Source organism: Arthrobacter sp. UYCu723, assembly GCF_054059215.1.
This window is the reverse complement of record NZ_JBSSBW010000001.1, coordinates 4,489,044-4,604,386: the sequence shown is the minus strand read 5'-3', so window position 1 is coordinate 4,604,386 and position 115,343 is coordinate 4,489,044. Positions and strand designations below refer to the sequence as shown.

The window sequence follows — 115,343 nt, the reverse complement described above, 5'->3', positions numbered from 1 at the left end:
TGTGCACGCCCATGTACCTCGCCGCCCGGCGCCGGAATATCCCGATTGTCATCCATGAAGCCAACACCCGGCCCGGCCTCGCGAACCGGGTGGGGGCACGGCTGGGCGCCAAGGTGGCTGTCGCCTTCGCCGGCACCAGGCTCCCCGGGGCGGTGCACGTCGGCATGCCCATGCGCCGTGAGATCTCCGGACTCGACCGCGCGGCAGCCATGGCGGCCGCCCGGACGGCACTGGGGCTCGATCCACAGCAGCCTGCGCTGATCGTCACCGGCGGTTCCTCGGGAGCGCAGAGCATCAACCGGACCATCGCGGCGTCCGTCGGAGCCCTCGCCGAGGCCGGCATCCAGACCCTGCACATCACCGGACGCGGCAAGTCGGTCCACGACGCCGACGGCAAGCCGCTCGCAGCACCCGGCTACCGGCAGGTGGAATTCGTGGACGTAATGGAATCCGTCTACGCCGCGGCCGGGTTGCTGCTGGCACGCGCCGGGGCCGCCACCGTCTGCGAAGCCGCCGCCGTCGGCGTGCCCGCGGTCTTCGTGCCGTTGCCCATCGGCAACGGGGAGCAGGCGCTCAACGCCGCCGGCCTCGTCGAAGCCGGCGGCGCCCTGATCGTGGCAGACAGTGCGTTCACCCCCGAGTGGTTGCGCCAGAACCTCATCCCGCTGCTGCTGGACGGCGCGAGGCTCGCCCGGATGGCAGCCAGCTCCGGCCAGCTCGGCATTCGAAATGCTGACCGGCGCATGGCCGATCTCGTCATTGCAGCGGCAGCGTCTTCGAAGGCTAAGCCGTTGAAGTCAGCGCCTTTGAAAAAGCACAGCAGGAAGCGGTAGAGCCATGATCCAGCCCCAACACCAGCCGGAGCCGCAGGCCGGCCGCACCCAGGAGTCCCTCGGCCGGGTGCACTTCATCGGCATTGGCGGCGTGGGCATGTCCGCCGTCGCCCGGATCATGGTGGCCCGCGGCCTGCCGGTCAGCGGCTCGGACGCCAAGGACCTGCCCGTGATGGCCGAACTCGCCGCAGCCGGTGCCCGGATCCACGTCGGCTACGCCGCCGCCAACCTCGGCGACGCGCAATCGGTCGTGGCCGGCTCCGCGATCCGCCCGGACAACCCCGAACTGGCCGCAGCACGGGCCGCCGGGCTGCCCGTCCTGCACCGCTCCGAGGCGCTGGCGGCCACGATGGCGGACGACACGGTGGTGACCGTGGCCGGCACCCACGGAAAATCCACCACGACGTCGATGATCACCATTCTGCTGCAGGGCGCCGGGCTGGACCCGTCCTTCGCGATCGGCGCGAACGTGCCGGCGCTGGGCGTCAACGCCGCCCACGGCAGTTCCAGCATCTTCGTCGCGGAAGCCGACGAGTCCGACGGTTCCTTCCTGAACTACCGCCCGCGGATCGCCGTGGTCACCAACGTCGAACCGGACCACCTGGACCATTACGGCACTGCCGAAGCAGTGTACGCCTCGTTTGACAGCTTCACCGCCTTGCTGCCCGCCGACGGCGTGCTGGTGGCCTGCGCGGACGACGACGGCGCCCGGGCTCTGGCCCGCCGCACCCTGGAGCGGGGCAACACCCGGGTGGTCCTCTACGGCACGGCGGACGATGCCGCGCTCAAGCTGCACGACGGCGGTCCGGGCGACGTCTGGATCGAAACCCCCGGGGGACGGTTCGCCGTCGATCTCCAGGTTCCCGGGCGGCACAACGCGCTCAACGCGGCGGCGGCGTTCGCCGTCGCGCTCGAACTCGGCGTCGCGCCCGAGGCCGCTGCGGGAGCCCTCGCGCATTTCGCCGGAGCCTCGCGGCGCTTCGAATTCAAGGGCGAGGGCCGTGGAGTGCGTGTCTATGATGACTACGCCCACCACCCCACGGAGGTCCGGGCCGCGCTGTCCGCCGCACGGTCCGTGGCCGGCGGGCATAGGGTGCACGTGCTCTTCCAGCCCCACCTGTTTTCCCGGACCCGCGAATTTGCCCGTGAATTCGCCGAAGCCCTCAACGCTGCGGACACGGCCCTGGTCCTGGACATCTATCCCGCCCGTGAGGACCCCATCCCCGGCGTCAGCAGCCAGCTGATCGGCGACCACCTGGCCCCGGGCGGCCGGCTGATCGGCCCGGACGAGGCGGCCGTGCAGGCCGTAGTGGCCGCGGCAGCCCCCGGCGACATCGTGCTGACGGCCGGAGCCGGCGATGTCACGGCCTACGGCCCGCTGATCGTCGCGGCCCTGAACGCCGGCGCCCCGGACTACGGCGCCGCGGCAGCTGGAGCAGCCGGTGCCTAGCACCCGCCGCCCCACCTATAAGACCGGGACACGGCGTCCGTCGTCGGACGGTCAGGCCCAGGCGCCAACGGATGTGATTTCGGCGTCAAAGGCCGATTCCGGGCCGGGCGCCCGGACCGCGGCCGGCGGAACCCCTGCCGCCAGCGGTCCGGAGCGGCAGCAGGACAATGTGCTGTCCTTTCCCGAGCCCAAGGCCAAGCGGCGGAAACGGATCCTCCTGAGCACCATCGGGGTCGTCGCCGGGCTCGTCGCCGCGATCGTGCTGGCGGCCGTCTACACGCCAGTGCTGGCGCTGCGGACCGTCACCGTGGAGGGCACGAAGCTGCTGAGCGCAGGGCAGGTGCAGGCCGCCCTGGCGCCATTGCAGGGCAAGCCGCTGCCGCAGATCGGCGACGAGGACGTAACAGCCCTCCTGCAGCCGTTCGTCCAGATCAAAGAGGTGACCACCCAGGCACGCCCGCCGGGCACGCTGGCAGTGCACATCACGGAGCGCCTCCCGGTGGCCATGCTCAAGCAGGGCGACGGCTTCCAGCTGGTGGATGTTGACGGCGTCCGGCTCAGCAGCACCACGGACTCCGCCTCGATAGCGCTGCCGGTGATCGACGCCGGGGACGGCGCGCTGGCTCCGGAGCTGTTCCACGCGATCACCGGCGTCCTGGGCGCGCTCCCGGCAGACGTGCTCGCCAGGCTCTCCGATGCCTCGGCGAAGTCCGCGGACGCCGTCGAACTCAAACTCGTTGACGGCCAGACGATCATCTGGGGAAATGCGGGGGAGAAGGAACTCAAGGCCCGGGTCCTCGCCGCGCTCCTCAAGGCTCCCGTCGACCCGAAAAATCCGGTCCGGATCTACGATGTCAGCGTGCCCAGGCACCCGGTTACCCGATAGCAGCCGATCGGTTAGCCTGGAATTCCGATACGCGTGCGAGGCACCACGCCCCAGGTGGCAAACCGCCGGGCACCCGGCGGTCGCAGGACAGCAGCAAATGCAGCACAAATTAAGGGTATTTGACCGGTATTCCCGCGACACGCGGCGCCGGTTATTGAATGTCCCCTACATAGGAAATAGCGTCACAGACATGAGTTACTTGACATAACTATAACCTTCAACTCGAAGGTTAAGGTTCGAAGCTTCAAGCCCGACTCCATCAGTTTTCGCAACAGAACACGAACAAGGGACACGTAACGTGGCAGCTCCGCAGAATTACTTGGCCGTCATCAAGGTCGTCGGCATCGGCGGCGGTGGCGTGAACGCAGTCAACCGCATGATCGAGGTCGGTCTTCGCGGCGTCGAATTCATCGCGGTCAACACCGATGCGCAGGCATTGTTGATGAGCGATGCCGACGTCAAACTCGACATCGGGCGTGAGCTGACGCGCGGGCTGGGAGCCGGTGCGAACCCCGAGGTCGGCAAGCAGGCTGCCGAGGACCACGCCGAGGAAATCGAAGAGGTCATCCGTGGCGCTGACATGGTCTTCGTCACCGCCGGCGAAGGCGGCGGCACCGGCACCGGTGGCGCGCCCGTCGTGGCCCGCATTGCCCGCTCGCTCGGCGCCCTGACCATCGGCGTCGTCACCCGCCCGTTCACCTTCGAGGGCCGGCGCCGCGCCGGCTCTGCCGAGGCGGGCATCGACGCCCTGCGCGACGAAGTCGACACCCTGATCGTGATTCCGAACGACCGGCTGCTGTCCATCAGCGACCGCAACGTCTCCGTGCTGGACGCATTCCGTTCCGCCGACCAGGTCCTGCTGTCCGGTGTCCAGGGCATCACCGATCTGATCACCACCCCGGGCCTGATCAACCTGGACTTCGCCGATGTCAAGTCCGTCATGCAGGGCGCTGGTTCGGCGCTCATGGGCATCGGTTCGGCCCGCGGTGAGGACCGTGCCGTCAAGGCTGCGGAGCTCGCCATCGCCTCACCGCTGCTCGAGGCCTCCATTGACGGCGCGCACGGCGTCCTGCTGTCCATCCAGGGCGGCTCGGACCTGGGCCTCTTCGAAATCAACGAGGCGGCCCGCCTGGTCCAGGAAGTCGCCCACCCGGAGGCCAACATCATCTTCGGCGCCGTCATCGACGACGCCCTCGGCGACGAAGCCCGTGTCACCGTCATCGCCGCCGGCTTCGACGACGTCAAGGCCACCTCGCCGTCGATGGACCAGTCGCTCCCGCAGACGGCACCGCAGCGCCCGGCAGCCCCGGCCGCCGCACCGGCTCCGGCGCAGGCCCCGGCCTCGGCCCACGTCCAGCCGCTGCACGCAACCGTCGGCGCCTCCGCCCTGGGCGGCTGGGGCCAGCAGCGTTCGTCCGCCGTGCCGGCAGACTCCGGCTTCGACGTCGACCTGCCGTCCGTCGTGGAACCGGACCTGTCCGGCCGCCATTCGGATGACCTGGATGTCCCCGATTTCCTGAAGTAGGTCCTGAGGCACCATGGCACTGCCGGATGGCAGTGCCATGGTGCTTTCTCGTAGGATTGAAGCTCTGCAAACAAGTTTGGCGGTGTTCTGAGTGTTCTCGTGGCGGACGGAAGCCCGGCCCGGCGTCTGGGTGGCTTTCACCGACGCCGACGCCGGCAACCTGGCGCTCCATGTTGGCGACGATCCGGCGGAAGTCCGGCGCCGCCGCAGGGAGCTCGACCTGGCCGCCGGCCTCGGCAGCCGCGGCTTCCACTACATGAACCAGGTCCACGGCCACGAGGTCGCCACGATCGCCGGCAGCGTCCCCGCTGCACCGACCGCCGACGCCATGGTGTCCGCCGGTCAGCCTTTGGCGGTCATGGTGGCCGACTGCGTGCCCGTGGTCCTGGTGGGGGAGCAGGCTGCCGGGGGAGCGCCGGTGCTCGGTGCGGTGCATGCGGGACGGCCCGGCGTCGCCTCCGGTGTGGTGCCCGCCGCGGTGGCGCGCATGCGTGAGCTCGGCGCTGCGGAGATCAGCGCCTGGATCGGCCCGTCCATCTGCGGGCGGTGCTACGAGGTGCCGGCCGGGATGCGGGCGGACGTAGCGGCCATCGTCCCCGCTACCTGGTGCAGCACTTCCCGAGGTACGCCCGGGCTGGACCTGCCGGCGGGAGTCTGCAGCCAGCTGGAGGCCGCAGGCGTGCGGGTCGAATACTCCGGCGGCTGCACCCTGGAAGACGAAAAGCTGTTTTCCTACCGCCGCAACAGCAACACCGGCCGGTTCGCCGGCCTGGTCTGGACAGGTTCCCCGCTCGGGGCGGGGCCACGCCACGATGGATGAGCAGCAGGATCCCCGGCTGGCCGAGCTCCGGGGGCGCCTCGCCGCGGTCAGGTCCCGGATCGACGGCGCCGCGGCGGCCGTCGGACGGCAGGAATCGCCGCCGCGGCTGATCGTCGTCACCAAGTTCCACCCCGCGGAGGACGTGCGGCGGCTCGCATCACTGGGCGTCACCGACGTCGGCGAAAACAGGGACCAGGAAGCCTCGGACAAGGCGGCCGGGCTCGGCGACCTTGACCTCCGCTGGCACTTCATCGGCCAGCTCCAGAGCAACAAGGCCAAATCCGTCGTGAAGTACGCCCACGCCGTACACGCCGTTGACCGGCCCCAGCTCGCCGGTGCCCTGGCCAAGGCCATGGCTGCCGAGCGCGAACGCACTGGCCGGGACCCGCTGGACTGCTTTATCCAGGTCAGCCTGGACGACGACGCCGACGGTCACCGGGGCGGCGCGCTTCCCGACGACGTCCCCGCGCTGGCCGACCGCCTGGCAAGCTCCGACGGGCTGCGGCTGGCGGGGGTCATGGCGGTGGCTCCGCTCGGCGCGGATCCCGGCCGCGCTTTCGAGAAGCTTGCTGAGATCTCGGCCCGGCTGAGGACCGGATACCCGGACGCCACAGGTATTTCCGCCGGCATGAGCCAGGACCTCGAAGCTGCCATCCGGTTCGGTGCGACACACCTTCGTATTGGCTCGGATATTCTCGGTCCGCGTCCGGCGTTGCGGTAGGTTCAACGTATTGGAAGGTAATGGCGGGAATTCCAAGGCTGTCAGGTCATTTTGAGCGGCCCGCTGACGGACACGATAGGAGTCGACCATGGCTGGCGCTCTGCGCAAGACAATGATCTATCTTGGGCTCGCCGACGGCGAGGAACACTACGAGTCCGAGCACCCCACACCGCACAAGGATGAGGACAATTCCATGGAGCACGACCGCCGAGGAGCGCCGTGCGGCGCCGGTCCGCGAGGTCCCCCGGGAAGAGCCCCACGCCGCTGAAGAGGAATATCGCGCACCTGTGACACCCATCAAGCGAGCGGCATCGAGCCGCGAAGAGACCACCGGACTCCGGCAGATCACCACGATCCACCCGCGCTCCTACAACGACGCCAAACTCATCGGCGAAAGCTTCCGTGACGGCATCCCCGTCATCATGAACGTCACCGACATGGGCGAAGCGGACGCCAAGCGCCTCGTCGACTTCTCCGCTGGACTGGTCTTCGGCCTGCGTGGCAGCATCGAACGGGTCACGAACAAGGTATTCCTGCTCTCGCCGTCGTACGTTGAAGTCATCGGCGATGACAAGAAGGTCAGCGAGACGCAGGCCGCCTTCTTCAACCAGAGCTAGCGCAGGATTTTTCCACGGATGCCAGGCAGGGACACCTGTCTGGCATCCGTGCTGAATTATCCGTGTTGAAATAGAGGCGTAACCATTTTAAGGACACTGCGGTTTCCGGAATGAACATGGAGATATGAGTTAACTCATGGGAATTGTTTTCGGACTTGTCTATATCGCGCTGCTGTTCTTTTTTGTAGCCCTGATTGTTCGGCTTGTCTTTGACTGGGTACAGATGTTCGCGCGGAGCTGGCGGCCGAGCGGCGTGGCTCTCGTAGCCGCGCACGCTGTGTATTCCGTCACAGACAAACCCCTCAAACTGCTCCGGCGGCTCATCCCACCGCTCCGGCTCGGCGGGATATCGCTCGACCTGGGCTTCCTGCTGCTTTTCGTGGCCGTGACGGTGGCGATGGCGGTCGCCAAAAGCCTCGTATACGCCCAGCCCATCGCGGCTTAGCGGGAAGGCGGACCCGCGCCGCGCCCAAACTGATACAAAACTCCGGTTTGACACTGCGGTGTTGAATTAGAGGAACCAGACCATATTTAGGTACCGTAGTTTTGACGGCCGGAAGGCCTCCTGACTAACTAGACCAACGAGGTGACCAGATGGCTTTGACGCCAGAAGACGTTGTCAACAAGCGCTTTCAGCCGACCAAGTTCCGCGAAGGCTACGACCAGGACGAAGTTGATGACTTCCTGGACGAGATCGTCGTGGAACTGCGACGTCTGAACCAGGAGAACGACGAGCTGCGCAAGAAGCTCGCCGAACTCGGCGCCGGCACGCCCGCCAGCTCCGCCGCCGCGGCCCCCGTCGTGGAAAAGGTGCCGGCCCCCGTCAAGGTCGACAAGGACAAAGAAGACCGCGCCAAGGCAGAAGCCGAGGCCAAGGCAGCCGAAGCTGCGAAGAAGAAGGAAGCCGAGAAGGCTCCCGCGCCTGCCGCTGCCCCGGCACCCGCCGCCGCCACCCCTGTCTCGGAGTCCGCTGCCGGCCTGCTCGCCATGGCGCAGCAGATGCACGACAAGCACATCGCCGACGGCGAGCAGCAGCGGGACAAGATCATCGCTGAAGCGCAGATCGAAGCCAGCAGCCTTGTCAACGACGCCCAGGAAAAGTCCCGCAAGATCCTCGGTGCCCTCGAGCAGCAGCGCTCCGTGCTGGAACGCAAGGTCGAGCAGCTCCGCGGCTTCGAGCGCGACTACCGCTCTCGTCTGAAGGCCTACATCGAAGGCCAGCTCCGCGACCTGGACGCCCGCGGTTCCGTGGCGGCCCCTGAGGTCGAAGCCAGCTAGGGCAAAAAGCCAAGTATTCTGAAAGCCGGTGGCTGAGGATTCCTCGGCCGCCGGCTTTTGCCATTCACCGCCATCTTCCGTGGCCTGCTCGGCCAAGCGGCAAGCCCCCAGTCCCCGCACTGGCTCCCGAATGAAAGCCCTATGACTGACGCCCCAACACCAGACGCCACGACACCCGCGCCCGTAGCGCACGCCAAGCCTCGACGGGGGCTGTTGCTCTCGGTTTTCTCGGCCCTGGCGGTGTTCGCCTACGTGTTCGACCAGCTGACCAAGCTGTGGGTCACCAGCCATATGATCGAGGGTGAACGGATCCCCGTGCTGCCCCCGCTGTTGCACTGGTACTACATCCGCAACTCCGGGGCCGCGTTCTCCATCGGCGAGAACGTCACCTGGGTCTTCACCATCATCATGGCGGCCGTGTCCGTGGCGATCCTGCTCCAGCTGCGGAAGCTGGGCTCGGTCTGGTGGGCCCTGGCGCTGGGCCTGCTGCTGGGCGGGGCCCTGGGAAACCTCACGGACCGGCTGTTCCGGGAGCCCTCCTTCGCAATGGGCCACGTGGTGGACTTCATCCAGTTGCCAAACTTCGCGATTTTCAACATTGCCGATTCCGCCGTGGTGTCCTCCGTCGTGATCATCTGCCTGCTCACGCTCAGGGGCATCGCTCTCGACGGCTCGCACCATACCAAGGAAGCAGCGGAACGCGATGTCTGACCATACGCCGAAGAACCTGAGCGAAGACGAGGCCGAGGACCTGGCGGACCTCGCCGAGGAATCCGGCGCGCCACGGCGGATCGTGGTCCCGGAGGAGTTGGCAGGGACCCGGGTGGACTCCGGACTGGCCGAACTGATGGACATCTCCCGTTCCCAGGCTGCCGTGCTGATCGCCGAAGGCAACGTCACGAGCGCCGGCAAAGCCGTCGGAAAATCCCTCAAGCTCAGCCCCGGCGCCGTGCTCGACGTCGTCGTCCCGGACCGGCGGGACCCCCTGGAAGTCGTGGAGGAAGTCGTGGAAGGCCTCAAGATCCTGCTGGATGATGACGAGTTCGTCGCCATCGACAAACCGGTCGGCGTCGCGGCGCATCCGTCTCCCGGCTGGGTCGGTCCCACTGTTGTGGGCGGTCTGGCGGGCCTCGGCTACCGCATCTCCACCTCCGGCTCGCCGGAGCGCGCCGGCATCGTTCACCGGCTCGACGTCGGGACCTCCGGCGTGATGGTGGTCGCCAAGACCGAGAGGGCCTATACGGCCCTGAAGCGTGCCTTCAAGGAGCGGACTGTGGACAAGGTGTACCACGCCGTCGTCCAGGGCCTCCCGGACCCGCTGGCTGGCACGATCGACGCACCGATCGGCCGCCACCCGGGCCACGACTGGCGCTTCGCCGTGATCGAGGACGGCCGCGACTCCATCACGCACTACGAGGTCCTGGAAGCCTTCGGCAAAGCCACGCTCGTGGAGGTGCACCTGGAAACCGGGCGCACGCACCAGATCCGCGTACACTTCTCGGCACTGCGGCACCCGTGTGTCGGTGACCTGACCTACGGCGCGGACCCGCGCCTCGCGGCGAACCTGGGACTCACGCGGCAGTGGCTGCACGCCCGTCAGCTGTCCTTCGACCACCCCCGCACAGGGGAGCGGGTCACCGTCACGAGCGAATACCCGGAAGACCTGCGCTACGCGCTGGAAGTCCTGGAATCCGGACAGGCTTGATTCCGCGTCCTTGATTCCGCGTCCTTGATTCCGCGTCCCTGATCCGGCGGTGCCTGATCCCGCGTCCCTGGTCCGGCGGTGCCGGGGCGCCGGGGCGCCGGCCACGGTGCGTGCCTGGCAGCGGGGGCCGGTGCCCGGCACTAGAATGGTCCGGTGACTTCCAGCAACGACTCGTTTGTCCATCTCCACAACCACACCGAGTACTCCATGCTGGACGGCGCCGCCCGGCTCGGAGAGCTGTTCGATGAAACCGAGCGGCTGGGTATGCCCGCTCTGGCCACGACGGACCACGGCTATCTGTTCGGCGCCTTCGACTTCTGGAAACGGGCCACGGACAAGGGCATCAAGCCGATCATCGGCGTCGAAGCCTATGTGACGCCGGGAACCGCGCGCAATGACAAGAGCCGCGTCCGCTGGGGCGAAGAGAACCAGCGCAAGGACGACATCTCCGGTGGTGGCTCCTACACGCACATGACCCTGCTCAGCTACAACAACGTGGGCATGCGGAACCTCTTCCGGGCTTCCTCCATCGCCTCGCTGGACGCCGTCTTCGGCAAATGGCCGCGACTGGACCGGGAACTGCTGAACACCTACTCCGAAGGGCTCATCGCCACGACCGGCTGCCCCTCGGGTGAAGTCCAGACCCGGCTCCGGCTCGGCCAGTACCGGGAGGCGCTGGAGGCGGCCTCCGAATTCCGCGATATCTTCGGGGCAGAAAACTACTTCTGCGAACTCATGGACCACGGCCTGGACATCGAGCGGCGAGTCACCGGCGACCTGCTGCGCCTCGCGAAGGACCTGAACCTGCCGCTCGTGGCCACCAACGACCTGCACTACACGCACGAGCACGACGCCAAGGCGCACGAGGCCCTGCTGGCCATCCAGTCCGGTTCGACGCTCCTGGAGCCGAGCTACGACAACGGCGGGTCCCGGTTCGCGTTCTCGGGCAGCGGCTACTACCTGAAGTCCCCGCAGGAGATGCGGGAGCTGTTCCGCGACCACCCCGAGGCCTGCGACAACACCCTGCTGATCGCCGAGCGCTGCGAAGTCTCCTTCAACACCGGCGCCAACTACATGCCCCGCTTCCCCTGCCCGCCCGGCGAGGACGAGACCTCCTGGCTGGTCAAGGAAGTGGCCACGGGACTGGCCTACCGCTACCCGGGCGGCGTGCCGGACAAGGTGCGCACCCAGGCGGACTACGAGCTCGGCGTCATCACCTCCATGGGCTTCCCGGGGTACTTCCTCGTGGTGGCCGACTTCATCAACTGGGCCAAGAACAACGGCATCCGGGTGGGTCCCGGCCGTGGTTCGGGCGCCGGCTCCATGGTGGCGTACGCGATGCGCATCACCGACCTCGACCCGCTGCTGCACGGCCTCATCTTCGAACGGTTCCTGAACCCGGACCGCGTCTCGATGCCTGACTTCGACGTCGACTTCGATGACCGGCGCCGCTCCGAAGTGATCGACTACGTCACGCGCAAGTACGGTGACGAGCGCGTCGCCATGATCGTCACCTACGGCACCATCAAGACCAAGCAGGCCCTCAAGGACTCCTCGCGCGTGCTGGGCTACCCGTTCAGCATGGGCGAACAGCTCACCAAGGCGCTTCCGCCGGCCGTGATGGCCAAGGACATCCCGCTCGCGGACATCCAGAACAAGGACTCCAAGCGCTACAGCGAGGCCGGGGACTTCCGGCAGCTGGTCGCCACCGACCCCGAGGCCGCCAAGGTCTTCGAGACCGCCCTGGGCATTGAGGGCCTGAAGCGCCAGTGGGGTGTGCACGCGGCCGGTGTCATCATGTCCTCGGACCCGATCATCGACGTCATCCCGATCATGCGCCGCTTCCAGGACGGCCAGGTCATCACGCAGTTCGACTACCCCACCTGTGAGGGCCTCGGCCTGATCAAAATGGACTTCCTCGGCCTGCGGAACCTCACGATCATTTCCGACGCCCTGGAAAACATCACGATGAACCGCTGCGTGGACCTGGACCTCGAGTCCCTGGCCCTCGACGACGCCCCGTCCTACGAGCTGCTGGCCCGCGGCGACACCCTCGGCGTGTTCCAGCTCGACGGCGGACCCATGCGCTCCCTGCTCAAGCTCATGAAGCCTGACAACTTCGAAGACATCTCCGCCGTGCTGGCCCTCTACCGGCCCGGGCCCATGGGCGCCAACGCGCACACCGACTACGCGCTGCGCAAGAACAAGATCCAGGACGTCATTCCGATCCACCCGGAACTGGAGGAACCGCTCTCCGAAATCCTCGGCGGCACGTACGGCCTGATCGTGTACCAGGAGCAGGTTATGGCGGTGGCGCAGAAACTCGCCGGCTATACCCTCGGCCAGGCCGACATCCTGCGCCGCGCCATGGGCAAGAAGAAGAAATCCGAGCTGGACAAGCAGTTCGCCGGCTTCTCCCAGGGCATGCAGGACAACGGCTACTCGATGGCCGCCGTCAAGACACTCTGGGACATCCTGCTGCCATTCTCCGACTACGCCTTCAACAAGGCGCACTCGGCCGCGTACGGCGTGATCTCCTACTGGACCGCCTACCTAAAGGCGCACTACGCGCCGGAGTACATGGCCGCCCTGCTGACCAGCGTCGGCGACGACAAGGACAAATCGGCGATCTACCTCAACGAATGCCGGCGCATGGGCATCACCGTGCTGCCGCCGGACGTCAACGAGTCGGCCCTCAACTTCACCCCTGTCGGCACCGACATCCGCTTCGGCATGGGCGCCATCCGCAACGTCGGCGTCAACGTCGTCGAGGCCATGGTGGCGGCGCGCGAAAAAGAAGGTGCCTACACGTCCTTCAAGGATTACCTCATGAAGGTCCCGGCCGTTGTGTGCAACAAGCGCACCATTGAATCCCTGATCAAGGCCGGCGCCTTCGACTCCCTGAACCACCACCGGCGCGCCCTGGCAATGATCCATGAAGAAGCCATCGACTCCGTCATCACGCTCAAGCGCAACGAGGCAATCGGCCAGTTCGACCTCTTCGCAGGCTTCGACGAAGCCGAATCAGAGTCGTCCCTCAGCATCGAGATTCCCGACCTTCCGGAATGGGAGAAGAAGGACAAGCTCTCGTTCGAACGTGACATGCTCGGGCTCTACGTCTCGGACCACCCGCTGCAGGGGCTCGAAGGGCTCCTGAGCCAACACGCCGACCAGTCCATCACCTCGCTCATCGCCGAGGACGGCCCGCACGACGGCGCCATCGTCACCATTTCGGGCATGATCACCTCCCTGAGCCGGCGGATCGCGAAAGCCAGCGGCAACGCCTATGCCCGCGCGGAGATCGAGGACCTGGGCGGTTCCGTCGAGGTCATGTTCTTCGGCCAGGTCTACGGCCCGATCGCCTCCGTGCTGGCCGAAGACCTGATCGTGGTGGTCAAGGGTCGGCTGCAGCGCCGGGACGACGGCGCCGTCGCGTTGAACTGCATGGAACTCTCGGTCCCGGACCTCAGCGAGGGCCTGAACGGCCCGCTGGTGATCACCATGCAGACGCACAAGGCAACCGAAGCCGTGGTGACCGAACTCGGGGACGTCCTCAGGACGCACCGCGGCAAGTCCGAGGTCCGGCTGCACCTGCAGGGCGATGCCCGGGTGGAGGTCATGGGGCTGCCCGTGCACTTGCGGGTCAACCCCAGCCCCTCATTGTTCGGTGACCTGAAGGTGCTCCTCGGCCCGACCTGCCTGGATAGCTGACGCCGCCGTCGCTTGGATAGCTGACGCCGCCGTCGCTGCCCTGGTAACGACTCAGATCTCGTAGTCGAGCGGGACAGGCTGGCCGTATGCCCCCGAGTGGTAGAGCAGGGGAGTGCCGTCCTCGCCGACCTCGCCTTCGACCACCTCGACAACCACCACGGCGTTGTTCTCGAAGGAGAGCCGCATCTGGACCTTGCCGATCAGCCAGCCGGCGACGTCCTTCAGGATGGGCACCTCGTGGGGGCCGAGCTCCCAGTGGTCGCCTTCGAAGCGGTTGCTGGTCCGGGCAAAACGGTCGGCCAGCTCCTGGTTCTCCAGTCCGAGCATGTGCACGCCGATGTAGGTGGTGTTGGCCACCGCCGGCCACGAACTCGAGGTGCGCGCCATGTTGAATGTGAACCGCGGGGGCTTGGCCGAGAGCGACGCCACCGAGGTCGCCGTGAAACCGAACGGCACGCCGTTGTAGTTCGCGGTGATGATCGCCACTCCGGCCGCATGCCGGCGGAACATTTCCTTGAACGTTCCTTCGAAGGCTCCGTCGTCTGAGGCCACTGCGATCCAACTCCCTGCTGCACGTGCATGTGATGTACCTACCCTGCCAGCGTATTGCGTCCGCGATCGCCCGCGGTACTTGTTTACCCGGCCGTCATGAGGAACGTCATCCGGGGACGCCCGGTGTCATGTGCCCAGCCGGCGCAAAGCTTGTTAAGGTTTGTTGCATGACACAGCCCGCAGTACACGGCCCGGACGAGTATATGGAAGACGGCCAGGGACAGCCCGCTCCGGAGCGTGGGCGTGGCCGCCGCTCAACGCCGTGGCGGAAGGCCGCGGCCATCACCGCGGCCGGCGTGCCGCTGGGGCTGCTCTGGTGGGTGCTGGCGCCAGCGGGCCTGAACCTGCTCTCGGGCGACGCGGCCCTGCGGAGCGGCAGCAACCCGGAGACCTGGCTGCCCCGGGATCTGGTGCTGGCCGGGCTATTCCTGTTCGCCGGCTGCATTGCCGGAGCCCTGGTCTCCGGCACGAAAGACCAGGGGCCGTCGGCGCGGGACGTTGTCATCGCCGTTGTCGCCGGGGCGCTGGGGGCGGTCATCGCCTGGCGAACCGGAGTGCTGTGCGGCTTCTGGTGGGGGCCGGCGGCGGACGCCTCGGACAGCGCGAGCACCGCCTTTTCGCTGCGGTCTTACGCAGTCCTGGCCATCTGGCCGGCCGCCGTCGCCCTCTCCGTCTTCTTGGGCGGTGTCGTCTCGACTCCCCGGAAGCCTGCGTCCGGGGAACCCGCGGCGTAACAGCGTCAGGGCTCCCCGGTGCCGGCACGTAAAATGTAGGGGTGACCCTTACTCCTGACAGCCCCGTGCCCCCGGAAACTGCGCCCCCGGTATCCACCGACCTGACTTTCCGCACCGTTGATCTGCGCGGCCGGCGGCTGACCCTGGCAGGGCTCCGCGCCGCAGTGCCGCGGGCGCAGACCGGCACCATGGCCGACGCCGAAGAGAAGGTCCTCAGCATCATCTCGGCGGTCCGCAGCCGCGGCTTCGAGGCCCTTCGCGAGCTGGCCCTGACGTTCGACGGCGTCGAGCAGCAGCACCCCCGGGTCCCCGCGGAGGCCCTGGAGGCAGCGCTGGCCGGGCTCGATCCCGCGGTGCGGGCAGCCCTGGAAGAATCCATCCGGCGGGCCCGCCGTTTCGCCGACGCCCAGCGCCCGGCGGACACCGACGTCGAACTCGGCGAAGGCGCCGTGGTCAGCCAGAAGTGGGTCCCGGTCGCCCGGGTGGGCCTGTACGTTCCCGGCGGCCTCGCCGTGTATCCGTCCTCGGTGATCATGAACGTCGTCCCGGCCCTGGCCGCCGGCGTCGAGTCCATCGCCCTGGCGTCGCCGCCGCAGAAGGACTTCGGCGGTCTCCCGCACCCCACGATCCTCGCGGCGGCCTGCCTGCTGGGCATCGAAGAGGTCTACGCGATCGGCGGGGCGCAGGCCATCGCGGCGTTCGCCTACGGCATCCCCGCCGACTCCGGGACGGAGGGCGACCCCGGCGCGGGCCTGGACCCGGTCGACGTCGTCACCGGCCCCGGGAACATCTTTGTCGCCACCGCCAAGCGGCTGGTGAAGGGCGTCGTCGGCATCGACTCCGAGGCCGGCACCACGGAAATCGCGATCCTGGCCGACTACACGGCCCGGCCGGACCTCGTAGCGGCCGACCTGATCAGCCAGGCCGAACACGACCCCAAGGCTGCCTCCGTACTGTTCACGGATTCGGAGGATCTGGCCGCCGCGGTGCGCACCGAGCTGGAGCGCCAGGCCACCGCCACCAAGCACAGCGCGAGGGTCCGCGAGGCCCTCTCCGGCCCGCAGTCCGGCATCGTCCTGGTGGACGACCTGGAGCAGGGCATTGCCGCCTGCGACGCCTACGCGGCGGAACACCTGGAAATCATGACGGCCGACGCCGCCCGGGTGGCTGGCCGGATCCGCAACGCCGGGGCAATCTTCGTGGGCGACTACAGCCCTGTCAGCCTGGGGGACTACTGCGCCGGATCCAACCATGTGCTGCCCACCAGCGGCACCGCGGCTTTCTCCTCGGGATTGAACGTGGCCACCTTCCTGCGCGCCATCCAGGTCATCAACTACAGCCGGGCGGCGCTGGAACAGGTCAGCGGGCACATCGTGAGCCTCTCCGGCGCGGAGGACCTGCCCGCCCACGGCGAGGCCGTCACGGCCAGGTTCAGCACAGGGTTCAGTACATGCGCCTGACCACTACATGTAGTAATTACAGGCTTGTTATTCAGCTACATCTAGTCGTAAACTGATGACGACAGCAGACTGCCGGTGCCCACTCCGGTGTTCATTGGCGCTGGGCGGCTTGTCCAGGATTGCGACAGGGGAGGAAACGACGTGTATTGCCCGTTCTGCCGTAACCCTGATTCCCGCGTGGTGGACAGCCGGATCGCCGACGACGGCTCAGCCATCCGGCGCCGCCGGCAGTGTCCCGAGTGCGGCCGGCGGTTCACCACCGTCGAGACCACCAGCCTGACCGTCATCAAGCGCTCCGGCGTCGGCGAACCGTTCAGCCGCAGCAAGGTCATCAACGGCGTCCGGAAGGCCTGCCAGGGCCGTCCCGTGACCGAAGACGACCTCGCCATGCTCGCGCAGGAGGTCGAGGAGACCATCCGTGCCTCCGGCGCCGCGGAGATCGACGCCCACGAAGTCGGCCTCGCCATCCTCAACCCGCTGCAGAAGCTGGATGAGGTCGCCTACCTGCGCTTCGCGAGCGTGTACCAGGCCTTTGAATCCCTCGAGGACTTCGAGTCCGCCATCTCGCTGCTGCGCCACGAGGCCGGCGCGAAGGGCCTGGAGGGCAAGAGCTCGCAGAAGAGCCCGCTCTAGGCTCCCGACCAGGACGCCGGACCATAGACTCCGGTGGTGGCAGCGGAGGGGAAGCCGCGGCCACCACCGGCTCCAACCCACCGGGTGGAGTCATCTGCCGCCGGACACCGGCAGCACGGCGCCGGTGATGTACCCGGCCTCGGCAGACAGCAGCCAGAGCACGGCGGCCGCGACCTCGTCCGGCTCGGCCCCGCGTCCCATCGGAATTGTGGAGTTGAGCCGTTCCACCCGGTCCGGCATGCCCGCGGCCGCGTGCAGCCCGGTGTTGGTGCTTCCGGGGGCCACACAGTTCACCCTGATGCCCTGCGCCGCCACTTCGGCCGCAAGGCCCACAGTCAGCACGTCCACGGCGCCCTTGGACGCCGCGTAGTGCACCCACGTTCCGGGCGAGCCGGCTTTCGTGGCGGTCGAGGAGATGTTGATAATGGAGCCGCCGCGGCCTCCGCGGTCCCGGCTGAGCCGCCGCACGGCCTCCTGGCAGACAAAGATGAGGCCGGCCGCGTTCACCTCGAGGACGCGCCGGACCGTGGCCGCGGGCACGTCCGCGAGGGGTCCGATCAGGTTGCCGGTGATCCCGGCATTGTTGACGCCGGCGGCCAGCGGACCCAGCGCCCGGGCGGCGTCGAACAAGGCCGTCACGGCGTCGGGGTCGCCGACGTCCGCCCGGACTGCCAGCGCGGAACCGCCCCCGGCGAGGATGGTGCCGACCACCGCGTCGGCGCCGTCGGCGTCGGCCGAATAATTGACGAGGACGGCGTACCCGGCGCGAGCGGCCCGCAGGGCGATCGCCGCGCCGATGCCGCGGCTGCCGCCCGTGACGATGACGACGTCGGGCCCGGAGTCAGCCATGGTGCTACTTGGCCAGTTTGTGCTTCAGCGCGATCTCGATCGCGGCGCCGACGATGCCGGCGTCGTTCTTCAGCTCCGCCGGGACAATCGGCGTGCGGAGCTTCATCCGCGGGAGGTACTCGTCGGCACGCTTCGAGATGCCGCCGCCGACGATGAACAGCTCGGGGGAGAAAAGGAACTCAACGTGGGAGAAGTAGCGTTGCAGCAGCACGGCGTACTCTTCCCAGCTGAGGCCGTCCCGCTCACGGGCCACGGCCGAGGCCTTGCTCTCGGCGTCGAATCCGTCAATTTCCAGGTGGCCCAGCTCGGCGTTGGGGACGAGCTTGCCGTCGAAAATGAAGGCGGAGCCGATCCCGGTGCCGAGCGTGATGACCAGCACGGTGCCTGCCACGCCTTCGCCGGCGCCGTAGCGGGCCTCGGCCAGGCCGGCGGCGTCGGCGTCGTTGATGACCTCCACGGGGCGGCCGAGGCGGGCGGTGAGCAGGGCATCGATGTCGAGGTCCAGCCAGGCTTTGTCGACGTTGGCCGTCGAGTGCACCACGCCGTGCTGGATGATGCCCGGGAAGGTCACGCCGACCGGGGAGTCAGGGGCCGGGGCGTCGGGACGCTTGGACAGCTCGGCCACGACGTGCGCTACGACTTCGGCGACAGCCTCGGGAGTTGACGGCTGGGGGGTGGGCACGCGGAGCCGGTCACCCACCAGCTTGCCCTTCTTGAGATCGACAATCCCGCCTTTGATCCCGGTACCGCCGATGTCAATCCCGATCAGCAGGGAGTTCTTGTGCGACTTCTCGTCCTTCTTGGCCAATGTGGTTCCGTTCGTGGCAGGGGGCGGGCTAGGAAAGGTGCGGCCCAGGGCCGGCGGCGAAGACGGGATCTTCGGGGGACGTGCAGGGCTCAGGGGAGGGTGAGGACCTCGGCGCCGGACTCGGTCACCAGCAGGGTGTGTTCGAACTGGGCGGTGCGCTTGCGGTCCCGGGTCACCACCGTCCAGTCATCCGCCCACATATCCCAGTCGACGATCCCCAGGGTCAGCATGGGTTCAATGGTGAAGACCATGCCGGTCTCCATGACAGTGTTGTAGGCGGGGGCGGCGTCGTAGTGCGGAATGATCAGCCCGGTGTGGAAGGCCTCGCCGACGCCGTGTCCGGTGAAGTCGCGGACCACGCCGTAGCCGAAGCGCTTGGCGTAGGACTCGATGGTCCGTCCGATCACGTTGATTTCGCGGCCCGGCGCCACCGCACGGATGGCGCGGTTCAGCGATTCCTGGGTGCGCTCGACGAGCAGCCGGGATTCCTCGTCGACGTCGCCGGCCAGGAAGGTGTAGTTGGTGTCGCCGTGCACGTCGCCGATGAACGCGGTGATGTCGATGTTGAGGATGTCGCCGTCCTGGACGACGGTGCTGTCCGGGATGCCGTGGCAGATCACTTCATTCAGCGAGGAGCACAGTGACTTGGGGAAGCCGCGGTAGCCGAGGGTGGACGGGTACGCCTTGTGGTCGAGCAGGAACTCGTGGCCCACCCGGTCCAGCTGGTCGGTGGTGACACCGGGCTGGATGTGCTTTCCGACCTCCACGATCGCCTGGGCTGCGATCCGTGAGGCAATCCGGATCTTCTCGATGGTCTCCGCCGTCTTGACCTCCGAGCCGGTGAACTTCGCCGGTGACGGCTTCCCCACGTATTCAGGGCGCGGGATGGACGCCGGCACGGGAAGCTGCGGGCTGACTGTTCCCGGGACGAGGGTGCCGATTGGTGCAGTCGAGGCGAGAGAAGGCATAGATTGATCATATAAGGCCCCGGCCGAAGGCCGGAAAACAAAGCGGAAACACAGCGGAAAACATTTCCGGAAAACAACTCCGGAATGTACGGCGGAACAAGAGGAGTAGCGATGCCCGAATACTGGTACAACGTCAAAACCCACGAGGTCGAGGAAGACGCCTTGTCAGACTGGACCCAGTTGATCGGACCCTACAAGACACGTGAGGAAGCCGAGCACGCCCTCGAAAAGGTCCGGGCCCGCAATGAGGCCTGGGAAAAGGGCGAGGACGACTAACACCGTCAACAGGCACCCCCAGTGCCGCCGTCGGGTTCTGCGAACCACGCCTGCTCCGACGGCCACCCCCAGCCAAGCGGTATTACACAAGTCGGGATACCGGGCCTGCCGGAACCCAAGGAGGCAAATCATGGCCGAACTCAAGTCAGAATACTCAGGGCGTTGGCGGTTCGATCCCACCCATACGCGCATCGGATTTTCCACCCGCCACGCAATGGTCACCAAAGTTCGTGGAGCTTTCAATGACTTCGAAGGCTTGATCACGGTCGACGCCGAGAACCCGGAACGCTCGAAGGTTGAGCTGACTGTCGAGGTCGGGAGCATTGATACCCGCAACGCCGACCGCGATCAGCACCTGCGGACCAACGATTTCTTTGACGCCCCCCGGTTCCCGGAGATCACCTTCGTGAGCAGCCGGGTAGATCAGGTGGACGAGGGCCACTTCATTGTCAGCGGTGACGTGACCATCCGAGGCGTCACCAAGGAGATTTCCATCCCGATCGACTTCATCGGCGTCGAGCGGGATCCCATGGGCAACCTCCGGGCAGGTTTCGAGGGATCCCGTCGAATCGACCGCCAGGATTTCGGGCTCAAGTGGAACACCGCACTGGACTCCGGCGGTGTGCTGGTGTCGGACAAGATCACCCTGGAGTTCGAGGTGTCCGCTATCAAGAGCGAGGTCAGTGCCGGAACCCCCGAGGGCCAAGGCAGCACTGGCCCGGCCAACTGAGATGACTCAGAAGGAGTGCTCGGGGCCGGGGAACTGCCCTGAACGCACGTCCTCGCCGTAGGCCTTGGCGGCGTCGCTCAGAGAGGTGCGCAGATCCGCGTACTGCTTGACGAACTTCGCCATCTTGCCGCCGCGCAGACCCGCCATGTCCTGCCACACCAGCACCTGGCCCGTGGTTGCGTTGCCCGCGCCGATGCCGATGGTCGGAACCGCCACCGCAGCGTCCACGGCGGCCGCCGTCTCGGCCGGAACCATTTCCATCAGCACGGAGAAGGCGCCGGCATCGGCCAGTGCGACGGCGTCGTCAATCAGCCGCTGGGCATCATCGCCGCGGCCCTGGACCCGGTAGCCGCCGAGCGCGTGTTCGCTCTGCGGGGTGAAGCCGATGTGCGCCATCACCGGGATGCCGGCCTGGACCATGGCCCGGACGGTCTCGGCGTAGAACGTGCCGCCCTCGATCTTGACGGCGTGCGCGAGGCCCTCCTTGAGGAAGCGCACGCCAGTGGCCACCGCCTGCTGGGGGGAGACCTCGTAGCTGCCGAACGGCAGGTCCGCGACCACCAGGGCGCGCCTGGCCGAGCGCGCCACGGCGCGGCACAGCGGGATCAGCTCGTCCACGGTCACCGGGAGGCTGGTCTCGTTGCCGAAGACGTTGTTGGAGGCCGAATCGCCTACCAGGAGGACTTCAATGCCGGCCTGGTCAAAGATCTCCGCCGTGTACTGGTCGTAGGCGGTCAGCATGGCGAAGTGTTCTCCCTTGGCCTTTGCGTCTCGCAGGTGATGGGTGCGGATCCTGGCGGCAGGCTTCCGGGAGGCGTCCGGCGCCGCTGCGTCCGACGGCGCCGCGTCCGCTCCTGCGCCGGGCGTCGCGGGACTGATGCCTGCCGGGCCGTTGCCGTAGGGGGCCGCAACTTCTACGGGCGTGCTTGAATCGGGGCTGATGCTTGTGGCCATGGCACGAGCGTAGTGCGATACCGCGCGTACTAGCTACCGGGTACCAAAGCGGGAACCGGTGAATCGCGTCACAACGGCGCGCGGAAAACGTCCCCGCTCCGGACCGGCCGGGGCGTATTTCCGGTTCCTTGTGTTAACGCTGTGTTACGCGGGGCGGCTGCTCCAGCAATCGGTGGCAATGCTTAGTAAAGTGAACGGTGAGCAGCTGCGGACCCATGCACGAAGGGCCTGGGGCACGGACGAATGAACCGGAAAGAGGCCAGTATGGACCGCCAGCAAGAGTTTGTCCTGCGGACGATCGAAGAGCGCGATGTGCGGTTCGTGCGTTTGTGGTTCACCGACGTCGTGGGATCGCTGAAGTCCGTGGCGCTGGCGCCGGCGGAGGTGGAGGGCGCCTTTGAGGAAGGCCTCGGCTTTGACGGCTCCTCCATCGAGGGACTGGCCCGCGTCTTCGAATCGGACATGCTGGCCCAGCCGGACCCCGCCACCTTCCAGATCCTGCCCTGGCGCGGTGAGACGGAAGCGACGTCGCGGATGTTTTGCGACATCCTGACGCCCGACGGCGAACCCTCCGCCGCGGATCCGCGCAATGTGCTCAAGCGCAACCTGGCCAAGGCCGCGGACATGGGGTTCACCTGCTACACGCATCCCGAGATCGAGTTTTACCTGCTGAAGTCCCAGCAGCCCGGACCCGACGGTTCGCCGGTCCCGGTTGACGAGGGCGGCTACTTCGACCACGTCCCGGGCGGCGTGGCCCAGGATTTCCGCCGCACGGCCGTGACCATGCTCGAGTCGGTCGGCATCTCGGTGGAGTTCAGCCACCACGAGGCTGGCCCCGGGCAGAACGAAATCGACCTTCGCTACGCCGATGCTTTGCAGACCGCGGACAACATCATGACGTTCCGCACCGTGATCAAGGAAGTCGCGCTGCAGCAGGGAACCTACGCCACCTTCATGCCGAAGCCCTTCACGGCGCATCCGGGATCCGGCATGCACACCCACTTCTCGCTCTTCGAGGGCGACACGAATGCGTTCTACGAGGCCGGCGCCGAGTTCCAGCTCTCCGAGACCGCGCGGCAGTTCATCGCCGGCATCCTCAAGCACGCCCCCGAGTTCACCGCCGTCACCAACCAGTTTGTGAACTCCTACAAGCGCCTGTGGGGCGGGGGAGAGGCACCGAGCTACCTCAGCTGGGGCCACAACAACCGCTCCGCCCTGGTCCGGGTGCCGCTCTACAAGCCCGGCAAGGGCCAGTCAGCCCGGATCGAGTACCGCGGCATCGACTCCGCCGCCAACCCCTACCTGGCCTACGCCGTGCTCCTGGGCGCCGGGCTCAAGGGCATCGAGGAAGGCTACCAGCTGCCCGCCGCGGCCGAGGACGACATCTGGTCGCTGAGCTCGGCCGAGCGCCGCGCCATGGGCCACGACCCGCTCCCGGCCAGCCTGCACGATGCCATCCGGACCATGGAGGACTCCGAGCTCATGCCGCAGATCCTCGGCGAGCAGGTATTCGAGCACTTCCTGCGCAACAAGCGGGCCGAATGGCAGGACTACCGCCTCCAGGTGACGCCCTACGAACTGCAGCGCAACCTCGGCATCCTTTAGGCGCCCCGGTGAGCCTGGCACGACGCCTCATTGCCGCCGGATTCAGTGATCTGGAGAAGGGCGAACGGTTCCTGGCCGCCCCGGAACTGGAGGGACTGGACCAGGAGGTCCTGTTTGCCGGGCTGCAGCTGGCGGCCAACCCGGACACCGCCCTGCAGTCGCTGGTCCGGCTGATCGAGAAGCACCCGGCGCTGCGGAAGCTGGCCGCGGCGGAGCTGGAGACCAGCGAACCGCTGTACCGGGTGCTGGGCGCCTCCGAGGCGCTGGGTGAATTCCTGATCCGCCACCCCGAGCACCTCGACGCCTTCGAGGTGACGGCCAGCCCGGAGCCCCGCGCGGCCGACGCCGCGGTCCTGCGCGCCCGGCTGCTGCAGTCCGTGCGCGCCGATCCGAAATCCGCCCGGCCGGTCGCCGGCCTCTTGGGGCAGGAGGGCTACGAAGCGCTCCGCACGGCCTACCGGCGCGGCCTCGTCGAGCTCGCCGTCAAGGATCTCTGCGCCGCCGATCCGCTGGACTTCCTGCCCGCCGCGGGCGCCGAGCTGGCCGACCTCGCCGGCGCCGCCATCGAGGCGGCCCTCGCCGTTTCCCGGGCCGAGGCCGCCGAGCACTTCAGCGCCGCCGAAGTGGCCGACGTCGGGCTCGCCGTGATCGGCATGGGCAAGTGCGGCGCCCGCGAACTGAACTACATTTCCGACGTCGACGTCATTTACGTGATCGAATCCGGTGAGCTGGAGGATTCCCGCGCCAACACCATCGGCACCGCCCTCGCCTCCGGCATCTCGCGGGCCATCATGTCCACCGGCCGCGAACCCGGGCTATGGGAGGTCGATGCCAATCTGCGGCCGGAGGGAAAGTCCGGCCCGCTGGTCCGGACGCTTGCCTCGCACGAGAGCTACTACGCCCGCTGGGCCGAGAGCTGGGAGTTCCAGGCCCTGCTCAAGGCGCGGACCATCGCCGGCGACACCGACCTGGGGGCCCGCTACGAGGCGGCAGTCGCGCCGCTGATCTGGTCCTCGGCCGGCCGCGAGGGATTCGTGGAATCGGTCCGGTCCATGCGCCGCCGGGTCACCGAGCACATCCCCGCCGAGGAGGAACAGCGCCAGATCAAGCTCGGCCGCGGCGGGCTGCGCGATGTCGAGTTCACCGTCCAGCTGCTGCAGCTGGTACACGGAAAATCCGACGAATCGCTGCGCCGCCGCGACACCACCTCCGCCATCGCCGCGCTGTCAGCCGGCGGCTACATCGGCCGCTCGGACGCCGCCGAGTTCGACCGCGACTACCGGTACCTGCGGCTGCTCGAACACCGGATCCAGCTCTTCCAGTTGCGCCGCACCCACCTGATGCCGGTCCAGGAAGCATCGCTGCGCGCCCTGGCCAAGTCCGTGCTCGGCCCATTTTCCAGCGAGCGGCCCAAGCCCGATGCCCTCGTGGCCGCGTGGCGCAGGACCAAGCGCTCCGTCCGCGAGCTGCACGACCGCATCTTCTACCGGCCGCTGCTCAACACGGCCGCGATGCTCAGCAGCGAAGAGGCCCGGCTGACCCCGGAGGCCGCGCAGGGGCGGCTCGCGGCACTGGGCTATCTCGATCCGCAGGGCGCCATGCGGCACATCGAGGCGCTCACCGCCGGCGTCAGCCGCCGCGCCGCGCTCCAGCGCCAGCTGCTGCCGATCCTGCTGGGCTGGCTCGCGGACGGCGTGGATCCCGATGGCGGGCTGCTGGCCTTCCGCCGGGTCAGCGAGGCGCTGGGCACCACGCACTGGTACCTGGGCCTGCTCCGGGACTCGACCGCCGCGGCCGAGCGCCTCTGCCACGTCCTCGCGAACTCCCGCCTGATTGCCGACCTCCTCGAGGTCTCGCCCGAATCCGTGGCCTGGCTCGGCTCGGACAAGGAACTCGTGCCGCTGAGCTTCGAGGCGCAATGGCAGGAGATCGCCTCCAAGATGTCCCGGCATGCGGAACCGGAAAGCGCCATGCGCCTGATCCGGCTGATCCGACGCCGGGAAATCCTGCGGATCGCCATCGCCGACAGCGCCGGGCTGCTCGACCAGGACCAGGTCGGGACTGCGCTGGCGGACACCGACCGCGCCGCCGTGCTGGGGGCCCTCCGGGTGGCGGAAACCATGGTCACCGCGGAGGAGCCGCTCAAGACGCACGTGCTCGTCGTGGCCATGGGACGCCAGGGCGGACGGGAAATCGGCTACGGCTCCGACGCCGATGTCATGTACGTCCACCGCGGCCTGCCGGGCGTTCCCGACGAAGAAGCCCAGAACCAGGCCGCCCAGATCGTCGGCAGGCTTTCCAACCTCCTCACCCAGCCGCTGAGACCGGCCATCCTCGCCGAACGCGTGCTGGCGGTCGACGCCGACCTGCGGCCCGAGGGCAAGAGCGGGCCCAGGGTGCGATCCCTGGATTCCTACGCCGAGTACTACCGGCGGTGGTCCCTGATCTGGGAGGCCCAGGCGCTGTTGCGTGCCCGGCCGATGGCCGGCGACGACGAGCTGGCCCGCGATTTCGTGGCGCTGATCGACCCCATCCGCTACCCGGCTGAGCTCTCCGAGCACGACGGGCGGGAGGTCCGCCGCGTCAAGGCGAGGGTCGAGTCGGAGCGGCTGCCGCGCGGAGCCGACCCCGCCCGCCACCTGAAGCTTGGCCGCGGCGGCCTGAGCGACGTCGAATGGCTCACCCAGCTGCTGCAGCTCCAGCACGCCGGACGGTACCCGGAGCTGCGGACCACCTCCACCGTGGAAGCCCTCGAGGCGGCGGCCGGCCTGGGGCTGCTGGCGGAGGACGACGTCGACGTCCTGCTCCGGTCGTGGCGGCTGGCCAGCCGGATCCGGTCCGCCAACGTGATCTGGACCGGCCGGGCCTCGGACCTGCTGCCGTCCTCCCGACGGGACCTTGAGGCCGTGGCGCGCTGGTGCGGTTACGGCCAAGGAAATGCCGCCGCGCTCGAGGAGGACTACCTGCGGCTCAGCCGGCGCGCCCGGGGTGTGTTCGAGCGGGTCTTCTACGGCCAGTGAACCCTGTCCAGTGAACCTGTCCAGTGAACCTGGCCGGCGGGGGTGCACGAAGGCGTCCGCTGAAATGCGGGTAGCCTCTATAGGTACTTTGCCGGTCTCCTGAGTCCGGCTGCCGCACCTTATCCGCACATTAGCTCCGCACTTTAAGAAGGAGTGGTTACTCTTGCCCAGAATTCAGCAGACCGGGGCCGCCAGACCGCGGACCGCCCCGGTCATCGGAGCGTTGCTGGCACTTGCCGCAATGTTTTTCGGTGCCGCCGGCGCCGCCGCCGCACCGGACAGCGCACCGCCAGTCACAGCTCCACAAGTCACAGCAGCGCAGGCCGGCCCGGCGCCGTCGAGCCTTTCCGGAAAGACTTATGTCATCGGCACGGACACCACGTTCGCGCCTTTTGAATTCCGCGACGCCGGCGGTGAACTGACCGGCATCGACATGGACATCATCCGTGAGATTGCCAAGAGCCAGGGCTTCGCCGTCGAGATCAAGTCGCTCGGCTTTAACGCCGCCCTGCAGGCGCTGTCCTCCAACCAGGTGGACGGCGTCATTGCCGGGATGTCCATCACGGAACCGCGCAAACAGATCTACGACTTCTCCGATCCGTACTTCGAGTCGGGCGTACAGATGGCAGTGGCCAAGTCCAACACGGACATCAAGGGCTACGGGGACCTCAGGGGTAAGACCGTCACCGCCAAAACCGGCAGCGAGGGCGAGACGTTCGCCAAGTCGATCTCCGGGCAGTATGGCTTCACGGTCAAGTCCTTGGACCAGTCGGCCACGATGTATGAGCTGGTCAAGTCCGGCAACGCCGTCGCGGTGTTCGACGACTACCCCGTGCTGGCCTACGGGATCAGCCAGAACAACGGGCTGAAGGCCGTCTCCGAGAAGGAGAAGGGCGGCTCCTACGGCTTCGCCGTCAACAAGGGCCAGAATCCCGAGCTGCTGCAGGCGTTCAACACCGGACTGGCTGAGCTGAAGTCCAGCGGCAAATACCAGGGAATCCTCGACAAATACCTGAAGGATCCCACCCAGGTGGCCCAGCCCAGCTTCTGGGACCTGCTGGTCAACAGCTTTCCCGCCCTCCTGAAGGGCCTGGGCAACACCGTGCTGGTGACGGCCATTTCGTTCGCCGCCGCCATGGTGATCGGCCTCTTCATGGGCTTCCTCAAGATCTCCACCAACGTGGTGCTGCGCGGAACCGCCACCACCTATGTCAGCATCTTCCGCGGCACGCCGCTGCTGGTCTGGGCTTTCTTCTTTTACTTCGGCATCCCACAGCTGACCGGCCAGCCGATCGACATCTGGGTGGCAGGCGTGCTGACGCTGAGCCTCAACGCCGGCGCCTACATCACCGAGATAGTCCGCGGCTCGATTCAGTCCGTGGACCCCGGCCAGCTCGAAGCCAGCCGGAGCCTGGGCCTGGGCTACGCCAAGTCCATGGAGAAGGTGGTGGTCCCGCAGGCCTTCAAGATCATGACGCCCTCGCTGATCAACCAGCTGATCATCATGCTCAAGGACAGCTCGCTGCTGCTCGCCATCGGATTCGCCGAACTGCTCTACCAGGGCCAGCAGATCTACGCAGGGAACTTCCGGATCACCGAAACCCTGCTGATCGTCGCCGTCCTGTACTTCGTGGTCATCATGCTGCTGACCAAGCTGGCCAACGTCGCAGATAAGAGGTTCAACAAATGAGTACGGCAATCACGGCACCCAGCAAGATCTCCGTCAAAGGCCTGAAGAAGTCCTTCGGAGCCAACGAGGTCCTCAAGGGCATCAATGCCGAAGTCGCCGAAGGCGAGGTGGTCTGCGTGATCGGTCCCTCCGGTTCCGGCAAGTCGACCTTCCTGCGCTGCCTCAACAAGCTTGAGGACATCACCGCCGGGCACGTGACGGTGGACGGCTTCGACGTCACGGACCCCAAGGTGGACATCAACGAGGTCCGCCGGCACATCGGCATGGTGTTCCAGCACTTCAATCTGTTCCCGCACATGAGCGTGATCGAAAACATCATGCTCGCCCCGGTCGAGTCCAAGAAACAGAGCACGGACGAGGCCCGCGCCAACGCCGTGAAGCTGCTGGCGCGCGTGGGGCTGGCAGAGAAGGCGGACGCCCGCCCGGCGTCGCTCTCCGGCGGACAGAAACAGCGCGTCGCGATCGCCCGGGCGCTGGCCATGAGCCCCGACATCATGCTTTTCGACGAGGCGACGTCGGCTCTGGACCCGGAAATGGTGGGCGAGGTGCTGCAGGTCATCAAGGACCTGGCCGGCGAAGGCATGACCATGGTGCTGGTCACCCACGAGATGGGCTTCGCCCGCGAAGTCGCAGACCGGGTGCTGTTCATGGCGGACGGCGTCATCTGCGAGGAAGGCCGCCCGGAGGAGCTGTTCGGCAGCCCGCAGCAGCAGCGGACCCAGGATTTCCTCTCCAAGGTTCTCTGACCGGGAAACACTGCCCGGAATCACCGCCGGGACTCACTCCGGGGATTGACTCCCTGGAGTGGCTGCCGGGATCGACGGGGAGCGTTGGGTGCTGACAGGCGCCGGGCCCGGTGCTATTTTGGGCCCATGGCCAAGCAAATGTTCCTCAACCTCCCCGTCCAGGACCTCGACAAATCCGTCGCGTTCTTCACCGCGCTCGGTTTCTCCTTCAACCCCGACTTCACCGATGAGAACGCCACGTCCATGATCATCAACGACGACGCGTTCGTGATGCTGCTGGTGGAGGGCTACTTCAAGACCTTCACCTCCAAGCCGATCGCCGACGCCAGGAGCACCACCGAGTCCATCATGTCCTTCTCCCTGGACAGCCGCGAGGCCGTCGACGAGATGGTAAGGAAGGCACTCACCGCCGGCGGCACACCTTCCGAGGAAGCCCAGGACTACGGTTTCATGTATACCCACGGCTTCCAGGACCCGGACGGGCACCTCTGGGAAGTCTTCTGGATGGATCCTGCCGGACCGCCCAAGGACGCCGCCCTCTAGCGCGATCCACGCGCCCGACGACGCAGCGCACCTCCCGCTTGGGTACGCTTCTGTCATGTCTGAAAATGTGTGGCTGCTTCCGCTGAAGAACCTCGACGACGACGCCCGCGCCATCAAACTGGGGGAGATCGCGGAGCTTGAACTCGGAGAGGACCAGCGGAACTTCGTCGGGGATCCGCTGCGGATGGTGCTGATTGCGCTGGAAGAGGAATCACGCTACCCGTTTGCAGTCGACTCCAACGGTGCCGCCGTGGGGGTGCTGACGCTGCAGGCCGGTGCCGCGACCCTCGCGGGGTGGCCGGATGACGATTCCGTCTGGCTGCTCCGCGGCTTCCTGATCGACCGCCGGCATCAGGGAATGGGTCTCGGCACCCTGGCCGCCGAGGCTGCCGTCCGGGAGGCCGCCAAACTGACGGCAGCGCTCGGCGGCGACCAGACCGGCGTCGTGCTTTCCGTCAACGAACTCAACCCGGCCGGGCAGTCCGCCTACCGCAAGGCCGGCTTCGAGGACCGCGGACTGTACGTCGGCGGCAACGCCGGCCCGCAGTGGACCATGTACCGGGCGTTCTGAACCGCCGGGCCGGGGACTGGCGGGCACAGTAACACCACCGCCCGCGCCGGGACCAGGTCCCACGGGTGGTTGCGCGCGCCCTATGCGCGCGAGTTTCGCTGCGGTGTCGTCGCCGTGGCCTCGCCGGCGCGGCGCGCCCATGTATGCGCGGCCCAGATGACCAGCAGCAGGGCCACGAGGGCGAGCCCGGCGTGGCCGAGGTCGAGCTCGGCCAGGAAGGTCGTCACCGGGTCGGTGAGCCCGAGAACCCGGTGCAGAATCCCGGAGATCGTGATCGCCGAGATGAACAGGGCAGAGGCCGCGGAGACGCCCGTGATGACCATGTTGAAGCCGATACGGCGCGCTGGGTCGACAACGGCGCTTCGGTACATCTTCATCATCGCGACGCCGTTCACCGTGTCGCACAGTGTCATCGCCGCCATGAATCCGAGGGGAAGGGTCATCAGCGCGGCCGGGGAGATGCCGGCGAGGGCGGCCGTCGCCGTGAGCAGCAGGAAAGCGATCGTCGAGGCCGTGTCGAAGCCGAGGCCGAAGAGGAACCCCAGCACGAAGATGTCGCGTGGGCGCTTGACTCGGGAGAGAGGTTTGTCCAGGATGCGCGCTATGAGACCGGTCGGCGCGAGCCCCTCGCGAGTGACATGCGCGCCGCCCTTAACCCGGCGATACAACACGACGGTACGGCGGAACGCGGCGGCGTTGTAAACACCGATGGTGAGCAGGAACAGCGCCGATACGGATGCCCCGGTGAGGCTCAGAACAAAATTCGCCGCCGATCCGTCGTTCAGCAGGTTCTTCATTATTCCGGCGCCGCTGACCACGAATACCCCGGCGAGCACGACGACCATGCTGTGGCCCATGCTGAAGGCGAACCCGACACTCACCGGGGCGCGGCCCTGGGCGGCGAAGCGGCGGGTGGAATTATCGATCGCGGCGATATGGTCCCAGTCGTAGCTGTGTTTCACTCCGGCCAGGTACGCGGTGATGAGCAGGCCGAGGGCGAGAGGGCTGGTATTGGTGCTGAGCGAAAAGGCCAGCAGCGCGAGCACGACGCAGTGGAGGGCGGCGACGGCCGAAAAGGTCACCGCCAGACGGCGGACTGCCGGGAGGGTTTCCCGCTCTCGGTAGTTCAAGACGGCCTTCATCAGTACTTCCGAAGGTTGAGGCAGGGCTGGCCGAACCAGCGAACTCGCAGAAAGTCGATCCCGGCGCGGATCACCGCATCCAGCGGCTCGGTGGCGTGGGACAGCGCCCGCACCACCAGGCCGCCGTCGAGAAGTGACATGCCCAGGTTGCAGCCGCCGGCAAGCGGCAGGAGCAGGTCATGCAGTTCGTTGAGTAGGGCGGCATCGACGCGGGCGTCCATCACCAGGAGGGAACCGAGGTGGGTGTAGTCCTCGAGAAAGGCCATGCCGACGGCCGGGGCGCCGCCGGACCCTGGGCGGATCAGCAGGTTGTCGAGCACTACCAGCCGACCGTCAACAGCGATCTCGTTCCGCAAGCGAATCTCGTCGTAGCGGAACAGGGTGCCGTCCGGCGACCAACCCGGGGTGACCACCTCGGCCATAACGAGCGAGGCGCTCGGGTGCATCTCAATCACCGTGGCCTGCCGGTAGGTTGCCCCGCGATACGCGATCAACTGGTCAGGCACGGATTCCAGGCTGGCGTGGGGCCCGAGCCGAATGTGCATCCTTTGTTCGGCTCGAGTGCCGGGAGTGCGGTAGACCTTCGTTGCGGCCTGTGTGGTCAGCAGGAGTCGGGCATCCGCTTCGACGGTGATATCGATTTCGTACTCGTCGCCGCCGACGTACCCGCCACCGGGATTGACCACCACGTAGCAGACCTGGCCGGTGTCATCCAGGTAGTGCGGGCGCAGGATGCGGAGCGCTCCCTGATGGTACTGGCTCGTGGCGACGCAGCGTTCGCCACGCACGCCCACCACAAGTGAGAGAACTCCGGCGAGTTCGACAGCGGCGCCAGGCACAGGGAAAACAGTCGCAGGCGCCCCCGTCACTGGGAGAGGTCAAGCATGAGCACGTCGCGCCTGATCCAGTTGATGACGTGCTCCAAGCCCTCGTCGGTCTTGAGGTTCGTGAAGCAGAAAGGCTTGTCGCCGCGGAATTCGAGGGAGTCGGCCTCCATCACGGAGAGGTCCGCGCCCACATACGGGGCCAGGTCCATCTTATTGATGATGAAGAAGTCGGACTTGATCATTCCCTGGCCGGCCTTGCGCGGGATCTTCTCGCCCTGCGCCACATCAATGATGTAGATCGAGAAGTCCACGAGCTCCGGGCTGAACGTGGCGGAAAGGTTGTCTCCGCCGCTTTCGATGAAGACGATCTCGAGGCCGGGGTGCCGCTGCCGAAGCTCCTCCACCGCGGCCGAATTCATCGAGGTGTCTTCCCGGATCGCCGTGTGCGGGCAGCCGCCGGTTTCGATTCCGATGATGCGGTCGAGGGGCAGGATCCCGTTGGCAGCGAGGATCTTGGCGTCTTCGATGGTGTAGATGTCGTTCGTGATCGCGGCCATCGAAACTTCGCCGCTGAGGTGGCGGGTGAGGCGTTCCACGAGCTGGGTCTTGCCTGCTCCGACGGGACCGCCGACGCCGATCTTGATGAGTTCCATGGTGCTCCTTGCTGGGTGTGGGGGTGCGGCGGACCGCGGACGTCTAAGACATGAACATGCGGACGCGCTGGCGTTCGTGGCGCATCTGGGCGATTTCAAAGCCAGGGGCCGCAACCCCGAAGTCATCGGGTTCGAGCAACTGGATGCGACGGACGGCATCTATAACCTCGTGGTGGGCGCCCAGAAGCACGCGCTGCCCGGCGTTCTGCCCAATCGGGATAGCGCGAATGGCGTTCTGGGTCAGTGACGTTACCGTGGCGAAGAGGTAGCTCGCGAGCAGTTCCCCGAGTGGCACGCCCAGGTGCCGGCCTGCCACGGCGAACGCCACAGCCGGATGCCCAGTGCAGCGCTCCGACACCACATCGGCCGCGTACGCCGCGAGTTGGGCACTCGGCGCCACCGTGCCCGCGATGGCGAGCATCCGCGCGCCCATCTTGGTTCCTGCCTCGCGAACTTCACGGGGCAACGCCGCCGCGGCGAGCATTCGGTCGACCCGGGCGAGCTCGTCGGCCGAAGTCGCCTCGAACGCCAGGCGCAGGGCGAACCCGTCGCTGTGGGTCAGTTGGACACGCACAAACTGGCACAACCAGACGGCGAAGCTCGCTTCGCCATCGACGAGCCCACGTTCCAGGAACGTCTCCATTCCGAAAGAATGGCTGAAGCCCCCGGTCGGGAGCGCGGAGTCAGACAGCTGCAACAGCGGCAGCAGGTACGACGGCGCCTGGCTCACGGGGTCAGTGGGCGTGCTCGGCGTGGCGGAACGGCACGGGCATGACGCGCTCCTGGCGTGAGTACGGCACGGCAGCGTGGATCAGGTAATCCTCGATCGTGTGGTCGTACTGCACCACCATCACCTCGGCCGCGTACTCGCTGTCGGCTCCGAAAAACTGCGCCTGCATGTGCCGGTTGCCGAGGTTGTGCGCCACAACTCCCATTTCACGGATGCTGCGCGCGGCAATAACGAGAACGTCCGTTGCGATGACTGACACCACGATGGCCGACACGTCGTCGCGGAACAGGATGTCGCCGTCGCGGAGATCCCGCACCGGTCCCGCCACGCTGCTGAGCCGGATGCCCAGCTCACGACCGTGGTCGGTCGTCACTCGCTGGATTCTTTTGACGAGCTCCGCACTCGGCAGGACGACCCGTTCCTCGTGAAGGCCGGCGAGCTCGTCGGCGGGGAGATCATGCCGGTTGGCGATGACGTGGTCGATGATCATGCGTACCCCCTTGGGGAATCGTGTCTAAAAGAGGAAGTAGCGCTGCGCCATGGGCAGCACCGTCGAGGGCTCCGCCGTGATCCGTTCGCCGTCGACGGTCACCGAGTAGGTTTCCGGGTCGACCTGGATGTCAGGGGTCGCGCCGTTGTGTTTCATGTCGGCCTTGGTGAGGGTGCGGATACCGCTCACCGGCCGGATCACTCGGCGCAGGCCCAGCTGACCGGGGACGCCTGCAGCGATCGCGGCCTGGGAGAGGAAGGTGATAGATGAGGAGTGCACGGCCGTGCCGAGTGCCCCGAAGTTGCCCCGCAGGAGGCGTGGCTGCGGGGTGGGGATCGATGCGTTCGGATCGCCCATGACGCTCATGACGGCCTGGCCGCCTTTGAGCACGAGCTCGGGTTTGACGCCGAAGAACATCGGGTCCCACAGCACAAGGTCCGCGAATTTCCCTTCCTCGATACTTCCGACCGAGTCCGAGATGCCATGGGCGATCGCCGGGTTGATCGTGTATTTGGCCACATAACGCTTGAGCCGGAAGTTGTCGCCCACCTCGGGGTCGCCCTCGAGCTTGCCTCGCTGGCGCTTCATGGCATCCGCCACCTGCCACGTTCGCAGTACCACCTCGCCCACCCGGCCCATGGCCTGGGAATCGGAGCTGGTGATGGAGAAGATGCCCATGTCGTGCAGCACGTCCTCCGCTGCGATGGTCTCCTTGCGGATACGCGAATCCGCGAAGGCCACATCTTCGGGGATGTCGGGGCTCAGGTGGTGGCAGACCATGAGCATGTCGAGGTGTTCGTCGATGGTGTTGACCGTGTACGGCAACGTCGGGTTGGTCGACGCCGGCAGCACGTTGGGAAGCGCCGCTATCTTGATGATGTCGGGAGCGTGGCCGCCCCCGGCGCCCTCGGTGTGGAAAGTGTGGATGACGCGGCCCGCGATGGCCCGCACGGTGTCTTCGACGAAGCCGCACTCGTTGAGCGTGTCGGAGTGGATGGCCACCTGCACGTCGTACTCGTCGGCAACACGCAACGACATGTCGATCGAAGACGTGGTCGCGCCCCAGTCCTCGTGAACCTTCAGCCCGATGGCGCCGGCCCGGATCTGCTCGGCGAGGGGCTCGATCGCGCTCGCGTGCCCCTTGCCAAGCAGGCCGATGTTGATGGGCAGGTTGTCCGTGGCCTGCAGCATGCGTGAAATGTGCCAGGCGCCCGGCGTCACGGTGGTGGCCTTGCTCGCGTCGCTCGGTCCAGTACCGCCACCGATCAGGGTGGTCACTCCCGAAGCCAGCGCCACCGGCACCTGGTCCGGACTCACGAAGTGCACGTGCGTATCGATGCCGCCAGCGGTGAGGATCTTTCCCTCTCCCGCGATGATGTCGGTTGCGACGCCGATGACGATGTTGACCCCCCGGGAAATCTGGGGGTTTCCCGCCTTGCCGATCTTGAAGATGTGCCCGTCGCGCAGGGCCACATCTGCCTTGTAGATGCCGGTGTAGTCAAGCACGATCACGTTCGTGATCACCGTGTCGGGAATGTCATCGTCGCGAACCAGCTGCCCGTTCTGGCCCATGCCGTCACGGATGACCTTGCCGCCGCCAAACACGACCTCCTCACCGTAGTTGGTGTGGTCGTGCTCAATCTCGAGGAACAGATCAGTGTCAGCAAGGCGCACGGCGTCTCCCGTGGTGGGACCGTAGAGGTCCGAGTATTGCTTGCGACTCAGCTGGAAACTCATTTGGTGTCATCCTGAAGCGAAATGAGACCGCGACTGTGCTCGAGCGGGCCGTTCACACGGTCCCTCAACCCGTAGACCTCCCGCTCGCCCGACAGGGCGAGCAGATTGACCGTCTTGGCGTCGCCCGGCTCGAAGCGCACTGCGGTGCCCGACGGGATGTCCAGCCGGAAGCCGTAGGCCGCCTCCCGGTCGAACTCGAGGGCATCGTTCACCTCGAAGAAATGGTAGTGGGATCCCACCTGGATGGGGCGGTCACCGCGGTTGATCACGGCCAGTGCGCGGGGAATGCGGCCCGCATTGCAGGTGATGGGCTCCGGGCGGAGGATGTATTCGCCGGGTTTCAAGGGGTGTCTCCTTCGCCTAGCGAATGGGGTTGTGCACGGTGACGAGCTTTGTGCCGTCGGGGAACGTCGCTTCGACCTGGACGTCCCGGATCATGTCAGCGACACCCTCCATCACGTCTTCCCTGGTAAGGATGGTCGTACCGTAGCTCATGAGGTCGGCGACCCGGCGTCCATCGCGGGCGCCCTCGACGAGCTCATACGTGAGAATCGCGACGGATTCCGGATGGTTGAGCTTCAGCCCGCGTTTCTGCCGGCGCCGTGCAAGATCGGCGGCAACCACGATCATCAGCTTTTCGTTTTCCCTGGGCGACAAATGCATAGAGAACTCCTTGGTTCGCGATACTTCGCGAGTCCCCACCCGTTATCTACAACCGGCCTAAGGAGTGGCCGGGAGGACCGTGGATTACCGAACACTATCAGAGTCTCACCGGCAATCAACTCAAACTCAACACCCGCTGGGAGAGCCGGAGCCGGGGCTGGGAGCGCCCGCCGTCAGGCCTCGTACCGCAAGCTCAGGATGTGGTCGAACGTGCGGTCAGGAAGGCGCGGTTCTATAGAACCTTTTCGAGAAAGGACTGGATGCGCGGATTTGTGTTCAGGTCCGAGAAGAACTCCTCAGGAGGGAGATCGGAGGCGATCTTCCCGCCGTCGATGAATAGCACGCGGTCGGCCACTTTACGGGCGAAACCCATTTCGTGGGTAACAACGACCATCGTCATGCCGTCGGCGGCGAGCCCAGCCATGACCTCCAGGACGTCGCTGACAACCTCCGGGTCCAGAGCGCTCGTTGGCTCATCGAACAGCATCACCTTGGGGTTCATGGCTACCGCGCGGGCAATGGCGATCCGCTGCTTTTGGCCGCCGGAGAGCCTGTTCGGATAGACGTGGGCGCGATGGCTCATACCCACCTTGTCCAAGAGTTCCATAGCCCGGGTTTCCGCTTCCTTCTTGCTGACCTTGAGGACGTCCATCTGCGGAAGCATGACGTTCTTCAGGGCCGTCATGTTGGGAAACAGGTTGAATTGCTGAAAGACCATGCCCATGCGGGAGCGGAGGCGGTCCAGATCCACCTTCGGCGATAGGAGGTCCTCGCCGTCGAATATTACGTGGCCGGAGCTGGGCGTCTCCAGCAGGTTCAGGCACCGCAGAAACGTGGATTTGCCGCCGCCGCTGGGACCGATGACGGCAACTACTTCCCCGGGCTCGATGCTGAAGTTGATGCCCTTGAGCACATGGTGGTCACCGTAGGACTTGGTGATCTCTTTTGTTTCCAGGAGAGCCATTAGATGTAAACCGCCATCTTCTTCTCGAGTGTGTTTGCGGCCAGGCCGATGATGTTGGTGAGGATGTAGTAGACCGCGCCGATGAATACGTAAACGGTCAGGGCGTCAAAGGTGCGGGCGATGATTGTCTGGCCCACGAGGAACAGTTCGCTGATCGTCACGAAGGAAACCAGCGCCGAGTTTTTGGTGAGGGAAACGAATTCGTTGGCAAGCGGGGGGAGCATGCGCAGGAAGGCCTGCGGGATGACCACATGGCGGAGCGCGGAAGTGGAGCTCATGCCGCAGGAGCGGGCGGCCTCCATCTGGCCAATATCGACGGACTGGATGGCGCCGCGGACGATTTCCGTGACGTAGGAACCGCTGTAGAGGCCAAGTGCCAGAATGCCCGCCACCATCGGCGAGAGCTGCACGCCCAGCTGAGGCAACCCGAAGTAGATGAAGAACAGCTGGACGATGAACGGTGTACCGCGGATAACGGAAACGTATGCCTTGCCGATCCAGCGGAGGGGGCGGATATGGGAGAGCTTGGCGAAGCCGCCCAGCATGCCAAATGCGAGACTCAGGCACAGTGACAGCCCGATGATTTGCAGCGTAGTGGCCAGGCCATTCATGAGCGGACCCCAGGAATTGGTGATCGAACCGATGTTGAACAGGCTGTGTTCCTTGCCCGACGACGTCGCGGCCTGGGTTTCATCGCCGAACCACTGGCTGGAGAGCTTCGTGAATTCGCCCGAACCCTGGATGTCTTTCAGAGCGGTGTTGAAGGCATCGCGGATATCGGAATCGCTCTTCTGGAAAGCGAACCCGTAGTTCTCGTTGGTGAGGCGTTCGCCCACCTGCTTCAAACCGCCCTGCTCATGAATGAAATAGCGTCCACCAGGCTGGCCGGTCACCACGGCATCTGCCTGGCCGAGCTTCACGGAGGAGAACATCTGATCGTTCGTCTGGACCTGCACCAGTTCGGCCTTGGGCTGGTTCTGCTGCAGCCACTCCACGGATTTGGTACCCACCTGGACAGCGACCTTCTTACCGGCCAGGTCCGCAAGGGATGTCACGGAGTCGTTTGATTCGCCAACGAAGAGGCCCAGGCCGCCGGGATAGTAGATCTCCGAGAAATCGACAACCTTGGCGCGGGCCTCGCTGATGTAGATGGCGGAAGCCCCGACGTCGATCTGGTTCGCCTGGAGCGCCGGAACGATGTTGCCGAACGGCATCTGGACGAACTCGACATTCTTTATGCCGGCTTTGGCGGCCAGAGTGCGGACGACGTCAATGTCGAAGCCGATCTTCGTACCGTTGGCGTCAGTGAACTCGAACGGCGGGAAGGAAGCATCGGTGCCGACCTTGAGTGTGGTCTTGCCGGAGCGCAAATCGGCCATCTTGTTGACCGAGGGGGACGGCGGCGTCGTTGCAGCTTGGGCCGGTGCGGAGAGTCCCAACAGGGCGATCAGAACGGCCAGCCCCGTGGCTGCCCATCCGATGCGCGGGATTCGGTTCTTCATGTGTGCTCGTTTCAGGGAGGTGGGGAGGAAGGGAGCGCGCGGCGGCTATGCCGGCACCTGCCCGGATGCTTCGCGGAAGGCGGTTCCGGACTCCAGACGTTCGGAAGCAATCGTGTGGATCAGGCGGGCGGCTGCGCGCGCTGTCCGGGAGTCGACGTCGAACCGTGGGTTAAGTTCCACGACGTCGACGAGCGCCAGCTTGGGGGAGCGGGCGAGCTGCCGGCACACAGCCAGCAGGACGCTGAGCGGTACGCCGTACGACGCCGGGGCGCTGACGCCGGGAGCGACGTGGGCAGGGAGGACGTCGAGGTCGATGGTCAGGTAGACAGCGTCCACGGTGTCCGTGAACGCCCCCGTGAACGCGAGGACCTGGTCAAGACGGGCTTCGGAGCAGTCCTCATCCAGCATGTAGGTCACACCGAGGTCTCGCGCCGTCTGGAACAAGGCCTGGGTGTTGCCGGGCTTGCTGATGCCCACCACGGAGTAGTTGAAATCGTGGCCGTTGGTCCGCTCGGACTCGGCCACCTGCCGGAACGGGGTCCCTGAGGACGCTACGGATTCGGCGCGGAGATCGAAATGGGCGTCCAGGTTGATGATGCCCAGGCGCTTGCCGACGGTCACGGGGCTGGATCGCAGCCCGATGTACCCGCCGAAGGCGGTCTCGTGCCCGCCGCCCAGAACGATCGGCAGGTGGCCTTCGTCCAAGGCGCTTGAGACGGCCTGCCCCAGACGGAGCTGCCCATCCTCCAGCCGCCCGTCCAGAACCTCGGTGTCACCGAGGTCATGGACAACCAGTGCCGCCTCGGCGGCCAGGGGGGCCAGCGCGGAGCGGATGCTGGCGGGGCCGTCGACTGCGCCCACGCGGCCCTTGTTGCGGCGCACGCCTTCATCGCTGCGGAAGCCGAGAAGGGCGACGCCAGGCGTTCCGGGAACAGCCGATTTCACCGCGTGGTGCCAGCGGCGGTGTTCAGCACCGGGGCCTTCGTCGCGGGCTGTCCAAGGGTTCGGGGCGGTTGCGTTGGTCATCGGGGTCCTGTCCCTTCTTGGGCAAGTGCGGCGGCGGCGTCCCGTGTGCTGGCGATGAGTTGCTTTTCGCGGCCGACGGCGCGCCCGGCCGGGGCCATGGAGCTGACCGCCCCCAGCAGATGCCCGTCGTGATCGAAAACCGGAAAGCTCACACCCCACACGCCGGCGTCCACCGCGCCGTAGCTGAGGGCAAAACCGCGCCCCTGGATCAGCTGGAGCTCCCGCCCCAAGGACGCCGTGGCGTCGGCATCAAGCCCCAGGCCGGAAATCACCGCGGCGCGTTCCTCGGCGCCGATGTAGGCCAGCAGAGCCAATGCGCTTGCTCCCCTGTGCAGCGGCTGGGAGCGGCCGGGCGAGTAACTGCAGCGCAGCATCTGCGGGCCTTCGACGGCTTCGAGGCACAGGGCCTCGGAGCCGCTGATCACCAGATAGGCAGCCAATTCCTGCGTCTCGTCAGAGAGCAGCTGGAGCTGCCGGGTGATGCGGCCCTTCAGCATCGCTTCCTGCCGGAAATTGGCGGCGAGCCTGAGGGATTCCGCGCCCGCACTGTACTGGCCGCGACGCTTGGTCTGCGTTACCAGGCCGGACTGCACCAACGTCGTCAGATGACGGTAGACGGCGCTGGCCGGGATGCCCGTCACGGTGGTGATCTGCGCCGCGGTCAGGGTCCGGTGAGAGGCGAAGGTCAACAAGATCTCCACGACACGCGAGGCGTTGTTGTCCCCTATCACGTTGGTCGGCTCTGCATTCATGGATTTCACGTTAGTGGCTGGAATCACAGACAGGCGAAACTTTTTCCCGGTGACTGGGAAAATATTTTCCGTGACGTGGGAACAAGCGTGCCACCGCTTCTGCCTCAGCGCCCTGACAGGGCCACAAGCAGCCTTCGTTTCCGCAAGAAACTATGGGAGGACCTCCCGCAACCGAAAGGGACTAGTGCGTGTCCACGGCCTCGATCTCGGACTTGTCTTCGCCCCAGAGGGTGTGGAAGGTGCCGTCGGCGTCGATGCGGCCGTAGGTGTGGGCGCCGAAGAGGTCGCGCTGGCCCTGGATCAGGGCGGCCGGGAGGCGCTTGCGGCGCAGGCCGTCGTAGTAGGCCAGCGAGGAGGAGAACACCGGCACCGGGATGCCGAGCTGGACAGCCGTGGAAACAACCCGGCGCCAGGCCGGAAGGACCTCGGCGATCGCCTTGGTGAAGGCGGGCGCGAAGAGCAGGTTGGCCGGCTTCTCCGTTGCGGCGTAGGCCTTGGTGATCTCCTTGAGCAGCTCCGCCCGGATGATGCAGCCGCCGCGCCACAGCGAGGCGATCTCGTCCAGCTTCAGGTCCCAGCCGTATTCCTTCGCGGCCGAGGTGAGCATGTCCAGTCCCTGCGCGTAGGAGACCAGCTTGGAGGCGTACAGCGCCTGGCGCACGTCTTCGACGAAGGTCCCGGGGACCTCGACGTCGGCCCCTGCGCCGGCCAGGAGTTCCTGGGCCAGCACACGCTGCTCCGTCTGGGAGGACAGGGCCCGGGCGAAGACCGATTCGGCGATGCCCGACGTCGGCGATCCCAGTTCGAGCGCGGAGATGACCGTCCAGCGGCCGGTGCCCTTCTGGCCCGCGGCGTCCACCACGACGTCGACGAACGGCTTGCCGGTCCTGGCGTCGACGTGGCCGAGGACCTCGGCGGAGATTTCGATCAGGAAGGAGGCGAGCTCGCCCTGGTTCCACTCCTCGAAGATCTTGGCCTGTTCCGCCGGTTCGATCCCCGCGCCGGAGCGCAGCAGGTCGAAGGCTTCGCCGATGACCTGCATGTCCGCGTATTCGATGCCGTTGTGGACCATCTTGACGAAGTGGCCGGCGCCGTCGGTGCCGATCCAGGCGCAGCACGGCTTGCCGTCCACGTGGGCGGCAATTTTTTCCAGCAGCGGGCCGAGGGCGTCGTAGGACTCCCTGGAGCCGCCGGGCATGATCGAGGGGCCGTTCAGGGCGCCCTCCTCGCCGCCGGAGACGCCGATGCCGACGAAGTGCAGGTCCTTCTTGGCCAGCGCGGCCTCGCGGCGGCGGGTGTCCTCGTAGTGCGAGTTGCCGGCGTCGATGATGATGTCGCCCGCCTCCAGGAGCGGCTCGAGCTGCTCGATCACGGAGTCCACCGGCTTGCCGGCCTTGACCATGATCAGCACGCGGCGCGGCTTCTCCAGCGAGTCGACGAGTTCCTGGAGCGTCTCCGTGCGGACGAAGTCTCCGTCCTGGCCGTGCTTTTCCAGGAGCGCGTCGGTTTTCTCCACGGACCGGTTGTGCAGGGCAACGGTGAAGCCGTTCCGGGCCAGGTTGCGGGCGAGGTTGGCCCCCATCACCGCAAGGCCGGTGACACCGATGTGTGCTGACATCAAAACTCCAATTCATTTCTGTGCAACGAGTGCATTGAGTCCCGCACATCCTGCGGAAGGATGCCTCCCGGTCAGGCCGCGTCATCTTCCAGAGTCAGGTCGCGGTCCTTCGTCTCCGGAGTCTTCAGGGCTTGGACGAGGGAGATCCCGACTATGACCATCATGTAGAGCGCGATTGGCCAGTAAGAATTTGTCGCCCAGACCAGAAGTGCGGAACAGATGATGGGAGCAATACCCCCGCCGAAGATGGCTGAGAACTCACGTGCGATGGCGACACCGGCATAACGGTACTTGGAGCCGAAGAGCTCGGCGTACATGGCGGACTGCGCTGAGATTCCGCCTTCCACGGCGAATGTGAACCCTACGGCATAGACCAGTGCGATCAGCCAGACGTTACCGGTGCTGCTGAGCCAGAACGCAGGAAAAGAGAACAGGAACAGGAAGGACAGGATGAAAACGTTAACTGGTTTACGGCCCCAGCGGTCGGTGGCCCGCCCGGCGATCAGCGCGGCCGGGATGGCGAAAAGCCCGCCGATGGCCAGCATCTGAGGGATCAGTGCCTTGTCGATGTTGACGACGGAGATCAGGAACGTGCCAAGGAAAGCCTGGTAAATGTAGGAGTGGGCATGTGTTCCCATGTTGATGAGGAAAACCTGGCGCAGCGGACGGCGGCCCTTCTGCAGAACTTCCTTGATCGGTGAGGCAGCCTGGACCTGCTCACGTTTCAGCTCCGCAAAGACCGGGGACTCTTTCATGTGCCGACGGATAAAGTAGGCGGCGACCGTGACCACGGCGCTGGAGAGGAAGACGAGGCGCCAGCCCCAGGATTCCAGGTCTTCACGAGGCAGGAGCTGGACCAGGATCCAGGCGAGTGAACCGAAGACGGAGCCGACGGCGGCTCCTGCCCACACGAGGGACGTCATGGCGCCACGTTTGCCTCTGGGCGCGAATTCGGCAAGAAGTACCACTGCGCTTGCCATTTCCGCCCCCGCGCCGAAGCCCTGGATGAACCGGAGCACGGTCAGCAGGATCGGCGCCAAAATGCCGGCTGTCTCGTAGGTAGGGAGCAGGCCCATGGCGAATGTGGCGGTCCCCATCAGGGCGAGGGTGGCCACGAGAACAAACTTCCGCCCGATCTTGTCGCCGAAGCGCGAGAAGAACAGGCCGCCCATGGGGCGGGCAATGAATCCGACGGCGTATGCGCCGAAGCTGGCGATGAAGCCTACTGCGGGGGAGACATTCGGGAAGAAGAGGGTGTTGAAGATGATGGCTGTTCCGACACCGTAGACAACCATGTCGTAGTTTTCCAGGACAGTACCGATGAAGCCGGCCCACCCGGCACGGCGCAACTCCTTGCTGGAAGGTTCGGGAGGGGAGCCAATCGCAGACCGCACCGGCTGAGCTGAGGAAATTGAGGACATTGCATTCCTAATCTGGAGAAAGCGGACCACTCCGTCCGCGACCCTGCAAGTCTAGTGACTATGGCCACAAATGGCAACCGATTGCCGCACTAGAGCCAGTACGTCGCCTCTGAGTCATTTGTCGGTAAGGGTCGTCGGTAGGATGGGGCTGTGACCGAACTCGCGAAGCCTGACTCTGCCCCAACACCCCGAGACGCCAAGAATGGCGCCCGCGAGGGCAGAGGCAACGCCACGATTTACGACATTGCCAAGGTTGCAGGGGTTAATCCGTCCACGGTGTCCCGGGCTCTGAGCAAGCCCGGCCGGGTAAGCCCCAAGACGCAGAAACTGATCGAGGACGCGGCCGCCGGACTCAATTACCATGTCAATCCGTTTGCGCGCGCGCTGCCGACCGGCCGCACCAGCACCCTGGGGCTGATCGTCGCGGATATCACCAATCCGACGTTCTTTGACATCATCCGGGGGACAGAGAGTACAGCTGCCGTGCGCGACTACACCTTGGTCCTCGCCGAATCGGCCGAATCCGCGGTAACCGAATTGATGACAGCCCGGCGATTAATGGCAACCGTGGACGGCCTCATCCTCGCCAGCCCGCGGATGGATGATGACAACATCCGGGCGTTGGCCCGGGACAAGCCCGTGGTTGTCATCAACCGCGAGGTCGAGGGAGTGCCGTGCGTAGTCCCTGATGTCAACAAGGGCATCGGTGAGGCGGTCCGCAGCCTGGCCGCCCACGGCCACCAGAAGATTGCCTTCGTCGCCGGGCCGCCGCAGTCCTGGATGTCTGGCCGCCGCTGGGAGGGCGTCCAGGCCGCCTGTGACTGGTCCCGGCTCGAGGCCGTGCGGCTGGAATCCACAAAACCAACGATCGAGGGGGGCAGGCAGGCCGCGCGCGCTGTCCGCGCCAGCGGCGCCACGGCGGTCCTGACCTACAACGACCTCCTGGCGATCGGACTCATGCAGGAGCTCCAGGCGGCAGGCATCGAGGTGCCCGGGCAGATCAGCATTGTCGGCTTTGACGACATCTTCGGGGCCGACTTCACGACGCCGCCCCTCACCACGGTGCGGGCACCGTTGCGCCAGAGCGGTTCAGATGCCGCAAAACTCCTCTTGCAGATACTGCACGGCGGGACGGAGGATTCCTTTGTGGTGCAAGCAGAAAGCGAACTGGTCATCCGCGGCTCCAGCGGACCGCTCTTCACCCGCTGACGCTGCTCCAGCACCTCCGTCCGCAGCCGTGCGGACCAAAACCCGCAAAGGGTAAAGCACTCAGAGCCGCCCTGGTTGGCAACCGATTGACAAAAATTGCCAAAGGAAGGACTATTGCTTTATGTCAGAGTCGATTGCCGCTAATCCCGACCGGCTCCTCCCCGCGGATCCCGGAACGCGCAGTATTGCCCGCGCGCTTCTGGAGCGGGTGCAGGACCTTCCCATCATTTCTCCGCACGGCCACGTTGACGCCGCCGTCATCGAACACAACACGCCGTTCCCGGACCCGGCCGCGCTGCTGGTCAGCCCGGACCACTACGTCACTCGCCTGATCCATGCCAGCGGAGTGCCACTGGACCGGCTGCGCGCACCCAAGCCGGGGCATACCGCGGCTCCAGTACTGGAGCCCCGCGGTGTCTGGCGCGAGTTCTGCAACTCGTGGCCGCTCTTCGAAGGAACGGCGTCCGGCTACTGGCTCCGCCACCAGTTCGAGAGCGTGTTCGGCCTCCACCAGGAGCTCAGTGCCGAGACCGCTGATGCAACGTATGACGCCATCAGCGCCAGGCTGCAGGAGCCCGGCTTCCGCCCCCGCCAGCTGTTCAAGGACTTCAACATCGAGGTCCTGGCCACCACCGACGACCCGCTCGATGACCTCGCCAGCCACAGGGCCATCGACGAGGATCCCACCTTCCATGGCCGGGTCCTGCCCACGTTCCGCCCGGACCAGTACCTGAACATCGCGCACCCGCAGTGGCAGGCGAACGTCGAGCGACTCATGGCGGCAGCGGCCGACGGCGGAACCGGCTATGCCGGGTACATCAGCGCGCTGAAGAACCGGCGTCGTTATTTCGTGGACCACGGGGCCGTATCGGCGGACCACGGCGTCCGCACGCCCGCAACGCTGAAGCTTGACGACGCCGAGGCGGCCAGGCTGTTCGAGCGGGCCCGCGCCGGCCAGGCCACGGCGCAGGACCGCGAAAACTTTGAAGCCCACATGATGTACCAGATGGCGCGGATGTCGGTCGAGGACGGGCTGGTGATGACCATCCACCCGGGTTCGTACCGCGACCACCACGGGCCTACGTTCAACGCCTACGGCGCGGACACCGGCCACGACATTCCCTTCGCGGTGAACTACACCGAGGCCATCCGCCCCCTCCTGCAGGACTTTGGTACCGCCAAGGACTTCCACCTCGTGCTCTTCACGTTGGATGAGACTGTATTTTCCCGCGAGCTGGCGCCCTTGGCCGGCTTCTACCCGTCTGTGTACCTCGGTGCCCCGTGGTGGTTCCTGGACGCACCGGATGCCATGCTCCGCTTCCGTGCCGCCGTGACTGAAACGGCCGGCTTCTCAAGGTCGTCGGGCTTCATCGACGACACGCGTGCGTTCTGCTCGATCCCGGCCCGGCATGACGCCTCGCGCCGGATCGAGGCCGCCTTCCTGGCGCGCCTTGTCGCCGAGCACCGGGTCAGCGAGGACCGCGCGCACGAGATCATCGTCGACGTCGTCGATTCCGCTCCGAGAAGGGTCTTCAAGCTGTGACCATCGAGCTGCAAATCGGCGAGCAGGCGCCTGTGCCGGCAGCGCTGCCCCGGTTGAACAGGTCCCTCCGGCCCAGCGCCAAGGCGCCGGTCCGGATTGTCCACCTTGGACTGGGCGCCTTCCACCGGTCCCACCAGGCCTGGTACACCCATCAGGCAGGCGACGCCGCCGAGTGGGGCGTCGCCTCCTTCACGGGCCGCAGGCCGGACGCCGCGCTGGCGCTTGCCGGGCAGGACGGTCTGTACACCGTGGTGGAGCGTGCCGACGGCGGTGATTCGTTCGAGATTGTTAGCAGCATTGTTGAGGCCGTGGACGGCGCCAACGTGGGCCGCCTCGCCGAGCTGGTCGCCGCCCCTGCCACGGCGGTCATCACCCTGACCATCACCGAGGCCGCCTACCGCCTTGACTCGGACGGCCAGCTCGACCGCACGGCTCCCGACGTCGTCGCAGACCTTGCGCTTTTGGCCGGTACTGCGGCTGGCGGCGGCACACCGACGACGCCGCTGGGCCGGCTGGTCTTCGCCCTCGCTGCCCGCAGGACCGCCGACGGCGGCCCACTAGCCGTCGTCTGCTGCGACAACCTCTCCAACAACGGAAGCGTTGCCCGCAGCGCGGTGCTTGGCCTGGCCGCGGCATGGGACGCTGGACTGGCTGCCTGGGTTGACGCCAACGTCAGCTTTGTCAGCACCTCCGTGGACCGCATCACGCCGCGGACCACCGACGCCGACCTCGAGGCCGTGGAGGCCGCATGCGGCTACCGCGACAACTCACCGGTAGTGGCCGAGCCCTTCCGCAGTTGGGTACTGAGCGGGGCCTTCCCGGCCGGCCGGCCGCGCTGGGAAGACGCAGGCGCGGTTTTCGTGGACGAGATCGAACCGTTCGAGAACCGCAAGCTCTGGCTGCTTAACGGTGCCCACTCGCTGCTTGCATACGCAGGGCAGCTGCGCGGCCATGCCACTGTGGCCGAGGCATTGGCGGATCCCGCGTGCCTGCACGCCGTCGAGGCTTTCTGGGACGAAGCCGAGGCCAATCTGGCAAGTGCCGGGCTCAAAGGTGCCGAGCTGCGGATTCCGGAGTACCGTGCCGAACTCCTGGACCGCTTTAGGAACGCGCGCATCGCCCACCACCTCGCCCAGATCGCCATGGACGGCAGCACAAAACTGAGGATGCGCGCTGTACCGGTGCTCTTGGCCGAACGCTCCCACGGCAGGTCCGGCGCCGCCGCCGCGCTCATGATTGCCGCATGGATGGACTTCAGTGTCCACGCCGGAACCTTGCAGGATCCGCTCGCAGACGAAGTGGATGCCGCCAACGCGTTGACCGGCACCGGGCGCATCCGCACCCTGTTGGCTCTCCTCAACCCGCAATTGGCAGAGGACCATGCCATCACCGAACTCATTGAAGGCCTGAGCGGCACGTTCACGGAACCAGCAATCGGCCCCTAGTTTTCCCTCATCAGCACGGCCGTATTCAGAGGGTCGGAGCCTGGAGCAACGGTCGTCCCCGTTGCTCCAGCCATGTAGCCACCGCCGGCGCGCCGACCGGTAATTACAAAACACCGAGACTTACTCGGATTGGAAGGATCTGCCATGAAAATCATTGCCGCGGAAGTCTTCGTGACGAGCCCGTCCCGTAACTTCGTCACCCTGCGCATCACCACCGAGGACGGTGTCACCGGGATCGGGGATGCGACCCTGAACGGCCGGGAGCTGGCCGTGGCCGCGTATCTGAAGGAGCATGTCGCGCAGCTGCTGATCGGGAAGGACCCGCACCGGATCGAGGACACCTGGCAGTTCCTCTACCGCTCCTCCTACTGGCGCCGGGGTCCGGTCACGATGGCCGCGATTGCCGCGGTGGACATGGCGTTGTGGGACATCAAGGGCAAGGTCGCGGGGATGCCGGTGTACCAGCTGCTGGGCGGGGCGTCCCGGAACGGGCTGCGCGCCTACGGGCACGCCTCGGGGGCGGATCTGCCCTCGCTGTTCGATTCCGTGCGGGAGCACCTGGAGCTGGGCTACAAGTCGGTCCGGATCCAGACCGCGGTGCCCGGGATCAAGGCCGTCTACGGGGTCGCGGCGCAGGCGCAGGCCTCGGGGGAGCGCTACGACTACGAGCCGGCCGGCCGGGGCGCGTTCCCGGCGGAGGAGGACTGGGACACCCGGGCCTACCTGCGGCACCTGCCCACCGTGTTTGAGGCGGTCCGGAACGAGTTCGGCCCGGAGCTGCCTTTGCTGCACGACGGGCACCACCGGATGACCCCGATCCAGGCCGCGAAGCTGGGCAAGGCCCTGGAGCCCTATGACCTGTTCTGGCTGGAGGACTGCACGCCGGCGGAGAACCAGGAGGCGCTGCGCCTGGTCCGCCAGCACACCACCACGCCGCTGGCGATCGGGGAGATCTTCAACACCGTGTTCGACTACCAGACCCTGATCAAGGAACAGCTGATCGACTACGTCCGGGCCGCGTCGACGCACTTCGGCGGGATCTCGCCGCTGAAGAAGGTGATGGACTTCGCCGCGCAGTACCAGATCAAGTCCGGCTTCCACGGGCCCACGGACATCTCCCCGGTCGGCTTCGCCGCGCAGCTGCACGTCGGCCTGGCGATCCACAACTACGGGATCCAGGAATACATGCAGCACTCGGACGCCACCAACGAGGTCTTCGAGCAGTCCATGACCTTCGTCGACGGCTACCTGCACCCGGGGGAGGCGCCCGGCATCGGCGTCGAGTTCAACGAGCAAGCCGCCGCGGCCTACCCCTACCAGCAGGCCTACCTGCCCTACAACCGCCTCGTCGACGGAACGGTCCACGACTGGTGACGAACAATCAATCCCCCACTCCGAAAGCCGGCGTCACACCTGGCGCCGCGCCCGCCCGCCGCGTTGTTGTCATGGGTCTCCGGCTGCGGCAAGACCACCATCGGTGACCTCGTGGCGCGCGAACTCGGCGTCCCGTTCCTCGACGGCGATTCGCTCCACCCGGTGGAAAACGTCGCCAAGATGGCTGCCGGCAGCCCGCTGACGGATGAGGACCGCTGGCCCTGGCTCGCCACCGTCGGCAACGCACTGGCCGGCGCCGGTGCGGGCGGCCTGGTCCTGGCCTGCTCCGCGCTTCGCCGCAGCTACCGGGACGCCATCCGGGAGCAGGCGCCGGACACCGTGTTCCTGCACCTCGACGGCAGCAAGGACGTCCTCGGCGCCCGGCTGGAGGGCCGCAGCGGACACTTCATGCCGGCCACGCTGCTTGACTCCCAGCTGGCAACCCTGGAACCGCTGGGGGCGGATGAGGCCGGGGTTGTCATGGACATCGCGTCCCCGGTCGAGCGGGTGGTCCGTGATGCTGTGGCCGGCATCAACGGCGAAGAGCAAGACCTACGGGCACGTCTACCGTGATTGATCGGCCACATCGGCCACATCGGCGCGCCGGAGCTTTCCCGGCATATCCGTCCCGGCATCGCTGAACAGAACCTCCTGCCGGCTACCCTTGCGCCAGAACTGCTCCAGGACCTGCTGCTCCAGGAACTGCTCCGCGGCGAGCTGGCCATCCACGGCATGATCCCACCGACGCCTCCCTGATGATTGGCGCCAGTTGCAGTGCTGGGCGCCAGTTGCAGTGCTGGGCGCCATTGGAAGCGAAGCCCACCGTACAATCGCCGCCCGGATCGCGGACAAGACAGTCACGCTGGTCAAGGACACCGCGAACAACCTGCCTACTAAGCCGGAGCCGCACAGACACAGGTGCAGCGGTGAACTTCTACATCCAGATTGTGCTTGGCTTCGCACCGTTCCTCGCCGGGCTTGCGTCCCTGCCCATGACCGTGGTGCTGATCATCACGGCGGGATCGTGGCGAAGAACCTGCCGAAACTGGGTGCGAAGATCCCGACGGCCGTGGGGCCGGTCTTCATGGCGGCTGCGATGCTGTGGCTCACGCAGGTCAGCGCCGAGGGCAGCTACCTCGTCAACATGCTGCCGGCGTTGCTTCTCATGGGCGTCGGGCTGGGCATGGTCTTCGTGCCGATGCAGAACCTCGCACTGTTCGGCGTGGACAAGGATGATTCCGGTGTCGCCGGCGCTTTGGTCAACGCCTCGCAGCAGATCGGTGGTTCCCTGGGCATCGCCCTGTTCAGCACCATCGCTGCCGCAGCCACAGCCGGTGGTGTGTCGCTGGCGTCCCTCTCCGCGGGCTACTCCATGGTCTTCCTCTGGGCAGTGGGAGTTGCGATCCTGATCGCACCGATTGCTCTGCTTCTCATCAACATCGACCGCAAGAAGTTCACCGGAACCGACGGTGACGCCCCCATCGTCCATCTGGGATGAACCCGTCCTAACGGAGATAAAGGATCACCTGGCCTGCCGAATGACGACGGCGGCACTCAGCGAGTGCCGCCGTCAGCAAGTCCGGGTGGACCCAGCGCCGTGGTTCACGCAGCTTCCCATTGACCGGCCGCAGTCGCTTGTAGGCGTCGGTGTCGTTGAAGGAATGCAGATGCGAATCCCGCCACCCGACGGCCGCTTGGATGATGTCGTGGATCCTGTCCAGCGTCAGGGAAGAGTCGACCTCGAGGAGCCGCCAGATGACAGGTTCGCTGCCCACTATCGACACCTTCACCCGCAGTAACGCTGAACCAGGATCTCCATCTACATCGCGTATCGTCACAGCACCATCCTGCCAATTCCGGGTCTCTAAGAGGCGGCCGCTACTCTGGCTAGGCGCTGTCCGAGGCCGTGAGGAACGGGAGGCATTCCGGGACGGGGTCGTCGAGGGGCGCTGGCCAGCCCGGATCGTCTGGGTCTGCGGCGGGGAATGGGTGCCAGGCTGTGAATGAGTCCCAGGCCGTGAATTGGTGCCAGTCCGGGAAGGGGTCCGGGGGCAGTTCCGGTTCGGGATCCCGGCCGGGGTCCGGGCCGGGTTCCTGGCCGGGGTGCCCGGCAGGTGCCGGGTCCGGATGATGTCCCGGATCCGCGGGCAGGCCTTGGTCCGGGCCGGTGTCCGTGCCTGGGTCCGTGCCTGTGTCCGTGGTCGGGATGTGGTGTGGCCAGCGGGGTGGTTCCCAGTCCTGGTGTTCGCTGGGGTAGTGCCGGCCTGAGGGTGAGGTCCACCCTGGTGGGTTGTCTTTGCTGGCTCCGGTTGGTGTCCAGGCGGAGCTGTGTTTGAGGCGGTGGTGTCTCGGGCAGGGCTGGCCGAGGTTGGAGATGCCGGTGTTGCCTCCGTCGGCCCAGGCCAGGAGGTGGTCTGCTTCGTTGTCCAGGGAGTGGTTGCTGCAGCCGGGGAAGGGGCACCTGGCGTCGCGGAGCCGGAGCCATTGACGCTGGGCCTTCGTGACGCGGTAGCTGGTCCGTCCGATTTCCAGGGGTGCGCCGTCGCGGGGGTCGGTCAGGACGCGGTGGAAGGAGTCGGCGCCGTCGGCGATCAGGCGGCGGGCCATCGACGGCGGGATCGGCCCGTACCCGTCCAGGGTGGCTGGTTCGTCGGTGGCGCCCAGGAGGGACAGGACCGGGACGGTGATCAGGACCTGCGCCCGCGGGGACGGGACACCCCCGGCCACGCCCCCGGCCACACCCGCGCCCGTGCCGGTTCCGCCGCCGGCCGTTCCGCCGCTGGTGGTGCCGGTGCCGGTGGTGTGGCTGGTGAGGAGCCAGGTGGCGGTGGTGTCGGCGCGGAGCTGGGCCAGGGGCCGGGCCTCGGCCGGGCCCTGGAGGGCGCGGGCGGCGGCGGTGGTCCGTTCCCAGATCCCTGCGGCGGTGTCTGCCGGGAGGTAGGCGGAGAGCCAGGCCATGCCGTCCCGGTCCGGGTGTAGTCGACCCGGCGGTCCTCGGCGCTTTTGGTGTGGCGTTTTTCGATGCTGACCAGGTGGTGGCGTTCCCGCCAGGCGCGTGCTTTGGCGCGGAACCGGGACGGGACGAGGTCCCCGGCCTGGCACCCGCGGGCGGGGTTGGAGGCGCCGGGGTCCAGGAAGTGCGCTTCCAGCGCGGCCGCTCCGGCGGGATCCAGGCTGGTGGTTTCGTCGACGATGATCCGGGCGTGGCCCCAGGAGATCGTCCCGGCCTGAAGGGCCGTCAGGGTCAGCGGCAGCGCCGTCGTCAGGGCCTGGCATTCGGACAGGAGGGCTCCGGCGGTCCGTTCGCTGACGGTCAGGACACAGGCGACCTCCGCGACCAGGGCCATCTCCTGGGCGGTGCGTTCCTGCGGGGACGCCGCCGGTGAGGCCATGGCCCTGGCCGCCTGCACGTATTCGGCGGCCAGCCTCACCTTCAGCGCGGCGGTCCGGGCTTCCAGCCGGGCCACCTCGGCGAGACCGTCCAGGCAGGCATCCGCCAGATTCCGCAGCGGATCGGTGTCTCGCAGCGGATCGGCGGCGGGCGGATCAGGGCGGTCCGCGCCGGTGCCGGTGAAGGCAGCAAGCACAGCAGCGGACGCGGCGACGGCCGCCAGGGCCTCCCTGCTTTCCGCACTCCAGGCTGTTCTGCTTTCCATACCCAAAGCATCTCAGGAGGCACCGACATTAATGATGGAATGAGTGGTACCGCGGTGTGACTCAGGCACCGACTGACGGCTTCTGGCCTGTCTTCTAAATGATCAGTCCACCGCGGTACCACCGCAGGAAACGCGGCGGCCAGGTGGACATGACTTAATAGAATGGTTCCAAAAGACCCATTACCGTCTCGTCTGCCCACCCGGCACTACCGACGCACGCACCCAGGATTCAGATCCACTTGGGTGCTGCCGGTACCTGGCCGAGGGCTGCGCCGTTCTCTGCGGTGACGCCGCCGCTGCCACGGCCTGCGGCCCATTCGACCACTGCGGCCAACGATCCGGATACCACTGTGGGGGACGCCGACGTGGAGTCCCCGAACGTGAGATCGCGGTCAGTTACCTTAACCACGAGGCCCTCGTCCGTGCCGCGGGCCTGCCAGGCGCCGGTGATATCCCGGAGGAGCCGCTCCAGCACGGGTACCGGGATGTCCCCGAAGGCGGCGCCGTTGGCCAGGTCGACGGCGTGCATCCAGACTTCTCGGCTGCGCATCCAGACCGTTTCCGTGGCAGGCACTTCCCGGCCCTGGATCGTCCGCACTTTGTGGCGCCAGGCGTCCTCCAGCAGGTCGCGCCATTCGACGTTCAGGTGCACGGCGGAGTGGTCAAACAGGTTCCGCAGCGCGATCGGGCTCAGCGTGGCGCCGAAGTCGATCTCGTGGTCACGGACCGCGGTGGACGGGTACATCGGGGTTTCCACTCCGGTGGCCGCCCACTCGATGAGCCGGGCGATGGCCCGGGCGTTGTAGCCGATGTGCGCCGTGATGTGGCGGCGGGTCCAGCCCGGCAGCAGCGAATCGCCGTCGAGCTCCGCGTCACTGAGTTCGTTGAGCTTGCGGGCGAAGAACGCCGTGCCCCGGCGCGCCTGCAGCAGTGCCACAAGCAGCTCTGGGTCCGTGGTCTGGTCGTGGCGGGCAACCATCAGGCTTCCTTGACCACACGGTTCTTCAGCTGGCCCAGTCCCTCGATGGTGGTAACCAGGAGCTGGCCTTCCTGCAGGTAGCGCTTGGGGTCCTGGGCGTGGCCAACACCGCCGGGGGTGCCGGTGGCGATCACGTCGCCCGGGTTCAGCGTGATGATGGTGGAGATGTAGGAGACCAGGTACTCGGGAGTGAAGACGAGGTCGCCGGTGGGGGTCTGCTGCTGGACTTCGCCGTCGACCTCGGAGGTCATCAACGGGCCGGCGGTGAATTCGTCCTTGGTGACAAGTGCGGGCCCGAACGGGGTGGACTTTTCCCAGGTCTTGCCCTGCAGCCACTGGATGGTGCGGAACTGGTAGTCCCGCATGCTCACGTCGTTCAGCACGGCGTAGCCGGCGATGTGGTCCGCGGCGTCGGCTTCGCTGATCCGGCGGCCTTTCTTGCCGATGACGACGGCGAGTTCGGCCTCCCAGTCGACGGCGTCGGATTCCTGCGGGAGGGCCAGGTCATCGTTCGGGCCGATCAGGGATTCCTGGTACTTGGCGAACAAGGTGGGGAACTCGGGGACTTCCCGGCCCATTTCCTTGATGTGGTTGCGGTAGTTGTGGCCCACGCAGATGATCTTGCCGGGGGAGGGGACGACGGCGTCGAGGTCCGCGCCGTCGAGCGGGTGCGTGGCGCCGTTGGCTGCCTTCGCGGTCGCCTCCCAGCCTGCTGAGCGGAGCAGCTCTCCGACGTCGGCAAAGCCGTTGATCTCGGTCAGGGTGTCGCCGTCCTGGCGGACGGCCTGGGCTACTGTTTTGTCCCCCTGGGGGAGGCGGAGGGTGAGGAGTCTCATTTGTTGCGTCCTTCGATGTAGGTGCGGTTGAAGTTCAGCCGTTCGAAAATGGGGGCGTCACTGAAGCGGAAGAGATCGAACCCGGTGTCCGCCTGCAGGTCCGCCTGCAGCTCGGCCCGGAGGGACCATTCTGTCCAGGACGGGACGACGAAGAGGTCGCCCTTTTCCAGGGTCCTGGTTTCGCCGTTCAGGACCACGGAGCCGGAGCCTTCGAAGACCTGCCAGACGCTGGAGCCGACTTCGCGGACGGCTTCGGTGGAGGCGCCGGCGCGGAGGCGGTGGAATTCGGCCCTGATGGTCGGCATCACGTCGCCGCCGGTGGTGGGGTTGGTGTAGCGGACGGCGGCGTGGCCCTGGGACACAGTGGCCGGGTGGCCCTCGTCCTCGAGCAGCAGCTGCTCGCGCAATGCCCGGTCCGTGTGTTCCCAGCGGTAGGCCGCGATGGGGGAGCTGGTGGTGTCATCCAGGCCGGAGAGCGGACGCAGGCCCGGGTGGGCCCAGAGCCGCTCGGCCCGGGAGATGTCCGGGGTGGCCTCGTCCGTGACGCGCTCGGTGCCGAACTCGAAGAAGCCGGCGTCGGCGTAGTGCACAAAGGGGATGTCCAGGCCGTCGATCCAGGCCATGGGCTCATCGGTGTCGTTGTGGTGGCCGTGGAAGTTCCAGCCCGGGGTCAGCAGGAAGTCGCCGCGGGGACATCCGCACCGGGTCCCCGTTCACCACCGTCCAGACGCCTTCGCCCTCGACGACGAAGCGGAACGCGTTCTGGGAGTGGCGGTGCTCGGGCGCGGTCTCGCGGGCGCCGAGGTACTGGATGGCTGCCCACAGCGTGGGGGTCGCGTAGGGCGTGTTCGCCAGGCCCGGGTTGGCCAGGGCAATGGCGCGGCGTTCGCCGCCGCGGCCCACCGGGACAAGATCGCCCGCCCGGGCAGCCAGCGGGTACAGGTCGCTCCACCGCCAGACGTGGGGCACCGCCTTGGGGGTCGGGACCATCGGCATCAGGTCGGCGATCCCGGTCCAGAGCGGGATCAGGTTCTCGCGGTCAAAATCCCGGTACAGCTCCTTCAGCTGGGCAGCCTCTTCGGGCGTCGGCTCCGGAGCAGTGTGCCCCGCGGCCACTGATTCATGAGTCGTGTTCTCGGCGCTGATGGACACGTGGGCCTCCTCGGTAGGTCAGAACAGTTCTTTGGCGTAGTTCGACTCTACGGACGCAGGTATGTGATCCCGAGCATATTCTGCTGGTCAGAATTGATTGACTGTTCCTGCTGGGTGGCCAGCCAGGTGCTCAGCCCGGCCCGGCCGGATTCGCCGCGATATCGATCTCCAGCTGCCGGCAGGTTTCCTGCAGGGCGGGGACGAGCCCGGAGTCGAACACCCGGCGGAAGCGGGTCGCGGGAGTGGCGACGCTGAGCGCGCCGACCACCTGCCCGTGCCGGTTGTGCAGGGCCATCCCGAGGGCGCTCACACCCTCCTCCGTGCCTTCGAAATTGGCCGCGAAGCCGTTGCTGCGGACGGACGCCAGCTCGCGCAGGAACGCCGGGTAATCCGTCGCCGGAATGGTGTCCCCGCCAATCTCGGCATTGTTGCTGCGGAAGAGCTGGTCGATCATGTGGAGTTCCAGTTCGGCGAGCATGGCCTTGCCTCCGGAGGTCTTGTTGGCTGGCATCACCGTCCCCTGCCGGTCACCAACCCGTAACACATTGTCCCCTTCCACCGTGGCCAGGAACCGCACTTTCGTACCCACCCGCACCATGAGGTTGACGGTCTCGTTGAGTTGCGCGGAGAGCAGCTCCATGTGCGGCTGGGCGAGCGAGCGGAGCAGCCTGGTCCAGCTCAGCCCGGCCGGCCCGACGCCCATTGCCGGGCCGGGGACATAGCGGCGGGTTTCATCCTGTACGGCGAAACCCCGGTAGACCAGCATCGCCAAGAGGCGGTGGGCGGTGGACGGGGCCACGCCCAGCTCCTCGGCGGCGTCCTTGAGCCGCAGTGCGCCGCCGTCGCGGAGCAACTGAAGGAGCTGCAAGGCGTTGTCGACTGCCTCGATGGAATAGGTGGGCCGCTTCTGTACGGGCATCCGGGCGGACTTGGCTGATGGGTTGTTCTGCACATCAGAATTGTATTGTGGTTCACCTGTGACCGCTACGACAGTAGTGGGATGAATCACACACCTTCCGCCGTAGCACCGCAACTGTCCTCGCCGGGGGCTCCCGCCCCCACTACCGCCGATGGGCCTGCATCAGGGTTCTCCAAAGGCTCGGCAGCAGCCGTCCTCGTCTGCTGGCTATTGGTGGTCTTCGATGGCTACGACCTCATCGTCTACGGCACCGTCCAGTCCTCCCTGATCTCCGAGACCGGCTGGGGCCTGAGCAAGGCCACCGCCGGGACCATTGGATCCATGGCCTTCCTCGGCATGATGATCGGTGCCATCTTTGCCGGCCGGATGGCCGACTCCTGGGGCCGCCGCCGTACCATCCTCGGCTGCGCCATCATCTTCTCGATCTTCACCATCCTCTGCGCCTTCGCCCCCAACGCCGCCGTCTTCGGGGCACTGCGGCTCCTCGCCGGCGTCGGGCTTGGCGGACTGGTGCCCTCGGCGAATGCACTCGTTGCCGAGCTGGTCCCCACCAAATGGCGGTCCACCATCGCTACCCTGATGATGTCCGGCGTCCCGATCGGCGGATCCATTGCGGCCCTCGTCGGCATCCAGCTGATCCCCGCCTTCGGCTGGGAGTCCATGTTCCTCGTGGCCGTGCTCGCACTGATGATCGTGGTGCCGCTCGGACTGAAATACCTTCCGGAGACGCTGGCCCCGGTCCGCGCCACAGGCAGTGCAACAGGCAAAGCTGCACGCAAGGCAGCCGGCAGCGGTCGCAAGATCATGGAGCCGTCAGGCTTCAAGTCCCTGCTCCGCGCCCCGTACCTGGGGGTCAGCGTGCTTTTCGCCCTGGCGACGCTCGCCACACTGTTTGCTTGGTACGGGCTGGGCACCTGGCTGCCCAACCTCATGCAGCTGGCCGGGTACAACCTGGGCTCCGCCCTGACCTTCGCCCTTGCCCTTAACCTCGGGGCGGTGGCCGGCTCGGTCATCACGGCCTGGGCAGGCACCCGCTTCGGTCCGATTCCGACCGCCATCGCCGCGGCCGCCGTCGCCGCCGGCGCGCTGGTGGTCCTGGTCGCGGGACCGCCGGTCAGCGTCGTGTACCTCATGCTGGTCCTCGCCGGCGTCGGCACCCACGGCACGCAGTGCCTCATCATCGCCGCCGTCGCGAGCCACTATCCCGGACACCTGCGGGGGACCGCGCTGGGCTGGGCGCTGGGGACCGGCCGCATCGGCGCCGTCGCCGCACCGCAGGCAGGTGGCCTCCTGCTGGCCGCCGGGCTGGGTGTCAGTTCCAATTTCCTCGCATTCGCCGGTGCCGCCGCGATCGCCGCGGTCCTGCTGGCCGCTGTCGGCCTCAAACTGAAGTCAAAACTCTCCATCTCACCCTCACCAACAGGAGCAAGCAATGTCTGAGCACGCCACGTCCACCGATGTCCTCGTCATCGGAGGGGGAATGGCCGGACTGGCCGGAGCCCTCGCGCTGCGGGAAAACGGCGCCAACGTCACCCTCGTGGAGCGGGCCCCTGAATTCGGCGAGGTCGGCGCGGGGCTGCAGATGGCCCCCAACGCGTCCCGAGTCCTCAAACGCTGGGGCCTGCTGGAAAAGGCACTGGAAATCGGCGTCCAGCCCAAACACCTGGTCTTCCGCGACGCCGTCACCGGCGAGGAGCTCACCCGCCAGACGCTCGACGGGGAATTCGCGGAACGCTACGGCGCACCGTACGTTGTGATCCACCGCAGCGACCTGCACCGGGTCCTGCTCGAAGGCTGTGAGGCGGCCGGCGTCAAGCTCGTCAACGACGTCCTAGTCGAAAGTGTTGAGACCGTGAACGGCCGGGGTGTGGCCCACACCGCCGCAGGCGTGGACTACGAGGCCGACGTCGTGATCGGCGCCGACGGACTCAAGTCCACCCTGCGCCCGCTCGTCGCCACCGACCAGCCGGTCCCCTCGGCCTACGTGGCCTACCGAGGCACCGTGCCGATCACCGAAAACACGCCCAAGGCCGACCTCGAGGACGTGATCGTCTACCTCGGCCCGGACTGCCACCTCGTGCAGTACCCGCTGCGCAAGGGCGAGCTGCTGAACACCGTGGCCGTTTTCAAGTCCGCCTCCTTCGAGCGCGGCGAAGAGCAGTACGGGGGAGTGGACGAGCTTGAGGCCGCATACAAGGATTGCGTCCCGGCCGTTCAGGAAGCGCTGAAGAACCTGGGCACCGGCATCCGCTGGCCCATGTACGACCGCGACCCGATCGTAAACTGGGTCGCCGGCCGGATGGTGCTGATGGGCGACGCCGCCCATCCCATGCTCCAGTACCTCGCCCAGGGCGCCTGCCAGGCGCTCGAGGACGCAGCCGTGCTGCAGGACGTCAGCAACGGCACCGTGTTCACCCCGGACGGCGTCAACCCGGAAGCCTGGGACGACGCCATCAAGGAATTCAACAACCTCCGCGCCGGCCGAACCGCCCGGGTCCAGCGCACCGCCCGCATCTGGGGCGAATCCTGGCACGTCTCCGGACTGGCCCGGACGCTGCGCAACCTGCTCTTCAAGAGCCGGAAGGACAACGACTTCCAGTACAACGACTGGCTGTACGGCCAGACCGGCGATGGCGTGCCGGCCGTTGACGTGACTCACTCCAGTCTGGCGAACCGGATTTCTGCCTGACCTGGCGACGGGTCCCCGGACCGGAGCACGTTCCGACCGGCACACTCAAACCAGCAGGCATCAGCCGAATACTTGCAAGAAACCCATAGACACTCAAAAGCACGGGGTGCGGACATTGCCCACACCCCGTGCTTTTGACTTGGCCGCACCGGCGCCGGATCGGGCCGGATTGGCGATGTCTTCAGGGGATTGAGCTTTGTGTCTGCGGTCTGGAGTACGGTCCGAGCCACACTTGGGCCCACGATTCCCCCTCGACAGCCCTCCGGAAGTCTGGGCACGTGCTGTATCTAGCGCAGTAGGACAACTAGCGCAGTACGACGGTCCGGTTGCCTTGGAGGAAAACGCGTCCCTCGCAGTGCCAGCGGACGGCGTTGGACAGTGCTTTGCACTCGGTGTCCCGTCCGGCGGCCACGAGATCGTCGGGCCCGTAGGTGTGGTCCACCTCCACCACCTGTTGGGAGATGATGGGCCCTTCATCGAGCTCCGCGTTGACGTAGTGGGCGGTGGCGCCGACGGTCTTCACGCCGCGGGCGTGCGCCTGGTGGTAGGGCTTGGCGCCCTTGAAGCTGGGCAGGAAGGAGTGATGGATGTTGATGGCGCGGCCGTCCAGGCGGCGGGTGAGTTCGTCGCTGAGGACCTGCATGTACCGGGCCAGCACCACCAGTTCGACATCCAGCCGGTCGACGAGCTCCAGGAGGCGTTCCTCGGCTGCCGGCTTGGTGTCTGCCGTGACGGGCACATGAAAGAAAGGGATGCCGTGCCATTCCACGATCCCCCGGTGGTCCGGATGGTTCGAGACGACTCCGACAGTATCGATGGGCAGTTCACCGATGCGGGCGCGGAACAGCAGATCGTTGAGGCAGTGCTCGAATTTCGAGACCATGATCAGGACCCGGCGTTTCGTCCCGTAAGCGCGCAGTTGCCACTGCATGCCAAATTTTTCGGCTACGGGCACGAAGGCATCCCGGAGCGTATCAGTGATGGCAGGTTTGCCGGCCGGGTCTCCGTCCGAAGCAAAGTGGATCCGCATGAAGAAGTGGCCGTTCACCTCTGAGTCGAACTGCTTGCTTTCCAGGATGTCGCAGCCTTGTTCCAGCAGGAATCCGGAGACGGCGTGGACGAGCCCCCGTGTTTCCGGGCAATCGAGGGTCAGGACGTATTCAGCGGCGCTGCCAGTTAGGGTTTCCACGGTTCAGCACTCGATCACGTTCACGGCGAGGCCCCCGCGGGAGGTTTCCTTGTACTTGGTTTTCATGTCCGCTCCTGTTTCGCGCATGGTCTTGATGGCTTTGTCCAGCGACACTTTGTGGCTGCCGTCGCCGTGGAGGCACAGGCGGGCGGCGTTGATGGCTTTGACGCTGGCAATGGCATTGCGTTCGATGCACGGAATCTGCACCAGCCCGCCGACAGGGTCGCAGGTCAGCCCGAGGTTGTGTTCAATCCCGACCTCGGCGGCGTTTTCCACCTGCGCCGGGGTGCCGCCGAGGACTTCGCACAGCCCGGCCGCCGCCATGGAGCAGGCCGATCCGACCTCGCCCTGGCAACCGACCTCGGCCCCGGAGATGGAGGCATTGATCTTGAACAGGATCCCGACGGCGGCGGCCGTCAGCAGGAAACGGACGACGCCGTCGTCGTTGGCTCCGGGGACGAACTTGACGTAATAGTGCAAGACGGCCGGCACTATGCCGGCCGCACCGTTGGTGGGTGCGGTGACGATCCGCCCGCCGGCGGCGTTCTCCTCGTTGACGGCGAGGGCGAACAGGTTCACCCACTCCATGGCGAGCAGCGGGTCGGCAGGCACCTGCACCGGGGACGGGTTCCGGGCTTCCGCGTCGGCGCTGACAGCGGTTGCTGCCAGCGTCCTGAACAGGGAAGGGGCCCGCCGCTTGACGTTCAACCCGCCGGGCAGGATTCCCTCGGCCGCGCAGCCGTTCTCCACGCACTGGCGCATGACCGCCCACAGGGCCAGGAGCTTGTCCCGGAGTTCGGCCTCGCTGTGCCAGACGAGTTCGTTGGCGAGCATGACCTCGGCGATGGACATGCCCTCCCGATCGCAGATGGCCAGGAGTTCGTCGGCTGTTGTGAAGGGGTAGGGCAGCACGGTGTCGTCTGCCACCACCTGGTCGCCGGCGTCGGCATCGCCGTCAACCACGAAGCCGCCCCCAATGGAATAGAAGCTCCGTTCGCTGAGGACGGCGCCGGTGTGGTCCAGCGCCCGGAAGGTCATGCCGTTGGGGTGGGCCGGCAGGGACTTGCGGCGGTGCAGCACCACGTCCTCGTCCCAGTTGAAGTCCACGCGGTGGTCTCCGCCGATCCGGAGTTCGGCATCCAGGGCAGCGGCCGCCACCTGGTCATCGGCGGTTCCGGTGTCCACACTCTCCGGGTCCTGGCCCTGAAGGCCCAGGACCACGGCCTTGTCTGAACCGTGGCCCCGGCCGGTGGCGCCGAGGGAGCCGAACAGTTCGGCCTGCACCCGTGTGGTTGAGCTCAGGAGCCCGCCGCTTTTGAGGCCGTCGGCAAAGAGCTTCGCCGCCCGCATCGGGCCGACCGTGTGGGAGGAGGACGGCCCGATGCCAACAGAAAACAGGTCCAGGACGCTGAGCGCCATCAGGGGACCTCGGGGGAGGCGTATTCGCGCATCGCGTCGAGGAGCCACCGGCCAAGGAAGTCCGCGAACGATGCCCGGGGGAAGAGCCGGAAGCTTTCCTCCCCGGTCTTCTGCAGCACAACCGGGATGTTGCCGACCTCGGTGGCGAGGGCTGTTCCGGGCTTGAAGACGCGGGGGTGCAGGTCCAGGGAGCAGCCCTTCTCCAGGACGGCCCGCGCCCGGGGACCGGACAGTTCGAACGTGGTGCGGTTGGCGGAGAGATCCACCACCTGGCCCGGGGCGTCGCCCAGTGCTTCCGTGAGAGAGCCGATGAGGTTGCCGCCAAGGGAATCGTGGGCAGCTTCCGGTGCCACGACCATGAACTCGGACGGACCGAGCCAGAGGACGCTGATGCGGTCCGAGCCGGTCACGTCGCCGCAGCGTGCCGGCAGGCCGCCGGTAAGGGACGCGATCCGTGATCCTTCCTCGGAGCGGGGGTCAACGCGGATTCCGGCCATGGTCTGGAAGGGGCCTTCGTTGAGGACTACTTTTCCCGGGATGGAGCCGGATTCAAGTGCGGGCGTCAGGTGGGAGGCGGGGCTGCGGCGGATGTCCCGCAGTCCATTGACGCCATGGAGTGCTGCTGTATTAGCCATCTTTGCGGGTCCCTTCAGAGTCAAAAAGTACGGTTTCTGCGACAACGACGTCCACCAGCTGGTCCCCGGCGGCGGCCACCAGGGTTTCGCCGATCCGGTTGCGGCCGTTCTTGATCAGGGCCAGGGCGAATGAGCGTCCCAGCGCCGCACTGTGGTAGCTGGAGGTCACGAATCCCTGCATGGGGACGGGGCCGTAGGCAGGGTTGACGGTGATGTCCTGCTCCACCAGCTGGGTGCCTTCGGGCAGCCGGATCGTGCCGTCCACGGGCAGGACGCTGACCAGGTGCTTCCGGTCGGTGCGGCCGGCATCCTTGCGTGCATAGGAGCGTTTGCCGATGAAGTCCTTGACCTTGGATACGACCCATTCCATGCCGGCGTCCTGCGGGGTCACGGTCCCGTCGGTGTCCTGCCCGACGATCGGGTAGCCCTTCTCGGCCCGCAGCACGTGCATCGTTTCGGTGCCGTAGGGGGTGATGTTGAATTCCGCCCCGGCCGCGGCCACGGCTTCCCAGGTGTTCAGCCCGTACCAGGCCGGGATGTTGATTTCGTAGGCCAGTTCGCCGGAGAACGAGATCCGGCAGATCCGTGCCCGGACGCCGGAGGCCAGGGTTGTTTCCTTGAACATCATGAACGGGAAAGCCTCGGCCTCGAGGCCGCCGTCGGCAGCCAGTTCCGGGGCCAGCTTCGCGACGACGGCGCGGGATTTCGGTCCGACGACGGCGATGGTGGACCACTGCTCCGTGACGGAGGTGCAGTGCACGTCCAGGTCCGGCCATTCGGTCTGCAGCCATTCCTCCAGCCAGTCCAGCACCTTCGCGGCGCCGCCGGTGGTGGTGGTCATGAAGAACCGGTCCGCGTCCAGGCGCAGCGTGACGCCGTCGTCGAAGACCATCCCGTCCGGCGTGCACATCACGCCGTACCGGGCCGAGCCCGGCGCCAGTTTCTTGAACGCGTTGGTGTAGATGCGGTTCAGGAACTCGCCCGCGTCCTTGCCGCGGATCTCGATCTTGCCCAGCGTGGTGGCGTCCATGAAGCCCACGGAGTCCCGGACGGCGGCGCATTCACGCAGCACCGCGGTGTCCATATCCTCCCCGTCCTGCGGGTAGTACCAGGGCCGCTTCCACTGCCCCACGTCTTCGAAGAGCGCCCCCCTCGCGACGTGCCAGGCGTGGATGGAGGTGAGGCGGGCAGGGTCGAAGAGTTCGCCGCGCTGGCGTCCGGCCAGGGCAGCGAACGCCACCGGGGTGAAGGGGGCGCGGTACGCGGTGGTACCGATTTCCCCGATCCCGGGTGTGCCGTCGGCGGACCCCCCGCCACCGTGCTTGAGGGCCGCGGCGATGACACCGATCGCGTTCACCCCGGAGGTCTTGCCCTGGTCGTTGGCGGTGCTGATGGACGTGTAGCGCTTGATGTGCTCCACCGAGCGCATGCCGGCCCCGGTGGAGCGGAGGACGTCGGCCACGGACTGGTCCCGCTGGAAGTCGACGAAGTGGTGGTGCCAGTCCTCCGGGCCGCCTTTCTGCCCGGGGACCAGCCACAGCTGGCGGGTCGGTGCGGAGGCGCGCGGCGCCGTCGGCGTTACCGGCTTTGCATCGGAGTCGGCGGCGGAGTCGAAGCCGACGGCGCCGACCGCCGAGTCCCCGGCTGCGATGCCTTCGGCGACGCAGTCGTCGAGTTCGAAACTGCCGCGGCCCGAACCGGCCACCTGCTGGCTGGGAACCACGCTGCTGGGCACGAACGCCGCCAGGTCCTCGTCCCAGCGGAGCTTGCCCTGGCGCTGGGAGTGCAGGTGCACCACGGGTGACCAGCCGCCGGAGACGGCCAGCAGGTCGCAGGAGAGCTGTTCGACGCCGGAGGTGAGTTCGCCGGCGTCGTTGATGCTCCGGACAGTGACGCCGAGGAGCCGTTCCTGGCCGGTGGTGTCGGCGACGGCGCTGCCAATCAGCACCCGTGTGCCGGCTGCGGCTGCTGCGGCTGCCTTTTCGCTCAGCTGCGCACGGGCGTCCACGACGGCTTCGACGGTGATGCCGGCGGCACGGAGGTCGGTGGCCAGGCTGTAGGCGCTGTCGTTGGTGGTGCCGATGACCACCCGGGAACCGGCGGCCACGGCGTAGCGGTTGAGGTAGCTGCGGACCGCGGAGGCGAGCATGATGCCGGGGCGGTCGTTGTTTTCGAAGACCAGCGGGCGTTCGTGTGCGCCCGGGGCCAGGATGACCTGGGCGGCGCGGATGTGCCAGATCCGTTGGCGGGACACGCCGGGTGCGGCCGGGGTGAGGAAGTGGTCCGTCCGGTTCTGGGCCGCGATGACGTAGTTGGAGTCGTAGGAGCCGAAGGCGGTGGTGCGGTTCAGCACCGTGCACTCGGCCGCGGAGATCAGTTCGGCTTCTACATTGGCCACCCAGTCAAGCGCGGGTACCCCTTCAATGGTGTCCGCGAGTGCCGGATCGGTGGATCCGGACAACAGCGAGCCGCCCAGTTCGGGCTGGTCGTCAATGAGGATGACCCGGGCGCCGGCACGGACGGCCTGGCGCGCTGCGGCCAGGCCTGCCGGGCCGCCGCCGACCACGAGGACGTCGGTGTGGACGTACTTCTTGTCGTACTCGGCGCGGTCCTCGTCCGGGTCCAGCTTTCCCAGTCCGTTGAGGAGTTCGGCGCCGAGGCCGTCCACGAGGGACACTGTGGTGGCGGGGAGCATGGACTCGGCCACGTGGCCCGGGAACCGGGCGGCGATCTTGACGAGGGCGTTGGATTCCTCGACTCCGGCGGACATGATGCCGCGGGGCCGGTCCTCGTAGAGGGAGTTGCCCGCAGTGATGTGGCCGTTGGCCAGCAGGGCGGAGGCGAGGGTGTCGCCGGGGTGGCCGGCGTATTCACGGCCGTCCAGGGTGAAGCGCCAGGTGACGCTGCGGTCGATGCGTCCGCCGGTGCCAAGACGCGCGGGCTGCTGCTGAGCGGTCATTTGATTGCTCCTTCCGGGGAGACGGGGCTGGCGACTGTGGGGGCAGTGGTTCCCGTGGCTGCGTTTTCCTTGTCAGGGCGCGGCTGGCCCATCGGGTAGACGGCCTGGATGTCGTAGGTGACGGTGTCGCGGAGCATGTTGAACCATTGCCGGCAGCCGGTGCTGTGCAGCCAGCGTTCGGCGAACGCGCCTTTGGTGTTGTCGCGGTAGAACAGGTACTCGGCCCATTCGCGGTCGGTGAGTTCTGCCGGGTTTTCGGGGTAGGCAATGTGGGCCTGGCCGCCGTACTGGAATTCGGTTTCGTCCCGGGGGCCGCAGTTGGGGCAGGGGATCAGGAGCATGTCCATACCTCTTTCTAGTGGGCCACGGCGGCGGCGCCGTGTTCGTCGATCAGGGCGCCGGTTTCGAAGCGTTCCAGGGCGAAGGGTTGGTTGAGTTTGTGCGGCGTTCCGGTGGCGATGGTGTGCGCGAACGTCATTCCGGCCGCCGGGGTGCCCTTGAATCCGCCGGTTCCCCAGCCGCAGTTGACGAACATGTTCTCCACCGGGGTGGTGCCGACGATGGGGGAGGCGTCGAGGGTGGTGTCCACGATCCCGCCCCAGGTCCGGAGCACATGGGCGCGGGCGAAGATCGGGAAAAGTTCGACGGCGGCTGCCATCTGGTGCTCGATGACGTGGAAGGAGCCGCGCTGGCCGTAGCCGTTGTAGGAGTCGACGCCGGCGCCCATGACCAGTTCGCCCTTGTGTGCCTGGGAGACGTAGACGTGGACGTGGTTGGACATGACCACGGTGGGGTGGACGGGTTCGTGCAGTTCAGACACGAGTGCCTGGAGCGGGTGGGATTGGATCGGCAGCCGGAAGCCGGCCATTTCGGCGAGGACCGAGCTGTGGCCGGCCGCGCAGAGACCGACCTTTTCGGTGTGGATGGTGCCGCGGCTGGTCTTGACACCCACTACGCGGTTCCCGTCCTTGAGGAAGCCGGTCACTTCGCAGTTCTGGATGATATCCACGCCGAGCTCGTCGCATTTACGGGCGAAGGCCCACGCGACGTGGTCGTGCTTGGCGATGCCGGCGCGGGGCTGGTAGGTGGCACCCATGACCGGGTAGCGGATGTTGTCGTTGATGTTCAGGATCGGGCAGAGTTCCTTGACCTGCTTGGGGTCCAGCCACTCGGCGTCCACGCCATTGAGCTTGTTGGCGCCGACCCGGCGCATGCTTTCGCGGACGTCGCCGAGGGTGTGGGCCAGGTTCATCACGCCGCGCTGGCTGAACAGGAAGTCGTATTCGAGTTCCTCCGGCAGGATTTCCCAGAGCTTCAGGGCGTGCTCATAGATCGCCGCGCTCTCGTCCCAGAGGTAGTTGGAACGGATGATGGTGGTGTTCCGGGCCATGTTGCCCCCCGCGAGCCAGCCTTTTTCGAGGATGGCGATGTTGGTCATCCCGTGGTTTTTGGCCAGGTAATAGGCGGTGGCCAGTCCGTGGCCGCCGCCGCCGACAATCACGGCGTCATAGGATGACTTGGGCTCGGGGTTGCGCCAAAGGAAGTCCGGGTGTTCCGGAAGCTGTTCCGTGGTCATTGTGCTGCTCCAATCAGTTCTGCCTCAAGCCCGGATGCCGCTGCCTTGCCGCCAAGGTGCGGGTACAGAGGGAATCGTGCCGCCAGGGAGGCCACGCGCCTGCGGAGGCCGGCGGCGGTTTCGTCGCTGAGTTCGTTGTCTGTTGCCGGTGAAATGAGTGCGGAGGCGATGATGTCAGCCACCTCCGTGAATTCCGGGGCGCCGAAGCCGCGGGTGGCCAGGGCGGGGGTGCCGATCCGCAGTCCGGAGGAGACCATGGGCGGGCGGGGGTCAAACGGAACCGCGTTCCGGTTCACGGTGATGCCGATCCGGTGCAACCTGTCCTCTGCCTGCTGCCCGTCCAGCTCCGAGTGCCGCAGGTCCACCAGGACCAGGTGCACATCGGTGCCGCCGTTGACCACGGAGATCCCGGCTCCCGCGACGTCATCGCGCAGGAGCCTTGACGCGAGAATGCGGGCACCCTCGAGGGTGCGCTCCTGGCGTTCCTTGAACTCGGCCGAGGCGGCGATCTTGAAAGCAACGGCTTTGGCCGCGATCACGTGTTCCAGCGGACCGCCCTGCTGGCCGGGGAACACGGCGCTGTTGATCTTGCGCGCATACTCCTCTCTGCTTAGGATCACCCCGCCGCGCGGGCCGCCGAGGGTCTTGTGCGTGGTGGTGGTGACGACGTCGGCATACGGCACCGGGTTCGGGTGCAGCCCGGCGGCGACGAGTCCGGCGAAGTGCGCCATGTCCACCATCAGGTAGGCGCCCACCAGATCCGCGATCCGGCGGAACTCCGCGAAGTCCAACTGCCGGGAGTACGCCGACCAGCCGGCCACGATCATCTTGGGGCGGTGCTCGAGGGCCAGGGCCTCGACTTCGGCCATGTCCACCACGTGGTTGTGCTCGCTCACATGGTACGGGACCACGTTGTAGAGCTTGCCGGAGAAGTTGAGGCGCATGCCGTGGGTCAGGTGGCCGCCGTGCGCCAGCGAGAGCCCCATGATCGTGTCGCCCGGTTCCAGGAGGGCAAACATGGCCGCGGCGTTGGCCTGAGCGCCGGAGTGCGGTTGCACGTTGGCGGCCTCCGCGCCGAACAGGGCCTTCACCCGGTCGATCGCGAGCTGTTCGATAACGTCAACGTGCTCACAGCCGCCGTAGTAGCGCTTGCCCGGGTAGCCTTCCGCGTACTTGTTGGTCAGGACCGAACCCTGCGCCTCCATCACCGAAGCCGGGGCGAAATTCTCGGACGCGATCATCTCCAGGGCGGACTGCTGGCGTTCCAGTTCAGCGGTTATGGCGGCGGCAACGTCGGCGTCCACCTCGGCGAGGGAACCTGTGAGTGCTTCCAGCATCATTTTTCTCCTTCGAAAAGTTTGCCCTTGGGCTGATCAACAATTGATCTCTAACTGATATATTAGCTGTGGTGCAACAATATGTTGAAGATCACAGCAGGTCAATAGCAGTGTTTGTCCTAGCCGAATGCCCTACCGGGCCAGAAATAAGGAGCCCTGATGACCTTGACGCTGGAGAATCAGCTCATCTCAGGAAATCCGGACCTCTCGCTGGCCGAGCGGGCTTACCGGCATCTGCGGGACAAGCTCATCATGCTGGAGATCCGGCCGGGCGAGGCGATCAATGACGGCCAGCTGGCCGCCGAACTCGGCATTGGCCGCACTCCCGTGCGGGAGGCGTTGAAGCGTCTGGAGAGCGACCATCTGGTGGTCTCCTATTCCCGCCGGGGAACGTTCGCCACGATCGTGGATATCACCGAACTTGCCGACGTCTCCGATGTCCGTGAGTTGTTGGAACCACTGGCGGCCCGCCGCGCCGCTACCAACGCCAGCGCAGACATGCGCGCGGAACTCCGCAACGTGGCCCGCACCATCTCCGCCATCGATGCCAAGCCCGATGACAAGCGCGAGCTCATGCGCTACGACCTCACCGTGCATCGGCTGATCTACCGTGCCGCAGGCAATCTCCACCTGGAAGACACCCTGATCCGCTACGACAACCTGGCCACCCGGATCTGGTGCCTGGTCCTGGACAAGGTGCCCTCCGTAACGGGGCACATCACCGAACATGTGGAATTACTGGAGGCAATTGCCGACGGGGATGCGGACCGCGCCGGTCAGCTGGCCCTGGAACACGTCACCAGTTTTGAGCAGGCCGTCCGCAGCGTGCTTTAGCGCGTGCTTGTCTGAGGACCGGCGGGGCCGATGGCCAAGACGGGCCGAGACGGTACGAGCGGTTGCCAGCACACTGCCGGAGAGTGCGGTGATGCGGTCCGGCCCTGTCCTGGACCGTGGTGCCGACATCGTAATGCAACCCGCCACCTCCTTCCGCCCTCCAGCAGTCCTCAACCTTGGCAAACGGAAGCTGGGCCAGGAATACGCGCACCGGAGAGCTTTCACAAAGGTTGTACCGCGTCCCGATGGCAGCTGTGTGTTTCACCTCCCGCCACATACCTCACGGTGATTGCCGCCGCGGCGTTGCTGGCCGCTTTCCTCCTGCCGGAAACCAGCGGCCGTTCGATGCGGACGTCATCAGCCGCAGATTTCGGGCCAACGCTGCGGCAGCTCCCGGCAACGAGACCGCGCACAGGGGCTGAGCTCCGACAACACAGTACTGCAACGGTGTTGTGCTTATCGCAACCCGAAATGGTTTCGGCGGTACGGGCTCATCCTGCCCGACTCACGGCCAGCCTTGGTCGTTCTCCCAGCTTTCACAGCACAGATATTTACTGCCGCCACCAAAAAACCATTGACTGTGGTCCGCATCACTCTTAGTCTGGTGCAACAGCGTTGCGTTCATTGCAACCCCAAAAATCATTGGTGGATCTATGAGTAACGAAACAACTTCCATGGCTGCATCGGCGTCATCGCCGCTCGGCGGCCAGCCCGTACCCGTCAACGGCGACGACATCAGCAAGGACACCCGGCGCAGAGTCATCGCTGCCAGCTTCATCGGCAACTTCGTCGAATGGTTCGACTACGCCGTTTACGGCTATCTGGCCGCAACAATCGCCGTGGTCTTCTTCCCCGGATCCAACCCCCAGACCGGGCTTCTGCTGACTTTCGCACTGTTCGCAATATCGTTCCTGGTGCGGCCGCTCGGCGGTTTCGTCTGGGGCCATATCGGCGACAAGGTCGGCCGGCGGACCGCACTCTCCCTGTCAATCCTGATCATGTCCGGGGCGACCTTCTGCATCGCACTGATCCCCGGATACAACACGATCGGCATCTGGGCTCCGATCCTGCTCCTGGTCGTCAGGGTCGCGCAGGGCTTCTCCGCCTCCGGTGAATACGCCGGAGCGTCGGCCTTCCTGGTGGAGTACGCCCCGGCCAACAAGCGCGGCCTGTACGCCGCGGTCGTTCCCGCCAGCACCGCCGCGGGCCTGCTCCTCGGCTCCCTGATTGCGGGCCTGCTGACAGTCCTGCTCAGCACCGAGGCAATGCAAAGCTGGGGTTGGCGCCTGCCGTTCCTGCTGGCCGCCCCGATGGGCCTGATCGGACGCTACATCCGCACCAAGCTGGAGGACACCCCGGTGTTCCGCGAACTGGCCGCCGAGGGCGAGGCCGTCAAGGCACCCGTGTCCAGCCTGTTCCGGAAACACTGGCGGCAGCTGCTGCAGGCCGTCGGAGCAGTGCTGCTCAACGCCGTCGGCTTCTACGTGATCCTCAGCTACATGCCGACCTACCTGTCCTCGGAACTGGGCCTCGGCGAAACCGAGTCCTTCCTGGCCACCACCATCGCCCTGCTGACGTACATCGGGTTCATCTTCCTGACCGGAATGCTCTCGGACCGCTACGGCCGCAAGAAGGTGCTCATCAGCGCATCCATCACCTTCATCGTGCTGACGGTGCCCGCCTTCGCGCTGCTGGGCACCGGGAACTTCCTGGTGATCGTCCTCGTCCAGATCCTGCTGGGCGCCATGCTCACCCTCAATGACGGCACACTGCCGAGCTTCCTGGCGGAAATGTTTCCAACCCGCGTCCGCTACAGCGGCTTCGCGGTCAGCTTCAACCTCTCCAACGCGCTCTTCGGCGGCACGGCTCCGTTCATGGCCACCCTGCTGATCGCCGCCACTGCCAACGATCTGGCTCCGGCCTGGTACCTCGTCGGCGCAGCGATCATCTCCCTGATCGCCGTCGCACTCTCCCGCGAAACCTGTAAAGAACCGCTCCGCCACGAATAGTCCGGCCTGCTCCAAAATTCTTCATCTACGGAACCGCACCAAAGAAAGGCATCACCACAATGACCACCACAGCATCCGAGAACGCCACGTCCATCGCCGAACTGGAGCGCCTGAAGGTCCTGCACAATGGCCAGAAGGAAAAGCTGACGTTCTCCACCGCCGAATTTGAGCGCCGGCTCGCCGGCCTCCGCCGGATCATGGCCGAGAAGAACCTGGACGCTGTCGTCCTGACCAGCTACCACTCCATCAAGTACTACTCCGACTTCCTCTTCACCTACTTCGGCCGCTTCTACGCCATGGTGGTCACCAAAGACGACACCGTGACCGTCACCGCCAACATCGACGCCGGCATGCCGTGGCGCCGCAGCTACGGCGACAATGTCGTCTACACGGACTGGCGCCGGGACAACTACATCTTCGCCATCCAGGAGGCCCTGCGCACGCGGGGCATTTCCGTCCGCCGGCTGGGCGTCGAAGACGACTCACTGCCGCTGGACAACCGGAACAAGATCCAGGCGGCCTTCGAATCGGCCACCCTGGTGGACGTCGCCCAGGCAGCCATGCGCCAGCGGATGATCAAGTCGGCCGAAGAGATCGAGGTCATCAAGCACGGTGCCCGCATCGGCGACCTGGGCGGAGAAGCCATCCGCAACGCCATCACCGCCGGGATCACCGAATACGAGGTCGCCCTGATCGGTACCGAAGCCATGGTCCACGAAATCGCTAGGACCTTCCCGGACTCGGAAATCCGGGACACCTGGGTCTGGTTCCAATCCGGCATCAATACCGACGGCGCCCACAACTGGGCTACCACCCGCAAGATCCAGGAACACGACATCCTGTCCCTGAACTGCTTCCCCATGACCTCCGGCTACTACACCGCCCTGGAACGCACCCTGTTCTACGGCGAACCCGACGCCCGCTCCCTGGAGCTGTGGAACATCAACGTGGAAGTCCACAAACGCGGCCTCGAACTCATCAAGCCGGGAGCTGTCTGCAAGGACATCGCCGCCGAACTGAACGAGATCTATGTGGGCCACGGGCTGCTGGCCAACCGGACCTTCGGCTACGGACACTCCTTCGGCGTCCTCAGCCACTACTACGGCCGGGAAGCCGGACTCGAGCTCCGCGAGGACATCGACACCGTGCTGGAACCGGGCATGGTGGTCTCCATGGAGCCGATGATCACCGTCCTGGACGGCCAGCCGGGCGCCGGCGGCTACCGTGAGCACGACATCCTGGTGGTCGGTGAGGACGGAGCCGAGAACATCACGAAGTTCCCCTTCGGCCCCGAATACAACATCGTGGGCGCCTGACCGGCCCACGCCCCCTGAAAGGGACGGACAGAGAAGCGGCGCCACGGTCAACGTGGCGCCGCTTTTCGGCCCTCATACGGAATGATGGTAGACACCATGACCCCAGCAGAATCTCCCGACACCAACGGAAACGGCGACACCAAAGGCACCTCCGTCATCGTCAACGCCATCGCCGTCCTGCGGACGTTCACCGCCGATGAACCACTGCTCGGAGTCACCGAGATCGCCAACCGTGTCGGCCTGCACAAAAGTACCGTTTCCCGGATCCTTTCCACCTTCGAACAGGAACACCTCGTGGAACGGGACCCGGAAACGCGCCGTTTCCGCCTGGGCCTAGGGCTGATCGCGGTTGCCGGCCCGTTGCTCGCGGAACTCGAGGAACGGCGCGTGGCATACCCGGTCCTGCGGGAACTCACCGAACAGACCGGCGAAACCAGCGCCCTCATGGTGTGGAACGGCACCGAATCAATGTGCGTGGAACAGATCGCCAGCCACCAGCAGATCAACACACCACCCCGCTGGGAGCCCGGTACAAGGACGCTATGAGCGCGTCCGTTCAGGTCTTCCTTTCCGCCGAACCCGCCGAGCGTGTCCGCGCCCTGCTCCGCAGCGGAGCCATCACCTATCCGGGGCTGGATGATGCCAGCCTGGACGGCTACCAGATCAAACTCGGCGACGCAATCCGCCGAGGTTGGGCTATCAACTACGGTGAATCCTCCATCGACGAAGTCGGCGTGGCCGCGCCCGTCCATGACCACCGCGGCGATATCGTAGCCGCCGTCCTCATCCCGGCCCCCCGGTTTCGAGTTTCCCGCGAGCGACTGCAGGGTCTGGGCGAGGCATGCGCCGCTGCTGCGCACCTGGTCACCACCCGTCTGGGCGGACGTCCGCCCGGGAGCTCAGAATAAGCGGGCCAAGGCTAGGGCTCAGGCGAGTCTGGCAAGCCGGGTGGCCAGATGCAATGCTGCCAGCCGGCCCGTACTCCGGGGGTCACCGTCGCACAGTTCGAAGATCCGCCGCAGCCGTTGGTGCATCGACTGCCGCTCCACATGGAGCTCTCTGGCCGCGTATGCGGTGTTGCATCCGCATTCCATCCACATTGCCAGCGTATCGAGTAGCCGCGAATTGCGTTGCTCATCATGATCCAGGAGCGCTCCCAGTTGCTGGCCCACGAAGATCCGTCGTTGATCGGGGTCCAGAGATTGAACGGCGAGACGTTCCACTGCAAATGCCTCCGCGTCGACGACGGGATGGTGCGCACCGCCGGTTCCCGGCCGGGATCGCCCGGGGAGTCCGCCAATTCCAGGGTGAGCTTGGCTTCGGACAGCGACCAGGGAGCTTCCGCCGACCACTCCCGCTTCGTCAGCACCGAAGTGCCCAAGCGAAAGGTCTACTTCGCCTCGGTCCTGGGCCAGTTCATCCCCGTCGTCTGGCTGGGTATCCTGGGCGCCAGCCTGGCCACCAACAGCGGCGAGATCGACCCCGGAAAGCTTATAGTTCAGAACTTCGGTGTCATGGCGCTTCCGGTGCTCTTAATGGTCCTGCACGGACCGATCGCCACCAACATCCTGAACATCTACACCTTTTCCGTAGCCACACAGGCACTGGACATCTCCATCAGCAGGCGCATGTTGAACCTGTTCGTCGGCGTCCTCTCCCTTGCAGCCGTGATCTTCTCTATCTTCCAGGACGATTTCGCCTCCGTACTGGATGCATGACTGATTGGGCTGGTCGCCTGGGTGGCCGCCTGGGGCGGAGTCATGCTGGTCCACTACTTCTGAATCGAGAAGCGCTGGCCCGGCAACCCATCCAGGCTTTTCGACGCGGTCGGCACCAAGCGCCTGCCAGGCGTGAATCCGGCAGGCATCGCCTCCCTGATCATCGGCATCTTCGCGACCTGGCTGTTCATGTACGGGCTCGTACCTGCGATGCAGGGACCTATCGCCGTCGCCCTGGGCGGGTGGGATTTGTCCTGGCTCGCCGGGGGAGTGGCCAGCGCCGGAGCCTATGCCCTCATGGGGCCGCGTTTCCACCGAAAGTTCCTGCACTCGCCAAGCGCCGGCGAGGCGACCTCAGTATCAGCCCTGCCTCGCGTGACCGACGTCTCCGCCACCACAACCGCCCCAGTCGGCCTCTAGCCAGGAGATGAACACCATGGACTTGCCCGCTTTCCCTGACACCGCCCATCCAATCGCCTGGCCTGATGGCCATCGTGCGGCAGCGTCCTTCACCTTCGATGTGGATGCCGAGTCCTGCACCATTGCCCATAACCCGCAAAGCACCAGGCACATGTCGCTCATGACGCACCAGTCGTACGGGGCCCAAGGTGCGGTTTCCTCTATGGGGGGCGGACGTGGGGTCCGCTTCAGGTGATTGCCGCAGGGCATGTTGGCGATGCGACTGGCCCGAAGTTTGGTTACAGCGATCCTTCCTACGTTTATGACGCCGAAGCCGGAAAAGTGTTCGCCTTCTTCGTCTATTCAAAGGACCAGGGTTTCGGAGGCAGCGCCTTTGGAAACGACGACGCCGACCGCTCGGTGATCTCCTCGGCGGTTGTGGAATCGGGCGATGGCGGGCAGACCTGGAGTTCCCCGCGGCTCATCACCAATGTGACCAAGCCCGGAACGAGTCGGACGGACCCTCAGCCGGGGGACGTCCGGGCCAACTTCGCGGCCTCGGGGGAGGGGATCCAACTGAAGTACGGGATCCACAAGGGACGTCTCATCCAGCAATACTCGGGCCAGGTCCTGCAAACCAGCGGCACACAGGCCTTCCAGGCCTACAGTGTCTTCTCGGACGACCATGGCGCGACGTGGCAGAAGGGCACTCCCGTGGGCACCGGGATGGATGAGAACAAGACGGTCGAGCTTTCGGACGGCCGGGTCATGCTCGACTCCCGCGACAGTGCCAACGGCGGGTATCGAAAAGTTGCCATCTCCAACGACGGCGGTGCCACCTACGGTCAGGTCGCCCAGGACACTGAACTTCCGGACCCGGCAAACAACGGCTCGATCGCCCGGATGTTCCCCGATGCTCCTGCGGCATCTGCGGAAGCCAGAAAGCTGATCTTCACGAACGCCAATTCCAAGTCCGGCCGCGAAAACCTATCCGCCAGGGTCTCCTGCGACGACGGGGCAACGTGGCCGGGTGTCCGCACCATCCGCTCGGGTTTCTCCGCCTATTCCACGCTCACCCGGTTGGAGAGCGGGCAGTTCGGTGTGCTGTACGAGGCCAACTACACCGACAACATGCCCTTCGCGAAGTTCAACGATGAGTGGCTCAACTACCTCTGTGCACCTGTCAGCGAGGACGCACAGGCCGTGACTCCCGGCGCGAGCAAAGCCCTCGCCGTGACGGTGACGAACCAGGAAGGCACCGTGCTCTCCGGCGGATCCGCGACAATCTTCACCCCCGCGGGGTGGTCCGCAACCACCGTGCCGGTGCCCGACGTCGCTCCCGGCGCTTCCGCGACGGTCAGCGTGAACCTGACCGCCCCGGCAGGGGCCGCCGCGCACAGAATCTCAACGCAGCGTTCACTGCCGCTGACGGTAAAGTTGCCCAGTATACCTTCGTCGCGACGGCGCCCCAGGCCCAGCAGCTCGGGCTCAGCATCACAGGCACAGCCCCGGACCGCGATGTCATCAGCTCGCCGTACAGCGCCGGTGAGGTGATGGCGTATTCGTTCATGATCCGCAACACGGGCAGCGTGACCTCGAACGCCGTCCCCACCGGGGGCAGCTTCGAAACCGGTTACCTCCCGCCGACCGCACCGAACTGCCGCTACAACAACTGCGGTCGTCAAGTTTTTGAGACAGTTTCGTAGTTGATTCGGGTTACGCGGCCAGGGTTTCCGGGTCGCAGGTTTGATGGGTAGCAAGGGCCGCTGTCGGAGGGATGCCGCCGGCCCTTCGGTTTGGCCGACGGCGGTTGTACCAGCCCTCGATGTATTCCATGACAGCGGTCCTCGCGGCAAGCCTGCTGCCGAAGGTGTGCTGGTGGTACATCTCGGTCTTCAGATGCGAGAAGAAATTTTCGGCGACAGCGTTGTCCCAGCACACCCCGACGGCTCCCATGGACTGGGTAACACGGTTCCCTCCACACCATTTCTGGAATTCGTCAGAGGTGTATTGGGAGCCGCGATCTGAATGAAAAACGACTGTTCCCCCGGCGAAGTACCCGTGGTCACGGGCCATTCCCAGCGCGTCGGTACACAGCCTGGCGCGCATGTGATCGGCCATGGCCCAGCCGATGACCATGCCCGTGCACAGGTCGATCACGGTGGCCAGGTAGAGCCAGCCCTCGCCGGTGCGCAGATACGTGATGTCCCCGCAGAGCCGGGTCCCGGGCACCAAGGAGGTGAAGTCCCGCTTCCCCTTTTGGTCGAGCATGTGATTGCGGATGTGCGCGGTCTTCGCCTGTGGGTCCTGCACGGTGGTCTGCTTCCACGCCCTGGTGCGTACGGCCCGCAGGCCCTGCTCGCGCATGATCGCCCCGACCGTCGGAGCGGCGACCTGCACGCCCTTGGCATTGAGCATCAGGGTCAGCTGGTCACGGCCGGCACGGCCCTTTTCCTGCTCGAACAGGTCAGTCACCTCGGCAACCAGGCGCTGGTGCCGGAGGGCCCGCGGAGACGGGCCCTCGGGGCTGCGCCACCGGTAGAACGAGGCCCGGGAGACCTTCAGGGCCCGGCACAACCAGACGATCGGGTGGTTCGCCTTCTCTGCTTCGATGAACTCGTAGAAATCCTCTACCGTTGCTTCGCTGCAAAGAAGGCGCTGACTTTTCCCAAAAAATCGACGTCCTGCTTCAGCTTGGCAATCTCAGCCAGCGCCTTCTGGTGCTCTTCCCAGGACACCGGCGCCTTCTCCTCGCCAGCGGTGAACCGTTCCGGATGATCCTCCCGGTACTTGCGCACCCAGTTCCCCAGCGTGCCTTCCAGGACGCCTATATCGAGGCACACCTGTGCGATCGGACGGCCCGAGGAGATCACCAGCTCAACGGCTTCGTCCTTGAACTGCTGCGTGTACTTCTTACGATCGGTCATGCGAGAAAGGGCTCCTAACAAGCTGTCTCACAAAACCATACGGCCGCAAACCTCCCCGCCGGCTCCACCTATAGCTGCACCACGGCCAGGCACACCTTGACGGCAGAGGACATCTCACGCGGCTACTTCACGCCCCAGGCGACGTTCACGGTGACAGCCTCCGCTACGCCGTCCCTGACTCAAACGGCAGTCTTCAACGGCTCCAATATTGCCCTGCGCGACGGGCTGTCCGTGGCCCACATCGCCGGTCAGCGCAACGATGCCGGCAGGGACCTGACGCTGCAGCCCTACGCTGCCGGCGACCAGGTGCCCTACCTCTTCACCGTCGCGAACAGCGGTCCGCTCACCACCACCGTCACGCCGACCGCGGGGAACTTTTCGCCGCTGGTTCCTGACGGCGCTGGCAACTGCCGTTGGCGCAACCTGGCGCCCGCAGGGAAATACAGCTGCAATACCCCGCGGCACACCGCGACCCAGGCCGAACTGGACCAGGGCTTCTTCGTCCCGCTGACCTCGTGGACGCTGACGGCACCCGGACAGAGCCCGAGGGTGGTCGAAGTAGACGGCGGGGAAGTGGACCTGGTGGCCAGGAACGCGCTGCTTGAAGGTACGGCCACGGCCGCGTGGGACGATTCGAACGACGACGGCTACGCCACTGCCGGAGAGAAAGTCACTTTCACCTACACGCTGGGGAACGCCGGAAACGTCGAGCTGTCCGGGCTGGAGGCGCCGGACATTGGTATCGCCGAACCAGTGTTTGCCGCCGGCGCAACCGCAACCCGGAACCAGGACTACATCCTGACTGCCGCTGATGTTGCCGCGGGGGAAGTGACCGCCGCGGCCCTCGCCGTGACGGCCAGAAACGGGTCAAAGAGCGTTGAACTGGAGGTCACCCGGGAGACGCTGGTCCTGCCCGCCCAGCCGGCGCAGCCCGAGGTCATGCCCGACCTCCGGACGCAGGATCTCGGCGGCCTGACTGCCCCGGCAGACTTGGGCACCGAAGCAAAGTACCGGACGGGTCAGAAAGTATCGCTCCGAAACCTCGAGCACGGCCAGTGGTATTACGTCTACCTCAACAAGAGCCTGTACCGGCTCGGCTGGATCTTCCCGGGACGGAACGGCACCGTTGAATTCATTCTGCCGGACGACGTGAAGAATGGCCGTGATGACGTGGTGGTCCTCGATTCACGCGGACAGCAGGTTACCTTCGACCGGCTCCAGGTCACTCCGAAGGGCCAGGAGCCCTAAAGACACATCCGGGTGGCTGGATCCGGGCGTCGGGTCCCGCCACCCTGGTGGTTGGCGAATATCCGCGAGGGGAAAAATTTTCTTGACGGCTCACGAGGAAAATGAGACATTGGACGTCCCATCTCCTGTAGGCTGGGATAGGAATGGTCGATCACGGCCGCGGCCAGAAGGAGAGTCACGTGAGCATAGAGTCCCGGGTATTGTCTCCGGCCCGTTTCAGCGCTCAAATCAGGTCCCACGCCCTGCAAACGCGCATTATGGACCTCATCCTGGAACAAGGTCTGGACGTTGGGGACGCGCTGCCCACCGAGAGTGAGCTTTCGGCCGTGCTGGGTGTTGGGCGCAACACCGTGCGGGAGTCGCTGAAGGTACTTCAGGCGCTTGGTGTGATCGAGATCCGGCATGGTTTTGGAATGTTCGTGGCACCCAACAACTTCAGCGCACTCACCGACGGGCTGGCCTTCCGCGGCCGGCTGTCACTCCAGCACCGGGGTGAAGAGGCCATGGAGCTGATTGACGTGCGTCAGGCACTGGAATCCGGCCTCATCGGATCAGCCATCGACCTCATGACCAAAGAACAACTCGGCGATCTCCGCGGCACCATGGAACAGATGGAAGCGGCCGCGGAAGCGGGGCAACCCCTGGCGGAACTGGACGCGGAATTCCACCGCAGGCTCTATGCGCCCCTGAATAACAAGCTGCTCATCAATCTCATGGATGTCTTCTGGAAGGTCTACCGCCAGATCCATCAGGCTCTCGGCTCAGGCCCGGTCGATCTGGGGGAGCAGGCCCGGGTCCACCGGGAGATCTACCAGGCCGTGGCTGACAAGGACAAGACCCTGGCCTCCGAGCGCCTCCAACGCCACTTCGACGGTATCCGCCTGAAACTCAAGGACGTCGCGGCCCAGTAGACGACCCGCGGGCCGAACCGCCCACGCATCAGCCCGAACCACCCTAGAAAGCGACTGTGTGATGGAAATTTTTGTCGTGCCCAACGCCGAGGGAACCGGAGCAGTTGCCGCCGGCATCCTGGCCGCCGTTATTCGCAGCCGACCCGACGCCGTCCTCGGCTTAGCTACGGGAGGCTCACCCCTGCCCGTGTACTCGGCCCTGGCCGGCCACGGCCTGGGCATGTCCGGTGTCCGAGGTTTCGCGCTGGATGAGTATGTCGGGCTGCCGGCAGGCCATCCGCAGAGCTGCGCCGAAGTGCTGCGCCGCGAAGTGACGGAACGGCTAAGCCTCGACCCGGCAAAAGTCTTCGTCCCCGATGGCGGTGCGGAGAATCCTGAAGACGCGGCGCGGGACTACGAGCGCGCGATAGCCCGGGCCGGCGGGATCGACGTACAAATCCTGGGGATTGGACATAACGGGCATCTGGCCTTCAACGAACCGGGCTCAGCCCTGGACTCCCGTACGCGGGTGGAAGTGTTGACCGAGCGTACACGCCAGGCGAATTCTCGGTACTTCGACAGCCCCGGTGACGTACCGGAGCGCTGCATCACCCAGGGCCTCGGGACGATCCTTGAAGCCCGGCAGTTGCTCCTGGTGGTCAACGGGGCGGACAAGGTGGACATCCTGAGCGAGGCGCTCACCGGTCCCGTTTCGCCGGAGTGCCCGGCTTCAGTGCTGCAGCTGCACAGGCATGTGACAGTGGTCGCCGATGAGGCTGCGGCAGAGCGGCTCGACGCCGCCCGGACGGGCTCCGTCCGCGGGACGGGACCGGTCAGGGTGCGGGCGGGAGCAGCCGCCGTCTGAGCCCGGTGCCGCCCTGCGGGGTGGCACCGGTGCCGGGATCAGGCGGGGGAGTCCAGAATCCGCCCGCCGCGCAGGACGGTCGCGAGTTCGAAGCGTGGGTCAACGGCGATGATGTCGGCGCGCGTTCCAGCCCGGAGGCTTCCGATGTCAGTTTCCAGGCCCAGTACGCGGGCCGGTACGAGGGTTGCCGCCATGACGGCATCGGCCGGGCTTACCCCAGCCGCCGCGCGGCCTGGCTGTCAACGCGTATTCATCGATTTCGTTGGACCCGCCACTCATCATGGCGTGTGTGCAGCGCACTTCGTCCACTTACCCGGCCCTGTTCGCCAGCACGCATTTGGGAGTGAACATCCTCAGCAACGAACAGCGCGGCGTGGTCTCGGTATTCGCATCCAAGGCTGAGGACAAGTTCGCCACCATCGGCTGGCACGAGGGACCCCACGGTTCGCCCCTTATTGACGGTTCTTCGGCGATGCTGGAAGCCGAGATCCGCGAACGGTTCCAGGCCAAGACGCACACGGTGTTCATCTGCCGGGTCCGTCACGCCGATGTCAGCGCCAAGTCCCCTATGGTTTACAGCGCGGGAAAGTTCTTCGACGGCGCCGAGTTGACCGAGCTGAATAAGGACTGATTTGTAGGACGCCGGTTCCAGTGAGTTCCTGGGTCCGTTCTGTGGCCAGACAAAGAAGAGTCCGCACGGGCTGCCGTTGCGGAAGTGCTGGCAGCGCGTGCGGACTCTCTGCGGACTGAACCCTGTCAGCCCTGCGATCTAGCTAGACGCCGTAGTTCTAGACGCCGTAGTACAGCTCGAACTCGTACGGGTTCGGGCGCAGCGAGAGCGGACGGATCTCGTTCTCGTACTTGTACTCGATCCAGGTGTCGATCAGGTCCTGCGTGAAGACGCCGCCGGCCTGCAGGAACTCGTTGTCCTCGGTGAGGGCATCCAGGGCCTCCTCGAGCGTGCCGGGAGCCTTGGGGATGTCCTTGGCTTCCTCGGCGGGGAGCTCGTAAAGGTCCTTGTCGATCGGAGCGGGCGGCTCAATGCGGTTGCGGATGCCGTCAATGCCGGCCATCAGCTGGGCCGCGAAGGCCAGGTACGGGTTCGAGGAGGGGTCCGGGGCGCGGAACTCGATGCGCTTGGCCTTCGGGTTGGAACCCGTGATCGGGATACGGATACCGGCGGAGCGGTTGCCCTGCGAGTAGACCATGTTGACCGGCGCTTCGAAGCCCTTGACCAGGCGGCGGTAGGAGTTCACCGTCGGGTTGGTGAAGGCGAGGACAGCCGAGGAGTGCTTCAGCAGGCCGCCGATGTACCAGCGGGCCATGTCGGAAAGCCCGGCGTAGCCCTTTTCGTCGTAGAACAGCGGCTCGCCACCGTTCCACAGCGACTGGTGGCAGTGCATGCCCGAGCCGTTGTCGCCGAAGACCGGCTTCGGCATGAAGGTGACCGACTTGCCCCAGGCGTCGGCGGTGTTCTTGATGACGTACTTGAACTTCTGCAGGTCATCAGCCGCGTGGGTCAGGGTGGTGAACTTGTAGTTGATCTCGGCCTGGCCGGCGGACCCGACCTCGTGGTGGCTGCGCTCGACCTCAAGGCCTGCTTCATCGAGGGCGATGCACATGGCATCGCGGAGGTCAGCCTGCTTGTCGGTCGGGGAGACCGGGAAGTAGCCGCCCTTGATCGGCGTCTTGTAGCCGAGGTTTCCGCCCTCTTCCTCGCGGCCCGTGTTCCAGTGGGCTTCCTCGGAATCGATCTTGTAGAAGCTGCCCTGCGGGGAGGACTGGTACTGCACGTTGTCGAAGACGAAAAACTCTGCCTCCGGCGCAAAGAAAGCGGTGTCTGCGATGCCGGTGGAAGCCAGGTAGGCCTCAGCCTTCTCGGCCACGCCCCGGGGATCACGGTGGTACGGGTCGCCGGTGCGCGGGTTCACGATCGAGAAGTTCAACGCGAGGGTCTTCTCCAGGCGGAACGTGTCGAGGAACGCCGTCGTGACGTCCGGGATGAGCTGCATGTCCGACTCGGCGATGCCCTGGAAGCCGCGGATGGACGATCCGTCGAAAAGCTGGCCGTTGACGAAGAAGTCCGCGTCAACGCTCTTGGCGGGCACGTTGAAGTGCTGCTGAACGCCAGGGAGGTCGGTGAAGCGGATATCGACGAATTTCACGTCTTCGTCTTTGATGAACTTGAGGACTTCGTCCGCAGTCTTGAACATCTATGCTCCTTATGCATGTGAAATATCTGGCCGTCAGGCCATGTGGTCCAGCGCAGTCCGACAGCGGGGAAAACGTAAAGTTCGCCCCGCTCCTATGCCGCCAGCAACTGTTACCACCCTAAGGACACGGGATTTCCCCATAGTGTCCGCTTTGTTTCGGGCAGGTTACAGAATGCCCTGCCAGGTAAACGGTAGTCGGTGTCCACAGTGTGGCCTATCCGGTCCCACAGTGTGACCAGGCGAGGTCCACAGTGTGAACGGCCTGAGGCGGCTGGCCTTGCCGATAGCGCGGGCTTTCCCGATAGGCTGGGAGAGTGGTTGATCGCAAAGACATAGGCTCATGGCTCAGCGGCCCGGACACGTCCGGCATTTCCAAGTACCCGGGGGAGCGGCTGGGCCTGCCGGAATCCGGACCGGGCTCGATCGCACGCGCCGGTCGCCGGATCCTGGCCATCTGCGTCGACTGGGGGATTGCGCTGCTGATCAGCAATTTCGCGTTCACCGGAAACCCCTGGGCCACTCTGGCCGTCTTCGCCGTCGAGCAGGCCCTGCTGATCGGCACTCTCGGCTACAGCATCGGCCACCGCATCATGGGGATCCATGTGACCCGGCTGGGCGGCGGTCCCGCTGGCCCGCTTCCGGCCCTGGTCCGCACCCTGCTGCTGTGCCTCGTCATCCCCGCTGTCATCTTCGATCCTGACCAGCGCGGCCTGCATGACAAGGCAATGAACACTGTGCTGGTCCGGTTGTAACTTCGGACGGCTGAACCTCGCCGCTGCGCTCTCTGCGGCCGGCATCCCCAGAGTTCGCCAGGAATGGCCGCTTTGCGCGTCTGCATGGCGGCCATTTGCGTCAACCGGGCGTGGACGCGGGGCCGTCGCGTGGTGTTCGGTCCCGGGGCGGGCCGCTACACCCCCGCGGTTTCCTCGACGGGCTGGCCCGCCGGCTGTGCCGGCGTGAGGAAACCGTGCCGCCCGGCCCAGCGTTCAAACCAGACGGTGGCGAACGGGAAAACCGCGGAGAGCCCTGCGAACAGCGCCACCCGGAACGGCCACCGCTGCAGTCCCCAGAGGCCCAGGGCGGTGGTGCCGTACGCGATGAAGAACGCCCCGTGGATGGGGCCGGCAATCTCTACGCCGAGCTCCGTGGTCCGGGTGACCCACTTGAGGAACATGCCGATCAGCAGGGCGGCCCAGCTGAAGCCCTCGGCAATGGCGAGTACCCGGAAGATGCGGATCAAGGCCGGCTTCGATGGCAGTTTCATGGGGAGTCTCCGGATTCTGTCCTGCTGGACGTTGATAAGCGTCGTTGATAAGCGTCGGGGATGAGCAAGGAGAGTGAGCCCCGGGGAATAAGAAATCGCCCCGGCTGCCGGCCTGAAAGGCGGTAACCGGGGCGACTCCCGAAGTTTCTGGTGGCCGGGCGCTGCGGCAGGCTAGCGCCCGCGGGCGGCCTTGCGGTCCGGGCGGGCCTTGTAGGGATCAATGCCCTTGGGGATAGGCAGGCGGCTTCCCAGCGATGAAATGCGCTTGGACACGGCACTGACCTCGATCTTCGTCAGTTCGTTCTTCAGCTTGTTCATCTGCTTGGCGACCTGGCTGATGGGCACCTGGCCTTCGCCGCGTCCGCTTTCGATCACGTGGATGGTGACGTTCGGGAGGATGCGTGCGAGGCGCTTTCGTTCGGCGTCGACCAGCGGCTTGACCCGGTTGCTGGGGCCTTCGCTGACCAGCACGACGCCGGGCCGTCCAATGGCGCGGAAGACGGCGTCCTGGGTGCGGGGGTTCACCGCGACGGGCTGGTCTTCGGTGATCCAGCCGCGCTTGAGGGTGCCCAGTGCAGCGCCCGAGGCGCCCGGCTGGTTTTCAATCTGTGCGAACGCGGCGCGCTCCGCCCGGCGGGAAAGAATCAGGGTGGCGGCGAGGATGCCCAGCGGAATGCCGATAATCAGACCGGTGATCCAGTTGTCCAGCACGAAGCCAACAACGAAGCTGACGGCCACCACACCAAGGAACGCGAGCAGCATCAGCCACGGCACCATCGGATCGTGGCGCCGGGTCATCTGGAAGACCTCGCCGATCTGCTTCAGCCGGCTCGGCTTCTTGACCTTGGCTTCCTTCGGCTTACGGGAGAAAAGGCCACGCTTCGGAGCATCGGCAGCCGGAGTGGAGGTGCTGGAATCAGAGGAATTCGCCATAGTGCCTTAATTCTACGTGATTTATGGCTAAGGGCCGGACGCCGGAAATGTCCGGGGCCGGCCCTTGGCCACAGTCGTTTACAACCGGAGTCAGGAGTGTGCCGCGAGCAGTGAGCTGGCTTCCTGGCGGGTAGTTCCGGAGCTTTCGATGTGGGCCAGCTCGGCCGGGATTTCCCAGCCCTTCTTGCGCATCGCGGTGGCCCACAGGCGGCCGGCGCGGTACGAGGAACGCACCAGCGGCCCGCTCATGACACCGAGGAAACCGATCTCATCGGCTTCCTGCTGCAGGTCCACGAATTCCTGCGGCTTGACCCAGCGGTCCACGGGCAGGTGCCGTTCGCTCGGGCGCAGGTACTGCGTGATCGTGATCAGGTCGCAGCCGGCGTCGTGCAGGTCCTTGAGGGCTTCGGAAATCTCTTCCCGGGTTTCGCCCATGCCCAGGATCAGGTTGGACTTGGTGACCATGCCCAGGTTGCGGCCCTGCGTGATGACGTCCAGGGACCGGTCATAGCGGAAGGCGGGGCGGATGCGCTTGAAGATCCTCGGCACTGTTTCGACGTTGTGCGCGAAGACCTCGGGCTTGGAATCGCAGATGGCCTGGATGTGTTCCGGCTTCCCGGAGAAGTCAGGAATCAGGAGTTCGACGCCGGTGCCCGGGTTCAGTTCGTGGATCTTGCGGACCGTTTCGGCGTAGAGCCAGACGCCCTCGTCGGCGAGGTCGTCGCGGGCCACACCGGTGACGGTGGCGTAGCGCAGCTGCATGGCCTGGACGGAGCGGGCCACCTTGGTCGGCTCGAAAACGTCAACGGGGGAGGGCTTGCCGGTATCGATCTGGCAGAAGTCGCAGCGGCGGGTGCACTCGGAGCCGCCAATCAGGAAGGTCGCTTCCTTGTCTTCCCAGCACTCGAAGATGTTGGGGCAGCCGGCCTCCTCACACACGGTGTGGAGCCCTTCCTTTTTGACGAGGTTTTTGAGCTGGACGTACTCGGGGCCCATCTGGACTTTGGCCTTGATCCATTCCGGTTTGCGTTCCACCGGTGTGGCCGCATTTCGCTGCTCGATACGCAGCATTTTCCGGCCTTCTGGTGCCAGTGTCACAGTAGAGCTCCTTCTTGGGTTGCAACTAGGGCTTCTTCATTGTTGCGCAGTTCTTCGGTGATCCGCGACACGAGGTCGGCCGGGGTGACGTCCCTGCCGGTCTCCTGGGCGATCGTGGTGACGCCGGCGTCGGTGATTCCGCAGGCAATGATCTGGGCGTAGGGCGCAAGATCGTTGTTGCAGTTAATGGCGAAGCCGTGCATCGTGACGCCGTCGTGGACGCGGATGCCGATGGCCGCGATCTTGCGGTCCGGGCCCTTCTCATCCTGTTCGATCCAGACGCCCGCACGGCCCTTGATGCGTACGGCGGCGATGCCGTAGTCGGCCAGGACGGTGATGATGACCGCTTCCAGCCGCTCCACGTAGTCGCGGATGCCCGCCTTGTTTTTGAGCTTGATGATGGGGTAGCCAATGAGCTGTCCGGGACCGTGCCAGGTGAGTTTGCCGCCGCGGTCCACGGGAACCACCGGAGTTCCGTCAAAGGGGCGTTCGTGGTCCTCGGTGCGTTTGCCGGCGGTGTAGACGGCGGAATGTTCGAGCAGCAATACGGTGCTGGGTGCGGTGCCGGCGACGACCTTCTCGTGGAGTTCGCGCTGGAGATCCCAGCCGCGGGTGTAGTCGACGAAATCCGGGGCGAGACCCAGCCGGGAGAACTCAAGAGTCATGGCATCCAGCTTAGACCTCGACCGCCGTCGTACCCGATTGTGTGTTCAAGCTCTCACGACTGTGGATAACTTCTGCGGGATTTCGGGGGATCGGCTATTTCTTGGGTATGGATGATTTCGCACAGGCGCACAGTGCGGCCCCGGTCGTTCCCGGCTACGACGTCGGCCGGCGCCTGGGCCGCGGCGGCAGCGCTACGGTCTGGCTCGTCACCGAACAATCGACGGGCCGCGACTTTGCCCTGAAGTGCTTCGCCGCCGGCGGCACCTCGCCGGAGTCAAAGGAAGCGGAAGAGGAGATGCGGCGCGAAGTCCGCATCCTCTCCGCTTTGGACCACCACCACCTGGTCCGGGCGCACACCGTGGTGCGCCTGCACTGGCCCCCAGAGGAGCACGGCGGCGGAGGCGATGGGCTCGGGCTGGCGCTGGACTACGCTCCCGGCGGCTCGCTGGCAGCGCTCGTGGCGGGCCGGGGACGGCTGGGCCCCGGCGAGACGGTGACGGTTCTGACTCCGATCGCACAGGCGCTGGCGTACCTTCATGGCCACGGGTTCACCCACGGCGACGTGGCCCCCGGCAATGTGCTGTTCACTGCCCACGGCAAACCGCTGCTGGCCGATCTGGGCGTCGCCCGGATGGTGGCCGACGCCAACGCAGTGGCGGAGGCCGGCACCGAGGGGTTCCGCGATCCGGCCCCGGTGGACGCCGTGCGGGCCGGGCTGCAGCCTGAGCGTGACATCTACTCCCTCGCGGCCCTGGGCTGGTACTGCCTGACCGGACACGCTCCGGAACCCGGGGAGCAACGTCCGCCCTTGCCCCTGCTGGTGCCGGGGGTTCCGGCCGCACTGGCCGCCGCCCTGGAAGCAGGTCTCCACGAGGACCGACGGCTCCGGCCGGCCGCTGCGGAGCTGGCCGCGGCGGTCTACCGCAGTGCCGGGGCGGAGCCCGTGGACCTGTCCGGCACCGTCCATCCGACGGTGATACCGCAATTGCTGACCCGCCGTGCCTTGCCCCGCAGCCCGCGAGGGCTCAAGGCTGAACGGCTCCGGACCTGGTTTCGCATCCGCCCCGGCCGCTCCGGCCGCTCCGGCCGAGCTGCAGAGCCGCACCTGGCGGCCGGGCCGCGCCGGGCGGGCGCCAGGCACAGTGCCGGCCGGAGCCGTTGGGGGACCAGCCGTTGGGGGACCAGCCGTTGGGGGACCAACCGTTCCGGGACCAACCGTTCCGGGACCAGCGGTTACGGAAGCCGTGGTGACGGCCGCCGCGGCCTTCGCGCGGCCCCGGCGGGGCTGGCATTGGTTCTGCTCCTCTCGGCTGCCTGGCTGCTGGCCGGAACCCGGCTGCCCTCGCCGTTCCCCGCGGCTTCCACAGGCCAACCGGGTCCGGCGGCGTCCGAAAGGAGCGCCGCGGGTTCGACGCCGGAGCCTCCACCCCCGGAGGCAGCCACGCCGGCCACCGTCCCCCAGGATGTGCAGGCCTTGCTCCGCTCGGCGGACCCGGAAGAAGCGGTCCGTGGCCTGGCCCGGCTACGCTCGGTGGCGTTCAACTCCGGGGACATGCGCCTGCTGGACGAGGTCAACGCCCCGGCGTCCTCCGCTGCCGTTGCTGACGGCAGGATCGGTGCCCGGCTCTCGGAATCCGGCCATGTGCTGACCGGCTTTTCCACCCTTCTGACGGCGGTGGAAACGTCGCCGGACAGCAGCCCGTCGCGGGCTGTCGTGGCCGTCAGTGTGGCTTCGAACCCCTACCAGGAGCGGGACGCCGCCGGCGCCCTGGTCGCCGAGGCTGCTGCAGGGGACCAGAAACGGCTCCGGCTGGTACTGGTTCCGGTCGACGGCCGCTGGCGGATCCAGGAGATCCTTCCGGGAAGTTAATTCGTCGGGGGTTAGGTCCAGGCGGTGGGGTCGTTGGGGTAGAGGCCGCGGGCGGTGTCGCGCCAGGCCATCACCGGCGGCGGTTTCAAGGGCCTCGGCCAGCCGGCCGGGTCGACCGGAATGCACCAACGGCGTCAGCGACTAGCTGCTACGCCTGAGCAGCCACGGGCACGCACCGGCAGCCTGACCCCGACGTCCTCAGCGAAAATGAGCACCGGACAGGACATGCCCCGCGCCGGGGCCGGCCGATGGACATATTCCGGTTATGCCCGGTCCCCGGGGCGAAGGCTGGGCATGTCCTCCCGGGGAAGTGGCCCGACGCCCCCAGCGGAGCCACGGCACGTGCTCCCGGGTCAGGACATGCCCCGCGCCGGGGCCCGCGCATGGACATATTCCGGTCATGCCCGGTCCCGGGCGCGAAGACTGGGTGGTGTCCTCCCGGGCGCGAAGACTTGGGCCTCAACCCCCGACGAATTAACGAAAATGACCACCAGCGCCGGAAGTTGGCGGCGCAGGCCAGCGCCCGAGGTCGGCGGCGCAGGCGCACGCCGAGGCCGCAGGTTCAGGCCCCCGGTTCGCGTCCGGCCACCCACGCGGCTGCCTGCGCGAGGGACGGGTACTTCCATTCAAAGCCCGCTTCGACCAGTTCCGCGGGCTCCATCCGCTGGCTCGCGAGCAGCAGTTCATCGGCGAGCTTGCCCATCACCAGCCGCAGCACCGGCGCGGGGACCCGGAGCAGGGCCGGCCGGTGCAGCGCCCCGGCGAGTTGCGCCATCAGCGAGTTCACGTCGGCGCTTTCGGGGGCGCAGAGGTTCACCGGACCGGACAACGGCGTCGAGAGCAGGAACCCGAACGCGCCGGTCACATCGGGCAGCGTGATCCAGGGCCAGTACTGCCGGCCGTTGCCCAGCGGGCCGCCCACGCCGAGACGCAGCAGCGGCATCAGCCGGCCGAGGGCGCCGCCGGAGCGGCTCAGGACCACGCCGGTGCGCGGCGTGACCACACGGACCCCCGCGGGAGCCTCGTGCGCCGCGGCCTCCCAGTCCACACAGAGCCGGGCCAGGACGCCGGAACCGGCGGGCGCATTCTCCCGCAGCACCACCGGGCCGGCATCGCCGTAGTAGCCGGAGGCCGACTGGCTCAGGAACACCGCGGGCGGGGTCTCCTGCCGGGCCATCGCCGTCGTCAGGGTCCGGGTCGCGCCCAGCCGCGAGCTGCGGAGTTCGTTGATGCGGGACCGGGTCCAGGGCCGGTCACCGATTCCGGCCCCCGAAAGGTTGACCACCGCGTCCGCTCCCCGGAGGGCGGCGTCATCGATGCGGCCCGCCGCCGGGTCCCATTGGAATTCGGCCGGGGAGGCGGGCGGCCGCCGGACCAGGGTGCCGACGTCGTGCCCGGCGTTGCGCAGGGAGCTGGAAAGGGCGGTTCCGATCAGTCCGGAGGCTCCGGCAACAACGATTCGCATGATCCATCTCACCATGCCCGGCACGGCCGGGAAACCTCCCGGGGACAGGGGGTGGTCTTGACTATGATCGAACGATGACCTCTTCGAGTTACTTCCGTTTCCCGCATCTGCACGGCGATCTGGTCACCTTCGTGGCCGAGGACGACGTCTGGATCGCGCCCCTCGGGGGAGGCCGCGCCTGGCGGGTCTCTTCGCTTCAGTTGCCCGCCCGCAACCCCCGCTTCAGCCCGGACGGCAAGCGCCTCGTGTGGACCGTGGTGCAGGGAACGGCCCCGGAAGTTGTCACGGCGGACGTCGAGGGCGGCGGCTACCGCCAGTTGAGCTATTTCGGCCACAGCTCCACCCGGGTCAAGGGCTTCACGCCCGCCGGCGACATCGTTGTGACCAGCGCCTTCCGCCAGTCCGACGGCCGCCACACTCACGCCTACAGCCTGCCCGTTGGCGGCGGCTGGGCAGAGGAGCTTCCGTTCGGCCCGGTCGAGTCCGTGGCATTCGGCCCGGTCGTGGGCGATGAACGCCCGGTGGTTCTCGCCAGCGTGCTCTCGCGTGAGCCTGCGTGGTGGAAGCGGTACCGCGGCGGCGCCGCCGGCAAACTGTGGATTGACCGGGACGGGAACGGCGAGTTCGAGCGGCTCGCGCCCGAGCTGGACGGCAACCTCACGGACCCCATGTGGGTCGACGGGCGGATCGCGTTCCTGTCCGACCATGAGGGTTACGGCAACCTGTACTCCGTACTGCCGGACGGCACCGGTCTCCGCCGCCACACAGACCATGAAGACTTCTACGTCCGGCACGCCGCCACCGACGGCAAGCGTGTCGTCTTCGAATCGGCCGGCGAACTCTGGATCCTGCCGAACCTCGGCTCGGATGCCATCAAGCTCGAGATTTCGCTCGGCTCCGCTTCACAGGGACGCCGCGCCACGCAGCTGTTGCCCTCCCGGCACCTCGGCGATGTGGTTCCGGACCGCACCGGGGGATCCAGCGCCGTCGAAGCCCACGGCACCCTCCACTGGCTGCGGCACCAGGACGGCCCGTCCCGGGTCCTGGAAGCCACACCGGGCGTACGGGCCCGGCTGCCGCGCCCCTTTGGTAATGGCCGGATCGCGTACGTGGCAGACCACGACGGCGTCGAGGCCCTGTACCTGAAGGCCATCGCCGGTCCGCCGGCCGGCAGTCACCAGTCCGGCGAGCACGCGACCGGCAGCCAGACTGCAGCGACGCCCGCCACCAAGCCCGCCACGCCGCAGGAGGACTCCGACGCCGCCACGCCGCTGCCGCAGCCGGTCTCGGCCGCGGCGCTGACCCGGCCGGACGCCGTGGCCCCGGTGGCCGTCCCCGCCGCCGGGCACGCTTCCGCCGGTCACGACGCTGCCGACACGGCCGGTGCCGTAACGGGCACCGACACCGAAGCCGCCGCAGTTTCCGCCGTCCCGGCGTCCGGGCAGCCGACCAGGGTCGACTTCCCCAAGCCGAGCCGTGCCAGCGCCATCGAGGCCAGCCCGGACGGCAACTGGCTCGCCGTCGGCACCGCCTTCGGTGACATCTACCTGGCCGACACCCGCACCGGCGCCCTGTCGCTCGTGAGCAGCATCGGCGAAGGCAGCATCGACGGTTTCAGCTGGTCGCCGGACTCGGCGTGGCTGGGCTGGTCCGAGCCGGTCACATCCTTCGGCTCCCGCAGCCGGCTGCGGATCACCATGGTGGGCGCTGGAGGGAAGGCAGTGGACGCGAAGCGCGTCATCATCGACGTCACCGACGGCCGCTTCCGCGACGAATCGCCGTCGTTCACGCCGGACGGCAAGTACCTCGCCTTCCTCTCCAACCGCAGCTTCGACCCGGTCTATGACGGCCACTCCTTCGATCTGTCCTTCCCCAGCCCCATCAAGCCCTACCTCGTGGCCCTCGCCGCAGACACCCCGTCGCCGTTCGGCCCCAAGGTGGACCTGCAGGACGACGTCAACGCTGGGGTGGAGTCCAACGCCGCAGCAGGCTCCGTGCAAGACGAGGTACCGGCCGTCCGGGTCGACGCCGAAGGCCTGGCCCACCGTGTCATCTCCGTTCCCGTGCCGCAGGGGAACTACTCGGCGCTCACGGCCACGGCCGGGGCCCTGCTCTGGCTGGACAGCGAGCTCTCCGGTGTGACCGGCGAGGGCCGGGCGAGCCTGGAAGACAAGATCGCCGCCCCGAGCCTGGTCCGCTTCGATCTGGCCAAGCGCCGCACCACCACGATCGTCGAGGCACTGGACAGCTACCGTCTCTCCGGCGACGGGGAAAAGGTGGTCTTCCTGCAGGACAAGCAGATCCGCGTCTCGCCCTCCAGCGCCAAGGCCGATGAGGAGTCCGGCCAGCTGGTCAAGGTGGACCTCAACCGCATCCGCGTGCAGCTGGAACCCCTGAGTGTCTGGGGCCAGGCCTTTGACGAGACCTGGCGCCTCCAGCGGGACTTCTTCTGGACCGAGGACATGGCCGGCCAGGACTGGGACTCCGTGCACGCCCGTTACCGGCCGATCGTGGACCGGCTCGGCTCCCATGATGACCTCGTGGACCTGCTCTGGGAACTCCACGGCGAGCTGGGCACCTCCCACGCCTACGTCCGCCCGGTGGCCGTCACCGAAAACGGCAGCAACGGCCAGGGCCGCCTGGGCGCGGATCTCGCCTTCACGGGTGAGGGCTGGGAAATCACCCGGATCCTGGCCGGGGAGTCCTCCGACCCGCTGGCCACGTCCCCGCTGACCCGTCCGGGCGCGGACGCCAAGCCCGGCGACGTGCTGCTGGCCATCGACGGCGTGGAACTCACGGAAGCCAGGACACCCGCGGTGCAACTGGTCGGCGCCGCCGGCCGTGCCGTGGAACTCACCCTGCGCAACGGTCCCGGACACGGCGCGGCGGCAGGAAAACAGCGCCGTGTGGCCGTGGTTCCGGTCAAGGACGAGGAACGGCTGCGCTACCAGGAATGGGTGGCCGGCAACCGCCGGACGGTCCGCGAAGCCTCGCAGGGCACCTTCGGCTACCTTCACATCCCGGACATGATGGCCAACGGCTGGGCGCAGCTGCACCGGGACCTCGACACCGAAACGGCCCTCGACGGGCTGATCGTGGACGTCCGCCGCAACCGCGGCGGCCACACCTCCCAGCTCGTGGCGGAACTCATCGGCCGCAAGGTCACCGGCTGGAGCATGCCCCGCGGCGAGAAGCCCAGGACCTACCCGCACCACGCCCCGCGCGGGCCCGTCATCATCCTCACCGATGAGTTCGCCGGATCCGACGGCGACATCATCACCCAGGTCTCCAAGCTGCGGGGGATCGGCCCGGTCATCGGCACCCGGACCTGGGGCGGAGTCGTCGGGATCGACAACCGCTTCGCCCTGGCGGACGGCACGGGGGTCACGCAGCCGCGCTACGCCACCTGGTTCGCCGGCGGCGTCGGCTGGGGCGTGGAGAACTTCGGCGTCACGCCGGACATCGAGGTGACCTTCCCGCCGCACGCCTACGCCGCCGGGACCGACCCGCAGCTGGAGTACGGGATCGGGGCGCTGAAGGAAATGATCCAGGAGCTGCCCACGGACCGTCCGCCGCTGCGTGAAGGCTACCGCCGGGTGCGGCCCGCGCCGCTGCCCGCCCGGCAGCCCGACAAGTAGCCCACGGCGGCTCAAAGCGGCGAATGCACCGAACGGCGAAGGTCCCCGCTCCCTGGAAGGGGAACGGGGACCTTCTGCTTGGCGCGTGACGTACTAGGAGGCCAGGGAGGCGTCCAGGGTGATCTTGATGCCGGTCAGGGCGGCCGAAACGGGGCACCCGGTCCTGGCTTCCTCCGCGAGGCGCTGGAACTCCTCCTTGGAGATCCCCGGAATGCGCGCGCTCATGGTGAGGTGGCTGTCGGTGATGCCGGTACCGGGAACGAAGGTGACGTCGGCCTTGGTGTTGATTTCTTCCGGCGTGTGGCCGGCCTGCGCGACGGCGAGGCTGAAGGCCATCGAGAAGCAGGCCGAGTGTGCGGCGGCGATGAGCTCTTCGGGGCTCGTCTTGCCCTCGGAGGCCTCGGCGCGCGCCCTCCAGGTGACATCGAAGTTGCCCAGCCCGGAGCTGTCCAGGGTTGTGTTGCCGGCGCCCGTCATCAGGTCGCCGTTCCATACAGTGTGTGCGGTGCGTGTTGCTGCCATGTCCACTCCTCATCGTGGTGAATCCGCGATCCGGCGAAGCGCCGGACCGTGCCGTGTCCAATCCTAGGGATTCAGCGCCGCCGGCGCACGGGTGTCCGCTGTCAGAGGATTGTGACCCTGCACCAGGTCGCCATGGAATGCACGGTCCCGGACAGTGCGCGCCCGAGGCGCGGATCGCCGGCGACTGACCGCAAGAAACACCGGCACAACGACGACGGCGACGCACCCTGCGAGGGGTGCGTCGCCGTCGTAAGCGGTGCAGGAGAAAAGCTACTGCCAGAGAGTGGCGATCGCCACGTTGAGAAGTGCAAGGCCGCCGACGCCGTGTGCGAGGCCCGTGGAGACGGCTTCGCCCTTCTTGACCTTCCGGGCGCCGATGACGGCCAGGACGGCCACTGCAAGGCCGACGGCGAACTTGATGCCGAGCTTGAAGTAGTTGGGGTCGAACTCGGCGGGATTCTGGTTGTGCAGAACCGGCAGGATTCCCATCATGGCGATGCCTGTGATCAGCTGCATGAAGGCGCCGTCACGCTGCCGGGGGTGGACGGTGGGGGTCTTTATATTGGCGATCCAGACACCGACGACCATGGAGGCACCGACTATGTGCAGGAAGAGCAGGATGTAGAAAAGAATGGTCATGGGCCCAGCCTAGCGACAAAGTGTCCGTAAACAGCGGAGGGCACCCTCCCTTGCGGGAAGATGCCCTCCGCTGACCGGCTGCGCGGTCAGGTATTCCGTGTGCTGCAGCTCCTACAGTCCGAGGTCGGCTTCGAAGGCGCCCTCTTCGAGGCGTGCCTTCAGCGTCTGCAGGAAGCGTCCTGCGTCGGCGCCGTCCACCAGGCGGTGGTCGTACGTCAGGGAGAGGTACATCATCGAGCGGATGGCCAGCGAGTCATCGCCGTTCTCGTCGGTGACCACGACGGGCCGCTTGACGATCGCGCCGGTGCCCAGGATGGCGACCTGCGGCTGGTTGATGATCGGGGTGTCGAACAGGGCGCCCACGGAACCGATGTTGGTGATGCTAAACGTTCCGCCGGAGAGCTCGTCCGGCCCGATCTTGCCGTTGCGGGTGCGGTCTGCGACGTCGGCGATCTTGCCGGCCAGGCCGGCCAGGTTGAGGTTGCCGGCGTCGGCAATGACCGGAACCAGCAGGCCCTTGTCGGTGTCCACCGCGATCGCCAGGTGCTCGGCGTTGTGGTATGTGATCTCCTGCTTGTCCTCGTCGTAGGAGGCGTTGACCTTCGGGTGCTGCTTCAGGGCCTCGGCAACAGCCTTGGCGATGAAGGGCAGGAAGGTCAGTTTGGAGCCGTTCTGGGCCTGGAAGGAGTTCTTGGCCTTGGCACGCAGCTTGGCGACCTTGGTCATGTCCACCTCGTGCACCTGCGTGAGCTGGGTGGAGATGTCCAGGGATTCGCGCATCCGGCGGGCGATGACCTGGCGGATCCGCGGCGCCTTCTGCACGGTGCCGCGGAGCGACGACAGCTCAGTTGGTGACGGTGCTGCGGCCCGCGCGGCCGGAGCGCCGGACGCTGCCGGTGCGGCTGCTGCCGGGGCCGGAGCGGCCTTGGCCTCCGCGGCTGCCAGCACATCCTGCTTGCGGATGCGGCCGCCGACGCCGGTTCCGGTCAAGGAGGAGACGTCCACGCCCTGTTGGTTGGCAAGCTTGCGGACCAGGGGAGTGACGTAGCCGGACTCGGCCGCTGCGGCAGCCGGGACCGCTTCCTGCTTGGGTGCCTCCTGCTTCGGGGCTTCCACGGGTGCCGGAGCTGCCGGGGCCGCCGCGGGTGCCGGGGCGGCGGGCGCTTCGTCCTTGGGCGCTGCGGGAGCAGGAGCTGCGGCGGGCGCGGCAGCGCCGGAGCCGATGACGGCCAGGACGGAGCCGACCTCGGCCGTTTCGTCCTCGTTGACGCGGATTTCCTGCAGCGTGCCGGCGACCGGGGACGGGATCTCGGTGTCGACCTTGTCGGTGGAAACCTCGAGCAGCGGCTCGTCCACCTCGACGGTGTCGCCGATGCTCTTCAGCCAGCGGGTGACGGTGCCTTCGGTGACGCTTTCGCCGAGGGCCGGGAGCGTCACTTCGTGGCTTTCGCCGGCCGGTGCGGCAGCGGGTGCTTCGGCAGCCGGCGCCTCAGGGGCGGGAGCCTCGGCGGCGGGGGCCGGAGCTTCGGCAGCCGACGGAGATTCGGCGGGCGCTTCTGCAGGGGCTTCAGCGGCCGGGGCGGCTTCACCGGCGGAACCAGAGCCGATGCGGACCAGCGGGGCGCCGACTTCAGCGGTCTCGTCTTCGGCGACGAGGATTTCCTCGATCACGCCTGCGATCGGAGAGGGGATCTCGGTGTCTACTTTGTCGGTGGAAACTTCGAGCAGCGGCTCGTCCACCTCTACCCGGTCACCTACCTGCTTGAGCCAGCGGGTGACGGTTCCTTCGGTGACGCTCTCACCGAGGGCGGGCAAGTTAACGGATTCAGACATATCGTCCCCGTTCTCCTTATTGATCTTTAGTGCGGATGGTTTGCTGCCTTGGTCGAGCTTAGTGCACCCGGCAATTCGAGCCGGGTGCACTAAACCCTGTGGTCTTGCGGTAATGCCTAGCCGTGGAGGGGCTTGCCGGCCAATGCCAGGTGCGCCTCGCCCAGGGACTCGTTCTGGGTCGGGTGGGCGTGGACCAGCTGGGCCACGTCCTCGGGGTAGGCTTCCCAGTTCACGATCAGCGCGGCTTCGCCGATCTGTTCGCCCATGCGGGCGCCGATCATGTGGACGCCGACGACGGGGCCGTCCTTCTGGCGGACCAGCTTGACGAGCCCGCTGGTGCCCAGGATGGAGCTCTTGCCGTTGCCGGCCAGGTTGTACTCCTGGGTCTGGATCTGGTCGTCGCCGAACTTCGCTTTGGCGGCCTGCTCCGTGTAGCCCACCGTGGCGATTTCGGGCTCGGAGTAGGTGACCTTGGGGATGTTGACGTCTTCGACGATGACAGGCTTGAGGCCGGCGATCTCTTCGGCGACGAAGATGCCCTGCTGGTAGCCGCGGTGCGCCAGCTGGACGCCGGGGACGATGTCGCCGATGGCGTAGATGTTGCCGACGCCGGTGTGGAGGCGCTCGTTGGGGATGACGAAGCCGCGGTCGATGGTGACCCCTGCGTCTTCGTAGCCGAGGTTGGCCGTGACGGGGCCGCGGCCGACGGCCACGAGCAGGAGGTCTGCCTCGAAGGTCTTGCCGTCCACCAGGGTGACCTTGACGCCGTCGTCGTTCTGCTCGACGCCCTGGAAGAAGACGCCGGTGGAGAACTTGATGCCGCGCTTCTTGAACGCGCGCTCAAAGGCCTTGACGATCGTCGCGTCCTCGTTCGGGACCAGCGAGGGCAGGCCCTCGACGACGGTGACGTCGACGCCGAAGGACTTCCAGACGGAAGCGAACTCAACGCCGATCACGCCGCCGCCCAGGATGATCGCGCTCTTGGGGATGTAATCCATGGTGAGGGCTTCGTCGGAGGTGATGACCTTGCCGCCGATTTCCAGACCCGGCAGCGTGCGGGAGTAGGACCCGGTCGCGAGGACGATGTTCTTGCCCTTGTACGAGGTGCCGTTCACGACGACGGTGTCGGTGCCCTGGAGCTTGCCTTCGCCTTCGATGACGGTGATGCCCTTGCTCTTGATGAGGCCCTGCAGGCCCTTGAACTTGCCGGCAACGATGCCGTCCTTGTAGGCGTTGACAGCGGTGATGTCGATGCTGTCGAGGGTGACGTTGACGCCGTACTTGGATGAGTCCCGGGCGTGGTCGGCGAGCTCTGCGGAGTGCAGCAGGGCCTTGGTGGGGATACAGCCGTTGTGCAGGCAGGTGCCGCCGAGCTTGGCCTTTTCGATGAGGCCGACGGTGAGGCCGAGCTGAACGGCACGCAGGGCAGTTGCGTAGCCGCCGCTGCCGCCGCCGAGTACCAGGATGTCGAATTCTTGCGCAGTTGCCTGATCGGCCACTAAAACGCTCCCTCGCGTGAACGATGACACGAGAGTACGCATCATCTGGTCTTGGAACTTCCTGCCGCGATTATGCCAGCAGGCCCGTTCCCTTTCATTTGTGACTATTTGTATGGGTCTATCGTGGTTCACCTTAGCGAACCACTTATCCATGCTCCACCTTGCCGTGGCGTTTGTGGAGCGCTTGTGTCCAGTGTCACGCGGCCTTGTGGCGAGGGCGTCATGCCCCCGCCACAAAGCGCCGCGGACACTCAGACGGTGCTAGCCAGGATGTCCTCGGCATACGCCACGAGGGTCCGAACCGTGGAGCCGGTGCCCTGCTTGTGGTTGTAGCCGTAGGGACTGCCGTTGTTGAAGGACGGTCCGGCAATGTCGATGTGCGCCCAGGGGATCTGCTCCCCGTCCTTGCCGTTGCCGACGAATTCCCGCAGGAATACCGCTGCCGTCATCATTCCGCCGTGGCGTTCGCCGATGTTGGCGATGTCCGCGACCTGCGAGTCGAGGCTGGCACGGAGCTCCTCCGGCAGTGGCATCGGCCAGACCAGCTCGCCGGCGCGGTCCGCGGCGGCCTTGATCGGACCGGTGACGGAGTCGGAGCCCATGACGCCGGCGGTGCGGTCGCCCAGAGCGATCAGCTGCGCGCCGGTCAGGGTGGCGACGTCGATGATGGCGTCCGGGTATTCCTGGCTCGCCGCGACGATGCCGTCGGCCATGACGAGGCGGCCTTCGGCGTCGGTGTTGAGGACCTCCACGGTCTTGCCGCCGAATATGGTGAGGACATCGGCCGGGCGCTGCGCGGCGCCGGAGGGCATGTTCTCCGCGATGCACAGCCAGGCGGTTGCCTTGACGGGCAGGCCCAGGCCGGCGAGGGCAAGTACGGTGTTGAGGACGACGGCGGCGCCCGCCATGTCGCTTTTCATGTCGCCCATGCCCAAGGCCGGCTTGATGGAGATTCCGCCCGTGTCAAAGGTGATGCCCTTGCCCACGAGGGCGATCTTGGCTGTGGCCTTCGCCGGGGCGTATTCGACCTTCACGAGGCGCGGCTGCCGGGTGGAGCCCTTGCCGACGCCGAGGATGCCGCCGAAGCCCTCCTTCTCAAGGCGCTTCTCGTCCCAGACTGTCACCTTTACAGGCAGGCCCTTGGACAGTTCCTTGGCGGCTTCGGCGAACGACTCGGGGTAGAGGTGGCTCGGCGGCTGGTTCACCAGCGAGCGGGTGGCGTTCACGGCCTTACCGATCAGGGCCGCGCGGTTCAGTACCGGCTGCAGCCCCTTGTCCGCGGCGAGGCCGGTGACGATCACGACGTTCTTCACCGGGTCCTTAAGGCCGTCCCTGGAGGAGCGGTACTCGGTGAACGAGTAGGCGCCCATCGCGGCGCCCTCGGCGACGGCCGCGACGTCGGCCAGGGACGCCGTCGGGAGGGCCAGGGTGACGGTGGCGACGCCGGCGAGGAGGCGGACGGCGGAGCCGGCCGCACGGCGCAGCGCCTCCTCGGTGAGCGGCTGGTTCGCGGCAAGCTTGCCGACGCCGGCGAGCACCAGCACCGCCGCTCCGGCTTCAGGCAGGCCCGGAAGCCGGTGGGCCTGGTCGGCTGCCCCGGTGACGCCAAGAACGTGCAGTGATTCCGCCAGCGCCTCGGCGGCCTTGGCCGACAGCGGGTTGCTCAGCAGGACGGGACCGTCCGGCCCCTGTCCCACGCCGATGACGAGGGCGTCGCTGGGGGACTTCTTCAAATTCCCAGCAATTGCACTAAGTTTGACTTCAGTATTCTTGACCACGAGGACAGTCCTCAATTCTCTCTGATTTTTCGGCAGGAACTGCATGTTCGGCGCCCTGCCATGGGAACCTGAGCCACAGTCGGCTTGAGACGTGACGTAAGTGTCTTCAAGGCGTCCATCAGGCCAGTTCCGATCGTAGTCTCTCCGCCGTGCGGGTGTTCAATTGAATGAGAGCTGGAGCACACCGGGGGCAGGAATTCCACCGCGCGTCGGGGCGTTGAAAGAGGTATCGGCGCCACCGCCCGCTTGGCCGTTGCCTCCGGAAAATCCGCCGCGCAGGGCCGCGTCCCGCGCCTCCCACCGCCGCTACCGCGAAAGGAACATGCCGTGATTGAACGGATTTCCGGCTCGTTGCTGGACCCCGAATCGCTCTATCTGCGTGATGACGCGCTGTTCCACAGCCCGGAGCTGCGCGGACTGAACCTTGTTATGGGTTTCACGGGCTTCGCCGACGCCGGCCACGTCGTCAAACAGATCACCGCCGAAATGCTGGACACCCTCGACTCGGAGATGATGGCCGAGTTCGACGCCGACCAGCTGATCGACTACCGGACCAGGCGTCCGCAGGTGAGCTTCGTCGAAGACCATCTCCAGGACTACCAGGCGCCGAGCCTGGCGCTGTACCGGCTCTTTGACGGGCTCGGAAGCCCTTTCCTCCTCCTGGCCGGGTTCGAGCCGGACCTGCAATGGGAGCGGTTTGCCCGCGCCGTCGTCGGAATCGTGGAGGAGCTGGACGTCAACCTGGCCACCTGGATCCACTCGATCCCTATGCCGGTCCCGCACACGCGGCCCGTGGGCGTGACCGTTCACGGCAACCGCCCGGACCTTATCGAGGGAATCTCGGTGTGGAAGCCGACGGTCGAGGTCCCTGCCGCGGTGGGACATGTCCTTGAGATGCGGCTCGTCGCTGCAGGCCGCAATGTGGCCGGCTACGTGATCCACGTCCCGCACTACCTCGCGGAAGCCGAATACCCGCCGGCCGCCGTCGCCGGGCTGGAATACCTCGGCGCAGCCACCTCGCTCATGCTTCCCAGCGACCGCCTGCGCGAGGCGGGCCGCGAAGTAGGCCGCCAGATCGCCGAGCAGATCGATGCCTCGGAGGAGGTCCAGCAGGTCGTCTCCCGGCTGGAAATACGCTATGACGAGAAGGCCGAAGGGACCGTGCGGCGGTCGCTGCTGGCCGACGAGAACGACCAGCTTCCGAACGCCGACGCCCTGGGTGCGGCCGTTGAAGCCTACCTGGCCCGTAAGGAGCCCGGTAAATAAATACTAGGTATATAAATAAGATTTGTTCAGTGGAGGGCATAATGGGGTAGTGACCTCACCCCGCGCCTGGCTGATCTGGATCGTCGGGATCTTCGCCTATCTGGTGGCGGTCAGCCAACGGACGTCCTTCGGCGTGGTTGGGCTGGAAGCCACCGAGCGCTTCCACGCCAGCGCCGCCGAAATCTCCTTCTTCACCGTGCTGCAGCTCCTCGTCTACGCCGGCCTTCAGATCCCGGTGGGCGTGCTGGTGGACCGCCTCGGCTCCCGTGTCATGATCGCCGCAGGTGCACTGCTGATGGGGCTCGGACAACTCGAGCTGGCCTTCGCGGACAGCATCCCCGGCGGCGTCCTGGGCCGCGTGCTCGTGGGCGCGGGGGACGCCATGACCTTCATTGCCGTCATTCGGCTGATCCCGCTCTGGTTCGCCCCCGCGCGCGTGCCGCTGCTCACGCAGCTGACCGGTATGTCGGGACAGCTGGGCCAGCTCTTCAGCGTCGTGCCGTTCGCCATCATCCTGCACTCGGCCGGCTGGACCCCCGCCTTCCTCACGCTGGCCGCCATGTCCGCCCTCGCCGTCGTGCTGGTGCTGGTCCTGCTGCAGGACCTGCCGCCGGGACATCCGGCGCCCGAACCGTCCCAGGGGCTGCGCGCCACCGGAGTCTCGCTGTCCCACGCCTGGCGGCAGCCCGGAACCAGGCTCGGGCTGTGGAGCCACTTCACCGTCCAGTTCAGCGGCACCGTGTTCGCGATGACCTGGGGCTATCCCTTCCTGATCTCCGCCCAGGGCCTGGACCCGGGCACCGTCTCGGCCCTCATGACCCTGTACGTGGCGGCCGCGATCGCAGCGGGGCCGCTGATGGGCAGCTTCGTGGCCCGGCACCCGCTGCGCCGTTCCACCATGGTGCTGCTGATCTCCGCCGCCACCGCTGCGGCCTGGGCGGCGGTCCTGCTCTTCCCCGGCCGGTCCCCGCTGTGGCTGCTGGCCGGACTGGTGGTGGTGCTGGCCATCGGCGGTCCCGGCTCCATGATCGGCTTCGACTTCGCCCGGACCTTCAACCCGGCCCACCGGATCGGAACGGCCACCGGCATCGTCAATGTCGGCGGTTTCATCGCAGCTCTCGTGGCCATCTTCGTGATCGGCCTCGTCCTCGACGTGCTGAACAGCACCGGGTTCTCCCAGGGGGAGCTCTACGGTCTCGACCCGTTCAGGATCGCCCTGAGTGTCCAGTTCCTTCTGTTGGCCGGGGGAGCCGTCGCCATCCTGATCACCCGGCGCAAGGTTCGCCGGCAGATGGCAGCCCAGGGCGTCGTCGTGCCCCCGCTGCGCGTAGCCCTCTCCCGGCAACGCAGGCTCGGCGCGGAACGCCGCCGCCGGCCCTGATCCGGGAGCCCGGTTCTCCACATAGGACAGATCCTTTCTGACGGCGGGCGGCGGGGCGACGAAGCTGGCGTTATGACAGCTCCCGATCACCTGAAAATCACCGGCCCCGAAGACATCCTTGGGTTCATCCCGCATTCCCTGGGCTACTGGCCGTCGCACAGCCTCGTCGCCATGACGATGCAGGGCAAGCGGCTCGGAGCCACCCTCCGGGTCGACCTCCCCGGCGACGGCAGCCCCGGCCGTCCCGGCAGTTTCGCCGGCTTCGCCCGCACCGTGGCCGGCTATCTGGAGGCCGACGACGAGGCGGACGGCGCCCTGCTGGCTTTCTTCACCGGTACCGACGGGTCCGTAACGGGCCGGGACGGTGCCGCCTGGGCCGAACTGCTCGAAGAGCTGGAACACGCGCTGGCGGAAGGCGGCATGCCCGTGCGGGACGCCTGGCTTATCGGCGCCGAGCACTGGCGCAACGTGTACTGCACCGACCCTGCCTGCTGCCCCACTCCCGGCCGGCCGATCGATGAGATCAGGAACAGCCGGCTAAATGCGGAGATGGTCTTCCGCGGCAGCACCGTCGGACCCGCCCCCGGCGCCGCCGCACGGTTCCCCTCCCCGCTGCCCGAGGACCCGGCGGTGCTCGAGTCCGAGCGGCACTGGGCACAGCTGTTCTCGGGACACACAGGGGACCGGGTGCAGTTCGGCCAAGTGATGGATGTCTGGGCCCTGGTGCTTCGGTCGCCGGCCGGTCCTCGGCTTCCCGTGGGGCTCGCCGGGTACCTGCGGGCCGCGCTCCGCGTCCCGGCCTGGCGCGATGCCGTGCTGGTGATGGCGGCTGCCGGGCCGGAGGCCGCCGAGCAGGGCGCCGCAGGCTTCGGCATCTTCGACAGCCCATCCTTCGGCGGCCCATCGTTGAACACTTCGGCCCCGCCCGCCGAGTTGCCCGGCACGCCGGCGGCCACGCAGGCACTGCCCGGGACGCAGCCCGGCCCCGGCGTGCTGGCTCGGCCGCTCCCGGTTCCGCTGCCGCCGCTGGAGGGCTTGCCTCCGCTCCTTCCGGCGCGGGTGGAAAGCGCCGGTATCGGGGCCGGCAGCGGGGCATCGGCGGCCCCGGGGTACGGGGAGGTGCTGCTCGGCCTGGCGCCGCCGGTGCCGGACTGGCCAAAAATGGCCAGCCTGGAGCGGATCCTCCTGCAGTTGGGCGAGGCCGGCGGGGAGGCCGGGGCTGCCGCGCTTACCGGACGCGGCTGGATTGAATGGTGCCGCGGCAAGGGGTCCTTTGCCGACGCGTTGTTCAGCCGGGCAGAGGCGGAGCACCCGGGCTACCGGCTCGCCGAACTGCTGGCTGAGCTTGTGAGCCGTGGCACCTTGTGCGGATGGGCAGGAAGGAGGGACGCCGCGTGGCAGAAGTTTGAGCCCGGCGCCGCGTGATGGTGAACGGAATGTGGTGCGCCACCATGTTGCGAACCCGGCACCGTGACGGCACCGATTCTGAAAATCGTGAGACAATGGTTGCCGCGACCCGGTTGGGTCCGTGTATCAAGAGCTCGTAGCGAACCTTGGAAACAGGGAACATTACGGCCGCCTCAGCAGTTCTACTTAGTGGCTCTGCTGGCCGTGGCGGCTCCTGATGTGAAACACGGACTTGACAGGGTCATAGTGGTGTTGCCCGTATGGTGATTCCACAGACCGCCGCTAGAAAGGTTTTCTGTGACCCCGTCTTCCGCGAAGAAGGAACCCGCCGACCAGGCCGTATTGTCTCCCGAGGAGAAGAAGGCGGCGACGAACGCCAAGCGCGCCGCCACGCGTGCAGCCAACAAGGCTGTCCAAGACGCAACCTCGGCCGAAGGTGACGACACCGCATCGGCAGTCGCCAAGCCTGAACCCAAAAAGCGCGGGCCCAAGCCCGGCGCTAAAGCCGCGGCGCAGGCCGCCGGCAAAGCCGCCCGCGGTGACGACGACGATGACGACGTCGAGGTGGACCTCGACGAGGTGGCCGGCGTCGAGATCGGCGAAGACGGCGAAGAGATCCCCGCCAAGGCTGCCGCAGCCCCCACCGGCTCCGGTTTTGTCTACTCCGATGCCGACGATGACGATGCGCCCGTGCAGCAGGTCATGTCGGCCGGCGCCACCGCCGACCCCGTCAAGGACTACCTGAAGCAGATCGGCAAGGTCGCCCTGCTGAATGCCGAGCAGGAAGTGGACCTGGCCCTGCGCATCGAGGCAGGCCTCTTTGCCGAAGAAAAGATCAACGCCGACGACGGGTCCATGGATCCGAAGCTCAAGCGTGAACTCGAATTCGTCATCCACGACGGCAAGCGCGCCAAGAACCACCTGCTGGAGGCCAACCTCCGCCTCGTGGTGTCGCTGGCCAAGCGGTACACCGGCCGCGGCATGTTGTTCCTGGACCTGATCCAGGAAGGAAACCTGGGCCTGATCCGTGCCGTCGAGAAATTCGACTACACCAAGGGCTTCAAGTTCTCCACGTACGCCACCTGGTGGATCCGCCAGGCGATCACCCGCGCCATGGCCGACCAGGCCCGCACCATCCGCATCCCCGTGCACATGGTGGAAGTCATCAACAAGCTGGCCCGTGTGCAGCGCCAGATGCTGCAGGACCTCGGCCGCGAACCCACCCCGGAGGAGCTGGCCCTCGAGCTGGACATGACTCCGGAAAAGGTCGTTGAGGTCCAGAAGTACGGCCGCGAGCCGATCTCCCTGCACACTCCGCTGGGCGAGGACGGTGACTCCGAGTTCGGTGACCTCATCGAGGACTCCGAAGCCGTGGTCCCCGCCGATGCCGTGAGCTTCACCCTGCTGCAGGAGCAGCTGCACTCCGTGCTGGACACGCTCTCCGAGCGCGAGGCCGGCGTGGTGGCAATGCGCTTCGGGCTGACCGATGGACAGCCGAAGACGTTAGACGAAATCGGCAAGGTCTACGGGGTCACGCGCGAGCGGATCCGCCAGATCGAATCGAAGACGATGTCCAAGCTGCGGCACCCGTCGCGGTCCCAGGTCCTGCGGGACTACCTGGACTAAAGCCCGGGCCGCAGCACAACGCGGGGTCACTCCGCGCCGATCCTCCCCGGAGGAATGGGCGCAATGTGACCCCGCGTTGCCGGTTAATCATGCTGCTGGTTAATCATGCTGCGCGTTCGAGAACCGGCCGGGCAGAGAACAGCTCGTTAAAAACGCGGCCCCTCCGGAACGGAGGGGCCGCGTTGCTGAGAGCAAACGGACTAGTCGACGGGAAGCGGCGCTTTCTCGTTCAGGCGTCCGGTCTCGTCGTGCCAGTCAGAGCTGAGCGGCCTAAGTGTCGGTTCTACGGCCCGTGCGTGGTGGCCGCAGAAGAGAAGCTCACCGCCGGAGGCGCCGAGAACAACCCGGACATATGCCTGTGCTCCGCAACGATCGCACCGGTCAACGGTGGTCAGTGTGCGGTCCGCAACTGCTGTTGTCATGTTCGGCCTCCTTGGTAGTTCGGTATACCTATATAACCAGCATTCGCAGCCAATCCATCACAAGGATGGTCCACTTTCGCTGTACGCGTATCACGTCTCGGTAACAGGTCCGCCGGCGCCGGGCCGGATGCGGGAGTGGCAACCCGGGGGACAGCCGCACTCCGACTACCCTTGGAAGAGCGTCAAGCATGCTTTGACTGATCCGTCCCTGAAGGAGTTTCCGCCCCGTGGCACCAAGTTCTGACTACACCGCCCGGCATCTCTCCGTGCTGGAAGGCCTCGAGGCCGTCCGCAAGCGCCCGGGCATGTACATCGGCTCCACCGACTCCCGCGGGCTCATGCACTGTCTCTGGGAGATCATCGACAACTCCGTCGATGAGGCCCTCGCCGGATTCGGCCACGACATCAAGGTCATCCTGCACGCCGACAACTCGGTGGAGATCCACGACGACGGCCGCGGCGTTCCGGTGGACATCGAACCGAAAACGGGGCTGTCCGGCGTCGAGGTCGTCTTCACCAAGTTGCACGCCGGCGGCAAGTTCGGCGGCGGCTCCTACACCGCTTCCGGCGGCCTGCACGGTGTCGGCGCGTCGGTGGTCAACGCCCTGTCCGCCCGGCTGGACGTGGAAGTGGACCGCGGCGGCAAGACCTACAAGATGTCCTTCCGCAGGGGGGAGCCCGGCCGGTTCAAGGACCCGGGAACCAAACCGGACCCGGCGACCCTCTTCGAGCCGTTCATCGACGGCTCCGTGCTGGACATCGTGGGGAAGGCCAAGCGCGGCGTCACCGGAACCCGGATTCGCTACTGGGCGGACCGCCAGATCTTCACCCCGGACGCCAAGTTCTCCTACGACGAGCTCGCCGCCCGCGCCCGCCAGACCTCCTTCCTTGTCCCCGGCCTGAAGCTGACGGTCCGGGACGAACGCCGGGCCGCCGGGACACCCGGGGAGTCCGGCCCGCACGAGGAGGTCTTCCACCACGACGGCGGCCTCTCCGAGTTCGTCGAATTCCTCGCCGCGGACCCGGCCGTCACGGACATCTGGCGTCTGCACGGGGCCGGCAAGTTCAAGGAAACCGTGCCGGTCATCGACGAGAGGGGCCACAGCCAGCTGGCGGAGGTCGAGCGGGACTGCGAAGTCGACGTCGCCCTGCGCTGGGGCATCGGTTACGACAGCACCGTGCGCAGCTTCGTCAACATCATCTCCACGCCGAAGGGCGGCACGCACCAGGCCGGCTTCGAGCAGGCCCTGCTCAAGACCTTCCGCAAGGCCGTGGAAAGCAACGCCCGCAAGCTGAAGGCCGGCAATGACAAGATCGAAAAAGACGATATCTTCGCCGGGCTCACAGCGGTCCTGACCGTCCGTCTGGCTGAACCGCAGTTTGAAGGCCAGACCAAGGAGATTCTGGGCACTTCCGCCGTCCGGGCCATCGTGACGAAGGTCGTGGAGCAGGAGATCAACGCCAAGCTGAACTCGGCCAACCGCAATGACAAGGCCCAGTCCGCGCTGCTGCTCGAGAAGATCGTCAGCGAGATGAAGTCACGCATCTCGGCCCGCGTCCATAAGGAAACCCAGCGCCGCAAGAACGCGCTGGAAACCTCGTCCATGCCCACCAAACTGGCGGACTGCCGCACGGACGACGTCGCCCGCTCGGAACTGTTCATCGTGGAAGGTGACTCGGCCCTGGGCACCGCAAAGCTGGCGCGTTCCTCCGATTTCCAGGCGCTGCTGCCGATCCGCGGCAAAATCCTCAACGTGCAGAAGGCCTCGGTGGGGGACATGCTCTCCAACGCCGAATGTGCCGCGCTGATCCAGGTGGTGGGTGCCGGCTCCGGCCGGAGCTTCGACATCGGCGCCGCCCGCTACGGCAAGGTCATCCTCATGACGGACGCCGACGTCGACGGCGCCCACATCCGGACTCTTCTGCTGACGCTGTTCTTCCGCTACATGCGCCCGATGATCGATGAGGGCCGTGTGTTCGCCGCCGTCCCGCCGCTGCACCGGGTGGAGGTCATCAACGCCGGACAGAAGGCCAACGAGATGATCTACACGTACTCGGAGGCGGAGCTGCACGTACTGCTGGCCCGCCTCGCCCAGGAGGGCAAGCGCTACAAGGAGCCGATCCAGCGCTACAAGGGCCTGGGTGAGATGGATGCGGAGCAGCTGGCCGAGACCACGATGGACCCGCGGCACCGTACGCTGCGCAAGGTCGGGATCGAAAATGCGAAACAGGCCGAGGAAACCTTCGACCTGCTGATGGGCTCCGACGTCGCACCCCGCAAGGACTTCATCATTGCCGGCGCCGCAAGCCTGGACCGGGAGCGGATCGACGCCTGACGCCCTCCGGCCTTCCAACGCCGGCAGCACCTTCCAACGCCGGCAGGAGCTTCCGCCCGGACGCCCGGCGGGACGGTCCAGTCTGTCGGGATCAGCCGAGCAGGCCGGGGACGATCAGCAGCGCGGTCGGAACGGCGAGGAGCAGGAGGCAGGCCGCCAGTACGGCAAGCCGCAGCGGCTCCGGCAGCGGGGGCTGCGGGGAGAGCAGACGGCTGACCCGGGAGGCCGTGGTGCTCGCCGAACCGGCCCCGCCGGTGGCGCCGGGCTGGCCGGGATCGACGTCGGGCAGCTCCGCCTCACCCAATGCCATCCGGGCCACCGGTGCGCCGGGGGAGCCGCTGGCCACGATTGCGATCGCTTTGATCAGTGTCGCCTTACTTTCCGTCTTCAGCGCGACGTCGTCGGCGAGCATCTCGATGAGCGAGTTGACCGCGTCCTGCGCCAGCCGGGTGGTCGGCAGCCACGGCAGGGCCTGGCGCCAGGCGGCGAAGGCCCAGAGCAGGAGATGGTGGCGCTGGCTGAGATGGGCGTTCTCGTGGATCAGGACCGCCCGCAGCTCGGCGGGTTCCAGCGCCGCCATGAGCCCTTCGGAGAGCACCGTGACGGAGCGTGCGCCACCCGGCAGGCAGTAGGCCACGGGGGAGTCGAGGCTGAGCACCATGGTCTTCGGGCCGTCAGCGGAAGGCGAGGCGAGCAGGGCCAGCAGTTCCCGGTGCCGTTGCCGTTGCCGCTGGATCTTGTAGTACGTCAGCAGCAGGGTGAACACGAGGTGCGCCGTCAGCAGGGCCGCCGCGGAGAGCCCAAAGATGTGCCAGAAACCCAGCACCGTGGTGGGTGCGTTGTTGAAGACCATGCCGGTCAGCGACTTGAGCCCGGCAAGCAGATTGTCCCCGGCGGGCTCCAGCCCGTAGACGAGCATGGCGCCGATCATCGACAGGCCGCCGGCAAGGGCGATCGCCTGCCAGAGCAGCATGGCGGTGAAGGGCGACCGGGCCGGCCACTGGGCGCGGGAGAGCAGGATAGGTACCGGCCATGCCAGGACTACCGCGAGGACCGCCAGGAACCATGAGGTCCAGAACATCGGGCGCTAGCTGAGGCCCAGCAGTTTGCGCAGCGTTTCCGCTTCAGTATCGGTGACGGAACCAATGAAGCGCGCCAGCACGGCCTCGCGGTCCGGCGCGGACCCCAGAACCTCGTGCATGAGCTCGGCGGTGTGGTCAGCCCTGCTTGATACGGCCTGGTAGCGGTGCGGCCGGGTGCCGCGTTCGCGCTCTACCAGGCCCTTGCGCTCGAGGCGGGACAGCACGGTCAGCACCGTGGTGACGGCCAGATCCTTGCCCACGTGTCCTGCGGTGCCGCCCTCCGCGCGGGTGCTCTGCGCAAGCAGATCCCGCAGCGTGTTGGCCGTTGCCGCCTCCTGGCCTGCCCAGAGCAGATCCATCACTGCCCGTTCCAGTTCACCGAGACTTGCCATTGGGTACATCCTTCGTGCCGGCCGCCCGGGTGTGGCTCGCTGGCCTGCCGGGCGGCGTGTTTACGCTTCAGCATTAAAGTTACCGCGTTTTGCACTTTCTTTCTACATGAAGTAGAACTATCCGCTTCGGCGAGTCGCGGGCGCTGGCGTCAGCCGTCGGCCGGTCCGTTGCGGCCCTTGCCCCGCCGTGGGACGCTGGGATGCAGGGACGCACCGATATGTTCTACACTCTGTAGAAGAATCACTTCTACGTCATGTAGAAGTTGCTCAGCCAAAAGTAGGGACTGCCTTGGACGCCTTGGAAATCGCACGCTGGCAATTCGGCATCACCACCGTCTACCACTTCATGATGGTGCCGCTCACGATCGGCCTTGGCCTGGTAGTGGCCGTCATCCAGACGCTCTGGTACCGCACCGGCAGGCCGGAGTACCTCCGGATGACCAAGTTCTGGGGCAAGCTCTTCCTGATCAACTTCATCATGGGTGTCGCCACCGGAATCGTGCAGGAGTTCCAGTTCGGCATGGCCTGGAGCGAGTACAGCCGCTTTGTGGGGGACGTCTTCGGCGCGCCGCTGGCGATGGAAGCGCTCCTGGCCTTCTTCGTGGAATCCACCTTCCTGGGCCTGTGGATCTTCGGCTGGAAGCAACTCAGGCGCGGCGTCCACCTGGCTTGCCTCTGGATCGCCGTCATCGGTTCCGTTTTCTCCGCGTACTTCATCATTGTGGCCAACAGCTGGATGCAGCACCCCGTGGGCGTCGAAATGATCGACGGCCGCCCCGTCATGACGGACGCCTGGGCGGTCTTCACCAACAACACCGCCCTCGTTGCCGTGCCGCACACGCTCTTCGGAGCCCTCGCCGTCGCGGGGGCGTTCCTGCTGGGCATCGCCTGGTACCACCTGTGGCGCCGCCGCCACGACGGGATCGACACGGTCGCGGCGGACGGCAAGGTCATCCCCGGCGAGTCCACCGTTCCGGGACGCGACCGTGCGGACCATGCCGTCTGGATCCGCTCGCTGCGGATCGGCGCCGTCGTCGCCATGATTTCCTTCGCGGGAACCGCGGTCACCGGCGACCTGCAGGGCAAGCTCATGTTCGAACAGCAGCCGATGAAGATGGCCGCCGCCGAGGCGGCCTGCCACGACGGCACCGGCTTCTCCGTGCTGAGCGTCGGCAACCTCGGCTCCAAGAACTGCGATGACATCGTCGCCGTGATCGAGGTCCCGGGCATCCTGTCCTTCCTCGCCAAGGGCGACTTCACCACCGAGGTCAAGGGCGTGAACAGCCTCCTGGACCGGTACAAGGCCGACTACGGCACGCACCTGCCGGACAACCCCATCTACGGGGACCGGGCGGGCCAGGAGATCCAGTACGTCCCGGTCATGGAAGTCACCTACTGGGGGTTCCGGATGATGATCGGGTTCGGCGGCTTGGCGGCCCTCGCGGCGCTCGTGGCGTTGTGGGTGACGCGCAAGGGAACCGTCCCGGCCTCCAGCGGGCTCATGCGGGTGGCCGTGTTCGGGATCCTCGCCCCGTTCGGGGCCAACGCCGCCGGCTGGATCTTCACCGAAATGGGGCGGCAGCCGTTCGTCGTCGCCCCGAACCCGGATCCCAGCGGGATCGACCAGGTCTTCATGTTCACCGCCGCGGCCGTCTCCCCGGGCGTATCCGCCGGGGAACTGCTGACCTCCCTCGTGGTGCTGACCGGCGTGTATGCGGTCCTGCTCGTGGTCGAGGTCAAGCTGCTGGTCAAGTACATCCGGGGTGGCGTCGTCTCTGCCATGCCGGAGCTCGTGCACGCCCCCGTTGACGAGAACGAGGACGGCACGCCGAAGGCCCCCGGTGAAGGCCCGCCCGGTCCCGGCAAGCCCGGGGACGACGTCCTGGCTTTCGCCTACTAAGCATCCGCCACCGAAGAAACGCAGAGGATACTCAGCATGGAACTGCTTCCCACCATCTGGTTCATCGCCATCGCGGTGCTGTGGACGGGCTATCTCTTTCTGGAGGGCTTTGACCTCGGCGTCGGCATGCTGATGAAGGGCTTCGCCCGGAACAACACCGAACGCCGCGTCCTGCTCAACACGATCGGCCCGGTCTGGGATGGAAACGAGGTCTGGCTGCTGACCGCCGGCGGCGCGACCTTCGCGGCCTTCCCGCTCTGGTACGCGTCCCTGTTCTCCGCGCTCTACCTGCCGCTGCTGGCCGTCCTTGTGGCGCTGATCTTCCGCGCCGTGGCCTTCGAATACCGCGGCAAGGTGGACACCCCGCAATGGCGTGCCCGCTGGGACTGGGCCATCTCGGCCGGTTCCCTCGTTGCAGCCTTCGGCGTCGGCGCCGCCCTGGCACTCACCACCACGGGACTGCCGCTGAACGCCAACGGCGACCGCGAGGGCGGCCCGTTCGCCTGGTTCAACGCCTACGCCGTGCTCGGCGGCCTCGCCGTCGTCGGCTTCTCCCTCCTGCACGGCCTGGCCTTCCTGGCCCTGAAGACCGACGGCGAGGTCCGGCACCGGGCGCGGCAGTGGTTCGTCCGGCTGCTGCCGGTGCTGCTGCTGCCGATCGCGGGCTGGGCGGTGAGCCTGCAGCTGCTCAGCGGCGAGGCCTGGACCGTGGCGGCCGTGGTAGCCGCCGTCATCGCCGCCGTCTTGGCCTCGATCTTCGCCCGCAACGGTGCGGAGGGCAGGGCGTTCCTGGCCCTCGGCGCCTTCCTGCTGCTCGGCAGCGCCTCGATCTTCGGCGCGGCCTTCCCGGTGGTGCTGCCCTCCTCGCTCAACCCCGAGTTCGACCTGACCATCTCCAACGCCTCCTCCTCCGACTACACCCTGGGGCTGATGAGCATTGTCGCCTGCATCGGGCTGCCGCTCGTGCTGGCCTACCAGGCCTGGACGTACTGGGTGTTCCGGCGCCGCGTGAGTGCCGCGCACATCCCCGAGGCCCACAGCTTCCTTCCCGCGATCGCCGCCAAAGCGCTGGCAGCCAAGGACTAACACCCGATGAGACCGCAGTTCCCGTCCGGCCCTGCCACCCGTTCCGCCCTCTATCTGCTGGGCGTGCTCGCCGCCCTGAAGGCGCTGTCCCTCGTGCTGATGGGACAGGCGGTCGCGTCCATGCTCGCCGGGCTGATGGCACACAATCCGGCGTGGAGCGAGCAGCTGGTCTGGGGATTCGCCGGGGTTGTCCTGCGTTCCCTGACCGTGTGGGCGCAGTCCGTCGCGTCACGCCGGGCCGCGCTGGGAGTCAAGGAGGAGCTGCGCTCCCAACTGTTGGAGCGCGCGCTGCGCAACGGGACCCGGAACGCGGGACCCACCGACGGCGGCCTCGCCATCCTGGCCACGCGCGGACTGGACGCCCTGGACAGCTACTACACCCAGTTCCTGCCGGCCCTGGTGAACTGCGCCGCGGTTCCGTTGCTGCTCGGGGCCCGGATCCTGTTCGCGGACTGGATCAGCGCCGTCGTGATTGTGCTGACGGTACCTCTCGTGCCGCTGTTCATGGTCCTGATCGGGCGCTACACCGAGGACCGGGTCCGGGAGGCCCAGTCGGCACTTGCCCGGTTGTCCGGCCACATGCTTGAGCTCGCCAAGGGCCTCCCCGTGCTGGTGGGACTGGGCCGTGCCACCGCCCAGCGGAAGGCGCTGGAGGACATCTCCGAGGAATACCGCTCCCGCACCATGGGGACCCTGCGCACCGCGTTCCTCTCGGCGCTCGCGCTGGAACTGATCGCGACGATCTCCGTGGCTGTGGTCGCTGTCTTCATCGGCGTCCGGCTGGTGAACGGGGACATGGGGCTCGAAGCGGGGCTGCTGGCGCTGATCCTGGCCCCGGACTGCTACCTCCCGCTCCGGGAGCTGGGTACCGCCCACCACGCGAGCGACGAAGGCCGCGCCGCGCTCGCCGAAACCACCGCGGTCCTCGAGGCGCCGGAAGCCACACCCCTGAGCCCCGCCTCCGGCCAGCCCGCCGCGGCCGGCGAAACGGCCCTGCCTCCCGCCGTCACCGTCCGCGGACTGACGGTCCACTACAGCGGCAGGCGGGACGCCGCCGTCGGGCCGCTCAGCTTCACCGCGGCGCCCGGTAGGATCACGGCCCTCGACGGGCCCAGCGGGTCCGGAAAGAGCACCGTGCTGGGGGTGCTGGCCGGCACCGTCGGGGCAGGCGGCGGGACTGGCCACCAAACCAGCGTCAGCGGACGCCTCGAAGGATTCACGACGGCGGACCTCGCCTGGGTCCCGCAGCATCCCGTGATGGTGGCCCCGACAGCACTCGACGAGATCCGGCTGTACCTCGGCGCCCCGACCCTGGGAAGGGATGCGGCGGACGCCGCGGCCCGCCGCTGCCTGGCAGCCTGCGCCGCGGGGCACCTCGCCGCGAAGCATCCCGCCGAGCTCAGCCCGGGGGAGCTGCGCCGCGTGGCACTGGCCCGAGGCCTGGCCCGGATCGAGGCCGGAGCCACCGTGCTGCTCCTTGACGAACCCACCGCCCACCTGGACCGCGAATCAGCCACCATGGTCAGCCATGCCATCGCCGGGCTGCGCGGGAAAGTCACTGTATTGCTCGTGGCGCACGACCGGCAGACCCGCGAGCTGGCGGACCAGCTCGTGGCAGTGGCGCCCGGCAAGGGCACTGCGGCCCACACCGCACCGGCCGCCGCGGCGCCCGGGGTGGAGCCACTGCAGGAGGCCCTGCCGGAGCCACTGCCGGAGGCCTTGACTGCCGGGGGGTCCGCCGCCCACGACGTGGGCTGGGCGGAAACCGCGTCCGAGGAACCCCAGGACAAGGTCGCCGCCGGCACCGGTTCAACGGCTTATACAACAGTCCAGGTGCGCCGTCTCCTGGCCCCCGTCGCCGCCAAGTTCGCCGCGGCAGGCACCGTCGGCACACTGGCCGCCCTTTTCGCCGTCGCCCTCGCCGGGCTGTCCGGCTGGCTGATCATCCGTGCCAGCGAACAGCCGCCCATCCTCTACCTGCTCACCGCGATCGTGGGCGTGCGGTTCTTCGGCGTCGGCCGGGCGGCCCTGCGCTACGCCGAGCGGCTGTTGCTGCACGACGCCGTTTTCGCCGCCCTGACCCGGCTCCGCGGCCGGCTCTGGGAATCACTGAGCCGCCGCGCCCTGTCCCTGCGCCGGCTCCTGCAGGGCGGAAGCATCCTCGGCGCCGTGGTGGACGACGTCGACACGGTCCGGGAGCTGCTGCCCCGGGTGGTCCTGCCGCCGCTGACCGCCGCGGCCGTCGCGGCCGCCGCCGTCACCGGGATCGGCCTGCTGCTGCCGGCGGCTCTCCCGGCCATGATTGCCGCGGCGGCGCTCAGCCTTGTGGCCGCCCCGGCCCTGGCGCTGGCGGCGGACCGGATGTCCGCCCGCACCGAACAGCGGCTCCGGTCCGGCGTGCTGCGCAAGGTCGCGGCCACGCTCGACGCCCGCGCCGAACTCCACGCCAACGGCGTCTCCGCCCCGGTGCTCGCCGCAATCACGACGGCGGACCACTCCGCGACCGCAGCCTCCCAGCGGTCCGCCTGGGCCGAAGGCCTCGGCCAGGGGCTGACGGTGTTGGCCTGCGGGGCCGCCGCCCTGGCCAGCGCCGTGCTGGCCGCGCCGCTGGCCCTCAGCGGAGCGGTGGAGCCCGCGAGGGTCGCCGTGGTCGTGCTGTTGCAGCTCGCGCTCGTGGAGCCGTACGCAGCCATC

96 protein-coding genes and 7 pseudogenes (2 of these 103 cut by a window edge) are annotated in these 115,343 nt (G+C 66.7%); 54 read left to right on the top strand and 49 right to left on the bottom strand.

Annotated elements, in window-relative coordinates; translation table 11 throughout:
• From ACVWZ8_RS21465 to dnaE, 12 genes and pseudogenes are all read left to right on the top strand, one after another.
• Window positions 1–833, top strand: partial view of a UDP-N-acetylglucosamine--N-acetylmuramyl-(pentapeptide) pyrophosphoryl-undecaprenol N-acetylglucosamine transferase gene (locus ACVWZ8_RS21465; RefSeq protein ID WP_426977025.1) — the 3' portion only. It extends 325 nt beyond the left edge of the window; the window shows 833 of its 1,158 coding nt (coding positions 326–1,158); its start codon lies beyond the left edge, outside the window; it ends in the stop codon at window positions 831–833.
• A gap of 4 nt (window positions 834–837) precedes the next feature.
• Window positions 838–2,283 carry a UDP-N-acetylmuramate--L-alanine ligase gene (gene murC / locus ACVWZ8_RS21460; protein WP_456505762.1) on the top strand — a complete coding sequence of 482 codons (1,446 nt, stop codon included), beginning with the start codon at window positions 838–840 and terminating at the stop codon, window positions 2,281–2,283.
• Window positions 2,276–3,169: a cell division protein FtsQ/DivIB gene (locus ACVWZ8_RS21455; RefSeq protein WP_426977027.1), complete on the top strand. Its 894-nt coding sequence runs from the start codon at window positions 2,276–2,278 to the stop codon at window positions 3,167–3,169. The genes murC and ACVWZ8_RS21455 overlap by 8 nt, the downstream gene beginning before the upstream one ends.
• Window positions 3,170–3,467: 298 nt before the next feature.
• On the top strand, window positions 3,468–4,694 hold the full coding sequence (gene ftsZ, locus ACVWZ8_RS21450; protein WP_426977028.1) for a cell division protein FtsZ: 1,227 nt from the start codon (window positions 3,468–3,470) through the stop codon (window positions 4,692–4,694).
• Window positions 4,695–4,785: 91 nt separating this feature from the next.
• Window positions 4,786–5,514: a polyphenol oxidase family protein gene (locus ACVWZ8_RS21445; protein WP_456505761.1), complete on the top strand. Its 729-nt coding sequence runs from the start codon at window positions 4,786–4,788 to the stop codon at window positions 5,512–5,514.
• Entirely contained in the window at window positions 5,507–6,235 is a 729-nt protein-coding gene (locus ACVWZ8_RS21440) for a YggS family pyridoxal phosphate-dependent enzyme (RefSeq protein WP_426977031.1), read from the top strand. The genes ACVWZ8_RS21445 and ACVWZ8_RS21440 overlap by 8 nt, the downstream gene beginning before the upstream one ends.
• A gap of 88 nt (window positions 6,236–6,323) precedes the next feature.
• Window positions 6,324–6,852: pseudogene (locus tag ACVWZ8_RS21435) on the top strand (cell division protein SepF).
• Window positions 6,853–6,988: 136 nt separating this feature from the next.
• Window positions 6,989–7,297: a YggT family protein gene (locus ACVWZ8_RS21430; protein ID WP_426977033.1), complete on the top strand. Its 309-nt coding sequence runs from the start codon at window positions 6,989–6,991 to the stop codon at window positions 7,295–7,297.
• Window positions 7,298–7,446: 149 nt separating this feature from the next.
• Complete coding sequence (locus ACVWZ8_RS21425; RefSeq protein ID WP_426977034.1) at window positions 7,447–8,130, top strand: DivIVA domain-containing protein; 684 nt, start codon at window positions 7,447–7,449, stop codon at window positions 8,128–8,130.
• A 141-nt stretch (window positions 8,131–8,271) separates the two neighbouring features.
• Complete coding sequence (gene lspA, locus ACVWZ8_RS21420) at window positions 8,272–8,841, top strand: signal peptidase II (protein WP_426977035.1); 570 nt, start codon at window positions 8,272–8,274, stop codon at window positions 8,839–8,841.
• A complete protein-coding gene (locus ACVWZ8_RS21415) occupies window positions 8,834–9,835 on the top strand; it encodes an RluA family pseudouridine synthase (RefSeq protein WP_456505760.1) in 1,002 nt (333 codons plus the stop codon). Before lspA ends, ACVWZ8_RS21415 begins: the two co-directional genes overlap by 8 nt.
• Window positions 9,836–9,988: 153 nt before the next feature.
• A complete protein-coding gene (gene dnaE, locus ACVWZ8_RS21410) occupies window positions 9,989–13,546 on the top strand; it encodes a DNA polymerase III subunit alpha (RefSeq protein ID WP_456505759.1) in 3,558 nt (1,185 codons plus the stop codon).
• Window positions 13,547–13,597: 51 nt separating this feature from the next.
• Here dnaE and ACVWZ8_RS21405 read toward each other — a convergent pair whose 3' ends face one another.
• Complete coding sequence (locus ACVWZ8_RS21405; protein WP_456506000.1) at window positions 13,598–14,056, bottom strand: flavin reductase family protein; 459 nt, start codon at window positions 14,054–14,056, stop codon at window positions 13,598–13,600.
• 209 nt (window positions 14,057–14,265) lie between these two features.
• On the opposite strand from ACVWZ8_RS21405, the gene ACVWZ8_RS21400 reads away from it, so the two are divergent.
• The 3 genes from ACVWZ8_RS21400 to nrdR all read left to right on the top strand — a co-directional run bounded on the left by ACVWZ8_RS21400 (window position 14,266) and on the right by nrdR (window position 16,925).
• Window positions 14,266–14,832, top strand: coding sequence for a hypothetical protein (locus ACVWZ8_RS21400; RefSeq protein ID WP_456505758.1), 567 nt, complete (start codon window positions 14,266–14,268; stop codon window positions 14,830–14,832).
• A gap of 65 nt (window positions 14,833–14,897) precedes the next feature.
• Entirely contained in the window at window positions 14,898–16,292 is a 1,395-nt protein-coding gene (hisD, locus tag ACVWZ8_RS21395) for a histidinol dehydrogenase (protein ID WP_456505999.1), read from the top strand.
• 141 nt (window positions 16,293–16,433) lie between these two features.
• A complete protein-coding gene (gene nrdR, locus ACVWZ8_RS21390) occupies window positions 16,434–16,925 on the top strand; it encodes a transcriptional regulator NrdR (protein WP_426977038.1) in 492 nt (163 codons plus the stop codon).
• Between the two features lie 90 nt (window positions 16,926–17,015).
• On the opposite strand, the gene ACVWZ8_RS21385 is transcribed toward nrdR, so the two are convergent.
• From ACVWZ8_RS21385 to map, 3 genes are all read right to left on the bottom strand, one after another.
• Window positions 17,016–17,774, bottom strand: coding sequence for an SDR family oxidoreductase (locus ACVWZ8_RS21385; protein WP_456505757.1), 759 nt, complete (start codon window positions 17,772–17,774; stop codon window positions 17,016–17,018).
• A 4-nt stretch (window positions 17,775–17,778) separates the two neighbouring features.
• Window positions 17,779–18,582 (bottom strand): polyphosphate--glucose phosphotransferase, encoded by an 804-nt coding sequence (gene ppgK, locus ACVWZ8_RS21380; RefSeq protein ID WP_426977041.1) that lies wholly within the window; start codon window positions 18,580–18,582, stop codon window positions 17,779–17,781.
• A gap of 89 nt (window positions 18,583–18,671) precedes the next feature.
• On the bottom strand, window positions 18,672–19,550 hold the full coding sequence (map, locus tag ACVWZ8_RS21375) for a type I methionyl aminopeptidase (RefSeq protein WP_456505756.1): 879 nt from the start codon (window positions 19,548–19,550) through the stop codon (window positions 18,672–18,674).
• A gap of 111 nt (window positions 19,551–19,661) precedes the next feature.
• Between map and ACVWZ8_RS21370 the strand changes: the two genes are divergently transcribed.
• Both ACVWZ8_RS21370 and ACVWZ8_RS21365 read left to right on the top strand, forming a co-directional pair.
• Complete coding sequence (locus tag ACVWZ8_RS21370) at window positions 19,662–19,826, top strand: SPOR domain-containing protein (RefSeq protein WP_426977043.1); 165 nt, start codon at window positions 19,662–19,664, stop codon at window positions 19,824–19,826.
• Between the two features lie 130 nt (window positions 19,827–19,956).
• A complete protein-coding gene (locus tag ACVWZ8_RS21365) occupies window positions 19,957–20,556 on the top strand; it encodes a YceI family protein (protein ID WP_456505755.1) in 600 nt (199 codons plus the stop codon).
• 6 nt (window positions 20,557–20,562) lie between these two features.
• On the opposite strand, the gene panB is transcribed toward ACVWZ8_RS21365, so the two are convergent.
• The gene (gene panB / locus ACVWZ8_RS21360) at window positions 20,563–21,510 is read right to left on the bottom strand and encodes a 3-methyl-2-oxobutanoate hydroxymethyltransferase (RefSeq protein WP_456505754.1); all 948 of its coding nucleotides are present in this window, start codon (window positions 21,508–21,510) and stop codon (window positions 20,563–20,565) included.
• Window positions 21,511–21,774: 264 nt separating this feature from the next.
• On the opposite strand from panB, the gene glnA (ACVWZ8_RS21355) reads away from it, so the two are divergent.
• From glnA (ACVWZ8_RS21355) to ACVWZ8_RS21330, 6 genes are all read left to right on the top strand, one after another.
• Window positions 21,775–23,115 carry a type I glutamate--ammonia ligase gene (gene glnA / locus ACVWZ8_RS21355; protein WP_354190221.1) on the top strand — a complete coding sequence of 447 codons (1,341 nt, stop codon included), beginning with the start codon at window positions 21,775–21,777 and terminating at the stop codon, window positions 23,113–23,115.
• Window positions 23,116–23,123: 8 nt separating this feature from the next.
• Entirely contained in the window at window positions 23,124–26,135 is a 3,012-nt protein-coding gene (locus ACVWZ8_RS21350; RefSeq protein ID WP_456505753.1) for a bifunctional [glutamine synthetase] adenylyltransferase/[glutamine synthetase]-adenylyl-L-tyrosine phosphorylase, read from the top strand.
• Window positions 26,136–26,376: 241 nt separating this feature from the next.
• Entirely contained in the window at window positions 26,377–27,825 is a 1,449-nt protein-coding gene (locus tag ACVWZ8_RS21345; RefSeq protein WP_456505998.1) for an amino acid ABC transporter substrate-binding protein/permease, read from the top strand.
• Window positions 27,822–28,571 carry an amino acid ABC transporter ATP-binding protein gene (locus ACVWZ8_RS21340; RefSeq protein WP_426977048.1) on the top strand — a complete coding sequence of 250 codons (750 nt, stop codon included), beginning with the start codon at window positions 27,822–27,824 and terminating at the stop codon, window positions 28,569–28,571. Before ACVWZ8_RS21345 ends, ACVWZ8_RS21340 begins: the two co-directional genes overlap by 4 nt.
• A 126-nt stretch (window positions 28,572–28,697) precedes the next feature.
• Window positions 28,698–29,114 (top strand): VOC family protein, encoded by a 417-nt coding sequence (locus ACVWZ8_RS21335; protein ID WP_456505752.1) that lies wholly within the window; start codon window positions 28,698–28,700, stop codon window positions 29,112–29,114.
• Window positions 29,115–29,169: 55 nt separating this feature from the next.
• Window positions 29,170–29,685 (top strand): GNAT family N-acetyltransferase, encoded by a 516-nt coding sequence (locus tag ACVWZ8_RS21330; protein ID WP_456505751.1) that lies wholly within the window; start codon window positions 29,170–29,172, stop codon window positions 29,683–29,685.
• A gap of 80 nt (window positions 29,686–29,765) precedes the next feature.
• Here ACVWZ8_RS21330 and ACVWZ8_RS21325 read toward each other — a convergent pair whose 3' ends face one another.
• From ACVWZ8_RS21325 to ACVWZ8_RS21260, 14 genes are all read right to left on the bottom strand, one after another.
• Window positions 29,766–30,827, bottom strand: coding sequence for a HoxN/HupN/NixA family nickel/cobalt transporter (locus tag ACVWZ8_RS21325; RefSeq protein ID WP_456505750.1), 1,062 nt, complete (start codon window positions 30,825–30,827; stop codon window positions 29,766–29,768).
• Window positions 30,827–31,666, bottom strand: a complete 840-nt coding sequence (locus ACVWZ8_RS21320) for an urease accessory protein UreD (RefSeq protein ID WP_426977053.1) — start codon at window positions 31,664–31,666, stop codon at window positions 30,827–30,829. The genes ACVWZ8_RS21325 and ACVWZ8_RS21320 overlap by 1 nt, the downstream gene beginning before the upstream one ends.
• Before the next feature lie 26 nt (window positions 31,667–31,692).
• Window positions 31,693–32,307, bottom strand: coding sequence for an urease accessory protein UreG (gene ureG / locus ACVWZ8_RS21315; protein ID WP_426977054.1), 615 nt, complete (start codon window positions 32,305–32,307; stop codon window positions 31,693–31,695).
• A gap of 43 nt (window positions 32,308–32,350) precedes the next feature.
• The gene (locus tag ACVWZ8_RS21310; protein ID WP_456505749.1) at window positions 32,351–33,037 is read right to left on the bottom strand and encodes an urease accessory protein UreF; all 687 of its coding nucleotides are present in this window, start codon (window positions 33,035–33,037) and stop codon (window positions 32,351–32,353) included.
• A 4-nt stretch (window positions 33,038–33,041) separates the two neighbouring features.
• A complete protein-coding gene (gene ureE / locus ACVWZ8_RS21305; RefSeq protein WP_426977056.1) occupies window positions 33,042–33,527 on the bottom strand; it encodes an urease accessory protein UreE in 486 nt (161 codons plus the stop codon).
• Between the two features lie 24 nt (window positions 33,528–33,551).
• Entirely contained in the window at window positions 33,552–35,264 is a 1,713-nt protein-coding gene (gene ureC / locus ACVWZ8_RS21300) for an urease subunit alpha (RefSeq protein ID WP_456505748.1), read from the bottom strand.
• Window positions 35,261–35,608: an urease subunit beta gene (locus ACVWZ8_RS21295; RefSeq protein WP_426977060.1), complete on the bottom strand. Its 348-nt coding sequence runs from the start codon at window positions 35,606–35,608 to the stop codon at window positions 35,261–35,263. Before ACVWZ8_RS21295 ends, ureC begins: the two co-directional genes overlap by 4 nt.
• Before the next feature lie 16 nt (window positions 35,609–35,624).
• Window positions 35,625–35,927: an urease subunit gamma gene (locus ACVWZ8_RS21290; RefSeq protein WP_426977061.1), complete on the bottom strand. Its 303-nt coding sequence runs from the start codon at window positions 35,925–35,927 to the stop codon at window positions 35,625–35,627.
• A gap of 232 nt (window positions 35,928–36,159) precedes the next feature.
• Complete coding sequence (locus ACVWZ8_RS21285) at window positions 36,160–36,891, bottom strand: amino acid ABC transporter ATP-binding protein (RefSeq protein WP_426977063.1); 732 nt, start codon at window positions 36,889–36,891, stop codon at window positions 36,160–36,162.
• Window positions 36,891–38,393: an ABC transporter substrate-binding protein/permease gene (locus ACVWZ8_RS21280; protein ID WP_426977064.1), complete on the bottom strand. Its 1,503-nt coding sequence runs from the start codon at window positions 38,391–38,393 to the stop codon at window positions 36,891–36,893. The genes ACVWZ8_RS21285 and ACVWZ8_RS21280 overlap by 1 nt, the downstream gene beginning before the upstream one ends.
• Before the next feature lie 45 nt (window positions 38,394–38,438).
• Window positions 38,439–39,419: a formimidoylglutamase gene (gene hutG / locus ACVWZ8_RS21275; protein ID WP_456505747.1), complete on the bottom strand. Its 981-nt coding sequence runs from the start codon at window positions 39,417–39,419 to the stop codon at window positions 38,439–38,441.
• Entirely contained in the window at window positions 39,416–40,171 is a 756-nt protein-coding gene (locus ACVWZ8_RS21270; protein ID WP_456505746.1) for an IclR family transcriptional regulator, read from the bottom strand. The genes hutG and ACVWZ8_RS21270 overlap by 4 nt, the downstream gene beginning before the upstream one ends.
• Window positions 40,172–40,352: 181 nt before the next feature.
• Window positions 40,353–41,789, bottom strand: coding sequence for an NADP-dependent phosphogluconate dehydrogenase (gndA, locus tag ACVWZ8_RS21265; RefSeq protein ID WP_456505745.1), 1,437 nt, complete (start codon window positions 41,787–41,789; stop codon window positions 40,353–40,355).
• Window positions 41,790–41,860: 71 nt separating this feature from the next.
• A complete protein-coding gene (locus ACVWZ8_RS21260) occupies window positions 41,861–43,210 on the bottom strand; it encodes an MFS transporter (protein ID WP_456505744.1) in 1,350 nt (449 codons plus the stop codon).
• 150 nt (window positions 43,211–43,360) lie between these two features.
• Between ACVWZ8_RS21260 and ACVWZ8_RS21255 the strand changes: the two genes are divergently transcribed.
• The 7 genes from ACVWZ8_RS21255 to ACVWZ8_RS21225 all read left to right on the top strand — a co-directional run bounded on the left by ACVWZ8_RS21255 (window position 43,361) and on the right by ACVWZ8_RS21225 (window position 50,279).
• Entirely contained in the window at window positions 43,361–44,419 is a 1,059-nt protein-coding gene (locus ACVWZ8_RS21255; RefSeq protein WP_456505743.1) for a LacI family DNA-binding transcriptional regulator, read from the top strand.
• 121 nt (window positions 44,420–44,540) lie between these two features.
• Entirely contained in the window at window positions 44,541–45,962 is a 1,422-nt protein-coding gene (uxaC, locus tag ACVWZ8_RS21250) for a glucuronate isomerase (RefSeq protein ID WP_456505742.1), read from the top strand.
• A complete protein-coding gene (locus tag ACVWZ8_RS21245; RefSeq protein ID WP_456505741.1) occupies window positions 45,959–47,407 on the top strand; it encodes a mannitol dehydrogenase family protein in 1,449 nt (482 codons plus the stop codon). Before uxaC ends, ACVWZ8_RS21245 begins: the two co-directional genes overlap by 4 nt.
• A gap of 144 nt (window positions 47,408–47,551) precedes the next feature.
• Entirely contained in the window at window positions 47,552–48,781 is a 1,230-nt protein-coding gene (manD, locus tag ACVWZ8_RS21240; RefSeq protein ID WP_456505740.1) for a D-mannonate dehydratase ManD, read from the top strand.
• Between the two features lie 66 nt (window positions 48,782–48,847).
• Entirely contained in the window at window positions 48,848–49,354 is a 507-nt protein-coding gene (locus tag ACVWZ8_RS21235) for a gluconokinase (RefSeq protein ID WP_456505739.1), read from the top strand.
• Window positions 49,355–49,537 carry a hypothetical protein gene (locus tag ACVWZ8_RS21230; RefSeq protein WP_456505738.1) on the top strand — a complete coding sequence of 61 codons (183 nt, stop codon included), beginning with the start codon at window positions 49,355–49,357 and terminating at the stop codon, window positions 49,535–49,537.
• 268 nt (window positions 49,538–49,805) lie between these two features.
• A complete protein-coding gene (locus tag ACVWZ8_RS21225) occupies window positions 49,806–50,279 on the top strand; it encodes an MFS transporter (protein ID WP_426977076.1) in 474 nt (157 codons plus the stop codon).
• Window positions 50,280–50,286: 7 nt separating this feature from the next.
• Here the strand turns inward: ACVWZ8_RS21225 and ACVWZ8_RS21220 are convergent, their stop codons facing one another.
• The 6 genes and pseudogenes from ACVWZ8_RS21220 to ACVWZ8_RS21195 all read right to left on the bottom strand — a co-directional run bounded on the left by ACVWZ8_RS21220 (window position 50,287) and on the right by ACVWZ8_RS21195 (window position 56,323).
• Window positions 50,287–50,565 carry an IS1096 element passenger TnpR family protein gene (locus ACVWZ8_RS21220; RefSeq protein ID WP_456505997.1) on the bottom strand — a complete coding sequence of 93 codons (279 nt, stop codon included), beginning with the start codon at window positions 50,563–50,565 and terminating at the stop codon, window positions 50,287–50,289.
• Between the two features lie 103 nt (window positions 50,566–50,668).
• A pseudogene (locus tag ACVWZ8_RS21215) lies at window positions 50,669–52,437 on the bottom strand (DUF222 domain-containing protein).
• Between the two features lie 229 nt (window positions 52,438–52,666).
• Window positions 52,667–53,416, bottom strand: a complete 750-nt coding sequence (locus tag ACVWZ8_RS21210; protein WP_456505737.1) for a maleylpyruvate isomerase family mycothiol-dependent enzyme — start codon at window positions 53,414–53,416, stop codon at window positions 52,667–52,669.
• Window positions 53,416–54,252, bottom strand: a complete 837-nt coding sequence (locus ACVWZ8_RS21205) for a fumarylacetoacetate hydrolase family protein (protein WP_456505736.1) — start codon at window positions 54,250–54,252, stop codon at window positions 53,416–53,418. Before ACVWZ8_RS21205 ends, ACVWZ8_RS21210 begins: the two co-directional genes overlap by 1 nt.
• Window positions 54,249–55,404 (bottom strand): annotated as a pseudogene (locus ACVWZ8_RS21200) (cupin domain-containing protein). Before ACVWZ8_RS21200 ends, ACVWZ8_RS21205 begins: the two are co-directional and overlap by 4 nt.
• A 130-nt stretch (window positions 55,405–55,534) precedes the next feature.
• The gene (locus tag ACVWZ8_RS21195; RefSeq protein WP_456505996.1) at window positions 55,535–56,323 is read right to left on the bottom strand and encodes an IclR family transcriptional regulator; all 789 of its coding nucleotides are present in this window, start codon (window positions 56,321–56,323) and stop codon (window positions 55,535–55,537) included.
• Window positions 56,324–56,404: 81 nt separating this feature from the next.
• Here ACVWZ8_RS21195 and ACVWZ8_RS21190 point away from each other — a divergent pair, with 81 nt between their 5' ends.
• Window positions 56,405–57,763, top strand: a complete 1,359-nt coding sequence (locus ACVWZ8_RS21190; protein ID WP_456505735.1) for an MFS transporter — start codon at window positions 56,405–56,407, stop codon at window positions 57,761–57,763.
• On the top strand, window positions 57,756–59,012 hold the full coding sequence (locus ACVWZ8_RS21185) for an FAD-dependent oxidoreductase (RefSeq protein WP_456505734.1): 1,257 nt from the start codon (window positions 57,756–57,758) through the stop codon (window positions 59,010–59,012). Before ACVWZ8_RS21190 ends, ACVWZ8_RS21185 begins: the two co-directional genes overlap by 8 nt.
• Before the next feature lie 304 nt (window positions 59,013–59,316).
• Here the strand turns inward: ACVWZ8_RS21185 and purU are convergent, their stop codons facing one another.
• The 7 genes from purU to glyA are packed head-to-tail and all read right to left on the bottom strand — an operon-like array spanning window position 59,317 to window position 68,127.
• Complete coding sequence (gene purU / locus ACVWZ8_RS21180) at window positions 59,317–60,201, bottom strand: formyltetrahydrofolate deformylase (RefSeq protein ID WP_456505733.1); 885 nt, start codon at window positions 60,199–60,201, stop codon at window positions 59,317–59,319.
• A 3-nt stretch (window positions 60,202–60,204) separates the two neighbouring features.
• A complete protein-coding gene (locus ACVWZ8_RS21175; protein ID WP_456504137.1) occupies window positions 60,205–61,620 on the bottom strand; it encodes an L-serine ammonia-lyase in 1,416 nt (471 codons plus the stop codon).
• Window positions 61,620–62,255, bottom strand: a complete 636-nt coding sequence (locus ACVWZ8_RS21170; RefSeq protein WP_456504138.1) for a sarcosine oxidase subunit gamma — start codon at window positions 62,253–62,255, stop codon at window positions 61,620–61,622. The genes ACVWZ8_RS21175 and ACVWZ8_RS21170 overlap by 1 nt, the downstream gene beginning before the upstream one ends.
• Window positions 62,248–65,214, bottom strand: coding sequence for a 2Fe-2S iron-sulfur cluster-binding protein (locus tag ACVWZ8_RS21165; protein ID WP_456505732.1), 2,967 nt, complete (start codon window positions 65,212–65,214; stop codon window positions 62,248–62,250). Before ACVWZ8_RS21165 ends, ACVWZ8_RS21170 begins: the two co-directional genes overlap by 8 nt.
• Entirely contained in the window at window positions 65,211–65,555 is a 345-nt protein-coding gene (locus tag ACVWZ8_RS21160; protein ID WP_456505731.1) for a sarcosine oxidase subunit delta, read from the bottom strand. Before ACVWZ8_RS21160 ends, ACVWZ8_RS21165 begins: the two co-directional genes overlap by 4 nt.
• Before the next feature lie 14 nt (window positions 65,556–65,569).
• The gene (locus ACVWZ8_RS21155) at window positions 65,570–66,790 is read right to left on the bottom strand and encodes a sarcosine oxidase subunit beta family protein (RefSeq protein ID WP_456505730.1); all 1,221 of its coding nucleotides are present in this window, start codon (window positions 66,788–66,790) and stop codon (window positions 65,570–65,572) included.
• The gene (gene glyA / locus ACVWZ8_RS21150) at window positions 66,787–68,127 is read right to left on the bottom strand and encodes a serine hydroxymethyltransferase (protein WP_456505995.1); all 1,341 of its coding nucleotides are present in this window, start codon (window positions 68,125–68,127) and stop codon (window positions 66,787–66,789) included. Before glyA ends, ACVWZ8_RS21155 begins: the two co-directional genes overlap by 4 nt.
• Before the next feature lie 159 nt (window positions 68,128–68,286).
• On the opposite strand from glyA, the gene ACVWZ8_RS21145 reads away from it, so the two are divergent.
• The 4 genes and pseudogenes from ACVWZ8_RS21145 to ACVWZ8_RS21130 all read left to right on the top strand — a co-directional run bounded on the left by ACVWZ8_RS21145 (window position 68,287) and on the right by ACVWZ8_RS21130 (window position 73,194).
• Window positions 68,287–68,961 (top strand): GntR family transcriptional regulator, encoded by a 675-nt coding sequence (locus ACVWZ8_RS21145; RefSeq protein ID WP_456505729.1) that lies wholly within the window; start codon window positions 68,287–68,289, stop codon window positions 68,959–68,961.
• A 653-nt stretch (window positions 68,962–69,614) separates the two neighbouring features.
• A complete protein-coding gene (locus ACVWZ8_RS21140) occupies window positions 69,615–70,970 on the top strand; it encodes an MFS transporter (protein WP_456505728.1) in 1,356 nt (451 codons plus the stop codon).
• Between the two features lie 59 nt (window positions 70,971–71,029).
• The gene (locus ACVWZ8_RS21135; protein WP_456505727.1) at window positions 71,030–72,286 is read left to right on the top strand and encodes an aminopeptidase P family protein; all 1,257 of its coding nucleotides are present in this window, start codon (window positions 71,030–71,032) and stop codon (window positions 72,284–72,286) included.
• Window positions 72,287–72,370: 84 nt separating this feature from the next.
• Window positions 72,371–73,194 (top strand): annotated as a pseudogene (locus ACVWZ8_RS21130) (IclR family transcriptional regulator).
• Window positions 73,195–73,212: 18 nt separating this feature from the next.
• On the opposite strand, the gene ACVWZ8_RS21125 reads toward ACVWZ8_RS21130, so the two are convergent.
• Entirely contained in the window at window positions 73,213–73,380 is a 168-nt protein-coding gene (locus ACVWZ8_RS21125) for a helix-turn-helix domain-containing protein (protein ID WP_456505994.1), read from the bottom strand.
• 246 nt (window positions 73,381–73,626) lie between these two features.
• On the opposite strand from ACVWZ8_RS21125, the pseudogene ACVWZ8_RS21120 reads away from it, so the two are divergent.
• The 3 pseudogenes from ACVWZ8_RS21120 to ACVWZ8_RS21110 all read left to right on the top strand — a co-directional run.
• A pseudogene (locus ACVWZ8_RS21120) lies at window positions 73,627–74,424 on the top strand (cytosine permease); the annotation flags it as partial.
• Window positions 74,425–74,440: 16 nt separating this feature from the next.
• A pseudogene (locus ACVWZ8_RS21115) lies at window positions 74,441–74,620 on the top strand (polysaccharide deacetylase family protein); the annotation flags it as partial.
• Window positions 74,621–74,628: 8 nt separating this feature from the next.
• Window positions 74,629–76,076: pseudogene (locus ACVWZ8_RS21110) on the top strand (exo-alpha-sialidase); the annotation flags it as partial.
• A gap of 43 nt (window positions 76,077–76,119) precedes the next feature.
• Here ACVWZ8_RS21110 and ACVWZ8_RS21105 read toward each other — a convergent pair.
• Window positions 76,120–77,330 (bottom strand): IS3 family transposase gene (locus tag ACVWZ8_RS21105; RefSeq protein ID WP_456505309.1). Its coding sequence is split into 2 segments (ribosomal slippage): window positions 76,120–77,084 and window positions 77,084–77,330, totalling 1,212 coding nucleotides; the frame shifts between segments, so codons are not numbered across the junction.
• Window positions 77,331–77,426: 96 nt separating this feature from the next.
• Here ACVWZ8_RS21105 and ACVWZ8_RS21100 point away from each other — a divergent pair.
• The 3 genes from ACVWZ8_RS21100 to ACVWZ8_RS21090 all read left to right on the top strand — a co-directional run bounded on the left by ACVWZ8_RS21100 (window position 77,427) and on the right by ACVWZ8_RS21090 (window position 80,333).
• Window positions 77,427–78,578 carry a DUF7507 domain-containing protein gene (locus tag ACVWZ8_RS21100; RefSeq protein WP_456505726.1) on the top strand — a complete coding sequence of 384 codons (1,152 nt, stop codon included), beginning with the start codon at window positions 77,427–77,429 and terminating at the stop codon, window positions 78,576–78,578.
• A 179-nt stretch (window positions 78,579–78,757) separates the two neighbouring features.
• Window positions 78,758–79,489 carry a FadR/GntR family transcriptional regulator gene (locus ACVWZ8_RS21095; RefSeq protein WP_456505725.1) on the top strand — a complete coding sequence of 244 codons (732 nt, stop codon included), beginning with the start codon at window positions 78,758–78,760 and terminating at the stop codon, window positions 79,487–79,489.
• Window positions 79,490–79,550: 61 nt separating this feature from the next.
• A complete protein-coding gene (locus ACVWZ8_RS21090) occupies window positions 79,551–80,333 on the top strand; it encodes a glucosamine-6-phosphate deaminase (RefSeq protein ID WP_456505724.1) in 783 nt (260 codons plus the stop codon).
• 38 nt (window positions 80,334–80,371) lie between these two features.
• Here the strand turns inward: ACVWZ8_RS21090 and ACVWZ8_RS21085 are convergent, their stop codons facing one another.
• Window positions 80,372–80,527, bottom strand: coding sequence for an amidohydrolase family protein (locus ACVWZ8_RS21085; RefSeq protein ID WP_456505723.1), 156 nt, complete (start codon window positions 80,525–80,527; stop codon window positions 80,372–80,374).
• Between the two features lie 86 nt (window positions 80,528–80,613).
• Between ACVWZ8_RS21085 and ACVWZ8_RS21080 the strand changes: the two genes are divergently transcribed.
• Complete coding sequence (locus tag ACVWZ8_RS21080; protein ID WP_426979875.1) at window positions 80,614–80,964, top strand: flavin reductase family protein; 351 nt, start codon at window positions 80,614–80,616, stop codon at window positions 80,962–80,964.
• A gap of 157 nt (window positions 80,965–81,121) precedes the next feature.
• On the opposite strand, the gene glnA (ACVWZ8_RS21075) is transcribed toward ACVWZ8_RS21080, so the two are convergent.
• Window positions 81,122–82,546 (bottom strand): type I glutamate--ammonia ligase, encoded by a 1,425-nt coding sequence (gene glnA, locus ACVWZ8_RS21075; protein ID WP_426977096.1) that lies wholly within the window; start codon window positions 82,544–82,546, stop codon window positions 81,122–81,124.
• Between the two features lie 314 nt (window positions 82,547–82,860).
• Between glnA (ACVWZ8_RS21075) and ACVWZ8_RS21070 the strand changes: the two genes are divergently transcribed.
• Window positions 82,861–83,298, top strand: a complete 438-nt coding sequence (locus ACVWZ8_RS21070) for an RDD family protein (protein WP_426977097.1) — start codon at window positions 82,861–82,863, stop codon at window positions 83,296–83,298.
• Window positions 83,299–83,453: 155 nt separating this feature from the next.
• On the opposite strand, the gene ACVWZ8_RS21065 is transcribed toward ACVWZ8_RS21070, so the two are convergent.
• From ACVWZ8_RS21065 to lipB, 4 genes are all read right to left on the bottom strand, one after another.
• The gene (locus ACVWZ8_RS21065) at window positions 83,454–83,810 is read right to left on the bottom strand and encodes a DUF3817 domain-containing protein (protein WP_426977098.1); all 357 of its coding nucleotides are present in this window, start codon (window positions 83,808–83,810) and stop codon (window positions 83,454–83,456) included.
• 171 nt (window positions 83,811–83,981) lie between these two features.
• The gene (locus ACVWZ8_RS21060; protein ID WP_426977099.1) at window positions 83,982–84,743 is read right to left on the bottom strand and encodes a DUF4191 domain-containing protein; all 762 of its coding nucleotides are present in this window, start codon (window positions 84,741–84,743) and stop codon (window positions 83,982–83,984) included.
• A 90-nt stretch (window positions 84,744–84,833) separates the two neighbouring features.
• A complete protein-coding gene (lipA, locus tag ACVWZ8_RS21055) occupies window positions 84,834–85,841 on the bottom strand; it encodes a lipoyl synthase (protein WP_426977101.1) in 1,008 nt (335 codons plus the stop codon).
• Window positions 85,838–86,515 carry a lipoyl(octanoyl) transferase LipB gene (gene lipB, locus ACVWZ8_RS21050; protein WP_456505993.1) on the bottom strand — a complete coding sequence of 226 codons (678 nt, stop codon included), beginning with the start codon at window positions 86,513–86,515 and terminating at the stop codon, window positions 85,838–85,840. Before lipB ends, lipA begins: the two co-directional genes overlap by 4 nt.
• A 98-nt stretch (window positions 86,516–86,613) precedes the next feature.
• On the opposite strand from lipB, the gene ACVWZ8_RS21045 reads away from it, so the two are divergent.
• Window positions 86,614–88,377 carry a serine/threonine-protein kinase gene (locus ACVWZ8_RS21045; protein ID WP_456505722.1) on the top strand — a complete coding sequence of 588 codons (1,764 nt, stop codon included), beginning with the start codon at window positions 86,614–86,616 and terminating at the stop codon, window positions 88,375–88,377.
• Window positions 88,378–88,939: 562 nt separating this feature from the next.
• On the opposite strand, the gene ACVWZ8_RS21040 is transcribed toward ACVWZ8_RS21045, so the two are convergent.
• The gene (locus tag ACVWZ8_RS21040; protein ID WP_456505721.1) at window positions 88,940–89,842 is read right to left on the bottom strand and encodes a TIGR01777 family oxidoreductase; all 903 of its coding nucleotides are present in this window, start codon (window positions 89,840–89,842) and stop codon (window positions 88,940–88,942) included.
• Window positions 89,843–89,916: 74 nt separating this feature from the next.
• On the opposite strand from ACVWZ8_RS21040, the gene ACVWZ8_RS21035 reads away from it, so the two are divergent.
• On the top strand, window positions 89,917–93,480 hold the full coding sequence (locus tag ACVWZ8_RS21035; RefSeq protein ID WP_456505720.1) for a S41 family peptidase: 3,564 nt from the start codon (window positions 89,917–89,919) through the stop codon (window positions 93,478–93,480).
• 93 nt (window positions 93,481–93,573) lie between these two features.
• Here ACVWZ8_RS21035 and ACVWZ8_RS21030 read toward each other — a convergent pair whose 3' ends face one another.
• From ACVWZ8_RS21030 to ACVWZ8_RS21010, 5 genes are all read right to left on the bottom strand, one after another.
• Complete coding sequence (locus ACVWZ8_RS21030; RefSeq protein ID WP_426977109.1) at window positions 93,574–94,002, bottom strand: OsmC family protein; 429 nt, start codon at window positions 94,000–94,002, stop codon at window positions 93,574–93,576.
• A 270-nt stretch (window positions 94,003–94,272) separates the two neighbouring features.
• Window positions 94,273–94,641 (bottom strand): hypothetical protein, encoded by a 369-nt coding sequence (locus ACVWZ8_RS21025; protein WP_456505719.1) that lies wholly within the window; start codon window positions 94,639–94,641, stop codon window positions 94,273–94,275.
• A gap of 111 nt (window positions 94,642–94,752) precedes the next feature.
• Window positions 94,753–96,474, bottom strand: coding sequence for a 2-oxoglutarate dehydrogenase, E2 component, dihydrolipoamide succinyltransferase (gene sucB, locus ACVWZ8_RS21020; protein ID WP_456505718.1), 1,722 nt, complete (start codon window positions 96,472–96,474; stop codon window positions 94,753–94,755).
• Between the two features lie 116 nt (window positions 96,475–96,590).
• Window positions 96,591–97,973, bottom strand: a complete 1,383-nt coding sequence (gene lpdA, locus ACVWZ8_RS21015; protein ID WP_426977113.1) for a dihydrolipoyl dehydrogenase — start codon at window positions 97,971–97,973, stop codon at window positions 96,591–96,593.
• A 251-nt stretch (window positions 97,974–98,224) separates the two neighbouring features.
• Entirely contained in the window at window positions 98,225–99,751 is a 1,527-nt protein-coding gene (locus tag ACVWZ8_RS21010) for a leucyl aminopeptidase (RefSeq protein WP_456505717.1), read from the bottom strand.
• 327 nt (window positions 99,752–100,078) lie between these two features.
• Here ACVWZ8_RS21010 and ACVWZ8_RS21005 point away from each other — a divergent pair, with 327 nt between their 5' ends.
• The 4 genes from ACVWZ8_RS21005 to ACVWZ8_RS20990 all read left to right on the top strand — a co-directional run bounded on the left by ACVWZ8_RS21005 (window position 100,079) and on the right by ACVWZ8_RS20990 (window position 105,431).
• Window positions 100,079–101,017: a proteasome assembly chaperone family protein gene (locus tag ACVWZ8_RS21005; RefSeq protein ID WP_456505716.1), complete on the top strand. Its 939-nt coding sequence runs from the start codon at window positions 100,079–100,081 to the stop codon at window positions 101,015–101,017.
• 49 nt (window positions 101,018–101,066) lie between these two features.
• Entirely contained in the window at window positions 101,067–102,398 is a 1,332-nt protein-coding gene (locus tag ACVWZ8_RS21000) for an MFS transporter (protein ID WP_456505715.1), read from the top strand.
• 72 nt (window positions 102,399–102,470) lie between these two features.
• Window positions 102,471–103,823, top strand: coding sequence for a DUF4192 family protein (locus tag ACVWZ8_RS20995; protein WP_456505714.1), 1,353 nt, complete (start codon window positions 102,471–102,473; stop codon window positions 103,821–103,823).
• Between the two features lie 279 nt (window positions 103,824–104,102).
• A complete protein-coding gene (locus ACVWZ8_RS20990; RefSeq protein ID WP_426977119.1) occupies window positions 104,103–105,431 on the top strand; it encodes an RNA polymerase sigma factor in 1,329 nt (442 codons plus the stop codon).
• Window positions 105,432–105,631: 200 nt separating this feature from the next.
• Here ACVWZ8_RS20990 and ACVWZ8_RS20985 read toward each other — a convergent pair whose 3' ends face one another.
• Window positions 105,632–105,853 (bottom strand): DUF7455 domain-containing protein, encoded by a 222-nt coding sequence (locus ACVWZ8_RS20985; protein WP_354243168.1) that lies wholly within the window; start codon window positions 105,851–105,853, stop codon window positions 105,632–105,634.
• 227 nt (window positions 105,854–106,080) lie between these two features.
• Between ACVWZ8_RS20985 and ACVWZ8_RS20980 the strand changes: the two genes are divergently transcribed.
• Window positions 106,081–108,189 (top strand): DNA gyrase/topoisomerase IV subunit B, encoded by a 2,109-nt coding sequence (locus ACVWZ8_RS20980; RefSeq protein WP_456505713.1) that lies wholly within the window; start codon window positions 106,081–106,083, stop codon window positions 108,187–108,189.
• Window positions 108,190–108,280: 91 nt separating this feature from the next.
• On the opposite strand, the gene ACVWZ8_RS20975 is transcribed toward ACVWZ8_RS20980, so the two are convergent.
• Window positions 108,281–109,270: a M56 family metallopeptidase gene (locus ACVWZ8_RS20975; protein ID WP_456505712.1), complete on the bottom strand. Its 990-nt coding sequence runs from the start codon at window positions 109,268–109,270 to the stop codon at window positions 108,281–108,283.
• 6 nt (window positions 109,271–109,276) lie between these two features.
• The gene (locus ACVWZ8_RS20970; protein WP_426977123.1) at window positions 109,277–109,663 is read right to left on the bottom strand and encodes a BlaI/MecI/CopY family transcriptional regulator; all 387 of its coding nucleotides are present in this window, start codon (window positions 109,661–109,663) and stop codon (window positions 109,277–109,279) included.
• A gap of 289 nt (window positions 109,664–109,952) precedes the next feature.
• Here ACVWZ8_RS20970 and ACVWZ8_RS20965 point away from each other — a divergent pair, with 289 nt between their 5' ends.
• The 3 genes in view from ACVWZ8_RS20965 to cydD are tightly spaced (at most 36 nt apart) and all read left to right on the top strand, a layout consistent with a single transcriptional unit that may run on beyond the window.
• Window positions 109,953–111,563 carry a cytochrome ubiquinol oxidase subunit I gene (locus ACVWZ8_RS20965; protein ID WP_426977124.1) on the top strand — a complete coding sequence of 537 codons (1,611 nt, stop codon included), beginning with the start codon at window positions 109,953–109,955 and terminating at the stop codon, window positions 111,561–111,563.
• A 36-nt stretch (window positions 111,564–111,599) separates the two neighbouring features.
• Window positions 111,600–112,649, top strand: coding sequence for a cytochrome d ubiquinol oxidase subunit II (cydB, locus tag ACVWZ8_RS20960; protein WP_456505711.1), 1,050 nt, complete (start codon window positions 111,600–111,602; stop codon window positions 112,647–112,649).
• A gap of 6 nt (window positions 112,650–112,655) precedes the next feature.
• Window positions 112,656–115,343, top strand: partial view of a thiol reductant ABC exporter subunit CydD gene (gene cydD / locus ACVWZ8_RS20955; RefSeq protein WP_456505710.1) — the 5' portion only. It continues 882 nt past the right edge of the window; the window shows 2,688 of its 3,570 coding nt (coding positions 1–2,688); its start codon is at window positions 112,656–112,658; its stop codon lies beyond the right edge, outside the window.

Excerpts from the sequence above, each read along its gene's own strand:
- ACVWZ8_RS21440 (WP_426977031.1), top strand. The coding sequence starts at position 5,507 with ATGGATGAGCAGCAGGATCCCCGGCTGGCCGAGCTCCGGGGGCGCCTC.
- gndA (WP_456505745.1), bottom strand. The coding sequence starts at position 41,789 with ATGTCAGCACACATCGGTGTCACCGGCCTTGCGGTGATGGGGGCCAAC.
- glyA (WP_456505995.1), bottom strand. The coding sequence starts at position 68,127 with ATGCTGGAAGCACTCACAGGTTCCCTCGCCGAGGTGGACGCCGACGTT.
- ACVWZ8_RS21030 (WP_426977109.1), bottom strand. The coding sequence starts at position 94,002 with ATGGCAGCAACACGCACCGCACACACTGTATGGAACGGCGACCTGATG.
- ACVWZ8_RS21190 (WP_456505735.1), top strand. The coding sequence starts at position 56,405 with ATGAATCACACACCTTCCGCCGTAGCACCGCAACTGTCCTCGCCGGGG.
- ACVWZ8_RS21405 (WP_456506000.1), bottom strand. The coding sequence starts at position 14,056 with ATGTTCCGCCGGCATGCGGCCGGAGTGGCGATCATCACCGCGAACTAC.
- ACVWZ8_RS21345 (WP_456505998.1), top strand. The coding sequence starts at position 26,377 with ATGTTTTTCGGTGCCGCCGGCGCCGCCGCCGCACCGGACAGCGCACCG.
- murC (WP_456505762.1), top strand. The coding sequence starts at position 838 with ATGATCCAGCCCCAACACCAGCCGGAGCCGCAGGCCGGCCGCACCCAG.
- ACVWZ8_RS21335 (WP_456505752.1), top strand. The coding sequence starts at position 28,698 with ATGGCCAAGCAAATGTTCCTCAACCTCCCCGTCCAGGACCTCGACAAA.
- ACVWZ8_RS21365 (WP_456505755.1), top strand. The coding sequence starts at position 19,957 with ATGGCCGAACTCAAGTCAGAATACTCAGGGCGTTGGCGGTTCGATCCC.
- ACVWZ8_RS21270 (WP_456505746.1), bottom strand. The coding sequence starts at position 40,171 with ATGAATGCAGAGCCGACCAACGTGATAGGGGACAACAACGCCTCGCGT.
- ACVWZ8_RS21085 (WP_456505723.1), bottom strand. The coding sequence starts at position 80,527 with ATGGCGGCAACCCTCGTACCGGCCCGCGTACTGGGCCTGGAAACTGAC.
- ACVWZ8_RS21175 (WP_456504137.1), bottom strand. The coding sequence starts at position 61,620 with ATGGCGCTCAGCGTCCTGGACCTGTTTTCTGTTGGCATCGGGCCGTCC.
- ureE (WP_426977056.1), bottom strand. The coding sequence starts at position 33,527 with ATGATCATCGACCACGTCATCGCCAACCGGCATGATCTCCCCGCCGAC.
- glnA (WP_354190221.1), top strand. The coding sequence starts at position 21,775 with ATGGACCGCCAGCAAGAGTTTGTCCTGCGGACGATCGAAGAGCGCGAT.
- ACVWZ8_RS21140 (WP_456505728.1), top strand. The coding sequence starts at position 69,615 with ATGAGTAACGAAACAACTTCCATGGCTGCATCGGCGTCATCGCCGCTC.
- ACVWZ8_RS20995 (WP_456505714.1), top strand. The coding sequence starts at position 102,471 with ATGACAGCTCCCGATCACCTGAAAATCACCGGCCCCGAAGACATCCTT.
- hutG (WP_456505747.1), bottom strand. The coding sequence starts at position 39,419 with ATGACCAACGCAACCGCCCCGAACCCTTGGACAGCCCGCGACGAAGGC.
- ACVWZ8_RS21330 (WP_456505751.1), top strand. The coding sequence starts at position 29,170 with ATGTCTGAAAATGTGTGGCTGCTTCCGCTGAAGAACCTCGACGACGAC.
- ACVWZ8_RS21160 (WP_456505731.1), bottom strand. The coding sequence starts at position 65,555 with ATGCTCCTGATCCCCTGCCCCAACTGCGGCCCCCGGGACGAAACCGAA.
- ureC (WP_456505748.1), bottom strand. The coding sequence starts at position 35,264 with ATGAGTTTCCAGCTGAGTCGCAAGCAATACTCGGACCTCTACGGTCCC.
- ACVWZ8_RS21400 (WP_456505758.1), top strand. The coding sequence starts at position 14,266 with ATGACACAGCCCGCAGTACACGGCCCGGACGAGTATATGGAAGACGGC.
- ACVWZ8_RS20970 (WP_426977123.1), bottom strand. The coding sequence starts at position 109,663 with ATGGCAAGTCTCGGTGAACTGGAACGGGCAGTGATGGATCTGCTCTGG.
- ACVWZ8_RS20975 (WP_456505712.1), bottom strand. The coding sequence starts at position 109,270 with ATGTTCTGGACCTCATGGTTCCTGGCGGTCCTCGCGGTAGTCCTGGCA.
- ACVWZ8_RS21135 (WP_456505727.1), top strand. The coding sequence starts at position 71,030 with ATGACCACCACAGCATCCGAGAACGCCACGTCCATCGCCGAACTGGAG.
- ACVWZ8_RS21125 (WP_456505994.1), bottom strand. The coding sequence starts at position 73,380 with ATGGAATGCGGATGCAACACCGCATACGCGGCCAGAGAGCTCCATGTG.
- ACVWZ8_RS21425 (WP_426977034.1), top strand. The coding sequence starts at position 7,447 with ATGGCTTTGACGCCAGAAGACGTTGTCAACAAGCGCTTTCAGCCGACC.
- ACVWZ8_RS21155 (WP_456505730.1), bottom strand. The coding sequence starts at position 66,790 with ATGACCACGGAACAGCTTCCGGAACACCCGGACTTCCTTTGGCGCAAC.
- ACVWZ8_RS21090 (WP_456505724.1), top strand. The coding sequence starts at position 79,551 with ATGGAAATTTTTGTCGTGCCCAACGCCGAGGGAACCGGAGCAGTTGCC.
- ACVWZ8_RS21260 (WP_456505744.1), bottom strand. The coding sequence starts at position 43,210 with ATGTCCTCAATTTCCTCAGCTCAGCCGGTGCGGTCTGCGATTGGCTCC.
- ACVWZ8_RS21165 (WP_456505732.1), bottom strand. The coding sequence starts at position 65,214 with ATGACCGCTCAGCAGCAGCCCGCGCGTCTTGGCACCGGCGGACGCATC.
- ACVWZ8_RS21080 (WP_426979875.1), top strand. The coding sequence starts at position 80,614 with ATGGCGTGTGTGCAGCGCACTTCGTCCACTTACCCGGCCCTGTTCGCC.
- ACVWZ8_RS21370 (WP_426977043.1), top strand. The coding sequence starts at position 19,662 with ATGCCCGAATACTGGTACAACGTCAAAACCCACGAGGTCGAGGAAGAC.
- ACVWZ8_RS21035 (WP_456505720.1), top strand. The coding sequence starts at position 89,917 with ATGACCTCTTCGAGTTACTTCCGTTTCCCGCATCTGCACGGCGATCTG.
- lspA (WP_426977035.1), top strand. The coding sequence starts at position 8,272 with ATGACTGACGCCCCAACACCAGACGCCACGACACCCGCGCCCGTAGCG.
- ACVWZ8_RS20985 (WP_354243168.1), bottom strand. The coding sequence starts at position 105,853 with ATGACAACAGCAGTTGCGGACCGCACACTGACCACCGTTGACCGGTGC.
- ACVWZ8_RS21430 (WP_426977033.1), top strand. The coding sequence starts at position 6,989 with ATGGGAATTGTTTTCGGACTTGTCTATATCGCGCTGCTGTTCTTTTTT.
- ACVWZ8_RS21280 (WP_426977064.1), bottom strand. The coding sequence starts at position 38,393 with ATGAAGAACCGAATCCCGCGCATCGGATGGGCAGCCACGGGGCTGGCC.
- ACVWZ8_RS21060 (WP_426977099.1), bottom strand. The coding sequence starts at position 84,743 with ATGGCGAATTCCTCTGATTCCAGCACCTCCACTCCGGCTGCCGATGCT.
- ACVWZ8_RS21065 (WP_426977098.1), bottom strand. The coding sequence starts at position 83,810 with ATGAAACTGCCATCGAAGCCGGCCTTGATCCGCATCTTCCGGGTACTC.
- manD (WP_456505740.1), top strand. The coding sequence starts at position 47,552 with ATGAAAATCATTGCCGCGGAAGTCTTCGTGACGAGCCCGTCCCGTAAC.
- ACVWZ8_RS21205 (WP_456505736.1), bottom strand. The coding sequence starts at position 54,252 with ATGAGACTCCTCACCCTCCGCCTCCCCCAGGGGGACAAAACAGTAGCC.
- ACVWZ8_RS21325 (WP_456505750.1), bottom strand. The coding sequence starts at position 30,827 with ATGAAGGCCGTCTTGAACTACCGAGAGCGGGAAACCCTCCCGGCAGTC.
- ACVWZ8_RS21285 (WP_426977063.1), bottom strand. The coding sequence starts at position 36,891 with ATGGCTCTCCTGGAAACAAAAGAGATCACCAAGTCCTACGGTGACCAC.
- ACVWZ8_RS21195 (WP_456505996.1), bottom strand. The coding sequence starts at position 56,323 with ATGCCCGTACAGAAGCGGCCCACCTATTCCATCGAGGCAGTCGACAAC.
- sucB (WP_456505718.1), bottom strand. The coding sequence starts at position 96,474 with ATGTCTGAATCCGTTAACTTGCCCGCCCTCGGTGAGAGCGTCACCGAA.
- ACVWZ8_RS21145 (WP_456505729.1), top strand. The coding sequence starts at position 68,287 with ATGACCTTGACGCTGGAGAATCAGCTCATCTCAGGAAATCCGGACCTC.
- map (WP_456505756.1), bottom strand. The coding sequence starts at position 19,550 with ATGCCTTCTCTCGCCTCGACTGCACCAATCGGCACCCTCGTCCCGGGA.
- uxaC (WP_456505742.1), top strand. The coding sequence starts at position 44,541 with ATGTCAGAGTCGATTGCCGCTAATCCCGACCGGCTCCTCCCCGCGGAT.
- panB (WP_456505754.1), bottom strand. The coding sequence starts at position 21,510 with ATGGCCACAAGCATCAGCCCCGATTCAAGCACGCCCGTAGAAGTTGCG.
- ACVWZ8_RS21185 (WP_456505734.1), top strand. The coding sequence starts at position 57,756 with ATGTCTGAGCACGCCACGTCCACCGATGTCCTCGTCATCGGAGGGGGA.
- ACVWZ8_RS21210 (WP_456505737.1), bottom strand. The coding sequence starts at position 53,416 with ATGGTTGCCCGCCACGACCAGACCACGGACCCAGAGCTGCTTGTGGCA.
- ACVWZ8_RS21170 (WP_456504138.1), bottom strand. The coding sequence starts at position 62,255 with ATGGCTAATACAGCAGCACTCCATGGCGTCAATGGACTGCGGGACATC.
- glnA (WP_426977096.1), bottom strand. The coding sequence starts at position 82,546 with ATGTTCAAGACTGCGGACGAAGTCCTCAAGTTCATCAAAGACGAAGAC.
- ACVWZ8_RS21025 (WP_456505719.1), bottom strand. The coding sequence starts at position 94,641 with ATGACCATTCTTTTCTACATCCTGCTCTTCCTGCACATAGTCGGTGCC.
- ACVWZ8_RS21040 (WP_456505721.1), bottom strand. The coding sequence starts at position 89,842 with ATGCGAATCGTTGTTGCCGGAGCCTCCGGACTGATCGGAACCGCCCTT.
- ACVWZ8_RS21045 (WP_456505722.1), top strand. The coding sequence starts at position 86,614 with ATGGATGATTTCGCACAGGCGCACAGTGCGGCCCCGGTCGTTCCCGGC.
- ACVWZ8_RS21415 (WP_456505760.1), top strand. The coding sequence starts at position 8,834 with ATGTCTGACCATACGCCGAAGAACCTGAGCGAAGACGAGGCCGAGGAC.
- cydB (WP_456505711.1), top strand. The coding sequence starts at position 111,600 with ATGGAACTGCTTCCCACCATCTGGTTCATCGCCATCGCGGTGCTGTGG.
- ACVWZ8_RS21340 (WP_426977048.1), top strand. The coding sequence starts at position 27,822 with ATGAGTACGGCAATCACGGCACCCAGCAAGATCTCCGTCAAAGGCCTG.
- ACVWZ8_RS21385 (WP_456505757.1), bottom strand. The coding sequence starts at position 17,774 with ATGGCTGACTCCGGGCCCGACGTCGTCATCGTCACGGGCGGCAGCCGC.
- ureG (WP_426977054.1), bottom strand. The coding sequence starts at position 32,307 with ATGGAACTCATCAAGATCGGCGTCGGCGGTCCCGTCGGAGCAGGCAAG.
- ACVWZ8_RS21290 (WP_426977061.1), bottom strand. The coding sequence starts at position 35,927 with ATGCATTTGTCGCCCAGGGAAAACGAAAAGCTGATGATCGTGGTTGCC.